The following is a 112658-nucleotide window of genomic DNA, read 5'->3' on the forward strand; positions in this document are numbered from 1 at the left end:
TGCGGCCGGCATTCTCAGCGGCTCGATGATCCCCAGGGCCGTCCCGCCTTCGACGCCGGCCCCGGCCCGGATCGAGACCGCAACCCTGCCGACGCCCGGGGTCGAGGCTATTCCGGCGTCTGTCCTGCCCCCCATCGAACCCCCCGCCCGGCCAGAGCCCGCCGAGGTCGCAGGCGGAGCGGTGCCGGTCGCTGTGTCCGAGCCTGTCGCGCCCTCCCATGCGGCGATCGATCGGCCCGGCCCGGGTGTGCCGACGGGCGTCTGGATCGGCGCTGCCGTGGTCGCACTCCTGCTGGCAGCGGGCGTGGGCTGGTGGATGCTGAAGCCGGCCGCGCCGGATCCTGTCGTCGCGGATGTCGCGACGGTCCCGGTCGAAACGACGACGCCTCTGACCGCGCCTCCGGTCGCGCCCGTGGACGCCGTACCCGTCGCCGAAACGCCGGTCGTCGCTGCTGAAGATGCGCCCGCCCCGACGACCACCGCGCCGGTCCGGGCTGTGCCGACGACCGCCGCACCCTCGTTGACGCCTCGCTTGAACACCGAGGTCACCGTGCCCCGCATCGAGACGGTGCCGCTGTCGGTTGCGCCGGTCTCATCGCCTCCGACGGCGGCTGAGGTTCCTGCGACCGATGCCGACGCCCCGATCCGGACCCGGCCCCAGCCTTTGGACTAAGATCTCAGCGTTCGCTGCCGGGATAGGGCAGGTATCCGCGCTCGACCATGCGGCGCAGGCCTTCGTAGGCTTCGGACAGTTCCTCATAGACGGCGCGCATACCGGCCAGGCGCTGCGCGTCCGGGCCGGCGACGGCCACCCCCGCTTCGGTCAGTTTCAGCGCCTCGGCGATCCAGCGTGCACGGGCGGCGGCGGCGGCGACCGCCAGCCGCTGGAAGGCGGCGGGGTCGGCGTGGTGGGTTTCGGGGCCGAGCACCTGCGGGATCACCTCGCGGTTCGACACAAAGGCAGTGTAATCGATCTGTTCCAGGTGGCCGCGCAGACGCCGCTGTTCCTGCGGGTCGTTGTCGCTCGGCTCGAAATGGTCCCGGCGGCTGCGGTAGCTGGCGGTCATGATGCTTGACATCCCGATCTCCGTGAGGGGCGGTCTCTCAGGGGATCAAAGTGCGCCAGTCGGGTTAACGGCCTCTTGCAATGCTTTCTTTGTCAGGCGCGGTCAGAAGGCTCACTTTCTGGCTGCAGTGCGGTCAGGGGCCGTCGGCCTTCCGGACCCGTCCAGCCGGGCGGAAGGGGTTCGGCCCACCCCTCGACCACCCCGACGCCGTCCTCGGGCGTGAAATAGCCGGCGGCCGAGCGGAAGCCGAAGATCCACCAGATTTCCAGCATGTAGCCGTGTGCGCGACGCGCGTCGGCCTCGGTGCGTCTGGAGACGGCCGCCACGGCCAGACCCAGACGCCCGGCCAGGTCCGAGGCCTCGACCGGCCCGTCGGGTTCGGCGAGGATGTCGTCCAGCAGGTCGTCGATGACCGCCGACAGCTTCGCCCGGGTCTTTGGCCCTTTCGGACCGGGGTAGTCGCCTTCGGGGGCGAACTTGGCTTCGTCGTGCAGGGCTCTCAGCCGCGCCCGGATCTCCGGCGACAGCAAGGCCGTTTCCTCATACAGGGGCACAGGCCTGGGCCTGACGAGGCGCCACGCCGCGCCGCCGATGGCGACCAGTCCGAGCACGACCATGGCGATGAAGCGGGCATAGTGAGGCATGAAACAAGTCTAGACGCTGATCGGCTGAGGGGGAATCGCCTCTGCTTCCAATGATCATGCTTCGGACCCGGCCCATTCGGCCAGAACCTCCGCATCGGTTTCCCCTGACTGCCTGTCGTCCCGCAAGGCGGCAAAGGCCGGGCCGTCCAGCAGACGCGACAGGGCCCAGACCGCAGCCCCCCGGACGAGCGGCGAGGCATCGCTCGTGAGGGTCGAGGCCACGCCGACCAGGCCCGCGTCGCCGCTGTTGCCGATGGCATAGAGGACGTTGCGCACGAACCGGTCGCGACCGATCCGCCTGATCGGGCTCTTCGGGAACAGGGCGCGGAACGCCCCGTCGTCCAGCGAGGCGAGGTCCCCGAGACGGGGCGTGATCGAGGCCTCACGGGCCAGGAAGCGGGCCTCGCGGGCCCCTTGCGCGAACTTGTTCCACGGACAGACCGCCAGGCAGTCGTCGCAGCCGTAGATGCGCGAGCCGGTCAGGGGGCGGAACTCCACCGGCCACGGCCCCGCGTGCTCTATGGTCAGATACGACAGGCATCGCCGGGCATCCAGCTGGAAGGGCGCGGGAAAGGCGTTGGTCGGGCAGGCGTCGAGACAGGCGGTGCAGGTGCCGCAGTGTTCCGTTTCCTCGCTGTCGGGCGTGATCTCCGCGGCCGTCAGGATGACTCCCAGGAACAACCAGTTGCCGTGGTCGCGGCTGAGCAGATTGGTGTGCTTGCCCTGCCATCCCAGGCCTGCGCGCTGGGCCAGGGGCTTTTCCATCAGGGGGGCGGTGTCGACGAAGACCTTGACGTCGGCCTTGAGGCGGGCCGCGACCTGCCCCGCGAGGGTCTTCAGCCGCCCCTTGATGACCTCGTGATAGTCGTCGCCGCGCGCATAGACCGAAATGTATCCGGCGCTGCGATCCGCCATCTCCGGCAGGGGATCCTCGTCGGGACCATAGTTCATGCCCAGCACGATGGCGGTGCGCGCGCCGGGCCACATCGACGTCGGATGAGAGCGGCGTTCGAGGGTCGTTTCCATCCAGCCCATGTCGCCGTGCCGGCCGGCCTCGACGAAATGGGCGAGCCGCTCGCCCGCCGACCATGGCTCCGCCGCCGAGGCGAAGCGGCAGATCGAGAAGCCGAGATCGGCCGCCTGGGTGCGGAGCAGGTCGCGGAGGTCGGGCATCGGGGGTGGTTTAGCCCCTCCCTCTCCGGTCGGGGAGGGCGAAGCCCGAATCGCCCTCAGAAATCGAGGTCCGCATAGTGCGCTGCCGGGGCCAGACCCTGGAAGCGGTCGGCCAGCAGCGGGCGGAAGCAGGGCCGGGACTTGAACTTCATGTACCAGGTCTTCAGTCCCGGCCAGGACGCCCAGGCGATCTCGCCAAAATAGTCGAGCGTCGACAGATGGGCCGCGGCGATGATGTCGGCCTGGCTCAGGCGTCGACCGGCGAGCCAGTCGCGCTGGGCCAGCAGAGCCTCGAACACGCCCAGATGATGCTTCAGCGCCTCGCGGCCTTCGCGCAGCATCCGGGCTTCAGGCGGGCCGAGGCGCAGCAGGGGCTTTTCCATACGCTCGTGCAGCAGAACCGCATTGACCTCATCGGTGAAGCGCCGGTCGAACCAGGCGGTCAGGCGACGCGTCTCGGCGCGCTCGGCCGCGTCCGACGACATCAGCAGCGGCATCGTCTGGGCGTCCTCGATCCAGCCCAGGATGGCGGGAGCCTCGCACAGGGTGAGGGACGGCGAGCCCTCAACCTGCAGCACCGGGGGCATGCCAGACGGGTTCAGATCGCCAACCGGGCAGTCGGCCTCCCAGGGGCGGACCAGAACCTCGGTCCATTCGATCCGCGCCTCGCCCAGCGCCAGGCGAGCGGTGCGCGAGCCGGGGTCGAAAGGGAAATGGAACAGGACGTTCGCTGACATGCGCCTGACCTGCACCGCCGCCCGTTAAATCCGCGTTTACGCTGAGTCAGCCCCAGGGGGACGACGGCACAGACGGCCGGGCCCCCCGCGGATCGGCGTGGATCAGAACCTCGGCATCCGGGAAGGCGGCGGTCACGCGCCGCTCGGCCTCCACCACGATCGTGTGGGCGGCTTCGAACGACAGGGTCGGGTCGAGATCGATATGCATCTGGGCCAGCAGGCGGGTGCCCGACCTGCGGGTGCGCAACTGGTGGACACCCTCCACCCGGGGATCGTCCAGCACAGCCCTGGTCAGCGCCATGCGGTCAGCGTCGGAGACCTCGGCGTCAAGAAGCTGATTTCCGGCCTGCCTGAGCACACCCAGCGCGCCCCAGAACAGCCAGACGGCGACCACCAGACCCGCGGCCGCATCGAGGCCGGGCGCTCTCAGATAGGCGCCCGACACCACGCCGACCAGCACGACGACGCTGGAGGCGAGGTCGGCCGCATAGTGGGCGCGGTCGGCGGAGACGGCCAGGGACCCCGAAGCCTTCAGGGCCCGGGTCTGAAGCCAGACCAGCCCGCCGGTCAGGGCCATGGAGATCAGGACGACGCCCACGGCCCAGACTCCCCCCGAGACGGGATAGGGGTCGAAGATGCGCCGGAGCGCTTCCCAGCCGATGAAGGCGGCCGAGGCGAACACGAGGCCCGCCTGGACAAGTGCGGCCATCGCTTCCGCCTTTCCATGGCCATGGCGATGGGTGGCGTCGTTCGGACGCGCGGCCCAGCGCACGGCATAGAAGGTGGCCAGCGACGCGATCAGATCGAGCGCCGAATCCGCCAGCGACGCCAGAATCGACACCGAGCCCGAAGCGCCGAGGGCAAAGGCCTTCAGCGCGATCAGAACGACGGCGACCCCGACGGATACGGCCGTGATCTGGCGGGTCGTCAGGACGGCAAAGACGGGGCGGGCGACGGGGGAGGTCATTGCCCGTCTTGTCGCCTATCGCCTGCCGGTTGCCAAGGACGCCGGTCGTCGCGGAACCGTGTTAGGAGACCAGTCATCAAACCGCCTCATGGTGCGGATCAGACTGGTTAATCGGCGGGGGACGATGGCGATGATGCCGGCGGCGGACGAACGGATCGGGGAGGCGGGGGGTCGGTGGATTCCGCGCGCCGAGGTCCTGTCGATGCTGGGGGTCAAGACCCAGACCCTCTATGCCTACGTCAGCCGTGGCCGGATCACCGCCCGGCCTGACCCCAGCGATCCCCGCAGGAGTCTGTATGCCGCCGCCGACGTCGCCCGCCTGAAGGGCAGCTCGGGTGGGGAGGTCGCGGGCCAGGTCCTGCCCTTCGAACCTGCCGTCAAGGGTGAGGCGGTCATCCAGTCCTGCGTCAGCCTGGCGACCGACGGACGCATCTATTATCGCGGACGGGATGCGACGGAGTGGGCGCAAGGCGCGACGGTCGAGGAGACGGCGCGGCTGCTCTGGGGATGTGGCGACCACAATCCGTTTGCGGGTCTCGGCGTCCGGGTCGACGGCGCCAGCGGAGCGTCGCCCCGCGCACGCCTGTTCGCCGCCCTGTCGCGGCGCGCCGAAGAGGATGAGCCGTCGCCGGGACGCGACGTCGCAAGCCTGCAACGGGAGGCGGCTACGGCTCTGAACGAGGTCGTCGACGCCATGGCCGGGCCGGGGCCCCGTCTGTTCTTTCACCAGCGGCTCGCGCGGGGCTGGAAGATGCTGGAGCGCGACAGCGTTCACCTGAAGCGCGCCCTGGTGCTGGCGGCCGATCATGATCTGAACCCGGCGGTGCTGGCCACGCGGGCAGCGGCGTCGGGCGGTGCGTCACCGGCCGGGGCCGCCATGGCCGGTCTGGCGGCCCTGTCCGCCTCGCCGATGGCGCGGACGCTGAAGGCCGTCATCACCTATGTCATCGAGGCCCGCCGCGACCCCGCCGGGGCGGCGCGCCGGCACATGGAGGCCTCGGGAGCGATCCCGGGCTTTGGCAGCGAGAGCTTTCCACTGGGTGATCCACGGGCCGATGCGCTTCTGGCCCTGGCCGATCTCCCCCCCGATCTGACGGCGGTTCTGCGGGAGGGCGAGGCGGCAAGCGGATCGCGTGCCGGGTTCGCGCTCGCCCTGGCCGTCCTGGCGCGTCGGCTCGACCTGCCGCGCGAAGGGGCGCTGGACATGTTCCTGGTCGGGCGACTGACCGGGTTGATGGCCCATGCGCTGGATCAGATCACCGACGGCTCGCCTATCCGGGCGCGCCTGCGCTATGTGGGGCCGAGGCCGGGAGCGGAGTGACCCCGGAGCGACTTTCGGGGATTTCATGTCTGACTGGCTGGCGGCGATCATTCTGGGCCTCGTCGAGGGGCTGACCGAGTTCATCCCGGTCTCGTCCACCGGCCACCTGCTGCTGGCCAAGAGCGTGCTGAAGCTGGCCGACGAGCCGTGGGACACCTTCATCGTCATGATCCAGCTGGGGGCGATCCTGGCGGTCGTGGCCCTGTATTTCGGACGGCTGTGGAAGGTGTTGATCGGCCTGCCGGGCAAGGATCCGTCCGCTCGCCGGTTCGCATACTCGGTCCTGCTGGCCTTCTTTCCGTCGGCGCTGCTGGGCCTGCTGATCCACGACTTCATCAAGGCGGTGCTGTTCAATCCGACCATCGTCTGCGTCAGCCTGATCGTCGGCGGATTTGCCCTGATCGCCCTGGAGCGTTGGGCCCCCCGGCCGCGCGAGCACGACGCCATGACCTTCTCGCTGAAGACGGCCCTGGGCGTGGGCCTGTTCCAGTGTCTGTCCATCATTCCCGGGGTCTCACGGTCCGGGGCCACCATCGTCGGGGGCCTGCTGCTGGGCGTCGACAAGCGGGCGGCGGCGGAGTTCTCCTTCTTCCTGGCCATTCCGACCATGGTCGGAGCCTTCGCCCTGGATTTCTGGGAGAGCCGCGATCTGCTGACCGGCGATGCGATCCAGCTGATCGGCATCGGCTTTGTGGTGTCCTTCGTCAGTGGCCTGTTCGTGGTTCGGACCATGCTGGATTTCGTGACCCGGCATGGCTTCACCCCCTTCGCCTGGTGGCGGATCGCCGTCGGGGTGATCGGACTGTGCCTGCTCTGGACAGGTGTCCTGGCCTGACTTGTCAGGAGCGGGCTTTCGGAGGAACCTGAGCGCCATGACCCACGCCCCCGCGCCCGGTGACCGATATGCCTCGTTCGAGGCCTTCTATCCGTACTACATCCACGAACACTCCAACCGGACCTGCCGGCGCATCCACATCGTGGGCTCGGCGCTGGTGATCGTGGCCGCGCTGCTGGGCCTGTTCGTGAACGCCTGGTGGTTTCTGGCCATGCCGCTGGTGGGCTACGGCTTTGCCTGGGTCGGGCATTTCTTCTTCGAGAAGAACCGGCCCGCCACCTTCCAGTACCCGCTGTGGAGCCTGATGGGCGACTGGCGGATGTTCTTCGAGACCATCAGCGGCAAGCGGAAGTTCTAGTCACCCGTCCGCGTCAGGCGCGTCTGGTTGCGGAAGCGCCAGGCGGTGTCGTCGGCGCCGACGGGGCGGACCTCCTTGACCTCCAGCAGGCTATCGCCGTCGCGCGTCTCGGTGACGCGGATATCGGCGGGCTGGTCATCGTCCTCGCCCGTTTCCGAATAGATCAGGGTCCATCGGGTGGCGTCGGTAAAGGCCGCGACACGGACGGTCCCGGTCGACAATTCCGGCGGGGTACCCGCGCGGAAGCTGGCCGACGTCGAGGTCCCGGCCGCGCGATCGTCCAGGCTGACGGTGGTGATCCAGACCGGCTTGTCGGGACCGTCGTCGAACAGGGACTGGCGCACCTGGGTCGCGCCGTCGCCGGGCGTCGTGATGGTGGTGGTGACGGGAATCTCGAACAGCTGGTCGGTCTGGTAGTCCCGGTAGCCGAGCGCGCCGGACCATTGGCCGGCCAGCCCGAGGCGGAGATCGGTGGCGGTCGGCTGGCCTTGCGCCAGGGCCGCACAGGGCATGATGACGAGCAGGGCCAGGGCGGTGGCCAGCAGGCGAAGGGTCATGACGGGGCTCCCGATCAGGCGGAAAGGATGTGGGCGGTGGCGGCGGCCATCTGGGGGTCGGTTCCGGCGGCGATGTCGGCCACGGTCGTCGGGACCAGCAGGTCGGGCGCGATCCCGGCGTCGGGCTGGGGCGTCTCCGGGAAGGAGGCGATCAGCGGCAGGTCGACCTCGATGCGCGAGGCGGGCAGCCGCAGGAAGCAGAAGGCACCGCCGTTGATGCCTCGCCGGTTTCCGCCGGTCGATGTGCCGACCAGGGTCGCGGTTCGGCTTTCCTGAACCGACTGGGCGAAGCCGAAGGTGGCCGAGGAATTGGACGCGTCGCACAGCACGGCGACCGGTCCGGCGAAGCGGCGGCCGGTGGGGCGGATCCGCGTCGCCACCTCGCCGTCGTCGTAGCGGGTCAGGCGATAGAAGCCCGGCCGGTCGGCATCGGGAACCGCCTGGCCGCCCCAGTCCAGGAACGACCGGTCCCAGGTGTCGAGGTAGGGGTGCAGGGCCTGGGGTGCGCTCCGGTAGCGGACGAAACGCTGGTTGCGAGACAGGGCGAAATCGCGCGTGACGAGGCGGCTCAGGATGACATTGCCGCAGTCTTCACCGCCCTCGTTGCCGCGCAGGTCGACGATCAGCCCCCTGGCCCCGTCGCCGGTCAGGTCGTCCATCACGCCGCCCAGCCAGGTCTGCCAGTCGAAGGTTGAGTTGTAGAGCGCCCAGCCGGGCATGGTCAGGCGGGCAATGCCGTCTGCGCCCTTGTCCAGTGTCCATGGGTTGGCGTCGCCGGACGGCTGTGTGGCGGAGGGGGCCCCGGCCTGGCGCTCGGCCAGGGTCAGCAGGGTGGCCATGACCACCGGCCCGTCAGCCAGGGTGAAGGCGGCCCGGTCGACAAGGCCGGGAAGGACGAGCGGCAGGTGGATGTCCGGCGTTTCGAATTCGTCGTCGCCGCGCACCTCCATCAGGCTGATGCGCTTGGCATCGTTATGGCCGTCGGCGCGGGCCAGGGGGATCAGGCGGGCGAGGATGTCGGGTGCCGGCACCCCGTTGATGGCCGTGACGCGGGTGCCGCGCGGGAAGGCCTCTTCGCCGGATTGGTCCGCTGTCACGACCATCTGCCCGTCGATCCAGACATAACGGAACGGCACCAGCTCGCGCCCCAGGTACAGCCGGTCGCGCACGGCCGCCCCTCCATTGTAAGGGCTGGGATAGGTATGGCCGCAGCGGACCGAGGCGGTAACGCGCGTCAGGGCCAGGAACCGGTCCCGGAAGGACGCGGGTGCCTTCCATGCCGCCGACAGTCCATTCAGACGCGCGGTGATCTCATCGGGCGAGCTGTAGCGATACAGCCCCGGGTGCATCGTCTGCCAGGCCTGGCGCAGGATCTCGACATCGCCGGACCAGTCCTCGCTCACCGCATCGCCAGCGAAGGCGGGCGTGGCGGCGCAAAGGGCGAGGCCTCCGGACATCTGAAGCAGGTGGCGACGGGACAGCATGGGGAACTCCGCGAAGGACACCCCGAGCATCGCCGGGATCAGCGGACGGCGCGCCTCATTTCCGGCAGCGGTGGTCGAAAATCACGATTTGAGACGCCGCGCCGATAGCGGGACGGCGCGACGCCGTAGCGGGCCTGGAAGGCACGGTTGAAGCTGGCCTTGGAGCTGAACCCCGCATCGAACGCCAGGCTCAGCAGGTCGTCACGCGAACCGGTGTCGAGCGCGGCGGCGACCGCCTCTGCCCGGACGCCGTTGATCCAGGATGAAAAATTTACGCCCAGACCCAGGTTGATCGCGCGCGATAGCCGCCCGGTGTTGGTCGCGAGCCGCCGCGCCAGCACCGGCAGGCCGAGATCCGGCTCCGTTGCCCAGCCGGCCTGACGAAGGCGGGTGTCGAAGTCTTTCGCGATGGAGGTCCAGTCGGGGGCGACGGGCACTTCGACCGATGCGGGGTCCACAGCCGTCCCGTCCAGAACGGGAAACCGCAAGGTCGTGTGACGCCAGCCCTCTATGGCCAGATAGAGGCCGATGACGACGAGCGACAGATACAGGCCCGTCTCCTGGAAGAAGTCGATGCCGCCACTGAGCCAGTCCCACAGGGTGAAGGCGGCATACAGGAAAAGCACGGCCACCAGGGCGACGATGACCCGCGCCAGCCAGCCGGTGGCGAACCGGTCGTCGTCGCTGCGGGCCTGGGCCAGGTCGCGGCGATAGCTCTTCAGAAGACGCAGGGACCAGACGGCATAGAGGCTGAGCGAAACCAGAAGGGCCAGCTCGAACGCCGGACTGACGAACCGGGCGTGACCGCCGGTGTACCAGGTCCATTTCGCGTCGAGCGGCAGGGCGAAACAGGTCAGGGTGTAGCCGAGCTGGATCATCGGCGGCAGGAGATGCAGGGCGAACCGGGTCGGCAGGCGTCCACGCACAAGGGCGTGGGTATAGGCGAACAGCAGGGGTGGAAGCGCCAGGGTCAGGGCCAGCGGCGCGAAGGTCAGCCAGCGCCAGGCATCATAGGCACCCGCAAAGCCGATCGTATAGGGCGTCACGACTCCCGCCAGCACGATGAGGAAGGCCGTCAGCAGACGGTTCGCCAGTGCATTCGGCGTCTGGAACGCGATCGCCGCGGCGAGCAGGAGCAACTGCAGGCTGGCGAACCCGAGGATCGCCACGCGCCAGCCGAGATAGAGGGTCACACCATCCATGACCGGACATTAGGCCGGGTCGGGCGCGCATCGCAAAGCGCCACTGGACGTCGGACGGGCGTCAGTTGGACGCGGTGTTCCAGGCGGGTGGGCAGCCGTCGAAACGGCCCGCATTGGTGATGGTCAGGCGCTGCTGGTTGAAGCGCATGGCCGGCTGCATCGAGCCGCGGCCATTTCCGGTATAGAGGTCGACCCGCTCGCCCCGGATGGCACCGCCGGTGTCCGACGCATACCAGTAGCCGTCGTGCAGGCTGCCATCGGGCATCCGCATGCCGACGGTCTCGCGAATGAACACGCGCGTGCGACGGGGAATGACGCGGGGATCGCTGGCCAGGGTCCGCATCGGCACAGGGCGGCATCCCAGGGAATCGTTGCCCGTCGCTCCGCCACCGCCGGCGTGATAGAGACTGGCACGCGCGCTCCAGTCCGGATCGCGGGCCATCAGCTCGGCCTGTTCGGGGCTCAGAGCCAGATCAGCACCCGGTGCCTCGACGGAACCGTTCGCGCTCGCAGGGCTTTCCCTCACCACCGGATCGGCAGCCACGGCTGCTTCGTAGGTGATGGGATCGCCAGCCGGAAAGGCTGAGGCCCAGAGCATGGCGAACGCCGCGAGGGTGTTGAACACAGATCGAGCTCGTCGTGACGCCGGTCCCCAGACTGTACCGGCAGGGTGGCGTGTCGCCGCGTTCAATGGCGAAAATGTGGCAACGTGACTGCCTGCGACCGGCTGTCCACCGATGTGGATGGATCAGTCAGCCATTGCCTGAGATAAGCGGAACCGGGGTTGGGCAACGGCCGCAAACGCGATAGCAGTATAGGACGATCATAAATCCTTTGCTGGGGTCCGATGCTTACTGTTCATGGAGATATTCGTTCGGGCAACTGCTTGAAGGTCAAGTGGATGCTGGACGCGCTTGGCCTTGATTATCAGTGGGTCGAGGTGGACATCATGTCGGGCGGCAGCCGTACGCCGGAATTTCTCCTTTTGAATCCGTTCGGTCAGGTGCCGACGCTGGTGCTGGCGGATGGCCGGGCCCTGGCCCAGTCCAACGCGATCCTGCTGCATCTCGGCGAAGGCACGCGCTGGATCCCGGCCGACCCGTGGGAACGGGCGAAGATGTTGGAATGGCTGTTCTGGGAGCAATACAGCCACGAGCCCTATGTCGCGGTCGCACGGTTCCAGCGGGTTTATGCCGGCAAGACGGCGGCGGAGGTCGAGCCCCGCCTGATGGAGCGGGGCCATCTGGCCCTTGCGCGGATGGAGGCGGCGCTGGCGCATTCGACCTGGCTGGCGGGGGGACAGGCGGCGACGCTGGCCGATCTGGCGCTGGTCGCCTACACCCGGGTCGCGCACGAGGGCGGGTTCGACCTCGCGGCCTATCCGTCCTTGCGAGACTGGATCGGCCGCACCGAGGCGGCCTTTGCTATCGCCTAATCCATGCCCCGCACATTGTCGTCCGAGTTCCGGTCGATCCATTTGTTGTAGGGATCGACGCCCGCGAAGGTCGGCCTGGCGGTCGTGACGAATCGGAACGTCTGGGTGCCGCTGTGCAGCGCACGGCGTTCCAGAACCACGACATTGGACCGGTCGAAGGCCCCCTTGCCCGGTTCGGCGGTGAACAGGCCGATGTCGATGCTCTCGTTCAGCGGCGCTTCGGTCTCCTCGCCCTGGCCGTCGGCATAGAGCTTCCTCGCCTCCACCGTGACGGCGACGTCCCAGCGGCCGTCGGGGCGGCGCGTGGCCGTCGAGGCCGTCGTCTTCAGATCGTACAGGGTGATCTTTTCGAACAGGTCGGTGATCAGGGCCTGTTTGTCGGCCGGGGCATTGGCGCGGATCAGGGCGATCAGGTCGACCGAGCGCGGATAGGGTGCGCCCTTGAAGGCGTGGGCGCTGAGGAACTGCGACAGGGCGCGGTTCAGGTTCGCCTCGCCGATCTGGTCCTTGAGCAGATACATGACCAGCGCACCCTTGCGGTAGTGGATGTACTGCTGGTTCTCGACCCGGTTCAGCGGCAGTTCCTCGATCCGTTCGGTGCCGCGCGAGCGCAGGTAGTTGTTCAGCTCGAACTGCAGGAAGCGGCGGATCTTGTCGGGGCCGTACAGCCGCTCCATCACCATCAGGGCCGAATACTGGGCCAGGGTCTCCGACAGCAGAGTCATGCCCTGCATGTTCGCGCCCACGACCTGGTGCGCCCACCACTGGTGCCCGAACTCGTGGGCTCCGACGTAGGTGACGTAGTCGATCTTGTTCGGGTCCTTCAGGTCCGCGATGAAGCCGAGCCCCTCGGACCAGGCGAAGGTGTTGGGGAAGGACTGGGCGTAGTCGGCATAGGCCGGGAACTCGCTGATCCGCGCCTGACGGAACTGATACGGCGAGAAATTGGCCTGGTAGTAGTCCAGCGAGGTGGCCAGGGCCGTCATCATGCGGTCGACGTTCCGGCCGTGCCGGGCGTCGTGATAGACGACCATTTCCACGCCGTTGTGCATCCGCCGGGCGATCTCGTAGCGGGCCGACTGGACCGACAGGAAGTACAGCACCGGCGACTCGGTGACGAACCGGACGGTGCGTCGGCCGTCGCGGGTCACGTCGCTACGCTGATAGCCGGGGGCCAGGGGCGTCTGGTCGGCGTCGGTGGTGACGGTGACGTCGGTCGTGACCCAGTCCGCGCCGATGTAGTTCCGGCCCGTCGCGCTCATGTCTTCCAGTTTGGCCGGGCGCAGTTCTGCGGGCAGGCCGAACTTGCGACGCTTGGCCCGGTCCTGCAGCGTGCCATTCCGGTCCATGCCGATGATCGGCGCGAACTCCTGGTTGGTGACGAAGGTGCCGTTGTCGACGATCCGGGTCGTATTGCCGCCGAGCCTGAAGCCGCGCTGTTCCAGAACCGTGTCGAACGAGACCGTGCGGCGCTCGCCCGGGGCCATCGGGGTGGCGAAGCGATAGATGCGATAGCTGAACTCGGGCCACTCGCGGACCATCCGTGCGCCCTGGACGTCGAGCGCCTTGATCTCCAGATCGTCGTTCCAGCGCAGGTGCATTTCCGACAGCGGGGCCCCGGTGCGGTTCTCGATCGTATAGGTCCCGCGCGTCTCGAGCCGGGGGGCACGGGGATGCAGGTCGAGGTCCAGCTTCACGTCCACCAGCGTCGGCTGGGGCGTGGTCTCGAAGCGCAGCAGGGTCTTCTCGTAGTCGGCCTGGAGGCGTTCCTGCGACCCCTGGTTCCGGTATTCGTTCCAGACGTTGGTATTGACGTAGATGAAGCTGCCGAGGCCGATGAAGGCCACCAGGGCGACGCCGCCGATGATGCCCGCCGGTCCCATCAGACGCGAGGGCAGACGACGCAGACGGGGCAGGTAGCGGGTCTCGGTCCCCCGGCGCCAGAGGCCGTAGCCGAGCACCAGAAGGATGATAGCCGCCATGGTCCAGTAGGCGTCGGTCCAGTTGGCGAAGCCCCGGAAATCCCCCTGGCCGTTCATGTCCGACAGCGGCACGCCGATACCGGATCCGTAGCGATACAGGATGTGGTCGAAGCCCAGATTGGACATCACGAGGGTGGAGATCAGATAGACCACCATGATGGCCCAGCCGACGAACTTGTTGGGCGACAGCGACTGGACGAAGATGGCCAGCACCGCGATCAGGCCGAAGTTCACGGCCCCCGGCAGCACATACCACATCAGGTATTTGCCGAGCTCGAAGTCGTAATAGCCCTTGAACGTCTGGACGGCGACGCCGGCGACGACCCCCGCCAGCAGGATCGAGACCAGCACCAGGACCAGCGCCAGGGTCTTGGGCAGAATGAAGGTCCAGTCCGGCGTGGACGAGGCGTCGATGATCTCGTGCACCTTGCGGTCACGATCGCGCCAGACCAGCTCGCCGGAATAGTAGATCGCGACAATGATGGAGATCAGGCCGAACGCGCCCAGCAGGCCCGAGATGACCGTGCGCGTGACCAGCAGAATCGGCGCACCGTAGATCTCGCCCAGCACGAGCAGGGTGGTGGTTGCGAAGGCGAAGCCCAGCAGGATCAGTACGGCGAAGGCCGGGCTCTTGAACACCATGGCCATCTCGATGCCGGTGCGCGACGCGAGACGGCTCCAGCTCGCGGCAAGGCCCTCGGTCGGCGAGGCGAGGGGCCGGTCGACGACGCCGGGTGCGGCGGGGGCGGCGGCCAGGGCGCGCAGCTTGTCCAGCTTGCCTGCCTTCGCGCCCCGGACGGCCGGCTGATAGAGGACATAGGCCAGGGCCAGGACACCGACGCTGACCCCGATCCAGATGATCCGGTTCCACAGCAGGACGCCTTCCAGAGGGGCATTGATCGTGTTGCGCTCGATCGCGGTCCAGTAGCGGGTGACGAGGCCATAGGCCCCGGCTCCGAACGGTTCGCCCCAGGCCATGGCCGTCTCCAGCTCGGGCTTGGATCCCAGGATGCCGGAGGCCGCCAGATAGGCGATGAAGACCCCGACCACGCCGACATAGGTCGCCATCATGGACCGGGTAACCGTGGCCAAAGCAAAGAAGATCGCCGAGGTCAGGAAGACACCGGGCAGGCCGAAGACCAGGTAGGCGTAGGCGTAGTCCCACGGACGGAGCGCGCCGATGGTTTCCTTGTCCACCCATGGGGCCAGCGTGCCTGCGACGATGCCGATGGTCACACTGAGGAAGCACAGGGCGGTGGCGGCAAAGGCCCCGGCGAAGCGGCCGTACAGATATTCGAACTTGTTGATCCGGGTCGCCTGGACCATGGGCCCGAAGCCGGTCTGGACGTCGCGGACGACGACGTTGGCGACGATGGCCGTGGTCGCCAGCATGAAGAAGACCGCCATGATCCCGTTGATCGTGGCCAGGGCATAGGGGGCGTTCTTGTGGACGTTGCCGCCCGCCCCGATGGAGATGTTGTCCGACGCCGCCACAAGCCCGAAGCCCAGAAGGCCGAAGACGATGGCGATCACCCAGAAGGCCGGCTGGCGCAGCTGGTAGCGGAATTCGAAGGCAGCGACCTTGGCGAACATGGTCTTACGCCGCGACTTTGCGCGAGGCGCTGAGCGTCGAGAAATAGACGTCCTCAAGCCCGCCCGGCACCGGCTCGAAGCCTTCGCCCGGACGACGGTCGCTGAGGACGTGGATCACGGTCCTGCCGGCGAACAGCCGGGTCGAGATGACCTCGTACTTTTCGCGATGTTCGGGCAGCGCGTCCCTGTCGATGGTCTTCTTCCAGACCCGGCCATTCAGCTGTTCCATCAGCTGGGCGGGGGCCCCTTCCAGCTGGATCTTGCCACCGGCCAGAACGGCCATCTTCGGGCACAGGTCGGCGACGTCCTCGACGATATGGGTGGACAGGATGATGACGACGTTGTCGGCGATCTCGGCCAGCAGGTTCAGGAAGCGGTTGCGCTCCTCGGGGTCGAGCCCCGCCGTCGGCTCATCGACGATGATCAATTTCGGATTGCCGATCAGGGCCTGGGCGATGCCGAAGCGCTGGCGCATGCCGCCGGAAAAGCCCGCCAGGGCCTTCTTGCGCACCGACCACAGATTGGTCTGGTTCAGCAGGGTCTCGACCGTTTCCTTGCGATCCTTGCCGGACGCAATGCCCTTCAGCACCGCCATGTGATCCAGCATGTCCCAGGCCGAGACGCGCGGATAGACGCCGAAATCCTGGGGGAGATAGCCGAGGGTGCGGCGCAGCTTCTCCGGCTCCGCGATCACATCGATGCCGTCGAAGTCGATGGAGCCGGACGTCGGCGTCTGCAGGGTGGCGATCGAACGCATCAGCGTCGACTTGCCCGCGCCGTTGGGACCCAGCAGGCCAAACATGCCGTTCGGCACCGTCAGGGAGACGTCGTCGAGGGCCCGCGTCCCGTTGCCATAGACGTGAACCAGATTCTTGATCGTAAGCATGATGGCACCCCTGTCAGTCAAGCAAGCTTGTCACCCGGCAACGGGCGCGGCAAGTTACAGAAGCGTAAGAATCCTTTTCCCTTTTCGGGAGAAGGAAGTGGATCAGTGGAGGCTCTCGCCGTGCTGGGAGTAGTCGAGGCCCTCGACCTCGCCGTCTCGTGGCACGCGCAGGCCGGTCGTGAACCTGCAGATCATCAGCACCAGGAAGGTCCCCGCCGCGCTCCAGGCGATGACGGCGGCGAGCCCGACGATCTGTTTGACCACATCCGCTCCCTCGGCCACGCCATTGACGGCGGTGGTGGCGAAGAGGCCGGTCAGGATGGCGCCGACGATGCCGCCGACGCCGTGGATGCCGAAGGCGTCGAGGCTGTCGTCATACTTCAGGGCGTGCTTCAGCCAGACCGCCCCCGCGTAGCAGGCCGGACCGCCGATCAGGCCGATCAGGAAGGCCCCCTTGGGATCGACGAAGCCGGCTGCCGGGGTGATGGCGACCAGGCCGCCGACGATGCCGGACAGTAGCCCCAGCAGGGTCGGGCGCTTTTTCTCGATCCACTCGATGGTCATCCAGCCCAGAGCGGCGGCGGCGGGCGCGATGAGGGTGTTCAGGGCGGCGACCGAAGCGATGCCGTCGGCGGCCCAGGCGCTGCCCGCATTGAAGCCCAGCCAGCCGACGAACAGCAGGCCCGTGCCGATGGCGGTGTAGGCGAGGTTGGCCGGCGCCATGTTGTCTCGCCCGAAGCCGTGGCGCGGGCCGAGCACGAGGGCGCAGACGAGGCCGGCCACGCCCGCATTGACGTGGACGACCGCGCCGCCGGCGAAGTCCAGCACGCCCCACGACCCCAGGTAGCCCCCGCCCCAGACCTGGTGACAGATCGGCGCATAGACGATCAGGTGCCACAGGCCGAAAAACAGCAGGGACGCCGAGAACTTCATCCGCTCGGCGAAGGCCCCGGCGATCAGGGCCGGGGTGATGATGGCGAAGGTCAGCTGATAGGCGATCCAGAGATATTCCGGCAGGCCGGGGGCCAGGCTGTGGGCCGTGTCGATGCGGACGCCGTCGAGGAACAGGGCCTGCAAGCCGCCGATGAAGGGGTTGGTCGCGTCGCCCGAGGTGCCGAACGAGAGGCTGTAGCCGACGATGAACCACAGCACCGTCACCACCATCAGGGCGGCCGTCGACGAGGCGATGGTGGCGATGATGTTCTTCTTCCTGACCATGCCGCCGTAGAAGAGCGCCAGTCCCGGCAGGGTCATCATCAGCACGAAGGCGGTGGAGACGAGGATCCACGCCGTGCCCGCCCCGTCGAGGACGAGCGGCGCCTGATGGGCGAGGAGGTCAGGCGTGGGGAGCGTCATCGGCGGGGAGGCCTCAGGGAGCTAGAGGTGAACGGCGATCATGCGGGGACCGCTTCGCCATGGTCAAGTTTGCGCTCCGCCTCGGCCACAGGGGTCGGGACGATGCGGACAAAGCGTTTGACGCTGTCCGACCAGGCTGAGAGCAAGCGCCGCGCGAGGGGCGATCCGGTTGCGGCTCCATGCGCCTCGATCAGGGCCTTCAGACGCTCGGCCGCCGCTGCCGTCACCGGGGCGAATGAGGCGAGGTCGCCGTTGAGCGCCAGCCCCGTGCGACCCGCCTCGTCGAGCACGAACAGCTCGCCGCCCGACATCCCGGCCGCCAGGTTCCAGCCGACCGGACCCAGGATCGCGACCCGCCCACCGGTCATATATTCGCAGGCATGGGCCCCGGCCCCTTCGACCACGGCCTCGGCCCCCGAGTTCCGCACCGCGAAACGCTCGCCCGCCGAACCGGCCACGAACAGGCGGCCGGAGGTAGCGCCATACAGCGTGGTGTTGCCGACGGCCGGCTGGTGCTCGCGCCATTCGATCGGCCGAACCACGATATCGGCACCCGACAGCCCCTTGCCGACGTAGTCATTGGCTTCGCCGGTCAGTTCCAGTTTCAGCCCCTTTGCCCCGAAGGCGCCGAAGGACTGGCCGGCCGATCCCTGCAGCTTCAGGGTCAGGACGCCGGTCGGCCCGGTCGGACCCCAGCGGCGGACGATGGCGGAGGATACGCTGGCGCCGATCGTGCGCATGACGTTGGAGATCGGATAGGTCAGTTCGGACGTCTGGCCACGATCCAGGAAGGCCCAGGCATCGTTGAGGACGCGGGCGTCGAGCGTTTCCGGGACTTCGGCGCGGCCTTTTTCCGCCCACAGCTTCTTCTCGGCCGCCTCGACGCGCACCAGCAGGGGGTTCAGGTCGAGGTCGTCCAGATGCGCCCCGCCGCGCCGGACCTGACGCAGCAGGTCGGTACGCCCGACGATCTCGTCCAGCGACCGCGCGCCCAGCATGGCCAGGTATTCGCGGACCTCCTCGGCGATGAAGCTGAACAGGTTGACGACCTTGTCCGCCGTGCCGGTGAATTTCTCGCGCAGGCGCGGGTCCTGGGAGCAGACGCCGACGGGACAGGTGTTGGAATGGCACTGGCGCACCATCAGACAGCCCATGGCGATCAGCGACGCGGTGCCGATGTTGAACTCTTCCGCCCCCAGAATGGCGGCGATGACGATGTCGCGGCCGGTCCTCATGCCGCCGTCGGCGCGGACCACGACGTGGCTGCGCAGGTTGTTCAGGCTGAGCACCTGATGGGTTTCGGCCAGGCCGATCTCCCACGGCAGGCCGGCGTGCTTGATCGAGGACTGGGGCGAGGCGCCGGTGCCGCCGTTGTGGCCGGCGATCAGGATGCAGTCGGCCTTGGCCTTGGCCACACCGGAGGCGATGGCCCCGATGCCGGAGGCGCTGACCAGTTTGACCGTCACCCGGGCGTCGGGGTTGATCGACTTCAGATCGTAGATCAGCTGGGCCAGATCCTCGATCGAATAGATGTCGTGGTGCGGCGGCGGGCTGATCAGGGTCGTGCCCGGCGTCGAATGGCGCATCCGGGCGATGAACTCGGTGACCTTGAAGCCAGGCAACTGGCCCCCCTCGCCGGGCTTGGCGCCCTGGGCGATCTTGATCTCGATCTCCCGGCACTGGTTCAGGTATTCGGCGGTGACGCCGAACCGGCCCGAGGCGATCTGCTTGACCGCCGAGTTCATGTTGTCGCCGTCGGGTCGGGTCGCGTAGCGCTCCGGATCCTCTCCGCCCTCGCCCGAGACCGAGCGGGCCCCGATGCGGTTCATGGCGATGTTCAGCACGCCGTGCGCCTCGGGGCTGAGGGCGCCCAGAGACATGCCGGGTGTCAGGAACCGCTTTCGGATATCCGAGACGGATTCGACCTCGTACACGGGAACGGGCTTCAGCCCCTCGCGCCAGTCGAGCAGGTCGCGGGGGGCCAGGTCGGGCTGGTCGCGGACGGCATCGGAATACTGTTTGAAGCGCTTGTAGTCGCCCCGGTTGCAGGCGTCCTGCAGCAGGTGGATGACTTTGGCCTCATAGGCGTGGGCTTCCTGGCCCGCACGGATGCGGAAGAAGCCGCCGATGGCGGGCGAGGGTGTGGTCTCCGTCCAGGCGGCGGTGTGGCGCTGGATCGCGGCGCGCTCCAGACCGGCCAGGCCGATGCCGGAGATGCGCGACGGGGCACCGGGAAAGAACTCGGCCGTGACGGCACGCGACAGGCCCAGAACCTCGAACTCGCAACCGCCGCGGTAGGCGGAGATGACGCTGATGCCCTTGCGCGCCAGGGTCTTCATCAGGCCGGCTTCCAGTGCGGCCTTGTAGTTCAGGCAGGCATCGCGAAGGGCAAGGCCGGGATAGGCCCCGCGATCCAGACGCTCCTGGAACATCTCCTGCGCCAGCCAGGGGTTGATGGCCGTGGCCCCGACGCCCACGAGGACGGCAAACCCGTGCGGGTCCAGCACCTCGGACGAGCGCACGACGATGGAGACGAAGCTGCGCAGTCCCTTGTCCGTCAGCCGGCCATGGACCCCGGCCGTGGCCAGGATCATGGGCACGGACAGGCGGCTTTCCGATGCCCGTTCATCGGTGACGACGATCAGGCCGCAACCGCCACGAACCGCTTCCTCGGCCTCGTCCTTGATGCGGTCGAGGGCGGCGCGCAGGCCCGCGCCGGGGCGGTCGCCTTCGGCCGGGAGGGGATAGGAACAGTCGATCACCACGGTCGAACCGGCGCCGACGACGTCCAGCATCCGTTCGTACATGCCGGTGGTCAGCACGGGGCTGTCCAGCACGAAGACGTTGGTCTGGGCCTCCTCCTCGGCGAGGATGTTGCCGAGGTTCTTGAAGCGGGTCTTCAGGCTCATCGCCCCGGCTTCGCGCAAGGGATCGATGGGCGGGTTGGTGACCTGGCTGAAGTTCTGCCGGAAATAGTGGGCCAGGGGCCGGGGCAGGGCAGACAGCACCGCCGGGGGCGCATCGTCGCCCATGGAGCCGACCGCCTCCTTGCCGTCCTTGATCATCGGATCGAGCAGCAGGTCGAGGTCCTCGCGGGAAAAGCCGGCGGCGATCTGCCGGCGGGTCAGGGCCTCGCCGGTGGCGGCGCGGGGCTCGGGTCCGGGGCCGATCAGCGGCTCCAGATCGACCATGTTCTCGAGCCACTCCGTATACGGATGATCGGCCGCGAGGGCGTCGATGGCCTGGGTCTCGTCCAGCACGACGCCCGCCTTCAGATCGGCGACGATCATCCGGCCGGGACCAATGGGCAGACGCCGCTTGATGCGGCTTTCCGGCAGTCCGGCGAGGCCGGCCTCTGACCCGGCCAGCAGCAGGCCGTCGTGGGTCTCCATGGCGCGCAGGGGGCGCAGGCCGTTGCGGTCCTTGCCGCAGACGATGAACCGCCCGTCGGTGGCGCAGATGGCGGCGGGGCCGTCCCACGGCTCCATCACCGCATTGCAATAGGCGTACAGCGCCCGGTGTTCGGCCTTCATCAGGCCCTCGTCGCGGGCCCAGGCCTCGGGAATCAGGAGAGCCTTGGCCATGGGTGCCGGGCGGCCGGCGCGAACCAGAACCTCGAAGACGTTGTCGAGCGATGCGGAATCGGACCCGCCCGGCTGGACCACCGGCTTGACGTCGCCGTCATGCTCGCCGAACGCCTGGGCCGTCATGCGGATCTCGTGCGATCGCATCCAGTTCAGATTGCCCTTCAGCGTATTGATCTCGCCGTTGTGGGCCAGCATCCGGAACGGCTGGGCCAGTCGCCATTCGGGGAAGGTGTTGGTCGAATAGCGCTGGTGGAAGATGGCGTAGGCGGACTGGAAGGTGGGGTCCAGCAGGTCGGGATACAGCTGATCCAGCAGCTCGGCCCGGACCATGCCCTTGTAGATCAGTGACCGCGCCGACAGCGAGCAGATGTAGAAGCCCGGCACGCTCTCGGCGATGACCGCGCTCTCGATGCGCCGACGGATCAGATAGAGCTCGCGCTCCAGCGCCTCGGTATCGTCAATCAGATCGGCCGGGGCGGCCAGCATGATCTGCTCGATCTCGGGGCGCGTCGCATCGGCCTTCGAGCCCACGACGGCCAGGTCGATCGGGGTCTGGCGCCAGCCGTAGATCGTGAAACCGGCCCGCAGGACCTCGGTCTCGACGATGGCGCGGGCGCGGTCCTGAGCCCCCAGATCCGTGCGGGGCAGGAAGATCTGGCCGATGGCGATCGGGCCGGGCCGCAGGGTCTGGCCGATGACGCGGACCTGTTCGGCGAAGAAGGCCTGGGGGGCCTCGACCATCAGGCCGGCCCCGTCGCCCGACAGGCCGTCGGGATCGACCGCACCCCGGTGGGCGACATTCTTCAGCGACTTGATGGCCAGCTCGACCACCTCGCGGCGCGGCACACCGTCGATGGCGGCGACCAGGCCGACCCCGCACGCATCCTTCTCCGACGCCGGTTCATAGGCATGGGCGTCGATCAGCCGCTGCCGGTCCTGTTGGTATCGGGTCAGCCAGGTCATGCGGCCTGCTCCTGGGTGCGGGCCTTCAGATAACGATCGATCTCGGCGGCAGCGTCCTGGCCATCGCGCACGGCCCAGACGACCAGCGAGGCTCCGCGCACGGCATCGCCCGCCGCATAGACGCCGGGCAGGCTGGTGGCGAAGCCGGACCGCGCGGTGGCCACCGTGTTCCATTCGGTCAGGCTGAGTTCGTCGTGATGGGCGGCGAAATCCTCCGGCTCGAAGCCCAGCGCCTCGATGACGAGGTCGGCCTTCAGGTCGAAATCGGCCCCCGGAACCGGCACAATCTCGCGGCGCTTGCCGAACTCGGGTTCCGACAGGGCCATGCGCGCCGCGCGGACGGCCGAGACCGAACCGTCGCGGCTCATCAGGGCCTTGGGCGCGCCCAGCCATTCGAAATGGATCCCCTCTTCCTCCGCATTCAGGACCTCGCGGGCCGAGCCGGGCATGTTCTCGCGGTCGCGGCGGTACAGGCAGGTGACGCTCTCGGCCCCCTGGCGGATGGCGGTGCGGACGCAGTCCATCGCCGTGTCGCCGCCGCCGATGACGACGACGTTGCGACCGCGCGCATGATGTCCGGTGGCGTCGTCCGCCTCGCCCAGGTCGCGGCGGTTCTGGTGGATCAGGAAGTCCAGGGCGGGGAGGGTGTCGCCGGGGCCCGCACCCGGAACCTGCAGCGCCCGGGCCTGATAGACGCCCATGGCCAACAGGACCGCGTCGTGCCTTTCGCGCAGTTCGGTCAGAGTGACGTCCGTTCCGACGTTGCAGTGGGTGACGAAGGTCACACCGCCGTCGATCAGGCGATCGATCCGGCGCTGGACGACCCGCTTCTCCAGCTTGAAGCCGGGGATGCCATAGATCAGCAGGCCACCCGGGCGGTCATGGCGGTCGTAGACGGTGACCTGATAACCCTGCTCGCGCAGGCGGTCGGCGGCGGCCATGCCGGCGGGGCCGGCCCCGACGATGCCGACGCTCTCGGGGCGCTCATGCAGGGGACGGATCGGCTCGACCCAGCCGTTGTCGAAGGCGGTGTCGCCGATGAAGGCCTCGACAGAGCCGATGGTCACGGCCTCCCAGCCCGACTGGTTCAGGGTGCAGGAGCCCTCGCACAGCCGGTCCTGTGGACAGATACGGCCGCAGATCTCGGGCATGGTCGAGGTGGCGGAGGCGATCTTCCAGGCCTCGCGCAGTTCGTTCTCTGCCGACAGGCCCAGCCAGTCGGGGATGTTGTTCTGCAACGGGCAGGCGGTCTGGCAGAAGGGCACGCCGCAGTCGGTGCAGCGCCCGGCCTGGACCTCCAGGTTTTCGGTCGTCGGCTTGACGATGATCTCGCCGAAGTCCTGCACGCGCACGGACGCCTCCGCCTTGGGCAGGCGGCGCGGTTGAACGACGAACCCGGTGGGTCCGGTGGGGCCTTTCTGTTGCATGGCAACATATAACGACAGGCGAGGCCGTCAGCGCAAATGATTTCCCTATCGGGCGAGTGTGGCTTCATCAGACAGCACGGAACGTGCGACGATACGCCGAAAGTTGCGATTTCTTCTCATTATGCCTTTGGGCGGAGTCGTGGGCACTCCTGATCGGCACCGCCTGATCCCTTGGCCCGCGCCCGCCCTGCGCAGCGGTCGTGACGGTTTCATTACCCATAAGGCTTGTCCGGCCTTGCCCGCCGTGCTGCTTATGCCGCAACGATGCGCCGGGACAGGCACCTGGATGGGAGTGAAGCGTTGATCAGGACTTCTCCGACGGGCGCGCCCCGTCTGCGACAGCAAGGGCGATGGACGGAGGTCACGCGGTGAATCTCGTCATCATTCTGGGCATCATCGTCACCCTGGTCACCGGTATCCCGGTTCTGCTCCAGATCCTCAAGAACCACCCCAAGGGGCTGATCACCTGCTTCTTCGCCGAGATGTGGGAACGGTTTTCCTTCTACGGCATGCGGGGTCTGCTGATCTTCTATCTAACCCAGCATTTCCTCTTCGACGACCAGTTCGCGACCGGCCAGTACGGCACCTACGGTTCGCTGGTCTATCTGCTGCCCCTGCTCGGCGGCATCGTCGCGGACCGCTACATCGGCACGCGCAAGGCCATAATCTTCGGCGCCATCCTTCTCGTCATGGGCCATGGGCTGATGGCCTATGAGGGCAATCCCGCGCGTCAAACCTTGGCCATCGGTGGTCAGAACTACGCCGTCTCTGTCGAGGGTCGAGGCGCCGAGCGCGTCACCGAGATCAACATCGCCGGCCAGAACTACGCCTATAGCGAAGGCGAGACGGGCCTCGCCATCGCCGGCCTGCCCGCCGATGCCGCCGTCCCCGCCAATGTGCCGACCGGCCAGTACGAGATGCAGGTCCAACGCGATCCGATGGGCGTGAACGCCTTCTATCTGGCCCTGTCGCTGATCATCATGGGGGTCGGCTTCTTGAAGCCGAACATCTCCACCCTGGTCGGACAGCTCTATACCCAGGGGGACCCACGCCGGGATTCCGGCTTCACCCTGTATTACTACGGCATCAACCTCGGCTCGTTCTGGGCGGCGGTGCTGTGCGGATATCTGGGCCAGACGTTCGGTTGGGGCTGGGGCTTCGGCCTCGCGGGACTCGGCATGCTTGGAGGCCTGATCGTCTTCGTGCTCGGCAAGGGTCTCCTGGAAGGCAAGGGCGAAAGCCCCTTCCCCGAGTTGATCAGGAAACCGGTGGTGGGGCCGATCAACCGCGAATGGCTGATCTACATTCTCGGCGCGGCGGCGGTGATCCCGATGATGTTCATCGCTCGCAGCCACGAAACGGTCGGCTACGGCCTGATCGCGGCCACCCTGGCGGCGCTCGCCTATGTGACCTGGTTCATCGTCGCCAAGCTGAAGGGCGACAAGGTCGCGCGCGAGCGGATGATGTTGGCCATGGTGCTGGTGTTCGGCTCGGCGGTGTTTTTCACCCTGTTCGAACAGGCGGGTTCCTCGCTGAACCTGTTCGCCGAGCGCAACGTCGACCTGGCCGTCACTGCCAGTGCCGGCACCTTCCTGGGCATTCCCTATGGCTCGCCGGAACAGCTGGCCGCCGCCGGGATCGTCCCCGCCAACTGGTGGAGCTGGATCGACACCTCCCTGACGGCGTCGCAGACCCAGTCGTTCAACGCGGGCTTCATCCTGATCTTCGCGCCGGTGTTCGCAGCCCTTTGGGTCTTCCTGGCCAAGCGCCGGATGGATCCGAATCCGGTGGTGAAGTTCGGCCTCGGGATCATCCAGGTCGGTCTGGGCTTCCTGGTCGTGGTCTGGGGTGCCAACTCGGGCATGGTGGACGACGCGTTCCGCACCCCGCTGGTGCTCCTGGCCATCCTCTATCTGCTGCACACCCTGGGCGAGCTGTTCCTGTCGCCGGTGGGTCTGTCGGAGATCACCAAGCTGTCGGTGCCTTCGATCGTCAGCTTCATGATGGCGGTCTGGTTTATGGCCTCGTCGATCGCTCACTTCCTGGGTGGTATCATCGCGGGCCTCGCCGGGACCGAGACGGTCAGTGGAGAGGTGACCAATCCGCAGGCCGCGCTGCAGAGCTCGCTCGATTCGTTCAACACGATCGGATGGGTCGGCGTCGGCATCGGCGTGGCCTTCATCCTGGCCAGCTTTTTCATCGCGAAATGGTCGAACGGGGTGAATGATCCGAATAACCATCCCGGGCCGACGCCGACCGATCGCGGTCAGGAGGACGGCAACATCGCCGCCCCGCAGACCTCGACCCCGGGCTGAGGGTCACAGGGGCGGCGTATCGCACGCCGCCCCTGTTTGCCGTCAGAACGTCCGGCGCGCCTGCAGGAAGACGAACGGCCCCTGGCGCGTGCCCCTGTCCTCCCGGAAGGCCAGCGGTGAACTGTTCCGCGGCCCGGAATAGACGAAGCGGGTGCGTCGGCGTTCCAGATCGCTGGCATTGCCCGCGTCGAACCGCAGCGTCAGCTCGGGGCGCGGCTTCCACTGGACGAAGAAGGTCAGGTCTGGATCGGTCTCCAGGCGGCGGACCTCGCGGATCCGGTACTGGAATGAGTCGTCCAGATTGCAGCCATGGTGACCGCCATAGGACCATCGGCCGCCGCGCAGGTCCTGATCGAAGCTGACCCCGCAGCCATTGGCCAGCTGGCTGCTGAACCGCCGCGCCTCTCCCGTCAGGGGATCGATCACGCTCGACTGGTTCCAGCTGTAGCGCGCATGAAAGCGGGCATTGGCGAGGCCGAACCGGTCCAGCGGCAGGGCCAGCTGCACCTGCTGGAAATCGGAGGTTCCCGTCCCGACGTTGCCCACGGCCTCGAACCCGCCGACCAGGGGAATGACGTCGACGATGTCTTCCCACTTGCGGTGCGATGCCGTCAGGGTCAGGACGCCCTCGCCCCAGAACCGGCGCTCGTAGACGCCCTCGACGACCCAGCTCTTCTCGGGCTCCAGTTCGGGATTGCCGCCCTCGACCTGGTTCAGATCGACGTCGGCCGAGGCGACGAAGTCCTCGAAATCCAGCTGCCCGACCTCGCGCTCCAGCCGCAGCCGGATCTGGTGATCGGGGATCGGCGTCCAGGTCAGCTGCACGCGCGGCTTGGGATAGACGAAGGTCCGGGACCGGTCGCTGTCGCCCGATTGACGGATCTCGGACACCTCCACCCGCAATGCCGCCTCGACCGTCAGGCTGGCCCGGGGCCGCCAGGTCGCCTGGCCGAACGCCTCGCCCCGCAGTTCCTCCACCCTGACCGACGCCGAGGGCAGGGGAACCGGCACGCCGTTCTCGGCATAGGTCGTTGTGCTGTCGAGGAAGTTGTAGGCCGCCTCGCCGCCGCCCTCCCAGGCCCAGCGGTCGTTCGGCCGAAAGCGAAGGACGGCGCGGGCGATGCTTTCGCCCGATGTCGAATCGGACCCGAAGTCGGCCCCTCCACTCGCCGTACGCGATCCCGACAGACTGTCCTCGGTCTCATAGGTCTGCAGGCCGATCAGCTCGATCTCGGCGCGCTCGCCCAGCGGCCGCGACCAGTTGGCCCCGACCTCGCCATTGGCGCTGCTGTAATCGCCGGTGCTCAGCTCGTCGCTGCCGAATCCCGACAGGATATGGGTGTCGATCGAACTGGCCATGTCGAACCAGTTGCCCAGGGCGTTGATCCGCAGTTTGCCGCCACTGACCCGCGCCTGCCAGGCCACGGTCCCCTCTACGCTTCTGTATCGGTCCCACAGGTCCAGGTCCGCGTCCTGGGTCAGGGCCCCGGCCGCGTCGAAGCGCCGACGATAGCCCGTCGCCGTCTGGCCCGTGCGGTCCGCGCCGGCGCTGAACGAGGCTTCCAGCTGGTCGTCGCCCTCGCGGCGCGACCACGATCCCTTCAGCAGCGGCCCCAGATAGCCGTCCGGATACAGGTAGCTGTTGACCTCGATCACCCGCTCGATCTGGACTGTGCGTTTCAGCACGACATTGGCGATGACGGCCCGACCCTGCATGTCGATGCCGGGTGCCCCACCCCGGATCAGCTCGATCCGTTCCACGCTGTCGGCCGAGATGCGGCGAAGGATCGCGTCCAGATCCTCGCTCTTGGTCGCGGGGCGATCGCCGTCGATCAGCACATTGCCCGCGGCACCCGCGAAACCGCGCGTGTCGTTGTCGCCGCTGTCGAGGCCGAAGCCGGGCAGGCGACCGATCATGTCCAGCGCGGTGTTCGGCCCGGAGCTGGCAAAGAAGTCCGGCGTGAAGATCAGGACGCCTTGCGGTGGCGTGTCCCCGACCGTTGCCGGCTCCGCTGGACCGGGTGTCTGGGCACCCGCCGGTATCGGAACCGCGAGGACTGCCGTCGTGGCGAGCAGAAGGGCTCGAATCAACATGGTACGCGCACCCCCGCCCCCAGGATCGGCTGGCCGGGTCCGCCTACAACGACAGGGGCAACCAGAGGATTAAATCTGTGTCAGGGTCGCCAGCGACCGGCGCATCGGCCGCTGCTCCTCCGATCAGAAGGTCTTCTTCAGGGTGATCTGGTAGAAGGTGTTGGGGTCGATATCGCGGGTCTCGGTGAAGGCCACGGGCCGCCCGCCGGTGCGGCTGGCATAGACGGTGCGCTCGACGTTGAAGTCATTCCAGATCGTCACCTGGGCCCGGATCGAGAGGGACGGCGTCGGCTTGTATTCGACGAAGCCCTGGAAATAGTCGTCACCGTTGAAGCCGGAGGTCTGGTCCGGGTCGTAGGAATACTCCCCAAGCGAGGCCAGGAAGGTGGCCGCCCAGTTGATCTTCCAGCTGGTGATGTCCTGGCTGATCGTGAACCCGGGCTGCGACGCACGAACACCCGAGATGGGCCGCGTCCTGCCCGTCGTCGGATCGGTGACCTCGGTCTTGTTCCAGGTGTTGTCGAAGGTGAACTGGCCACCGGAGAACCCCGTCCAGTCCAGCGGCAGCGAGATGTTGACCGCCAGCTGGTCCAGCGTGCCGTCGCCGATGTTGCCGGTGGCCGACAGGTCGTTCGGCAGCGGCAGGCGGTCGATGACGCCGGTGATCTCGTCGTGGCGATAGCCGACCGAGACGATGCCGTCGCCCAGGAACCGGCGCTCATAGACCAGTTCGGTGACCCAGCGCTGTTCGGGCTCCAGGTCGACATTGCCACCGAAGACATTGTCGTCGTCCAGCTCGGCCGAGGCGGCGAAGTCGCCGAAATCCAGCTGGCCGACTTCACGCTCGAAGCGGAAGCGGACCTGGTTGTTGGCCATGGGTGTCCAGGTCGCCTGGAAGCGCGGCTTGGCGAAGTAGAAGGATTTCTCCTGATCGGCGTCGCCCGACTGGGTGATGGTGGAGGCTTCCAGACGGATTCCGCCTTCCAGGGTCAGGTCGGGCCGGACGCGCCACGTCGCCTTGGTGAAGGCCTCGCCCCGCGTCTCCTCGACCTTGACCGAGGCCGACGGCAAGGCCACGGGTGTGCCGCCGACCGTGAAGGCCTGATCGGTCTCCAGCATGTTGTAGGCCACCTCGGCTCCACCCTCGATCGTCATCGACGGCGACCGTTCCCAGCGCAGCAGGGAGCGCAGGATGGTCTCGGACGCATTGCCGACCGAGGTGAACCGCTGTTCGGGGCTGGCGACGCCTGCGATCACGCTGCTCGATACCGCGGTGTCGTCGAAGTCGCTCCATTCACGGATGAACCGCGTCTCGCTGGTCAGGCCGGTGCGGACGGGACGGGTATAGACAGCGCCCACCTCGCCGCTGGTGCCTTCGTCGCTGAAGCTGTTGTCGCGACGCACGCCGGGCGCGCTCTGCAGGCTGAAGTTGCGATAGTCGTTCTGGCCGATGCGGGCCGTCAGGTCGATCTTGCCGCCCAGAAAGGCGTCGGCATAGTTGCCGCGAATGGACTGGCCGCCGCCCTGCTGGTCATTGACGTAGGACTCGTCGCGCAGAATGGCACCACTGGCATCGCGGCGGACGACGCGGCCGGGACCGTTGGCATCGCTGATGCTGACGCCGTCGGACAGGGTGATGCCCCACGACCGGTCCCCATCCTTGGCCGTGAACTGGTAGTTGCCGTTGTAGGCATCCTGCCCGCCGTCGAACAGGAAGGCATTCCACGTCAGCACGGACTGGCGGCTGGACTGGCTTTTTGTGATGACGTTCACGACCACGGAATAGCCCTGCATGTCGATGCCGGGGGCCCCGCCGCGAACCAGTTCGATGCGCTCGACCTGTGTCGCCAGGGTGCGGCTGAGGACGGACGATCCGCTGTCGTTCTTGGATGCCGGGCGGGCCCCGTTGATCAGGATGTTGCCGACCGCCCCTTCGAACCCGCGCGATCCGTCACCGTCCTGGGCCGAGAACCCCGGCACGCGGCTGACCATGTCCAGGGCCGTATTGGGTCGATAGTCGGTGAAGAAGTCGGGCGTGAAGACCAGGACGCCCTGCTGCCCGGCCTCGGCGACCGGGGCTGCCGTCTGGGCCGATGGCGTGGGCGGGACGGTCTGGGCCTGCGCCACGCCGGCACCCAACAGGGCGGCCGTGGTGGCCAAAAGGATCGTCTTCGTCATCGGCTGGGGTGCCCCCTCGTTTGCGAGGGCAGGTTTGGCGATGCCGTGGATCGATCTCCAGTTACAAGACGGACAGGTGGATTAAATCGAATACAGAATTACAGGACCGTAATGCACTCCGATATTTGAGAACCCGGTTTGTTCGAGAAACGATCCAGTGTTCCTTGCAGGCGCGGACTGTATAGCGGCGGCCGCGTTTGTCGGCCGGCGGGCCCTGTGGCCATGCTGATGCCACAAGGCGCTGCAAGCGTCACAGGGCGTCGTGAGGGAGTCGTCGATGATTCGTGGTCTGGCCCTTGGCCTGTTGCTGATGTGTGCTGCCGTGCCCGCCGTGGCCCAGGACGCGGATCAGGTCGATGACATTATCGTCGTGGCCCGCCGGTCCCAGACGCCGATCTGGGAAGTCAGTCGGGGCGACCGGTCCCTGATCCTGGTCGGCAATATCCGGGGACTGCCTCGCGGTTTCGAATGGAGCCCGTCGGGGCTGGAGGCGGCGACCGCGCGGGCGGACCGAATCCTGTATCCGCCCGTGGGCCGGGTCTCGGCCTCCGATCTGGTTCGCGTGCTGTGGCGGATGCGGACAATCAGCCGACTGCCGGGCGAGACGACCAGCGCCGACTATCTCGATCCGGCCGTGCAGGCGCGGCTGGAGGCCGTCATGGCGGAAGACGGCGACGACTGGCGACGCCAGAGCTTCGTCTTTCTGGGCTTCGACCTGACCCGGGACAAGGCGGGCTATCGACCCGGCGGTGACGATGCCGAAGACGTGGTGCGGCGCGGGGCCCGGCGGGCGCGGATCGAGGGCCAGACGGTGGGAGAGGTGCGAGGCGACGAGATCGTCGACAACCTGATCAACCAGGCACCGCAGGCCTATGCGCCCTGTATCGCCGCGGGCGTCGTGGCGGCGGAGGGCGGGCCGGAGAGTTTCGTCCATCGTGCCGAGGACTGGCGGGCCCTGCGGGTGCCCGAGGTGATCGGGAATCCGCTGGACGTCGCCCTGGGCCAGTGCTGGCCGTGGGGCGATCCGGAGATCGGGCCGCAGTTGAAGGGGCAGTGGCTGACGGCGATCGCCGGTGCCCTGGATCAGCCGGGAACGACCTTGGCGGTGGCACCCTTGCGGCTGCTGGCCGAGCCCGGCGGCGTGCTGGACGGGTTGGAGGCGCAAGGGTTCGATGTGCGCGGGCCGGACTGGAAAACAGGGCAGGCGGACTGAAAAACACCGTCCGACCCGTCCGACCTGTTTACGGCCGTCGGTGGAGGAACAGCGATGTCAAAGACCGGAAGCGGCAAGCGTGACACGTGGCGACGTCAAATTCGGTCGTGACCTAAACGGCCGTCCCCCCCACCGTCAGGCCGCCGATCTTGAGGCTGGGCTGGCCGATGCCGACGGGGACGCCCTGACCCGACTTGCCGCAGACGCCGACGCCGGGGTCGAAGGCGAAGTCGTCGCCGATCATCGAGACATTGGTCAGGGCCGTGGCCCCGTCGCCGATCAGGGTCGCGCCCCGGACCGGTGCTGTGATCCTGCCGTCCTCGATCAGATAGGCCTCGGTGCACTGGAAGACGAACTTGCCGTTGGTGATGTCCACCTGACCGCCACCGAAGTTGGCCGCATACAGACCGCGCTTCGTGCTCGCGATCATGTCCGCCTGCTTGTCCCGGCCACCCTCCATGAAGGTGTTGGTCATGCGGGGCATGGGCATGTGGGCGAAGGACTGGCGGCGACCGTTTCCGGTCGCGCGCTGGCCCAACTGACGCGCCGACAGCCGGTCGTTCATCAGCCCGACCATGATGCCGTCCTCGATCAGGACCGTCCGCGAGGTCGGCGTGCCCTCGTCGTCGACGCTGAGCGAACCCCGACGTCCGGCGATGGAGCCGTCGTCGACCACGGTCACACCGGGGGCGGCCACGCGCTGGCCCATCATGCCGCTGAAGACGGACGAGCCCTTCCTGTGGAAGTCGCCCTCGAAGCCGTGGCCGATGGCCTCGTGCAGCAGGACGCCGGGCCAGCCGGCGGCCAGAACCACGTCCATCTCTCCGGCGGGGCAGTCGACGGCCTCCAGGTTGACCAGCGCCCCGCGCAGCGCCTCGTCCACCTGGGCCTGCCACCGTTCGGGCTGGATCCAGGTCTCGAAGCCGGCGCGGCCACCGGCCCCCGACGACATGGTCTCGCGGCGACCGTCCTTCTCGACCGTGACCGAGACGTTCAGCCGAACGAGGGGCCGCACATCGTTCACCGTCAGACCGTCGGCGCGCAGGATCTCGATGGCGCGACGCTCGCCGACGATGGAGGCGGACACCTGAACCACCCGGGGATCGCGGGCACGGGCCCAGGCGTCGATCTCCTGCAGCAGGGCGATCTTGTCCGAGAAGGCCGGCGAGGCGAGGGGATCGACCGCGTCGTAGAGCTTCTGGTTGGTGGCGCGGGGGCCTTCGGCGGTGATCCCGGCGTGACCGGACCTGGCCAGGGACGCGCTGTCGGCGGCGCGGCGCAGCGCGGCGGCGCTGATCTCATTGGCGTGGGCGTATCCGGCGGTTTCACCGGCGACGACCCGCAGGCCGAAGCCCTCGGTGGCGTCATAGGCGGCGGCCTTCAGGCGACCGTCGTCGAAGACCAGGGATTCGGACTCCGAGCGTTCCAGGAACAGCTCGCCGTCGTCGGCACCGTGGAGGGCCCCCTGAAGGATGGAGAGCGCTTCAGACGGATCGACGCCCGAGGATTCGAGCAGGGGCGGCGGGGGAGTGTGGACGGTCATGGGTGGAAGATAGGGAGGGAAGGCGGCCGCGTCACCATCGGTGTCCTTCTCCCCTTGCGGGAGAAGGTGGCAGCCGCAGGCTGACGGATGAGGGGTAAGGATACGGACGAGCCGTATCCAATCCAGAGTTCCTCGGCCTTCAGACCGGGAGTCACCCCTCATCCGACCTCGCTTCGCTCGGCCACCTTCTCCCGCAAGGGGAGAAGGATCCGATCACCCCACGCTCACGTCACCCGATCCGGAGATGTTCTGGTTCACCGTCGCGGGTCGGGTTGAGACATCGACGTCGCCCGATCCGGAGATCGCGATATCGGCCTTGCCGGTCGGGGCGATGCGGGCATCTCCCGAACCGGCGATGGCGACATTGGCGTCAGTGGCGGACAGGCCCGACAGGTCGGCGTCGCCCGAGCCGGAGATGTCCAGTTCCAGACTGCGGACCCGGCCGCTGGCATAGACGTCGCCGGAACCGGAGATATCGACCGCAAGCGTGTCCTGGTCATAGTCCTTCAGCGTCAGGTCGGCGGAGCCTTCCAGGTTGAAGGTCGAGACGTCCGGGGCCGTGACCACGATATGGACGGCTTCCGAATGGGCCCACATGCCATGGCCGTCGCGGTTGCGGCCGAAGACGACCGTCTCGTGGTTCGGGCCGTCGGCATCGTCGGCGGTCCAGGTCAGGCGGCCGTCGACCAGCCGGACCTTCTCGACCAGGTCGGCCGGGCCGGTGACGGTGACGCCGGCCGTGTCGCCCTGGACGTAGTCGACGTCGGCGGCCAGATCGATCGTCAGGGTGTCGCCGCCGGTCCAAGCGATCTGGCGGGTGATCTCCGGGGTGCGGGTGTCGTCGGCCCGCTGGAAGCGGACGGTGTCGCCGTCCTGGTCCTTGAAGGTCCAGGACCAGCCGTGGCGGGCCATGTCGCGTCCCCCCAGGGCAAAGGCGCCGCCGAGGGACGCCGTGGCCAGGACGAGGCCGGCGGCGGCGATGATGAACAGGGTCCGGATCATGCGGGGTCTCCCACGACTTGGGTGGATTGGGGCTCGAGCGCGGGCTTGAGCAGGCGGTAGTGCAGGCGGGCGAACCAGACGATGCCGTTGACCAGCCAGATGGTGACGATGGCCAGCAGGGCTCCGGCCGATGCGGCCCCGGCCATCAGGCCCAGACCCGCCAGGATGGCGGCGAAGGCTCCGCCCGGCAGGTCGGCGAACGGCCCGGCGACCATGATGGCTCCGCCCGAGACGAACAGGGCGATGACGGCGATGGCGAACCCGAACAGGGTGCCGATCACCCCCATCAGGATGGGCAGCAGGATCAGGATGTCGATGGCCCCCAGGCCCAGGACGGCGAACACGGCCCCGGCGGCGGCTGACGGGTTCTTCTCCTGATGCCAGCGCTGGGCCCCGGCCTCGGCCCGCAGCTCGCGTGCCAGGCGGTCGGGATCCCCCAGGGCCGCGGCGACCTCGGCCTCGGTGCGGCCCGCAGCGGCCCCGTCTGTGAAATGGGTCTCGTAGTCGTTCACGATGTCCGACGCCGTCGAGAGTGGCAGGCCGACCAGCCCCTTCTTCAAACGACTGAGAAATTCGGCGCGGGTCATGCTGCTTCTCCCGGAGCAGGCGCCACGGGCGAATCGTTTGCGACGATCGCATCCACGGCGCGGGTGAAATGGGTCCATTCGGCGGACTGGGCGGCGAGCGCATCGCGGCCGGCCTGGCTGAGCCGATAGTATTTGCGCGACGGGCCCGACGATGATTCGACCAGATAGGTCTCGACCAGGCCATCGGTCTGCATGCGGCGCATGAGCGGATAGATAGTGCCCTCGCCCATGTCGATCGCGTCCGACAGGCGGCTGGCGATCTCGTAGGCATAGCTGTCGGCACGGGCCAGAAGCGCCAGGACACACAGGCCCAGCACCCCCTTCTTCAACTGTATCTCTATGGTTTCGGGCATGTCCGAACACCTCCTTTGATGTCTGGAGGCTATCGCAAGGTATCATGCGCTGCAAGGTAGCTATTCAAACATGACAGCGATTTAACCTGGGGGAGGGTCGATGAAATCCGCCGCCTGCGGCGACGGAACGCGCCCGTATCGCTTGGCAAGGGGGAAGTGACCCGATATGGACCGCGCTTGAAATCGTCGGGCCCCTCCCCGGAGGCCGGGCGGGGCGGCGTTTTCCGTGGCCCATTGGCAGATGTATAAGAGGAACTCTCGCATGGGACTGGGCACGCGAGCCCTGAGCAAGACCGGACACCTTCTGGGTGCCGCTTCGCTCGCCGTCTTCTTCGCCACCCCGACGTGGGCGCAGGACCTGATGGGCCAGCCGACTCCGCGCGGCATCGACCTGCAGCCGGCCGCCTCGCCGCTGAAGCACGAGGCGATCTTCTTCCACGATGTGATCCTGATGCCGATCATCGTCGGCATCTGCGTTCTGGTGCTGGGCCTGCTGGCCTGGATCGTCTTCCGCTATAACGAGAAGTCCAACCCGGTTCCGGCCAAGTGGAGCCACAACACGGTCGTCGAGATCGTCTGGACGGTCCTGCCGGTGATGATCCTGGTCGGTATCTCGCTGTTCTCGTTCCGCCTGCTGTTCGCCTATCACGACACGCCGCCGGTCGACCTGACCATCAAGGCGACGGGCAACCAGTGGAACTGGGCCTATGAATATCCCGACCAGGGCGTGCCGGAATATATTTCCAACATGCTGCCCGAGGACGAAGCGAAGGCGCGGGGCGTGCCCTATCGCCTGGCCGCCGACGAGCCGATCGTCGTGCCGGTCGGCAAGACCGTCCGCGTGCTGGTGACCGGTGCCGACGTGATCCACGCCTTCGCCCTGCCGGCCTTCGGCCTGAAGACCGACGCCGTCCCCGGCCGGGTCAACGAGACCTGGTTCAAGGCCGAGCGCACCGGCGTCTTCTATGGCCAGTGTTCGGAGCTGTGCGGCGTCGACCACGCCTTCATGCCGATCCAGATCAATGTCGTGACCGAGGCCGAGTTCGCGGCCTGGGTCGCCTCCAAGGGTGGTTCGATGACGGCCGCCGCCGACGCCGCCGCCACGGCCGCTGCTGCGACCGCCGCCGCCGCGGCTCCGGTGGCTGCCGCCGCCGGCGACGCCGCGACCCCGGCCGTCGCCGAGGCTCCGACCCCCGCCGCCCCCACGACCGCTTCCGCGACGACGGCTCCTGCCGCCGCCGCACCGGCCGCCCAGTAAACGCGAGCCCGAGACAGACATGGCCACCGACATCACCATCGACGACATCGCTCCGGGTCACGACGCCCATGCCGAGCACGACCACAAGCCGGGCTTCTTCACCCGCTGGTTCCTGTCGACCAACCACAAGGACATCGGCACCCTGTACCTGCTGTTCGCCATCATGGCGGGCATCGTGGGCGGGGCCCTGTCGGGCCTGATCCGCTGGGAACTGGCCGAGCCGGGCATCCAGATCTTCACCGAGGGGTCGGGCGTCGCCCTGATGGGCCTCGTGGAGCAGTCCAAGCACGGCTACAATGTCGTGGTCACCGCCCACGCCCTGATCATGATCTTCTTCATGGTCATGCCCGCCATGATCGGCGGGTTCGGCAACTGGTTCGTGCCGATCATGATCGGTGCGCCGGACATGGCCTTCCCGCGCATGAACAACATCTCGTTCTGGCTGCTGGTCGCCGCCTGGATCCTGCTGTGCCTGTCGATGTTCGTCGACGGCGGACCGGGACGCGGCTTCGGCGGTGGCTGGACCATTTATCCGCCGCTGTCGACCGTCGGCCACCAGGGTCCGGCCATGGACCTGGCGATCTTCTCGCTGCACGTCGCGGGCGCCTCGTCGATCCTGGGCGCGGTCAACTTCATCACCACCATCTTCAACATGCGCGCGCCGGGCATGACCCTGCACCGGATGCCGCTGTTCGCCTGGTCGGTGCTGGTCACCGCCTTCCTGCTGCTGCTGAGCCTGCCCGTCCTGGCCGGCGCCATCACCATGCTGCTGGCCGATCGCAACTTCGGCACCGCCTTCTTCGATCCGGCCGGTGGCGGCGATCCCGTGATGTTCCAGCACCTGTTCTGGTTCTTCGGTCACCCCGAGGTCTACATCCTGATCCTGCCGGGCTTCGGCATCATCAGCCACATCGTCTCGACCTTCTCCAAGAAGCCGGTGTTCGGCTACCTGGCGATGGCCTACGCCATGGTCGCCATCGGCTTCGTTGGCTTCATCGTGTGGGCCCACCACATGTACACGGTCGGCATGAGCGTGAACCTGCGCGCCTATTTCATCGCCGCGACCATGATCATCGCGGTGCCGACGGGCGTGAAGATCTTCAGCTGGATCGCCACGATGTGGGGCGGTTCGGTCAGCTTCAAGACCCCCATGCTGTGGGCCATCGGCTTCATCTTCCTGTTCACCGTCGGCGGCGTGACCGGCGTGGTCCTGTCCAACGCGGGCATCGATTACAGCCTGCACGACACCTATTACGTCGTGGCCCACTTCCACTATGTGCTGTCGCTGGGCGCCGTGTTCGCGATCTTCGCCGGCTTCTACTACTGGTTCGAGAAGATGTTCGGCGTGAAGTACAACGAGTTCCTGGGGTGCCTGCACTTCTGGATCATGTTCGTCGGCGTGAACATCGTCTTCTTCCCGCAGCACTTCCTGGGTCTGCAGGGCATGCCGCGCCGCTATGTCGACTATCCCGACGCCTACGCCTTCTGGAACGCGGTTTCGTCCTGGGGCTATGCGATCACGGCCGTCGGTGTGCTGGTGTTCCTGGTCATGCTGGCCGAGGCGGCGATCCGTCGTCGCAAGGGTGTCGCCAACCCCTGGGGTGAAGGCGCCACGACCCTGGAGTGGACCCTGTCCTCGCCTCCGCCCCACCACCAGTTCAACGAACTGCCGGTGGTGAAGGCCGACAGCCACTAAACCCGTCCCGTTCGTGTTAGGACGAGGGCCGTCTCCCGACCGGGGGGCGGCCCTCTCACATTTCAGATGACCCAGACCCCCGTGACCGTCACCCCCACCGTCTCGACGACCCAGCCGGAAGACTATTTCCAGCTGCTGAAGCCGCGCGTGATGTCGCTGGTGGTGTTCACCGCCCTGACCGGGCTGGTCGTGGCCCCGGGGTCGGTGAATCCGTTCGTCGGCGCCATCGCGGTGCTGTGCATCGCCATCGGCGCCGGTGCGGCGGGGGCCTTCAACATGGCGCTGGAGGGCGAAACCGACGCCCTGATGCGGCGCACGCGCGGCCGGCCCGTCGCGGCGGGTCGGCTGAAGAAGAACGACGCCATGGCCTTTGGCGTGGTACTGTCGATCTTTTCCGTGATGCTGCTGGGCATGAACACCAACTGGTTCGCAGCCGGCCTGCTGCTGATGACCATCGTCTATTACGCCGTCTTCTACACCCTGATGCTGAAGCGCCGGACGCCCCAGAACATCGTCATCGGCGGCGCGGCGGGCGCCTTTCCGCCGGTCATCGGCTGGGCGGCGGCGACGGGCTCGGCCCCGTGGCAGGCGTGGCTGCTGTTCCTGATCATCTTCCTGTGGACGCCGCCGCACAGCTGGGCGCTGGCGCTCTATTCGACCGGCGACTACGCCAAGGCCGGCATTCCGATGATGCCGGTGGCGCGCGGCGCAAAGTCCACGCGTCTGCAGATCCTGCTCTACAGCCTGCTGCTGGTCCCCGTCGCGATCGCGCCCGGTTTCACGGGCATGGGCGGCCCTGTCTATCTGGCCGTGTCGATCGGCGGCGGCGTGCTGTTCCTGGTCCTGGCCGTCCGCATCTGGCGCTCGCGCGCGGGCGATTCGCCGGACAAGGCCGAGGCCGTGGGGCGAGAGGCCGCATTGTATGATGTGCGCGCGGAGGCCAAACCGGCACGCAATCTTTTCGCCTTCTCGATCCTTTATCTGATGGCCCTGTTCGCGGCCCTTCTGGTCGAGAGCTTCGGCCTTACCGGGATCTGATCCATGCCCACCTATCTGACGTCTGAACAACTCGCCGCCCGGAACCGCCGCAGCCTGTGGATCGCCCTGGGACTGGCCGCCTTCGTCGTGTTGATCTTCTCGACCACCTTCCTGCGCATGCAGCGGAACCTGGCCGAGCGCACGGCCCAGCAGCAGGCCGTGGCGGAACGGTCGCGCTGATGCGGCTCAAGCTGAAATCGGCCAATGCCATCGCCCTGGTCTGCGGGGCCCTGGTGCTCACCATGACGGGGGCGGCCTTCGCGGCGGTGCCGCTGTACAAGATGTTTTGCCAGGTCACAGGCTTCGACGGGACGGTCCGTCGGGCCGAGGCGGCACCGACCGAGGTTCTGGACCGGATGGTGACGGTCCGTTTCGATACCAATGTCCGCCACCTGCCGATGACCTTCCGCGCCGAGCAGGTGACCCAGAAGGTCCGCATCGGCGAGACGGGCCTGGCCTATTTCGACGTGACCAACACCTCGGACCAGCCGATCCTGGCGCGCGCAGCCTACAACGTCGTGCCCGAGACGACGGGGGCCTATTTCCAGAAGCTCCAGTGTTTCTGCTTCGACGACCAGACGATCGCCGCGGGCGAGACCCGCAAATTCCCCGTCCAGTATTTTGTCGCGCCCGAACTGGCCACCGACGCCGAGACCCGGGGCGTGCAGGAAATCACGCTGAGCTACACCTTCTATCCCGTCTCCGATGACGAAAAGCCCGCCACCACTGGCGCGGGCTGACTGCCAACGCTATAGCCCTCGACACCTTCCCGATCTCGACGATTCAGAGCCCGTAAGACGCATGGCCCACGCTCCTCACCACGACTACCACCTGGTCGATCCCAGTCCCTGGCCGCTGATCGCCTCGATCGCCACGACCATCATGATGGTCGGGGCCGTGGCCTGGATGAAGGGCGTGCTCGGCATCCCCGAGGGCAATTCCGTGCTGTTCTTCGCCGGTCTGGCCGGGGTGCTCTATGCCGCCTTCGGCTGGTGGGCCGACGTCATCAAGGAAAGCCGGCGTGGCGACCATACCCCGGTCGTGTCGATCGGCCTGCGCTACGGCATGACACTGTTCATCGCGTCGGAAGTCATGTTCTTCGCGGCCTTCTTCTGGATGTTCTTCGAGATGGCCGTGTTCAACGAGGCGCGGGCCCACATCCCGGAAATCGGCAACTGGGCCGACACCGCCGCCGCCTGGTCGACGTGGCCGCCCAAGGGAGTGGAGACGCTGGATCCGTGGCAGCTGCCGCTGCTGAACACCGTCATCCTGCTGCTCAGCGGCACGACGGTGACCTGGGCACACCATGCGCTGCAGATCGGCGACCGCAAGGGTGCGCGCCTGGGCTTGATCATCACTGTGGCGCTGGGCGTTTTCTTCACCCTGGTGCAAGCCTACGAATACCACCACATCCTGCACTCCCAGGAGTTCTTCAACGCCGAGGCGGGGAACTCCAAGCTGTATGGCAACATCTTCTTCATGGCGACGGGCTTCCACGGCTTCCACGTCCTGATGGGCACCATCTTCCTCGCGGTTTGCCTGGGACGGCTGCTGGCTGGCCAGCTGACGCCGGAGAAGCATTTCGGCTTTGAGGCGGCGGCCTGGTACTGGCATTTCGTGGACGTGGTCTGGCTGTTCCTGTTCGCCTTCGTCTACGTCATCTTCGGCTAAGGCCGGGATTGACCGAAGGCCCCGTTAAACCCGATGCGACCCGGCCGGCGCGGATCCATGCGATCCGCGCCGGTCTGCTTTGCCGGTGCCCGAACTGCGGCAAGGGCAGGCTGTTTTCCGGCTTCCTGAAGGTGGTCGACACCTGCGCTGTCTGCGGCTTCGACTTCACCCGGCTGAACACGGGCGACGGGGCCGCGATCTTCGTCATGCAGATCGCCGGCGGGATCGTGGTATTTACCGCCCTGTTCGTGGAGATCGCCTGGTCGCCCCCGATGTGGGTCCATCTGGTGATCTTCCTGCCGCTGGTTCTGATCCTGTCGCTGGGGCTGATGCGACCGGGCAAGGGAGCCATGATCGCCCTGCAGATGCGCAACAGGGCCGGACAGGCAGGGCGCGATGACTGACACGACATCCAGCGCGCCGCGTTTCCCGATCCTGCTGACGGCCTTCATCGCCGTCTGCGTGATCATCCTCTGCGCCCTCGGCACATGGCAGGTCCAGCGCCTGAAGTGGAAGGAGGGCCTGATCGACCGGGCGGAGGCTGCCGCCCTTCTTGCACCCGCGCCGCTGGCCGAGGTCCTGACAGCGATCGACCCGGAATTCCGCAAGGCGCTGGTGGTCTGTCGCGGCCTGCCGACCGCCGCCTTCGTCGAGTTGCAATCCATCCATGACGGAGAGCCGGGCCGTCGTCTGGTTTCGGCCTGCGTGCCCGAGGGTATGGCCCAGACCTTCCTGATCGATCGCGGCTTCCTGCCCGATGCGGTGATCGAGCGGCCGCGCGTGATGGCCTCGACCCTGCCGCTGGCCATGGTGGTCGAGCTGCGTCGCACGCCCCCTCCGGGCCCGATGGTGCCTGCGCCGTCGCAGGGGAGATTCTTCGGCCGGGATAATGCGGCGATGGCGACGGCGCTCGGCGCCCCGCCGCCGTCCGAATTCACCCTCTATGCGCTCAACTCGCCCAATCCGGAGATTCCGGCCCTGATCGCCACGGCCCCGCCGGCCGCCTTCTCGAACAACCACCTCGGCTATGCGCTGACCTGGTTCGGTCTGGCGCTGGCCCTGATCGGTTTCTATGTGGCGGTGCTCGTCCGCCGATCCGGAACCACGCCTTCAATCACCGCCGCACCGCCTGCGGAGCGACAGGGCAAAGGACCCATTTCCTGACCGCCACGATCCATACCCTGTCAAACGGCGTCCGCGTGGTCTGCGACCCCATGCCGGGCCTGCGCACCCTGGCCCTGACCGTCGCCGTGCGCGGCGGCACCCGGTGGGAGAGCGAGAGCCGGTCCGGCTGGTCGCACCTGCTGGAACACCTCGTCTTCAAGGGCGCGGGCGAGATGGGCGCGCGCGAGATCGTCGAGCGGATCGAGGCCGAGGGCGGTTCGATCAACGCCGCTACCGGTTATGAGCGGACCAGTTTCGAAATCCGCGCGCTGGACGGGTCGCTGGGTCTGGCCATGCAGGTCCTGTCGGACCTGGTCTTTCGTCCCACGCTCGATCCGGCCGAGATCGAACGCGAGAAGGACGTCGTGGCCCAGGAGATCGCCGAGGCGTTCGACACGCCCGACGACCACGTCTTCGAGATGGCCCAGACCCGGTCCTTTGCCGGCCAGCCCCTGGGCCGACCGATCCTGGGGTCCGTGGACAGCCTGAAACCCGTCGATCGCGCCTCGATCGAGGCCTGGCGCGCGCGGCTGTATTCGCCGGACCGGATGGTGGTCGCGGTGTCCGGTGCGGTGGACGAGACCGAACTTCTGGCTCTGGCCGAGCGCTGGTTCGGCGATGCGGTGGCCATGCCTGCCGATGCGCCGGAGCCGGCCGTTTTCACCGGGGGGGTGGCGACGCTGAGCCGAAAGATCGAGCAGGCCAATCTGGTGTTCCAGCTGCCGGCTATCCCGGTCCACGATCCGGCCATGCCCGCCATGCGGCTGTTCAGCGAGATCCTCGGCGGCGGCATGGCCTCGCGCCTGTTCCAGAGCGCCCGGGAGGACCGTGGGCTGGCCTATGCCATCGACGCCTATCACGAGCCCTATGATGACACCGGCGTTCTGGGAATCTACGCCGGGGCGGCGGCCGACCGCTCGGTCGAACTGGCCCGGGTCTGCGCCGACGAGGTGCGCGATCTGACCGACAAGGGGCCGACGGATGCAGAGCTGTCGCGTGCCAAGGCGGTCCTGCGAGGCGGTGTGTGGATGTCGGACGAGAGTCCGGCCAGCCGCGCCGGGCGCAACGCCGCCCAGACCCTGATGTTCGGACGGCCTGTCGCATCGGACGATACCGTGGCGCGGCTGCAGGCCGTGTCGGGCGACGACCTGAAGGCGGTCGGCGCGCGGGTGCTGGCATCGGGGCGGGCGTCCACGGCGGTTCTGGGGCCGAAGGCGGCGGCAGGCGCGGGCAGGGCGTTCGTGGAGCGGGTGGCAGGATAGCGTCCCGGTCCCTCTGGGAGAGAGAGGCCTGATGCGCTATCGTCGGTCTCATGGCCCTGCTGGACTGGATGACGGATGCAACCGGTCCCGTGGTGGAGGGCCAGGGGGTGCTGCTGCGGCCGCCCCGGGCGGGCGACTATGCGGCCTGGTCCGCCCTGCGCGAACAGTCGCGCGATTATCTTCAGCCTTGGGAGCCGTCCTGGCCCGACGATGACCTGACCCGGGCCGCCTATCGACGGCGGCTGGGGGTCTATGCGCGGGAGATGGAGCTGGGACACGCCTGGCCCTTCTTCGTATTCGATCCATCAGGGCGCACGCTGCTGGGTGCGATCACCCTGTCGAACGTACGGCGCGGCGTGGCAGAGACAGGCACCTTGGGCTACTGGATCGGTCAACCGTTCGCGGGACAGGGGATTGCCACGACGGCGGTGCGGACCATGACGCGCTTCGCCTTCCAGTCGGCGCGCCTGCACCGGCTGGAGGCGTCGTGCCTGCCGAGCAACCTGGCGTCGCGCCGGGTGCTGGAAAAAGCGGGCTTTGTGAAGGAAGGCGAGGCCAGAGCTTATCTCAAAATTAACGGGGTGTGGGCAGACCATGTGCTGTTCGGCCTCGTGTGCGACGATCCCGTGGTGCGAAGCCACCGCTGAAGGAAACCATGACCTCGTGACCGGGCGATCCCGATTTCAGACCTGGGACGCGACCACGGCGATCGAGGCGCTTGCCGCCGCCGATTCCGTCCTGTGGATATGGACGCCGGCCGAAGATTCGCTTCGGTTCACCGGCGCGACACGATCGCTGGGTCTGGGCCTCCTGGCCCCGGAGTGCTCGGGCGCCGCCTTCATCGCCCTGTCGTTGCCCCAGGACCGGGCATTGGCCGAACGGATCCTGAAGCCCGCCGAGGAAGGAACCGAAGTCGCAGTGCGACTGCGCATGCGGGGGGCCGAGACCTGTCTGTGGCGCGGCGTCTGGCTGGAGGACGGCCTTCGTGCCGCCGGTATGGTGGCCATGGAGACGAGGATCTCCGGCTCGGACAAGGATTCCCTGACCGGCCTGCTGGACCGTCGAACCTTCCTGAACCGCGCGGCAGAGGCACTGACGGCACCGGGCGAATACGACATGGTCGTCGCCGACGTCGACCGGCTTCGCCGTCTGAACGAGGCGCTCGGCCACGAACGGACGGACATGGTGATTTCGGCGCTGGGGTCGCGGATGTCGGCCGCCTTCTCTCACGACGCCTCGCCCGCCCGCATCGGAGAGGACGAGTTCGCGGTCCTGCTGCCGCGCGGGATCGGCAATGCCGCAGACCGCCTGCGCGCGGCCCTGGAGCAGCCCCTGCGGGTCGCCGGGTTCGATATCTATCCGACCGTCTCGATCGGCTCGGTCACCTGCGAAGGTGGGCCGGACGCGCCCGATGCCGCCGAGTTGCTGCGCCGGGTCGAGCTGGCCGTCGGTTCGGCCAAGAAGGTCGGACGCGGCGGGGCCGCCGTCTATGGCCGGGCGCTGGAAAGCGACAGCCTGTCCCGACTGGCGCTGGAGGCGGATCTGAGGAACGCCTTCGTGCGCGGCGAGATCGAGCCCTTCTTCCAGCCGATCGTGAACCTGAACACCGGGGCCGTGGCCGGGTTCGAGGCCCTGGCCCGCTGGCGTCACCCCAAGCGCGGTCTGGTGCCGCCCGACGAGTTTCTGGGCCTGACCGCCGAGATGGGCCTGATGAACGACCTCGGCCTGATGATGATGACCCAGTCGGCACGACAGCTGGCCGACTGGCTGCAACGCCACCCCACGGCCGGAAAGCTGTTCTGTTCGGTGAACCTGTCGGTCGGCGAGATCGAGCGGCCGAACCTGGTCGATGACGTGGCCCGCGTCATCAGGGAGACCGGCCTGCCGCGCGGTGCGCTGAAGCTGGAGGTCACCGAAGGCGACATCATGCGCGATACGGCATCGGCCGCCAGCATTCTGCAGAAACTGAAGGACGTCGGGGCCTCGCTGGCGCTGGACGACTTTGGAACCGGATTCTCTTCGCTCAGCTATCTGGCGCGCCTGCCGTTCGATACGCTGAAGATCGACCGCTATTTCGTGCTGACGATGAACAAGGACGAGGGCTCGGCCAAGATCGTCAAGTCGATCGTGAGCCTGGGCCGCGACCTGTCGCTGGAAGTGGTCGCCGAAGGGGTCGAGAATGCCACCCTGGCCAAGCTGCTGCTCGACGACCAGTGCCACTATGGCCAGGGATTCGGCTATGCCCCCGCCCTGCCCGCGCAGGAGGCGGAGGTCTATCTGAACGAAAGCCTGTCCGATGGTGCCGCGCCCCTGAAGGCCCGCTCGGCCTGAAGACTGATCGGCCGAGGTGGGATCGCTTCGCGATTCCGCCGATGCCGATCAGGCTCTATGCCCGTCCGCTCTGGCTGGACAGCCGGGCGGCATCGACGCCGATCCCGGCGAGGGCCCTGGCCCATTTCGTATCGAAGTCGGTGTCGAACAGCAGGTCCATGTCTGCATCGGCCGTCAGCCAGACGTTGTCGGCCAGCTCCTCTTCCAGCTGACCGTCGCCCCAGCCCGCATAGCCCAGCAGAAGCACCGAACGCCGCGGGCCGATCAGTGGATCGGTCATGGCGCCAAGGGCCTCGCGCGTGGCGGTCAGGGACAGACCCTCCACGATCGGTGAGGAGCTGTCCTCGACCGTCCAGTCGTCGGTGTGCAGCACGAAGCCCCGTTCGCGCTCTACCGGGCCACCCACCAGAACGGGCGTCGATGCGGTGCGATCGGGGGCGGCGACGTCCAGCCGGTTCAGCACGCTCTTCAACGTCACGCCGGAAGCGGGCCGGTCGATCCGCAGGCCCATGGCGTGATCCGGACCGTGGGCGCAGACCAGGATCACGGCGTGCTCGAACCGGGAATCGCCGATTCCGGGCATGGCCACCAGCAGGCGTCCGGCGAGAGATTGGAAACCGATCATGAGGGGATGATCGGGTGCGGAAGGCCCGGGCGCAAGCGGGGTGGATCACGATGTCGCTTGGCGGGGCGGCCCGGTCGCCCTAGAGGACGGCATCGGTGCCCCGTGCGCCATCCGTCCTCTTCTCCGGAGCCAGCCCATGACGATCCAGATCGGCGAACGCATCCCCCACGCTGTCCTGATGACCCCGACCGCCGACGGTCCCCGCCCGGTTCAGACTGAGGCCTTTTTCGAGGGCAAGACGATCGCCCTGTTCGCTGTGCCGGGAGCCTTCACCCCGACCTGTTCGGCCCGCCACCTGCCGGGCTTTGTCGACAACAAGTCGGCCCTGGCGGACAAGGGTGTCGATGCCATCGCCTGCCTGTCGGTCAACGACGCCTTCGTGATGAAGGCCTGGGCGGAGAGCCAGAGCCTGACCGAGGACGACGTCATCATGCTGGCCGACGGGTCGGGCGATTTCACGCGGACGCTGGGCCTGACACTGGACGCGCGCGGCTTCGGCATGGGCGAGCGCTCGCAACGCTATTCGATGCTGGTCAGGGATGGTGTCGTCGAGCAGCTGAACATCGAGCAGGGCGGCGAGTTCAAGGTTTCGTCGGCCGAGCACCTGCTCGCGCAGCTCTGATCCGGGGGCGCTACGCCGCGACGACGGTCTCGGCAGCGGCCGGGGCCGTCTCGTCCTGAGCCCCTGACAGGACCTGGTTCAATGCGCCCAGCAGGGAGGCGGGGGTCAGGGGCTTGGAGACGAAATAGGTCATGCCCGCGGCCATGCAGGCGGCGATGTCGTCCGGCGCGGTGTCGGCGGTGACGGCGATGACGGGGACGTCGGCATTGATGCCTCCGCCAGCGCGCAGCCGACGCGTGGCCTCGCGTCCATCCAGTTCCGGCATCCGCACGTCCATGAAGATGACGTCGAAGGCGGTGGTCTCGCACTGGGCCAGGGCCAGCAGGCCATCTGCGGCCGTCGCAATGTCGCATCCCAGCGGGGTCAGGATCAGCTCGACAGCCCGACGGTTGATGTCGTGGTCATCGACCACAAGGACACGCAGGGGCCGTTCGCCCTCGTCTGGCTCGACGACCTCCTCGACCGGATCTTCGGGGGCCGGAGCGATTTCGACCGGCGCATCCTCAACGATCCGCGCGGCCTGGGTGTCTGCCATGCGTGAGGTCAGACTGCGGACGATGTCGCCACGGCTGTCGTCGCTCAGGGTCTTGGGTGCGATCGCTCCGGCATCGCCCTTGGGAAGCAGAATCGACAGGGTGAAGGCGGCGCCCTGGCCAGGTCGGCTGCGCGCCGTCAGCCGACCGCCCATCAAATGGGCAAGATCACGGCTGATCGACAGGCCCAGGCCCGAGCCGCCGTGGCGCGCACTGACGCCCTCCTCGGTCTGGTCGAAGGGGGTGAACAGACGGTCCAGCTGATCCGTCGTCATGCCGGGGCCAGTGTCGGCCACCTCGATCAGCACGGCATAGCTGGCGGGCTCTTCGGTCCAGACCTTCAGGTTCAGGGTGACCGAGCCTTCGGTCGTGAACTTCATGGCGTTGGAGATCAGATTGTTCAGGATCTGGCGAAGCCGCATGGGGTCGCCCCGAACGGCTGCGGGAACGCTGGAGGCTCCCTCGACGCGGAGGGCCAGCCCCCGGGCGCGGGCCTCTCCCTGCCAGAACATCACGGTCTGGGCGATCACGCTGCGCAGGTTGAAATCGACCGTCTCGACCGTCATGCGGCCCGCGCCCAGCTTGGCGTGGTCCAGCAGGTCGTCGAGCAAGGCCTTCATCATGAAGCCGGCATCGGTGATCAGGGCGGCCTGCGACCTGGCGGCCCCGTCCACGGCCCCGCGTTCCAGCTCGGCTGCGCCCGACACGATTGCGCCGATCGGCGTGCGCAGGTCGTGGCCGACGGCGGCCAGGAAGGCGGCGCGGCCGGTCATGGCGGTTTCCGCCTCGGCCCGGCGTCGATCGGCGTCCAGGCGCGCGGCGCTTTCGGCCTGGGCAGCGCGGTCCATGCTCTTCCAGGTCGAAAGGCAGAAGGTGCCGAACACACCATAGGCGACGCAGACGGCGGTCAGGAAGGACGGCGATGCGCCATACCAGGACATCCAGAATGGCGTGGCGAACATGTAAAGGAAGTGCGGTATGATCGTCACCGCAAAAACGCCGCGCGATCCCGGTGAGTTGATCGTGCCGTAGATGGCACCCGAGGCGCACAGGATGGCCGCGCAGACACCGCCCATCGGTCCGGCCGTCATCCACAGCGGGATCGACAGGCTGCCGAACGCCGCCGAATTGGAAAACAGCAGAACCCAGCCGGCCGCGTTGCGCAGCGGACCCATTCGCTCGGATTTGCCGCTTGTGATGGGCGCGAAGACCAGCATCTCGAGCAACTGGATCAGGAAGTATCCGGTGACCCACAGCGTGCTGAACTTCCAGCCGAACATCGGGCTGAAGATCATGGCGGTCGCGGCGCCCATGCCCAGGCGCTGCAATATCGCGCGGCGACGGCTGCGGATCGCGGGGGCCCAGCTGTGCGACGTGTCCGTGCTGGCCTCCGACATTCTTGCCCCTGCAAACCGGCGGGGCTGGTCCCGCATTCGCAGACTATGTCAGGTCTGGCCTAACGCTCCGTCAACGCGGCCGGCCGATCGCCTCGGCGATGGTCGAAAAGCCCTCGGCTCGAAGTCTGGCGGCGAGGTCTCGCTTGATCCGGCCGACCAGACCGGGCCCCTCATAGATCAGGGCCGAATAGATCTGGATCGCCGTTGCCCCGGCCCGAATGCGGTCCCAGGCGTCCTTGCCCGAAGCGATTCCGCCCACACCGATCAAGGGAATCCGGCCGCCGGCGGCGGCGGCGGCGTCACGCAGCGCGGTCAGGGCGCGCGCCTTCAGGGGTTCGCCGGACAGGCCACCCGCTTCGGCGCGATCCGGCGCGCGGAGGCTTTCGGGCCGGTCCAGCGTGGTGTTGGACACGATCAGGGCATCGATGCGGTGGGCCAGGGCGGCCTCCACGATCATGGTGATTTCGTCGGCCGTCAGATCGGGCGCGATCTTCAGAAAGACGGGGGCGGGCGTCGAGCGCGCCTCTGCGACGCGACCCAGCAGGTCGTCCAGTGCGTCGCGGCCCTGCAGGGCGCGAAGGCCCGGCGTATTCGGAGAGGAGATGTTGACGGTGAAATAGTCGGACAGTCCGCCGAGCCTGCGCAAGCCGGTGACATAGTCGGCGGCGCGATCTTCGGTGTCCTTGTTGGCCCCCAGATTGGCCCCCACGATCGTCGCAGGCGGTCGGCGACGCAGATGGGCGGCGAAGGCGTCAAGGCCGTCATTGTTGAATCCCATCCGGTTGATGATCGCCCGGTCCTCGGTCAGGCGAAACAGGCGCGGCCGGGGATTGCCGGGCTGGGCCAGCGGCGTGACCGAGCCGCATTCCACAAAGCCGAAGCCGAGACGGGACAGGCCGGCCAGAGCCTCGGCATTCTTGTCCAGGCCAGCCGCCAGACCGACCGGATTGGGCAGGTCCAGCCCGGCGATGCGGGTCGCCAGGATGGGGTCGTCGGGGGCCGCGGCGGGGACCGGCGCATGCTTCAGGGCCCGGATGGCCAGTCCGTGCGCCGTTTCGGGGTCCAGCAGACGAAGCGCGGCCGCGCCGAAATCGCGGATCACGCCGCGCCATCCTCGAAGACGAAACCGCCGTCCGCCGATATGGAACAGGGCCGGGCGCGCGTCACCGCCCGGGTCGGAAGCGGGCCGTGGATATGCGGAAACAGCGCCCCGCCCCGTGACGGCTCCCACAGGACGGTGTCGCCCAGCGCCGTCAGATCGACGCTGAGCAGCATCAGACCGGCTCGTCCGGCATAGTGTTTCCCGGCCGTGCCGGGCAGCTGTTCGGCGGTGGACAGGTGGATGAACCCATCGGCGATGTCGACGTCCGAGCCGTCGTAGACTCCCTCGGCGAGGGCATTTCGCCATTCGGCGGCGTCGATGATCTTGAAGGCGATCGGATCGTTCACTCGTCCGCTCCGCCACCGAAAGCCTTGGGCGTCAGGAATCCATCGTAGGCGCAGCGACCGGCGACATCGACCTCGAAGACGGCGGCGGCTCCCGTCGGGAACCCCCCGGCCATCCGGTCCAGAATGGAAGGCGAGGCGGCGCTTTCCGTCAGATACTCCAGCGCCAGGGTGTGGACGCCCGGATTGTGGGCCATGACCAGCAGGCAGCCCGCCTGTTCCTCCGCGTCCTGGACCAGCTGGCGGATCGTATGGGTGGACGCATCGTAGAGGCGCGGTTCGATCCGCACCTCCACGTCGCCCATGGCCTCGTGAACCGCATCCCAGCTCTGGCGCGTGCGCACGGCCGGAGACACGAGGGCCAGGTCGGGTCTCAGCCCCTTGTCGGCCAAAACACGGCCCATCAGGATCCCGTCGTCGAGCCCGCGGGGCGTCAGGGCCCGGTCGCGATCGAGACCCGAGACGGCGGTGCGTTCGGTCTTGGCATGACGCATCAGGATCAGGCGGTGCATGGCTGAGCCGATTAAAGCGGTTCGCGTTCCGCATCCAGCCCGGTTGCGTTTGGCGTGCGTGCGGCAGGCTGGGGCTGCAGGCCGCGCGCCTCGGCCCGGACGCGCTGGGCCACGCCCGTGGGGCGGACGTGGGCATAGGCCTGGCGCGTGGCCTCCAGCAGGATGACACCCGCAAAGCCCGGGGCGATCCGGCGACCGACCTGCTCGAACCCGTCGGCCAGTCCGAGCAGCGGTGGCCACGGCGGGACATACAGGGTCTGGGACCAGGCCGTGGGCTCCAGCCCCGCCGCGCGCACCAGCCGCTCCAGCTGGCCTCGCGTGAAAGGCCGGCCATGACCGAAGGGCGTCGCCTCGGCCCGCGCCCACAGACCGCCCCGGGCGGCGGCGGCCAGGATGATCCGACCGGCGGGTGCCAGGGCGCGCACCGCCTCGGTCAGCAGCTGTGTCGGATCGTCCGCCTCTTCCAGGGCATGGACCAGCAGCACACGGTCGAACGATCCGGCGGCGAACGGCAGTCGCCGGTCGTCGACCAGAAGGGTGCGGTTGCGACCGGCGGCGGGCCACAGCTCGACCCCCTGGCCGGAGGGCATGGCGGCGATCACACGACGCGCGCCGACGAAGGCATCCAGCCAGGGCGTGGCATAGCCTATGCCCAGCACATCGCACCCGTTGGCCTCGCCCCACGCATCGTCCAGGCGTCTGGCCAGCAGGCGCCGGACCAGCGCCCCGGTGGGTTCGCCGTAGAAGGTTCGCAGGTCTTCGATGGCGCGGCGCATGGCGAGGACTATATGGCCATCAGGCCCCGCGATCCAAGGACGACCCCATGCCCCTGACCGTTCATCTGTTTCCGGCGCGCACAGACAACTACGCCTTTGTGGCACGGGACGAGGCGACGGGGACGGTCGCTGCGATCGACACGCCGGACGCCCAGGTGATCCTCGACGGGATCGCGTCGCTGGGATGGGGTCGGCTGGACCGGATCATCAACACCCACTGGCACCCCGATCACACCGAGGGCAACGCCCGGCTTCAGGCCGAGACTGGCTGTGACATCTGGGGTCCGGAAGAGGTTCGCAAGGTCGCTCTCCTGGATCGGGTGATCGAGGAGGGCGATCTGGTCACGATCGGCCAGACCCGCCTGCATGTCACGGCCACCCCAGGCCATACGCTGGGCCACGTCGTCTTGCGCTCGGTGGAGGACGGCATCGCCTTCACCGGCGACACCCTGTTCCCGCTGGGCTGCGGGCGGTTGTTCGAGGGGACGCCGGAACAGATGTGGGACAGCCTGGGCCGCCTGCTGGCCTGGCCCGATGAGACGGTCCTGTATGGTGCCCACGAATACACGGCTGCCAATGCGCGCTTCACCCTGAGTGTGGACGATCGTCCCGAAGTCGCGGCCCATGCGGCATCGATCTTTGCGGCGCGCGAGCGGGGCGAGCCGACCGTGCCGACGACCATGGCGGTGGAGCGGGCCTTCAACCCCTTCCTGACGGCGGGAGACGCGGCCGAATTCGCGCGGCGGCGGGCGGCGAAGGACGGCTTTGCGGGCTAGCCGGCTGAAACGGCTCGGATGATGCGGGCTGAAGACGGGCGTCCGGCCAAGCCCTGATTACCAACGAAAAGTATGATCAGGACGCCGTTGGAGAAAGAGACGGACGCACGATCGCTTTCCTCGATCTGGATGCGGCGCACCTGAGCCACCTGGTTCCGAACGGTCGCCGAGCGGGACATGCGCAGCACGGCCTCGGTGACCACGCTGATGGTTTCGGCGACGACGGGCTCCGATCCCGGGCGGTCCAGTTCGATGTTGACGGCAACCAAATGACCCAGGGCCGCGCTCATCCGGCCGCTCTGCTGTATCGAGAAGGTGATCAGCTGCGTGGGCGTGATCTGGGGCAGGCTGAGCGGAGCGGCTGGTCCGGCCACCGAGGCAGGTGAACCGTTGGGCGCGCGGGTTGTATAGAGGGTGACCCCACCTCCGGGCGTTACCCGTAGAATCTGGGCCCCTGCGTCATTGCGATAGATGACGTCGCCGCGCGGAGCGGGCGAGGTCCGAAGGACCCATGTCTCTGCCCTGCGCTCGAAGCGGAACAGGGGCCGCGAGCCCGAGCCGTCGAAGATGAAGGACTCACCGCTCTCGGAAATGTATCGGCCCGATGGCGGCAGACCGGCCACCGAAGGTCGGATGCCGAGGGTTCGACTCTGTTCCGCCTGTGCGTTGCCACGCACCTGCGCCACCGCGCTGCTCGACTCAAAAAGGGTCGCTACGACGCCGATGGCGACCGCCATCGCCGACGCGATCGGCTTTCCTGCCGTCTCGACCCGGACCCTGAACTTCATGGCCGGATCGTTGCGCCGGGTGCGCGGCGGATTTTGGGCAGTCCGTCGGTCAGCCGACCAGGTATTGGCCGCCGTTCAGCGACAGGGTGCAGCCTGTGACATATCCGGCACGGTCGCCCGACAGCCAGGACACCATGTCGGCGATCTCTTCGCCCTTGCCCAGACGGCCCACGGGGATCTGGGCGATGATGGAATCGAGCACCTTCTGGTCCATCGCGCCCACCATTTCGGTGTCGATATAGCCGGGCGCGATACAGTTGACGGTCACGCCTTTGCGAGCGTTTTCAAGGGCGAGAGCCTTGGTGAAGCCGATCATTCCGGCCTTGGCGGCGGAATAGTTGGTCTGGCCGATCTGGCCTTTCTGGCCGTTGATCGAGGAGATGTTGACGATGCGGCCAAAGCCCCGGTCGCGCATGCCGTTGATGACCTGGCGTGTCATGTTGAACACGCTGTCCATGTTGACGCGGATCACGTCGGACCACTGGTCGGCGCTCATCTTGTGGAAGAAGCCATCGCGGGTGATGCCGGCGTTGTTGATCAGCACGTCGATGGGACCCAGCTCGGCCTCCACGTCGGCGACAGCGCGGGCGCAGTCGTCATAGGAGCCGACGTTGCCCTTCACCACCATGACGCCCAGCTCGCGGGCCGTGGCCTCGGCCGCCTCGGCATTGCCGGAATAGCCGCAGGCGACGGCCATGCCGTCTTCCTTCAGGCGCTGCGCGATTGCCTTGCCGATGCCACGGGTTCCACCCGTGACCAGTGCCACTCGTGCCATGTGCGTGTCCTTGCCCTTTTGGTGCCGTATCTCATGCACGGCTGCTGCTGATCTCTCATAGCGCGCCCCGTCCGTTACGGAAACGGGTGAGATCAGTCAGGTCGCCCGGGCAACGGACCCAGATAGCTGGCAAGGAATGCCTCAAGCGAAGCCAGAAGCAGCGTCCGATCGGGCTGGCGACTCATGGAATGGTCGGCACCGATGATCGACAGGACGCTCATATCAACGCCTTCCGCCAGCATCGCCTGATACATTTCATAGCCTTGGGCAGGCGGTACGACATCGTCCCCGGTTCCATAGGCCATGAATACCGGGGTGGCGATGTCGCTCACGCGGTTCAACGGGGAGGCTCGAGCGTTTCGGGCCCGATCATTCCAGCCGATGCCGAACATTCGTGCCATCTCGTCACGACCGCCACGGAATCGACGACTGTAGTCAATGATATGCGGAATGCTGGTCACGGGCGCGATCGCGCCCACGCACCGGTACTGATCCGCGTATTCCACCGCCGACATCAGCGCGAGGTAACCGCCGAAGGACCAGCCGACCACACAGACACGGTCAGGATCGGCGAGACCCTGGTCCACCAGCCAGCGGGTTCCGGCCGATACATCGCCAAGAACAGCCCCGGCCCACTGCTGATCGCCAGCGCGCCGGAAGCTTTCCCCATAGCCGCTTGAGCCGCGATAGTTGGGTTGAAGGACGCCATATCCGAGCGATGCGAGAAACTGCGCCAGAAAGTCGAATTCCGCACTGTCACGCGCACTGGGTCCGCCGTGTGGCAGGACCACGAAGGGAATTCGTTGTGCGTCTTCCCGGGCCATGCCCGGCGGGAGTGTCAGATAGGCCGGGATCGAGACCCCGTCGGGGGCCGTATAGGACACCGAGGCGGTCGCGCCGACGGGCCGTTCGTCCAGCGCTGGCGAGATGCGCCACAGCGGCGTGACCGTATCGGTCTGCAGATCAATCAGGACGCTGCCGGACGATCGACCTCCGTCTCCTGTGATCACGATCAGGCGACGGCCATCCGGCGTTCGTGATGCGACGGTCAGTTCTTCCGACCCCGTCAGATTCTTCAGCCGGTCGTGAAGCGCCTGGGCGTTGTCGTTCAGCCAGGTAACCCGTCGGTCGTCGTCGATCCAGACGACTCCGTCCACTCCGGTTCCGTCTGCAGACCGGATCACCGCGTCGGCATCGTATCGGTCCGATTTGAAAAGTGTCTCCACAAAGCCGCCCACGGCGAGGTCGTAGACATAGATGCCCAGAGGCCCTGGCTCGTGGTTGGATGCCACGACCAGCCGATCTGCCGAACCGTCAAATCCCAGCGGTCGGAATGTCGAGCCCGCCCCGAGTATTGTTACGGCGGTCGGGACGGTGGTTTCAGTCGCGCGAAAAATCTGCGGAGCGCCCTCCTTGTCGCCGATCCCGATGAAAACGCGATCTCGGGGCTCAAACAACCAGCTCTGGATGTTCCGGCCACCACTCAGGACGGTCGTCAGGCGACCGTTGCGAAGGTCCGCGCGCTGAACAGCCGGCTCTTCCGGGGTCACCCAGTTGAAAGCGATCAGGATGCCGTCGGGATCGTCCGGCGACATGTCTATCAACCGGTCCTGGAAAGCGGGGTAGCCGTCCGGCGGCCGATGTCTCTGGGCCAGTCGGACCGGATGGCTCAATCCTGGATCGAACACGGACAACCGGGTCTCGAAAAGCAGGAAGCCGAAGCGGGACATCGGCTGACTGGTGCTGACCAGAAGCCGACTATCGGATTTCCAGACCAACCAGTTCGCTATGTTGTAGCGGCTTAAGGTGTAGATCGCTGTCGGCGCAGAAAGATCGCCTACGGCCCAAACCTCGAGCCGATATCGGTCGTCGTGCTGAGCGATTCGGGCGATCCGGCTGCCGTCGGGGGACAGTGCAATATCGTGAAAGGCCGGTGCCGCACCAAAGGCGCTCGCCTGAGCCGATACCGCAGGATTGGGCGGGGCAATGCCTCGATCCTGTACGGCCTCTGCAACCGATGGGGCGGCCAGGCCGAGGAAAAGTGCGAGCGCACACAAAAATCGCAACACAGCCAGCCCCCCACCGGTTCGTCGCTTCGATTTCTAGTTGCCCTCCCGGGAATTGAGAAGTCTCAGTCGACTTCACCTAACCGGCTCATATCAATGACGAAGCGGTAGCGGACGTCGGATTTCTCCAGCCGGGCATAGGCTTCATTGATCTGCGACGGTGCGATGACCTCGATGTCGGAGGCCAGGCCGTGTTCGGCGCAGAAGTCGAGCATCTCCTGGGTCTCGCGGATGCCGCCGATCAGGGATCCTGCGACCGAGCGGCGACGCCACAGAAGCGGCAGGGCGAAGACCGGCATGGCCTCCGTCGTCAGGCCCAGCATGACCATGGTGCCGTCGTGGGCCAGCAGTTGCAGGTGCCCGGCGATCTCGTGCGTGGCCGAGACGGTGTTGATGATGAGGTCGAACTTCTCGGCCGCCGCCTTCATCGCGGCCTTGTCGGAGTTGATGAGGAAATGCTTCGCCCCCATCCGCTCGGCGTCGGCCTTCTTGCGATCCGAGGTCGACAGCACGGTGACCTCGGCCCCCATAGCGGCCGCCTGCTTGACGGCCATGTGACCGAGGCCGCCCAGGCCGATCACGGCGACCTTCGATCCTGCCTTGATGCCCCAGTGCTTCAGTGGCGAATAGGTGGTGATCCCGGCGCACAGCAGAGGGGCCGCGGCATCCAGCGGGATGGAGTCCGGGATGGTGACGACGAAGGCCTGATCCACGACGATCTTGTCCGAGTATCCGCCCTGGGTGATCTTTTCGCCGGACTGGTCGGCGTGCTTGTCGGGCGCGCCATAGGTGCCGGTCATGCCGGGCACGCAGTACTGTTCGTCGCCGGCCTTGCACGGCCCGCAGACCCGGCAACTGTCGACCATGCAGCCGACTCCGACCCGGTCGCCGACCTTGAACCGCGTCACATTCGCGCCGACGACCGTGACGATCCCCGCGATCTCGTGGCCCGGGACGATCGGATAGACGGTGTTGCCCAGGTCGTTCTTCACGATGTGCAGGTCCGAGTGGCAGATGCCCGCGAACCTGATGTCGATGGCGACATCGTCCGCCCCCGGATCGCGGCGCGTGAAGGTATAGGGGGTCAGCGGCGCAGTGGATGTGGTCGCGGCGAAGGCGCGGGTGGCGATGGGCATGGGGAGGCTCCTTGGGGGCTTCGCCTAGGTGATGTCTGGCCAGCGCGACCGCAACGGTTCAGCCCAGCTTTTTGATCAGGGCCTGCGCCGCCGCCGGGTTGCGCACCTTCGCCCCGGCGATGAAATAGGCGAAGACATCGCCGCGCTTGGCCCAGCCGCGGGTCTGGTCGACGATCCCGTCCAGTTCGGCCGACGTCATGCCGGTCGGTTCGTCCTCACGGCTCGACATCAGCCGGGCATAGGTAAAGTCGGCGGTCGGCTGGTCGATCCGGGGCCATTCGGGGGCCTCGTCATCGACGGCATAGACGATGGCCACCCCGTATTTCGCGGCCAGATCATGGAACTGCGGCGTGTCGAAGCTCGGGTTTCGCACCTCCAGCGCATGCCGCAGCCGCACACCGTCCTGCTCTTTCGGCAGAAGCTTCAGAAAGCCCTCGAAATCGACCGGATCGAACTTCTTGGTGCCCATGAACTGCCAGTTGATGGGGCCGAGCCTGTCGCCCAGGGCGGTCATCCCCTGGCCCAGGAACCGCTCCATCGACTCGCCCATGTCGGACAGGACCTTGCGGTTGGTGCAGTAGCGGCTGGCCTTGACCGAGAAGACGAAGCCGTCCGGCGTCTCGTCGCGCCACTTCATCCAGCTGTCGGGCTTGAAGGTCGAATAGTAGGTGCCGTTGATCTCGATGGAGGTCAGGGCGCGCGACGCGAACGCCAGCTCCTTCTTCTGGCTCAGCTTGTCCGGATAGAAGACACCGCGCCATGGCTCATAGGTCCAGCCGCCGATGCCGATATGGATGGGGTGGGTCATCAAAGTGCTCCTTCGCGCCGACTGTTCGCCGTGACCACGTCGGGGGGCAAGAGGCAAGATCGCGGCAGTGGACGCCTGCAGAAATCGCCGGTAGGTGAATATCTCCAAGAAGTTGACCCGGGAGATCGTTATGCTGCTTCGCCTGTTTGCCGTAACCGCAGCCTTCGGTCTGGCCCTCGGCACGCCGGCCAGCGCGGCCAGCCAGGCCGCCGATCCGCTGGAAACCCAGACCCGGGCGATCATCGCGCGTTTCGATACGGCGCTGCGGGCCTGTGGCGTGACACCGCCCTATGTTCCCGGTGTCGTGGTCGATTCCACGCCCAGCCTGGTGTCCTTCTATACGGACGACCGGTCGGTCCACCAGTCGCGCTGGGCCGAGATGCCTGCGGAACTGCAAGGTATGATGGGGGGCTGGGCGGCAGCCGGGACCCTGGGCCTTACGCCCGAAGGCCAGTTCGCCGAGATTTTCAACAGCCTGCTGGTCCCCCATGAGCTGGGGCATTTCGTGGCGTCCATCGACGGTCGGCTGGAGCGCGAGGATTCCTGGACCAACGAGGTGCTGGCCAATCGTATCGCCATCGCCTTCTGGGCCGAGGATACGGAGGCCAGCGCGCCGATCGCGGATCGGGTCGAGAACTTCAACGTCTTCCTGGGCCAGCTTCCCAGCCCGGTGCCGGCGGGCGAGGATCCCCACGCCTATTTCGAGAGCAACTACCAGGCGCTGTCGAACGACGCCGCCGCCTATGGCTGGTACCAGGGGGCCTTCATGCGCACGGCCTGGGCCGAGCACGAGGGCGTCAGCTTCTGCGATCTGGTGAAGCCCGACGCGGGCTGATCCTCAGTAGGCGAAGTCGCGGTACATCCGGCTGACATCGCCCTGCCATTCGCCGTGATAGAGGTCCAGCAGGCGTTCGGCCGGGGTCACGCCGGTGTCGGCGATGTCTTCCAGTTCCGACAGATAGCCGCGCTCGTCGACCATGCCGCCGCTGAAGCGGGCGCGGTTCTTCAGGCCCTGGCGGGCGATGGCGACCATGTCGACGGCGATGTCGCGGACGGACCGCCCTGCCACCTCCGCCCGCAGGCCCAGGCGGGTCACGTCGCGGCGCAGGCGTTCATGGTCCTCGATGTCCCAGTGCTTGCACAGGTCCCAGGCGGCGGCGAGCGACGGGGCGTCGTAGAAGATACCGGTCCACAGCGCGGGCAGGGCGCAGATCCGGCTCCAGGGGCCGCCGTCCGATCCGCGCATCTCGAGATACTGTTTCAGGCGGACCTCGGGGAACAGGGTCGTCAGGTGATCGGCCCAGTCCTTCAGCGTCGGGCGTTCGCCGGGCAGGGCGGGGAGCCTGCCGTCCATGAAGTCCCGGAACGACTGGCCGGAGGCATCGATGTAGCGCTCGCCGCGTTTGGCGAAATACATCGGCACGTCCAGCGCATAGTTGGCATAGGTCTCGAAACCGAAGCCATCGGCGAACACGAAGTTCAGCATGCCGGTGCGGTCGGGATCGGTGTCGGTCCAGACGTTGGCGCGCGCCGACAGGAAGCCGTTCGGCCGACCCTCCGTGAACGGACTGCAGGCGAACAGGGCCGTGCCGATCGGCTGGAGCGCCAGACTGGTGCGGAACTTGGCCACCATGTCGGCCTCTGAATCGAAATCGAGGTTGGCCTGGATGGTGCAGGTGCGCAGCATCATGTCGAGGCCGAGGTTGCCCTTCTTGGGCATATAGGCCCGCATGATGTCGTAGCGGCCCTTGGGCATCACGGGCACGTCTTCGCGCCGCCACATCGGGTCGAACCCGGCACCGAGAAAGCCCAGGTTCAGCTCGTCGGCGACCATCTTCACCTCCATCAGGTGCTGGCCGGTCTCGGAGCAGATGTCGTGGATGGTCTCTAGCGGTGCGCCGCTGAGCTCGAACTGGCCACCGGGCTCCAGGCTGATGGAGGCCGCGTAGCCGTTGGCGTTCCGGCGTTCCAGGGCGATGACATGGCCGGCCTCCTCGACCGGCGACCAGCCGAAGCGCTGCAGGCCGCTCAGCATGGCCAGGATGCCGTTCGGGCCATCGTAGGTCGGGCGACGCAGGGTCGATTTGTCGAAACCGAACTTCTCGTGCTCGGCCCCCACGCGCCATTCCGATTTGGGCTTGATGCCCCTGGTCATCACGCCGACCAGGTCGTCGAAGGTGATCGGATCGGTGACGGTCATGCTGGGAGGCCTTGGTCGGTGTCGCGGGTAGATGGGCGGGATTGAGGCATGACTCAAGGGGCCAGGGTTCGCGTCGCGGGCGCGCGTCGCCTATCGCTCCCAGTCGCCGACGGCGGCCTGCCACAGCGCCATGGCGGCGATTGCGGCGGTGTCCGCACGCAGGATGCGGGGGCCCAGCGACACGGCCGTCATGAAGGGCAGGGATCGCAGACGCTCGCGTTCTTCCGGCGAGAAGCCACCCTCCGGCCCGATCAGTATGGCCCAGGGAGCCCGTTCTCCCTCCCCTCCGGGGGAGGGAGACTCCAGCGCCCGCATCACCGGCTGCCCCCCCGTCTCGTCGCAGAACATCAGCCGGCGCGACGGGTCCCAGGCGTCCAGGATCGTGGCCAGCTTCTGCGGGTCGTCGACCGTGGGGACGTCCAGCCGCCCGGTCTGTTCGGCGGCCTCGATGGCGATGGCGTCCAGCCGGTCGAGGCGGACATGCTCGACATTGGTCCGCTGGGTGACGGCCAGGCGCACCCGGGCGGCCCCGAGCTCGGCGGCCTTTTCAACGATGGTCTCGACGCGGGATTTCTTGACCAAGGCGACGATCAGTTCGAGGTCGGGACCAAACGCCTGGGGCCGGACCTGTTCCTCGGCACGCAGGATGACGCCCTTCTTGAGGATTTCGGCGATCACGCAGCGCCACTCGCCGTCGCGGCCGTTGAAGACCAGCAGGGTGTCGCCGAGCTTCAGCCGCATGACCTGGGTCAGATAGCGGGACTGGTCCAGTGTCGGGGCAACGACGGCAGCAGCGGACAGGGGCTGGGGGACGTGGAGGCGGATCACCGCTCGGACGCATCGTTTGAGGCTAAAGCTTTCGCGGCCTGTCGTTCGCCTTTCCAGAACGCACGTTTGCGCCAGCGAAGGTGTTTCCACCATTCGCCTGCTCGAGTTACCAGTCCTTTTTTGAGCGTGGCCATCCGCACATAATAGCTTTGGCTCAGCCGATTGCGAGGCAGTCTATGTCATCCGCCCGATCCATGGCCAGGATGTCGTTCGCGTGCATCCTGAGGAGGGCATGGACATAGGTCGTTGAGCGATTGCCGCATCTAAGCCAAACCACTTTCGGGGGAGAGCCGCGAAGGGCCGAGAGGTCGGCAAAATCCCCATCGAGAGTCACGATACAGTAGCCATTCTCGGCGGCGTAACTCCAAATCGTCGTATCGTCGGCCTGATCCAGGTGCAGAAGACGGACCTGGGACGAGCCGGGAAACAGATTTTCGAGAACGTTCGGCAGCCGGTGGCTGAGATTCTGATCGAAAAGAAGTTTCACGCGGCCGCGAAAGTGGTCCGGCGATGTCGGTCGGCCGCGTAAGCGAGCACAGCGCGAATGTCGTCTTCGGTCAGTTCGGGGAAGTCCTTCATGATCTCAGAGTGACTCATCCCTTCGGCGAGCCACCCCAATACATCTTCGACAGAGATACGCATGCCTCGGACACACGGGCGCCCGCCTCGCTTACCGGCCTCGATCGTAATGTATTGCCGGTAGTCGATCATGCGGGAAACCTACCATGTTTTCCTCATGAGTTACAGGCGTGTCGGAGCTACAAGCTCCGCGCGATCAGGACCTTCATGATCTCGTTCGTCCCGCCATAGATGCGCTGGACGCGCGCATCCTTGTACAGCTGGGCGATCGGATATTCGTTCATATAGCCGTAGCCGCCGTGCAGCTGGAGCATCTCGTCGATGACCTCGCCCTGCAGGTCGGTGACCCAGTATTTGGCCATGGAGGCGGTGACGGCATCCAGCTGGCCCTTCAGGTGCAGGCCGATGCAGTGGTCGACGAAGACGCGGGCGACGGTCAGCTTGGTCTTGACCTCGGCCAGCTTGAACTGGGTGTTCTGGAACTCCAGCACCGACTTGCCGAAGGCCTTGCGCTGCTTGACATAGGCCAGGGTCTCCTGAAGCCCGCGCTCGGCCGCCGCGATGCCCTGGACGGCGATGTTCAGCCGCTCCTGCGGCAGCTGCTGCATCAGCTGGATGAAGCCGCGCCCTTCCTCGCCGCCGATGATGTTGTCGGCCGGCACCTTCACGTCGTTGAAGAACAGCTCGGACGTGTCATTGCCCTCCATCCCGATCTTGTGAAGGTTCCGGCCGCGCTCGAAGCCGCCAATGTTTTCACCACCTGCGCCGTCCGTCTCCACCACGATCAGCGAGGTGCCCTTGGCCCCGGCGGCGGGGTCGGTCTTGGCCACGACGATGATGAAGTTGGCCAGCTGGCCGTTTGTGATGAAGGTCTTGGAGCCATTGATGACATAGCCGTTGCCGGACTTCACCGCAGTGGTCTTGACGCCCTGCAGGTCGCTGCCAGCGCCCGGCTCGGTCATGGCGATCGCGCCGACCAGTTCTCCGGTGACCAGACGCGGCAGCCAGCGCGCCTTCTGCTCCTCGGTGCCATAGTGCCAGATGTAGGGGGCGACGATGGCGTTGTGCAGGCTGATGCCGAAATGGTCCGCGCCCTTCCAGCCCAGCTGACGCATCAGCACGACCTCGTGGCGATAGTCGCCGCCCATGCCGCCCCACTCCTCGGGCTGCGACAGGCCCATCAGGCCCGCCTCACCCGCCTTGTTCCACAGGTCGCGCGGAACCGATGAGTTGGCGATCCAGGACTGCACGGCCTCCGGCGGCGCGTGCTCGTCGATCCATTTGCCGACGCTGTCGGAGAACAGGACGATGTCCTCTTCCAGCATGAAGTCGGGGGAGGGGGTGTCGATGACGTTCATGGTTTCACTCGATCTTCTCCCTCCCCCGCGGGGGAGGGTGGCCGCGCAGCGGCCGGGTGGGGGCGGCAAGGCGGAGCGGGCACCGGCGTGTGGATCGCCCGGCCCTCCCCACCCGGTCGTCGCTACGCGCCGACCACCCTCCCCCGCAGGGGGAGGGAGAGGAGCGGCCTAGAACGCCTCCGCCGGCATCTGCATCAGCACGTCCGCGCCGGTCTTCATCTTGACCAGGTGACCCTGCGCGTCGGGCAGGATGCGCTCGACGAAATATCGGCCGGTCTGCAGCTTGGTGACGTAGAAGGGATCGTCCGAACCCGCATCGATCTTCGCCTGCGCGGCCCTGGCCATCTGGGCCCACATATAGGCCAGGGCCGTGAGCCCGAAGAGGTTCAGGTAATCGGTGGAGGCCGCACCGGCATTGTCCGGGTTCTGCATGCCGTTCTGCATCAGCCACATCGTGCCCTCCTGCAGCTTCTTCTTGGCGTCGGCCAGACCATCGACGAAAGGCTTGATCGGGCTCTCGGCTCCGTTCTCGGCGACGAAGGCGTCGATGTCGGCGAACCAGCTCATGATCGCGCGTCCACCGTTCGACGGCAGCTTGCGGCCCACCAGATCCAGCGCCTGGATGCCATTGGTGCCTTCGTAGATCATGGTGATCCGGGCGTCGCGCAGATACTGGCTGGCCTGGAAATGCTCGGTGTAGCCGGAGCCGCCATGGACCTGCATGCCCAGCGACGCGACGTGGAAGCCCTTGTCGGTCAGATAGGCCTTCAGCACCGGGGTCAGCAGGCCCATATAGTCCTTGGCCTTGGTGGCCGTGGCCTCGTCGGCGGATTTCTCGAGATCGGCGTGCAGGGCGGTCCACAGCACGAACGCCTGTCCGCCTTCCACGAAGGCCTTGGCCTCCAGCAGCATGCGGCGAACATCGGGGTGCACCATGATGCTGTCGGCCTGGGCGTCCGGGTTCTTCGGCCCGGTCAGGCTGCGGCCCTGGATGCGGTCCTTGGCGAACTCCAGCGCGGCCTGATAGGCGGCCGAGCCGATGGCCAGGCCCTGCAGGCCGGTACCCAGACGCGCCTCGTTCATGACCACGAACATGTTGTTCATGCCCCGGCCTTCCTCGCCGATCAGCCAGCCGGTGGCACCGTCATACTGCATGACGCAGGTGGCGTTGCCGTGGATGCCCATCTTGTGTTCGAGGCCCGCGCACTGAAGGCTGTTGCGCTCGCCCAGCGAGCCGTCGTCGTTGACCAGCACCTTGGGCACCAGGAACAGGGACAGGCCCTTGATGCCGGCCGGGGCGCCCTCGACGCGGGCGAGGACCGTGTGGATGATGTTGTCGGTGAAGTCGTGCTCGCCGGCCGAGATCCAGATCTTCTGGCCGGTGATCTTGTAGGTGCCGTCGCCCTGGGGCACGGCCTTGGTGCGGACCATGCCCAGGTCGGTGCCGCACTGGGGCTCGGTCAGGTTCATCGTCCCGCCCCATTCGCCGGTGGCCATCTTGGGCAGGTATTTGGTCTTCAGCTCTTCCGAAGCATTGGCGTGGATGCCTGCATAGGCCCCGGCGGTCAGGCCCGGATACATCGAGAAGGCGGCCGAGGCCCCGGCGGTGAACTGGCCGAACGCCATGCCGACCACGGCGGGCATGCCCTGGCCGCCATAGGCCGGGTCAGCCGACAGGGCCGGCCACCCGGCCTCGACCATCGCCTGATAGGCTTCCTTGTAGCCCTTTGGCCCGGTGACCACCCCGTTGTCCCAGTGGCAGCCTTCCTTGTCGCCCGAATGGTTGATCGGGGCGATGACTTCCTCGGCGAATTTGGCGCCTTCCTCCAGCACCTGCTGGACCAGGTCGGACGAGACGTCCTGGAACCCGGGCTGGTTGGAATAGCGGTCGATCTCCAGCACCTCGTTGAGGATGAAGGTCAGGTCGCGGACGGGCGCCTTGTAGGCCATGGGGTCAGGCTCTCAGCTTGAAGGGATGGTGGGCGTGGTTGTCGAGGTGCTGGCGCAGCACCGAGGCATATTCCTCGGCCCCGGGCAGAAGGTCGGGACGCTGGTCGTTGAGGCGTTCTTCCATGGCCGCACAGGCCTCTTCGGCCATCTGGATGGCGGCGTTGAGGTCTTCGCGCTGCTGCTTCAGGGCCTCGATCTGTGCGCGATGGCGGCGCAGGGCAATGGCCATCTGATGGGTGTTGCCGTCGTTGCGGTCGTACAGATCCAGCATTTCCTGGATCTCGGTCAGGGTGAAGCCGATGCGGCGGCCGCGGAGGATCAGCTTCAGCCGGGCGCGGTCGCGGGCGTCATAGACGCGGGTCTGGCCCTTGCGGGCGGGGGTCAGAAGACCCTTGTCCTCATAGAATCGCAGGGCACGAGCGGTCGCGCCGAACTCCCGGCACAGCTGCCGGATCGAATAGGTGCGATGGTCGTCTGCGGTCGCCATGCGGACGTCATAACTTGACGCGGACGTAAAGGGAAGCTTTCAGGTTGACGCAGCGGTTCGCCCGGGCGGATAGGACCGCCGATGTCGCGCAAACACGTCAACAAGGGACTGTCGCCACGGAAGGGCGATCTGCCGCAAAAGACCTGTGTGGTGTGTCAGCGCCCGTTCGCCTGGCGGGCCAAATGGGCCCGGGACTGGGAAGCGATCACCGTCTGCTCCGACCGATGCCGGTCGGCCCGGAAGCTCAGTGCGAAACGCGACGGCCCAGGTAAACCGGGATCGTGATGGCCAGCAGCAGGATGTTGATCAGGGCGAGGCCTACGTCCAGGCTGATCGCGTGAACCGCCAGCATGGCGGATTCCAGCATGATCAGACCCACGGCCGAGACCAGCAACGGCCAGCGGCCCAGCTTCCACGACAGCAGGGGCGCGATCATGCCGAGCGCCAGCACGATTTCCACGATGCCGATGCCGCGGACCAGACTTTCGCTGACCATCGCGGGCCAGTTCATCAGGGCCGTCAGGTTCGAGATCGACTCGGTCAGTTTGGCGTAACCGGCGGCGACGAAGAACATCGCCACCCAGCCCTGCAGCGTCCAGAGCGTCAGGTTACGGAAAGCCGCCCGGTTGCGGATCTGGGCCGCCGACAGTGTCGGACGCGTGGAGGCGGGCGGGGCGAAGGTGATGGACATCTGGATTTCGTTTGGTCGGGGAGGGCGGATGATTAGTAACAGAGTCTAGATCAGATTGACGGGCCGGGTTCGCAAGAGCCTTGAAGCCTCACCGTAACGCGATGTGATGAACAAGCCGTGCCTTAGCGACGCGGCGGCACGATGGCGGGATGCCTACGGATCGGTAATCCAGCCGGTTGCTGGCTGATGACGGCTTTTGGCACGGCCTGGTCAGATTGTCATCAGCGGTAGACATCAATTGATGACTTGTTTTCGGGCCCCGTGTTCAGGCTCTGGAGAGCCTGCTGGCTTCGAGCCGCCCGAGCTTCTCCGTCAATGGCGACCAGTCGTCGGCGCTGTCGATCGCGACCCAGATCGCCTCAACCTCGTCGATCAACATCTCCTCGGGATCCGCTGCGGCGAAGGCGGCGTGTTCCAACCGCTCCGGCCGGTCGGGTTCGTGCTCGAACAGGGCGAAGCGGAAGGCGTCGAAAGTCTCGCCTTGCCAGGTCCTGGCGCGCGGTCCGGACAGCGCACGGGCAGACGACGCGAAGCCGGCGAACCAGTCGTGGAACAGGGGCTCCCAGCGCACGGCCTCTCCCTTGTCCCTCAGCAGCGCCAGCGTCGTGTCCAGCAGCCGCTGGTCGGCCGCCTCGCCCAGGCTCCTGACGCCCAGTCGCTCCAGGAAGGCGGCGCGGAGTTCGCGGATATAGGCGGGACCGAACCCGTTCAGGGCCTCGGTCAGAGGCGCGGCGTCGGCGACCAGCTTCAGCGTGCCCGCCAGCTGGGTCAGGTTCCAGAACACGGCCTCGGGCTGACGCGCGAAGGCATAGAGGCCCGAGTGATCGAAATAGGCGGCGGTGAAGCCAGGCTCATAGGACGGCAGGAACCGCCAGGGGCCATAGTCGAAGCTCTCGCCCGTGACATTCAGATTGTCGGTGTTCAGGACGCCGTGAACGAAGCCGGCCGCGATCCACCGCGCCGTCAGCCTTGCCGAGGCGGCGACGATGGTGGCGAGCAGGCCGGGGACGTCGCCGGCCGCCACCGTCGGGTGATAGAGACTGCGCACATGCTCGACCAGGGTTTCGATCTGGTCCGCCCGCTCGAACCAGGCTGCCCGCTGAAAGGTCCCGAAACGGACGTGGCTGTGCTGCAACCGGACCAGGACCGCAGAGCGGGTCGGCGAAGGCTCGTCGCCGCGCTCCAGCGCCTCCCCGGTTTCGATCAGGCTCAGAGCCCGACTGGTCGGCACGCCCTGACTTTCGAGCATGGCGGCGGCCAGGACCTCGCGCACGCCGCCCTTCAGCGTCAGACGTCCGTCGCCCGCGCGCGACCAGGGCGTGGTGCCCGAGCCCTTGGTGCCCAGATCCAGCAATCTGTTGTCGGAGGCTCTCATCTGGGCCGCCAGGAAGCCGCGTCCATCGCCGAGGTCCGGATTGTAGGTGCGGAACTGATGGCCGTGATAGCGCATGGCGACCGGGCCGGGCTGGCCGGGCAGGGGCTGGAACCGACCGAAATGAGCCACCCATTCGGCGTCGCCCAGCGTGGCCAGGCCGACATCTGCCGCCGCCCGATCATTGCGGTGGCGCAGCACGGTTTGGGGAAAGTCGGCAGGGCGGACCGCGTCGCCGAATTCCGGGCCCAGGTCGAAGAAGCAGGGCTCGGGGCGATAGATCGGGCTGACGGGCATGGGCCGCAGATGCGACCTGGACAGCGTCGGCGCAACCTCAAGCCGGTCGGTTCTGGTTGAACCTTTGCCGTCGGGAGCTATTGTCCTGATCAGCGATCAGGTCGGTGCCGCGTGCCCGACCAGGCCGGCGCAGGTCCTCGATTCACGAGGATGGGCGAACCCGGTCCGGTGCCCGTCGATAACCGGGTGCCAGCAGACCCCCTGATCGGAGGCCATCGTGGCACGCAGACTGACGCTCGACTTCCTGAAGACAGAGGCTGCATCCGGGGCCGTGCTCGGCCTGGCCGCCGCCGCGGCGCTGGTGGTGGCCAACTCGCCCCTGTCCGACGCCTATTTCGCCTGGCTCAAGAGCGAACACCTGTTCCAGGCGGGGCCCCTGCGGCTGGAACTGACCGTGTCCGAATGGATCAAGGAAGGCCTGATGGCGGTCTTCTTTCTCGTGGTCGGCATGGAGATCAAATACGAGATCCTTCGCGGTGAGCTCAGCGATCCGAGGAAGCTGGCGACCCCCGTCCTCGCGGCGCTCGGCGGCATGGTCGCGCCCGCCCTGGTCTATCTGGCGATATCCGGCGCGACGGGCGGGCCGCAGGGCGGCTGGCCCGTGCCGCTGGCCACCGATATCGCCTTTGCCCTGGGCGTCTTCGCCATCGCAGGGCGAGGCCTGCCCTCCTCATTGCGGGTCTTCCTGCTGACCCTGGCCATCGTCGACGATCTGGGGGCCATCGGACTGATCGCGGTGCTGTTCAGCAGCGGGATCGACTGGGTGCCCCTGGTCTGGGCGGCCGGGCTGCTGGCGGTCGGCGCGGTCGCGTCCCGACGGCCCATCGCGGCCCCGTTCTGGGTCATGGGCTTCCTGGCCGTCTGGTGGCTGAGCGTCCAGGCCGGCCTGAGCACCTCCCTCGCTGCGGTCGCCTTCGCCGCGATCGTGCCGGTCGAGCCTCGCATCCATGACGGTCAGAGCCCGCTGAAGGAGGCGATGCACGACCTGCACCCCTATGTCGCCTACCTGATCCTGCCGCTGTTCGCATTCGCCAAGGCGGGGGTGTCCTTCGCCGGGCTGTCACTGGATCAACTGTTCGCACCGCTTGTCCTGGGCGTGGCGGCCGGTCTTTTCCTCGGCAAGCAGATCGGTGTCTTCGGCGCGACCTGGCTGGCGACACGTCTGAAACTGGGTAAGAAGCCGGCCCAGTCGACCTGGCTGCAGATCTATGGCGTGAGCCTTCTGTGCGGGGTCGGATTCACCATGAGCCTGTTCATCGGCATTCTGGCGTTTCCCGGTGCCATCGATGCCCCGGAACAGGTCGAGGTCAAGCTGGGCGTGATCCTGGGTTCGACCCTTTCGGCGTCGCTGGGTGCCGCGATCCTGGCGGTATCGGCCCGGCGTCGACGGCAATCGAAGGCCCGACCCTTTGCGAATACTGATCCGGGCGCACGAATATTGACCTAGGGTCATCCTTGTCTGTCGCTTTTGCGTCACACACGCAGCCGGGACGGGGCTGAAACATGTCGTGACTGCGCGCGGTCGCTTGTCGCTGGACCCGGCTTGGACTAACCCAGCAATTCGAGAATCCGACGCCTCGTAAGAAGGGCGCGGTCTGGGAATCAGGAAACGCCGCGACACGCCCGGGAGGGTTCGTCCGGCACATGAGCCGGGAGCCATCCATGCGTCTTACGAACTTCCTCCGCTGCACCGCCTCGGCGGCCGTGGTCGGCACCGCCGTTTTCGGCTGGGCCGGCGTCGCTTCGGCCCAGGACCAGGCGTCCTCGGTCGACGACATCGTCGTCACCGCCCAGAAGCGCGAGCAGAGCCTGCAGGACGTGCCGATCGTGGTCACCAGCCTGTCGCAGGAAGCGCTGGAGAACGCGGGCGTCCGCGACATCAAGGATCTGCAGATCCTGACCCCCGGCCTGACGGTCACCTCGACCTCGTCGGAAGGCTCGACCACCGCCCGTATCCGCGGCGTCGGCACCGTGGGTGACAACCCCGGTCTGGAAAGCTCGGTCGGCGTCGTGATCGACGGCGTCTATCGTTCGCGCAACGGCGTCGGCTTCGGCGATCTGGGCGAACTCAGCCGCATCGAAGTCCTGAAGGGACCGCAAGGCACCCTGTTCGGCAAGAACACCTCGGCCGGGGTCATCAACATCCTGACCGAGGCCCCGTCGTTCACGCCGGGCGGCAGCCTGGAGCTGACGGGCGGCAACTACGGTGCCTATGGCATCGCCGGATCGCTGACCGGCCCCATCAGTGACCAGGTCGCCTATCGCGTCTACGCCGCAACCCGCCAGCGCGACGGCTTCTATGACGTCAATCTGGGCGACGGCCCGCGCACTCTGACCGAAGACGGCACCCAGGATTTCTACACTGTCCGGGGCCAGCTCCTGGTTCTGCCGAACGACAGCGCCTCCATCCGGCTGATTGCGGACTATACCAAGCGCGATGAGTTCTGCTGCGTCGGCGTGCAGCGTCGGACCGGCCCCATCGGTGCCATCATCGACAGCCTGTCGACGGGCCCGGGCAATACACCGGCCGCTGCAGGATTCGGCTTCCTGCCCTTCTCGCGTCTCGCCTATGCCAACCGCGTGACCGATCAATCGATCGAGGACATGGGCGTGTCGGCGGAAGCCAACATCGACATCGATGCCTGGAACGCAACCCTGACCTCGATCAGCTCGTGGCGTAACTGGACGACCACGAACGGTCAGGACGCAGACTTCACCGGCGCAGACATCGCCTATCGCCTGCCCGACGGCGACTTCGGTGCCTCGGTGCGCAACATCACCCAGGAATTCCGCCTGGCCGGGGCCACGGACAAGCTGGACTGGCTGGTCGGCTTCTTCGCCACGCGCGAGAACGTCAACCGTTACGACAGCTTCTACGAAGGGGCCGACTATGCCCCGGCCCTGTCGCTCCAGCTGTCGGCTTCCCTGAACGCCGCCATCCCGACAATTCCGGTCAGCCCGGGCATCATTCCCTGCTTCACCACCGCGGGGCAGACCGCGCTCGGTCTCCAGACTTGCCTCGGCACCGGCGGCGCGCTGTTCGGGACGGGTCCGACGTTCGCCGCGGGTCAGTCGCTGCGGGACAAGTACCTGCAGCGGTCCGACTCGATCGCCCTGTTCACCAACAACACCTACAAGGTCACCGATGCGTTCGAGCTGACCCTGGGTCTGCGCTACACCTACGACGAGAAGCAGCTGACCGGATTGCAGACCAACGTCGGCACCAACCAGCTGACCTGCGCCGCGGCTCTGGCGAACCAGGGCGCGATCGTCGGCGTACTGGGCGCGTCGACCGGTGGTGCCTTCCTGGCCCGCTATTGCCTGCCCTGGACCAACCCCTTCTATGCCAACCGCGGCATCAACGAGAGCGTCAGCGACGGCACCCTGTCGGGCACGCTCAAGGCCGCCTATCGCCTGAACGAGTCGGTTCTGGTCTATGCGTCCTATGCGCGGGGCTACAAGAGCTTCGGCTACAACCAGGACCGCGTGCAGGTTGCGACCACGGCGATCCCGCTGCCGATCAACCCGGCATCGTCGCTGTTCTTCCCGTCGGAAGACGTTGACAGCTACGAACTGGGCATCAAGACGACCCTGTTCGACCGCTCCATGCTGCTGAACGCGACCTATTTCGACCAGACGTTCGAGAACTTCCAGCTCAACACCTTCCTCGGCACCGCCTTCGTGGTGGAGTCGATCCCCGAGCTGACCTCGCGTGGCGTGGATGCCGACTTCCTGTGGTTCACGCCGCTGGAAGGCCTGACCCTGGGCGGCGGCGTCACCTACACCGACGCCGAGTTCGGTAAGTTCACGGCCTCCCAGCTGACCAACCCGGGCAACTTCGGTGGTCTGTCGCTGCTGCCAGGGTCCCGTCCCTCGTTCGCGCCGGAATGGTCGTACGTCGCTTCGATCAACTTCAACCGGTCGATCGGTTATGGTCTGCAGGCCGGGTTCAGCCTGTCGGGCAAGTATATGACCGACTACAACACCGGCTCCGACCTGCTGCCCTACAAGATGCAGGACGGGTTCGGCACGCTGAACGGCCGCATTTCCCTCGGTTCGGAAGACGAGCGCTGGGCTCTGGAAGTCTGGGCCCAGAACCTGACGGACGAAGAGTACGTTCAGGTTGCCTACAACGGCTTCCTGCAGGGCTCGGGCTTCCAGTCCACGGCTCAGGCGAACGGCACCTTCTACGATCCGGCGCGCGACACCCAGACCATCGACGCTTTCCTGGGTGCCCCGCGCACCTACGGCGCGACCCTGCGCATCAAATACTGATCTTCGGCCATCCGGCTGAAGTGACAGGCTGGTCGGGGATGTCCTCGACCAGCCTTTTCTTTGCCTCGCAACTGCAGGACGGCTACAGCCCCGAGCAATGCCGGGCGCGTGCATTCCACCCTGGTCCACCCCGAAGACATGACACTGCACTGTGCAGGCCGCGCGGACCGTGCAGTTCCGGAGCGGGGCAACCGCCTGGCTCTTCTGGATATCCTCCCGGCATCAGGGATCCGGAACCAGGCTGAAGGACGTCCGCGTCAGTCGCCGCAGCAGGCCGCTCGCCCCAGACACCTGGCCGGCCTCTTGCCTGGCGGCTGCAAAGTCCGGCCTGGAACAGGCATCCGTCTGGACAAGGGCAGCCTTACGGCGAACGTGGCCGGGCGTCGCGAGCAAGCGAGACCCCGTATACGTCTATTCCGCTGGACCGGGCCCGAGCTGTGGCGGGGTTGCCAGAGCGTTGTCCGTCGCTTCGTCGCCCCGCTGGCCGGCGAACATCCGCCTCATCCGGCGCTCGATGCGGACCTTCAGTCCGTCGATCAGGCTGAAGATGACGGGCACGAACAGCAGGGACAATGCGGTCGATGTGATCAGCCCGCCGATCACGGCCACCGCCATGGGCGAACGGAAGCCGGTGCCCTCGCCGAGCGCCAGGGCGATGGGCAGCATGCCCAGACCCATGGCCAGGGTCGTCATGATGATGGGACGGGCCCGCTTGTGGGCGGAATCCATCAGGGCGTCGTAGCGGCTCATCCCCTCGTGCATGGCGATGATGGCGTAGTCGACCAGCAGGATGGAGTTCTTGGCCGCGATCCCTGTCAGCATGATGATGCCGATCAGGGCCGGCATGGACAGCGACTTGCCGGTGAGGAGCAGCGCGATGAAGGCCCCGCCGAAGGAGACCGGCAGGGCGGCCAGGATGGTGATCGGGTGAAGGAAGCTTTTGAACAGCAGGACCAGCACCGCATACATCAGCAGAATCCCGGTCACGATGGCGAAGCCGAAACCGACGCCCAGTTCCTGGAAGCTCTCCACGTCTCCGGAGGCGGCCTGTGCGACACCGGACGGCAGGTTGACGATCGAGGGCAGGGCATTCACGGCCGTGGTCGCCGACCCGAGGGTCGTTCCGGGCATCTCTGCGGTGATGTTCGCGACGCGGCGCCGGTCATAGCGGTCGATCTGGTTGGGACCGGCGCCGAAGGAGATGTCGGCGACCGCCGACAGCGGGACCGAACTGCCCAACGCAGTCGGCACCTTCAGATTCTCGATCACGCCGATGGACTGGCGCGAATCCTCGGTCAGCATGACGCGAATGGGGATCTGGCGGTCGCCGAGATTGAACTTGGGCAGCAGTTGGTCGGCATCGCCCAGGGTGGCCACACGAGCAGCCTGGCTGATATCCTGTGTCGAGACGCCAGTCAGGGCGGCGACGTCAGCCTTTGGCGTGATCAGGATTTCCGGACGAACGAGGGCGGCCGAGGACACAACGTTGGAAAGGCCATCGATGCTACGCATCTCGCGAGCCACATTGGCGGCGGCGGCCTCCAGCGTCGCGCCGTCGTCGCCCACCAGGGCGATGGTCAGCAGGCTGCCGCCACCCCCGCCGCCGCCGCCGAACTGCACGCGGGCACCGGGCGTCTGGCGGAGGATCGGCCCCATCTCGGCTTCCAGCGCCTGCTGGCTGAGGCTGCGATCGGCCTTGGGCACCAGGTTGACGGTAAGACTGGCACGGCGGACCTCCCCGGCGCTCGAGTTGCCTCCACCGCCGAAGCTGGTCGTTGCCGAGCCGATCGACGAATAGATCGATGCCACCTCGGGCCGCTTCTGCAATTCCCGGGTGATCCGCTGAACGGCGGCGTCTGTCTGGTTCAGAGTGGTGCCCGGAGCCATCTCGACGGTCACGCTGGAGCGGGACACGTCCTCGACGGGAATGAACTCGCCCGGAATCCTGGTGGCCAGGATGATCGAGAAGACGAAGAAGGCACCGCCCATCAGCACCACCCAGAATCGGTGATCGAGCAGTCGTCTGATAATGCGCTGACCAAGGCCGGGTCGGCCGGAAAGCGGCCGGGCGGAGCTGCCCAGCGCCCAGGCCAGAGCCTTTTGATAGGGTCCCATCCAGAACGGATCGGTGTGTTCCTTGCCCTGATCGGCCTTCAGCAGATAGGCCCCCATCAGGGGTGTCAGGGTTCGGGCGACCAGCAGGGAGAACAGCACGCTGACGCAGGTGGCGATGGCGAAGCTCTTGAAGAACTGTCCGACGATGCCCGGCATGAAGCCCGTGGGCGCAAACACCGCGACCAGGGTGGCGGTGGTGGCCAGGACCGCCAGGCCGATCTCGTCGGCGGCCTCGATCGCGGCCGGGTAGGGTGCCTTGCCCTGCCGGATGTGGCGGACGATGTTCTCGATCTCGACGATGGCGTCATCGACCAGGATGCCGACCGTCAGCGACAGGGCCAGCAGGGTGACCACGTTCAGGGACTGGTTGGTCAGGTCCATGATCCAGAACGTCGGGATCAGCGACAGCGGCATGGCCACGGCGGTAATGAAGGTCGCACGCCAGTCGCGCAGGAAGACGAACACCACGATCACGGCCAGAAGCGCGCCAAGCAGCAGCGCCTCGACCGAGGCGTGGAAGTTGTTGATGACGTCCGAGGTGGTGTTGGCGACCTCCTCGATCGTCACGTCGGCGCGTTCGGCGTCCAGTGCCTCGATCGCAGCCCTGGACTGCTCGTAGACGTCGACTTCGCTGGACCCGATCGAGCGGACGACGCCGAAGCCGACCACTTCCTGTCCGTTGAAGCGGGCGCGCCCGCGCGGCTCGGACCACTCGTCCACGACCTGGCCGAGGTCGCCCAGCCGGACCGTGCGGCCGCCGACGGGGATCAGGGTCTGGGCCAGGGCCTCGACCGACGATGCCGAACCGACCGTCCGGATCGCCTGTTCCTCGCCGCCGATCTCGCCCCGCCCGCCGGGCAGGTTGATATTGGACCCGCGCAACTGGCTCGAGACGGCTGCAGCCGTGATGCCCTGGGCCTCCAGCCGGGCTGGATCCAGCTTGATGCGAATTTCGCGATCGACGCCGCCGTCACGCTGGATCTGGCTGACGCCCTTCACGGTCAGAAGGCGCTTGGCCACCGTATTGTCGACGAACCAGCTGAGTTCCTCAGGGCTCATGCCCGGTGCGCGCACGACGAAGTTGGCGATGGGCGTGCCGGTGAACTCGATGCGTTGAACGATCGGTTCCTGAACATCAGCGGGCAGGTTCTGGCGGATGCCCGTCACAGCATTGCGCACATCATTGGTGACCTTTTCCAGGTCGACACCCAGCTGGAACTCGATCGATGTGGTGGAAACGCTGTCGTTGACCGTCGATGTGATGTGTTTGACCTGCCCAAGACCGGCCACGGCATCCTCGACCAGACGGGTGACCTGGGTCTCCATTTCGGTTGGAGCCGCCCCGGCCTGCACGACCGAAACGGCCACGACCGGCAGGTCAACGTCGGGGAAGTTATTGGTGCGCAGGTTGAAGTAACTACCGACGCCCGCCAGCGTCAGGATGACGAACATCAGGATGATCGGGATCGGATTCCGGATCGACCAGGACGAGATGTTGGCGAAATTCATCGCGCAGCTCCGGCGGCCGGAATCGTCGCGGGTGCCCCGGCTGCGGCATTGGCGGTTGTTACGCTTACTGCGTCACCCTCGCCCAGGAACCCGGCCCCCTGGACCACGACGCGCTGACCGGCACCGAGCCCTGCCGTCACCGCGACCAGATTGCCGGATCGATCGCCGGTCTGGACGGGTACGAACTTCACGATGGAGTTGGCGTCGATAACATAGACTCCCGCCCGGCCCTCGCGGAACACGACCGAGTCCGATGGCACGGTCAGCACCGGCGCGTCGCCGACATCGATGCGCGCGCGGGCGAACATGCCGGGACGCAGGCCTGTGCCGTTCGTCAGGGCCACGCGCGCGACGCCCAGGCGCGTCTCGGGATCGACTTCCGACGTCACGATCCGGACCGTGCCGGCGGTCTCGCCGCCCTGGTCGGCGACGATGACGGCCGACATGCCGGCACGGACCAGCGGCAGGTCCGTCTCGGGCACCTGGGCGTCGAGCTCCAGCCGGCTGTCGCGAACGATGCGGAACAGCTCCGAGCCCGCCGGGACGATCTGCCCACGCGTGACGCTGCGTCGGATGACCAGGCCCGATACCGGGGCGCGGACGGTGGCCTGATTGAGCTGGGTCTGGGTCTGGCTGAGGGCTGCCCGCGCCTGGGCGACGCCCGCTGCCGAGGCGCGCTGGTTGGCCTGGGCTGTGTCAAGCGAGGCCTGGCTGAGGAAGCCGCGCTCCTTCAACTCCTGTGCCCGGGCCAGGGCCGCGTCGTCACGCGCGAGATTGGCCTCGGCGGTCTGGACCTGCGCCTGCTGCTGGCGGAGTTGGGCGCGCAGGACGGCATCGTTCAACTGGACCAGGGCCTGACCCTGCCGGACGTAGGTCCCTTCGTCGACGAAAACGCCAGTGGCGACCAGGCCGCCGGTCTCGGCGCCCACCAGCACCTCTTCCCAGGCCGAGACGCTGCCCGAGGCATTGACGACACGCGGAAGGTTGGTGGCCGTCACCGTCGCCGCCGTTACTGACTGACGCTGAATGGGCGCGGCTTTTTCTTTGTCCCCACCCCCACAGGCGGCGATCAACAGGCCCAGCACCACGACGGCAACGGTGGTAAGGGCGGAGGAGCGCAGGCGCGTCGGCGTCGTGGGGGCCACGGAAGGGTCCTGTCGATGAGGCGGGCGACATCGCCGGCCGGAAGTCGTGTCTTTGCGAGGCCAGGCCAAGCTTTGGCAGCGCCGGGCCTCATACCGCGTTCACCGCGCGTTCTCAAACGCGCGACCTTCGCATTACGACAAAGTAATGGGTCATAGCTGCGACGGTCGTACGCACCTTCGGTCGCGTTGGCGCGATGGCTCGGGCCATGCTAACCGCGCCGCACCATGACGACGCCCCCCATCGACCGAATCCGCAACTTCTCCGTGGTTGCCCACATTGACCACGGAAAATCGACGCTGTCCGACCGGCTGATCCAGTTTACCGGAGGCCTGACGGCGCGGGAGATGTCGGCCCAGGTTCTGGATTCGATGGATATCGAGAAGGAGCGCGGGATCACGATCAAGGCGCAGACGGTGCGGCTGAACTACAGGGCCCGGGACGGGCTGGAGTATGTGCTGAACCTGATGGACACGCCGGGGCATGTGGACTTCGCCTATGAGGTCTCCCGGTCCCTGGCCGCCTGCGAGGGGTCGCTGCTGGTCGTGGACGCCAGTCAGGGCGTCGAGGCCCAGACCCTGGCCAATGTCTATCAGGCCATCGACAACAACCACGAGATCGTGCCGGTCCTGAACAAGATCGACCTGCCCGCCGCCGAGCCCGAGCGGGTGCGCCAGCAGATCGAGGACGTCATCGGCATCGACGCCTCCGACGCCGTCCTGTGCAGCGCCAAGTCCGGTCTCGGCATCGAGGAGGTGCTGGAGGCCATCGTCACCCGACTGCCGGCGCCGAAGGGCGACCCCGACGCCCCGCTGAAGGCCCTGCTGGTCGACGCCTGGTACGACCCCTATCTGGGCGTCGTGGTGCTGGTCCGCGTGTTCGACGGCCAGCTGAAGGCCGGGATGCGGGTCAAGATGATGCAGAACGGCTCGACCCATCTGGTCGACCGGGTCGGCGTCTTCCTGCCCAAGAACACGCCGGTCGAAAGCCTCGGCCCCGGCGAGGTCGGCTTCATCACCGCCCAGATCAAGGAAGTCGCCCACGCCGCCGTCGGCGACACCATCACCGACGAAAGAAAACCCACGGCCGAACCGCTGAAGGGGTTCAAGGACGTCCAGTCGGTGGTCTTCTGCGGCCTGTTCCCGGTCGACGCCGCCGATTTCGAGGACCTGCGCGCCGCCATCGGCCGCCTGCGCCTGAACGATGCCTCCTTCACCTATGAGATGGAATCCAGCGCCGCCCTGGGCTTCGGCTTCCGCTGCGGCTTCCTGGGCCTGCTGCATCTGGAGATCATCCAGGAGCGCCTGAGCCGCGAGTTCAACCTGGATCTGATCGCGACGGCCCCGTCGGTGGTCTACAAGATCGGCCTGCGCGACGGGACCACGATCGATCTGCACAACCCCGCCGACCTGCCCGATGTGATGCAGATCGAGACCATCTCGGAGCCCTGGATCAAGGCCACCATCCTGACGCCCGACGAATACCTCGGCGGGGTCATCAAACTGTGTCAGGACCGGCGCGGCAGCCAGATCGAGCTGTCCTACGTCGGCACCCGGGCGCTGGTGGTCTATGAGCTGCCGCTGAACGAGGTCGTCTTCGACTTCTACGACCGCCTCAAATCCATCTCCAAGGGCTATGCCAGCTTCGATTACGAGCTGACGGACTACAAGGTCGGCGACCTGGTCAAGATGAGCATCCTGGTCAATGCCGAGCCGGTCGACGCCCTGAGTATGCTCGTGCATCGCGGCCGGGCCGAGACGCGCGGCCGGGGCATGGTCGAGAAGATGAAGGACCTGATCCCGCCCCACATGTTCGTCATCCCGATCCAGGCCGCCATCGGCGGCAAGATCATCGCGCGGGAAACCGTGCGCGCGCTGAGGAAGGACGTGACGTCGAAATGCTATGGCGGCGACGCGACGCGCAAGAAGAAGCTGCTGGAGAAGCAGAAGGCCGGCAAGAAGCGGATGCGCCAGTTCGGCAAGGTCGAGATCCCGCAGGAGGCCTTCATCGCCGCGCTGAAGATGGATGAGGATTGAGGGGTTTATGCCCCTGACTGGTCCAGCAGGTCTCCGGACTTAGACATCTATGATAGAACGGCATTCGGCGTTAGGCCCGACCCGCGTTGCCGCTTCAGCAGCCGACTTATCCTCTCGATATCGACGAGCAGGATGATGGCGGCATGGCACAGACCAACACGAACCACCCCGATTTCGCCGCGCCCGACTTTGCGCTAAGGTTCGGTCATGAGCGAACTTCTGGCCCGCATCACGATCCGTCCCGACACCTGTGGCGGGCGTCCCTGCATAAGGGGAATGAGAATTCGTGTCAGCGACGTGCTGGGCATGCTGGCGGCCGGGGAAACCCCCGCCTCCATACTGGAATACCATCCCGATCTGGAGGCCGAGGACATCTCGGCCTGCCTGGCCTATGCGGCGCGCGAGGTCGATCACGCGGTCATCCTCGCGGCGTGAGGATCGTCGTCGATCAGCAGCTGCCGCCGCTTCTGGCGGACTGGTTTCGGGACCAAGGCATAGCCGCGATTCATGTCCGCGATCTCGGCATGAGCGCCGCGCCCGACGCGGCCATCTGGGCCGAGGCGGCGCGAGATGACGCCGTCGTCCTCAGCCGCGACGAAGACTTTGTGGGCCTGACCCGGGCCGGTAGTGCGCGACTGGTCTGGATACGCATCGGCAATTGTGCCAACGCAACCTTGCTGGCTGCGGTCGAGGCGAACTGGCCCGCTATTCGTCGACGCCTGGAGGACGGCGAACGGCTGGTGGAACTTCGGTCCTGACGGCGGCCATCGTCGGCAAGATCATCGCGCAGGAACCCGTGTGGGCGCTGCGCAAGGACGTGACGTCCAAATACTATGGCGGCGACGCGACGCGGAAGAAAAAAGCTGCTGGAGACGCAGAAGGCGGGCAAGAAGCGGATGCGCCAGTTCGGCAAGGTCGAGATCCCGCAGGAGGCCTTCATCGCCGCGCTGAAGATGGATGAGGATTGAGATGGTCGCTCCCTTTGTACCCGCCCCGCCGGCCGATCTCGTCGATCAGGCGCTCTCGGCGGCCATCGCGGACCCCGGCCTGACGGGCGCGTTCGAACTGGCCCTGGCCTCGGCGGTCGTCTACGTCGTGCCGGCGGACGGGGTGCCGCCGCCCGGTCAGGTCTTCGGCCTTGACGTTCCCTTTCAGCTGATGGGGATCACGTTGAAGGACGGCACGCCCGCGAACGCCCTGTTCACCACCCGGGCGGCGGCGGCGCGGAACGCGGGTGAGGCGGCCGTCATGGGCATCCGGGGCCTGCACGCGCTGGAGATTCTGCGCGACGGATGGATCGTGCTGAACCCCGGCGCAGAAACGGGTCTGGTCCTTTCGCCGGAGCAGATCCGGACGATCCTGAAAGGGCTGGGCGACGTCCGCCTGACGGACGCCGGCCAGGCCGCGCGCGCCGTCACCGTGCCGGAACGCGAGCCGACCGAACTGGTCGACCGCCTGCGCCGCGTACTGACCCATGCGCACGTCACGGGCGCCTGGCTGGGCCGGACGACGAACGCCTCCACCGGTGCACAGGGGTGGTATCTGCAGGTCCGCGGATCCGCCCCCTTCGCCAATGTCCGGCTGGCCGTCGAACAGGCCGCCGGCGGGCTGGATTTCCATGGAGAGACCCTGGACCTCACGGTCATGACCCCGGACGCGGCCGACGGCACAGGGCTGAGGATCGTCTGACCCCGGCAGGGCGGGCCGGGGTTGGGTACGGCCGGTCGGCAAGGTGGAGACCCCGCAGGCGGCGTTCATTGCGGCGCTGAAGAGGGATGAGGATTGAGGAGCGGATCACGCCACCCTCTGACCGTGCGGTGAAGATCAGCCCGGGGGGGCGACACTGGCGTCATGAAACCGATCATCCTGACCCGGCACGGCCTTGGCCGAATGGCCCTGTATGGCCTTTCTGAAGTCGCCGTCCTCGCTGTTGTTTGCCAGCCGTTTTGGACAGAGCCCGATCCCCGACCGAGTAGGCGTCCCGAGCCGGACTATCGTCTGGCGCGGATGCCCAAATCGCGGCAAGCTTTCAAAGGGAGAGCTTAGTCATGAACAAGATGCGCTGGGTCCAGACTGTCGACCGCTTGATGAAGCGGGACTGGTGTATCGACACCTCCGGCGCGGGCTTGGATGATACCGAACTGTCTCGATACTGGCGGGATGGGGAAGAGCCCGCAGCCTTCGTCGCGTGGTTTGCCGAGAAGCACGACCTGATCAGGTTCGAGCGAAACCCTTTCCGGCCGACGCGGGCCTGATTCTGGTCCATGCCGAACTACTGGTGGGTCAATCACAAGCAGACGCTGCGTCAGGAGATTGACGGCCAATACCTGTGGTCGCCCAAGGCCGAGCGGGGCGGCGCGCGGAGCCAGTTCTACGACAACATGCGTCTGGCCTCGCCGGGCGACATCGTCATGTCCTATGCAAACGGTCAGATCGGCTGGATCGGTCGTGTTGCCGAGTTCGCCTTCACGGCCCCTAAGCCTGAGGAGTTCGGCAGCGTCGGGGCATATTGGGATCAGGAGGGGTGGCTGCTGCCCGTCTATTGGACCGAACTGACTCCGCCCGTGCGGCCCAAGGCGATGATCCAAAATCTCGGGCCCTTGCTACCTAAGAAATACTCGCCGATCAGCGCCCTGACCGGGGATGGAAACCAGAAGGCCTATCTGGCGGCCGTGCCGCCTGAGGTTTTCGAGATGATCGCCGCTGGCGCGGCCTTCAGCCAAGACGCCCTGGCGCGAGGCGGCAGCAACAGCTTGACGTTCGACGTCGTCACCGAAGTGCTGGATGACACTATCCAACGCCGAATCGAAGAGGATGCGGGGCTGGAGACCACGATCAAGCAGACGATCATTCAGGCGCGCCGGGGCCAAGGCGCGTTTCGAAAGAACGTGGAAGACAGAGAGCGGGCCTGTCGCTTAACGGGGATCACCAACCCTTCTTTGCTGATCGCCAGCCACATTAAGCCGTGGCGCGTATGTCAGACGGCCACCGAGCGGCTGGATGGCGCGAACGGCCTGCTGCTGACGCCGGATGCGGATCACCTGTTCGATCGGGGATTCATCAGCTTTGGGGATACGGGCGAGGTGATCGTCTCGCCCCGCGTTCTGGATGAGGACATGCGGCGGTTGGGGTTCGAGAAACTGGTTCGACAGAGGTTCGGCGTCAGAGAGGCACCGGCGGTCTGGATGACGGACGCGTTTGAACCGGCGCAGAGCGGCTATCTCGACTACCACCGGAAGCAGGTGTTCATTTCGTAGAGCGCAGTGGCGTCACCTCGTCGGGGCGCGATGCGCCCCGCCTCGCCCCCTCCACCGCTTCGCGGTCCCCCTCCCCCATGAAGGGGGAGGAGAGGGGCGGGGTGAAGGGAGGCGCGTCCGTCCCGGCTCTCCGCTGCGCTTCGGCCGGGATGACAAGGGGGGACCGCCGGGTCGGTTCGAAGATGGCTTGACCTCACCCCCGAACAGGCCCCTGTCGCGCGGATGGCGACCGAGACCGTGTTTATCGTGCAGGCTTACGTCCAGGGGCGGGGCACGGCGCTGAAGGCCGAGCCGCAGGTGGGGTGCAAGGATGCGGCCGAGGCGCGGCGCAAGGCCGAGCGGCTGGCGCCGCTGAGGCTAGGGGTCGTGGCGTTCTCGGTCTCGGCCGATACCGAGATGGGCGACTATGACGAGAGCCCCACCGTCCTGTTCCGCGCCGGACGGCTGCCCGAGATGTTCGACGCCTGACACCGCGTCGGGGCGCGATGCGCCCCGTCTCGCCCCCTCCACCGCTTCGCGGTTCCCCTCCCCCATGAAGAGGGAGGAGAGGGGCGGGATGTCCGCTCCCGGAACCCGAACTGTCCGCGCTGGCGGCGAATTCGCGTTTCGTTTCAGGGGTGGCCGACGCAATCGCGGCTGCGAACGCGCCTTGTCTTCCGGCACGGCGATAATGGGCGGATGACCCGAGCCTATGTCGAAGCGCCCGCGACCCATTTCCGGCTGAAGCCCGAGACCTGGGCCATCATTGCCGAGGAATACAGGAACGGGGCGACGGCGAAGGATATCGGGGCCAAGTGGAAGGTCGCGCCCTCGTCGGTCTATCGTTACGCCTGCCGCGACGGCTGGACCAAGAAGGGGATGGGCGATGCGCGGGCGCGGGCCCATGCGCGGATGGTCGAGGAGGAAGAGGCCTCGGTCCGGTCGATGCAGCCGGTGGGGTCGCGGGCGCTGAAGGCGCTGTTCCAGCCCGCGCCGGTCGACGATGCCTCGGCGACGGACCCGGCCGAGCTGGCCCGCGCGGCGACCCTGGCCAGCGGGCGGGCGATGAAGGGGCGGCTGTGGAACGAGGCGAAGGCTCTGGCCGGGCTGGCCGAGACCTATGCGCGGCTGGCGGAGCGGGAGGCGAGGAACGCGGAGGCGGCGAAGATCACGGTCGAGACCATCGACCTGCAGCTGCTGTTCGACATTCTGGTGACCGAGAACGATGCGGCGCAGGCGCGATTCCACCTGGAGCCGGATGGCCCGGACACCGAGTCGCCGACCTATCCCTTGCGAAAGCGCTATGCCCGGATCCGGGGCGCGAGAGACGCGGCGGTCTCTGAATGGCACATGAACAACCGGCGGCGGATCATACGTCTGGAAGCCTTGATCCGGGAGCTGGGGGGCGAAGTGCCGGAGCCGTACCCGCGGGCGTCGTCAGAGGCCGAGGCGGAAGACCCTGACGGCGTCGACGGCTGACCGGACCGAAGCCTCGATCCCGGCCCAGTCGCCGGCCTTCACCGCCGCATCGGTGATCAGCTTCGAGCCCATGCCGGCGGCGACGATGCCCGCGCCGAACCAGCGGGCGATGGAGGCCGCGTCGGGATCGACGCCGCCGGTCGGCATGATCTTGGTCCAGGGCATGGGGCCCAGGACCGCCTTGACGAAGTCCGGACCGCCGACCGAGGCCCCGGGGAACAGCTTGATGATGTCGCAGCCCAGGGCGTGGGCCTCGGTGATGTCGCGCACCGACCCGCAGCCGGGGAAATAGGCGACCATCCGCCGGTTGCAGACCTGGGCGACCTCGGGGACCAGGGCGGGGCTGACCACGAAGCGGGCGGCGCGGTTCAGGTACAGGGCGGCCGTGCCCGCATCCAGCACCGAACCGATGCCCAGGATGATGTCCGGGTCGGTGCGGGCGATCTCGCGGGCGATGTCGGCGAACAGGTCGACGGCGAAGTCGCCCCGGTTGGTGAACTCGATCACCGGCGCGCCGCCCCGGGCGCAGGCGCGGATGACGTTCAGCGCGACCTCGGGGTCCGCATGATAGAAGACCGGGCAGACGCCCTGGGCCTGGAGGGCGGTCAGGACGGAGAGGCGGTCGTGCGGCATGGCGGGCTCCGGAAAGGCTCAGCCGGAATCGTCCGGACGCGCCGTCCCGTCAAGTGACGTTGCGTTGCAGGGGGACGCCTATTGCCAGCGCGTTCCCACGCCGCCGCCCTCGTCCCATTCGCCGCCGGCATCGAGCGCGTCGTCGAAGTCGAGCAGCCGGTCCAGCAGGACGCCCGCGATGACGCCCAGGGCGGCGACCCCGACCAGGGTGGCGACCGAGCCGATGCCGATCTTCTCCGAACGCGTCAGGCGACGACGGCCGGTCGGGTCGATGATGCGGGACCTGGCGCGGGCCATCAGGCGTCCTCTCTCAGTCGCATGGTCTTCTTTACCCTGGACATGGCGCGGTCGCGGCGCAGACGTGACAGGTGGTCGATGAACAGGACGCCGTTCAGGTGGTCCAGCTCGTGCTGGAAGCAGACGGCATACAGACCCTCGATCTCTTCCTCGATGCGGGTGCCGCTGCGGTCCAGATAGGCGACGCGCACGCGGGCGGGGCGTTCGACCTGATCGAAATACTCGGGGATGGAGAGGCAGCCTTCCTCGTAGCAGAAGGTCTCGTCCGAGGCCCACAGGACCTCCGGATTGACGAAGTAGCGGGGATTGGGAACGCGGGTCTCGCCGCCGCCCTCGCCCTCGCCCTCGCCCTCTGCGGCCGGTTCGGCGCCTGCAGGGGCCGGGCCGTCGCCCAGGTCCATGACGACCACGCGCTGAAGCGCGCCGATCTGCACAGCGGCCAGGCCGATGCCGGGGGCGTCGTACATGGTGTCCAGCATGTCATCCATCAGGGCGCGCACGGCGTCGTCGACCCGGTCGACGGGCTTTGACACCTGTTTCAGGATCGCCAGGTCGGGCGCGTTGTCGATGGTCAGGATGCGTCGGATGGCCATGGCCGTCAGGTAGGCGTGGGGGGCCGAAGGGTCAAGTTTGGCGCATGCCGCGCGGGTTTGCTGTAGGAGAGGGCCGACGCCGCGAAAGGAGCCCGACCATGACCGACCAGCCCGCCATGGGCCGCTTCGACGGCCGTGCGCATCTGTTGCCGGTGCGGGTCTATTATGAGGACACCGACTTCACCGGGGTCGTCTATCACGCCAACTACGTCCGCTATTTCGAGCGGGGGCGGTCCGATTTCCTGCGCGCCCTCGGCATCGGCCATGCGCAGCTGCTGGAGGGCGAGGCCCCCATGGCCTTCGTGATCGCGGAAATGAGGTTGCAGTTCGTCAGGCCCGCGCGGATCGACGACGCCCTGGTCGTGCGGACCACCTATGATGCGGTGAAGGGCCCGCGGCTGATGATCTCTCAGGCGGTCGAGCGGGACGGCGAGGCGCTTTGCCGGGCGGAGGTGACGGCGGTCTGCATCCATCTGGACGGGCGCCCCCGGCGGCCGACGAAGGCCCTGGTCCAGGCGGTCGCGCCCTGGCTGGTGCCCGCCTGACGGTTTCGTAACTTGCCGCGCGGGGCGGCGCGGCTAGACTCACCGCAAATGGGGGGATCCATCAATGGCGTCGTCTTCGGAAGTCAACATGACCGGCAGCGCGGTGATCGTCACCTTCCTGCTGCTGGCGATGCTCGTCGGCGGCGGGCTGGTGGGCTGTCCCTATTACAAGGTCTGGGAACGGAAGATGGCCGGTCAGGCCGAGCTGCAGTACCAGCAGGGCGCGCGGCAGGCCCTGATCGCCCAGGCCGCGGCCGAGGACGAGGCCTCCATCAAGCGGGCGGAGGCGGCGACGCGGCGGGTGCGCGGCTGGGCCGATGCGGCCAAACGGGGGTGCGAGGATGTGGGCCTTGCGAACGATCGCGCCTGCGTCAACCAGCTGCTGCGCGACGCGGCGACCTATTCCATCGCCAAGGAAGGCCATGAGGGGGTGATCGTCTCGGTCGGGGCGCCCGTCTCCGTGGCGGTGCAGCCACAGACCGGCGGTCGTCAGGAATAGGCGGCCTCCGAACCGCCCGTCCTCCGCTACCCTGCCATAGAACCGCCACCGCCCGTCGCTCGATAGGGCGAAAGACGCATTCAGGATTCCCGCATGACCGTTGCCGCCGTGGCCACCGACGCCTCCATGATGAACCCGGTCACCCTGTTCATGACCGCCGACTGGGTGGTGAAGGGGGTGATGCTGGGTCTGGCCGTGGCCTCGGTCTGGTCCTGGACCATCATCATCGACAAGGCGTTCCGCTTCACCGCCCTGAACCGCCAGGCCGATGCGTTCGAGGACGCGATCGGCTCGGGGCGTTCGCTGGAAGACGTGGCCGCCCAGGCAGGGCCACAGCCGACCCACGCCCTGCCGCGCATGCTGGTCATCGCGCTGGGCGACTGGAAGGAAACGCGCCTGAAGGGGCCGATGACCGACACCCAGGGCAACCTGCTGGTCAGCCGTATAGACCGGGCGCTGGACTCCCTGATCGCGCGCGAGGGCCAGAGGATCGAGGAAGGGCTGGGGGTGCTGTCGGTGGTGGCCACGGCCTCGCCCTTCATTGGCCTGTTCGGGACCGTCTGGGGCATCATGAACGCCTTCGGGCGGATCGCGGCGGCGGGCAACACCAACCTGACCACGGTCGCCCCGGCCATCGCAGAGGCCCTGTTCGCCACTGCCGTGGGTCTGGCGGCGGCCATTCCGGCCTATATCGCCTACAACAAATTCTCGATCGATGCGGGTAAGTTCACCGGGCGGCTGGAAAGCTTCGCCGACGACCTGCAGGCGGCCGTCGCGCGTCGACTGGGATCCGGCACACCCGCGCCGGTGACGCCGCCGCCCTCATCCGGCGCCACGCCCTACCGCCGGAGCGTCTGAGATGGCGATGGGTGGAGGCGGCGGAGGCGGCCACGTCCGGGGCCGACGCCGCGCGCGCAGGAAGCCGCTGAGCGAGATCAACGTCACGCCGCTGGTCGACGTGATGCTGGTGCTGCTGATCATCTTCATGATCTCGGCCCCGCTGCTGACCGTGGGCGTGCCGGTCGAACTGCCGAAGACCGAGGCCAGCGCGGTCGAGACCGACAAGCCGCCGGTGACCGTCTCCATCGACCGGGATGGCGCGATCTTCGTGGCGCGCGACGAGACGGCCTTTGATGCCCTGATCGAACGGGTCACCGACGAAGCGGGCGATACCGACAGGGAAGAGCTGTCGATCTTCGTGCGAGCCGACGGGCGGGCCCCCTATCAGGCCGTGGCGCGGGTGATGGCGCGGCTGTCGGCGGCCGGGTTCACCAAGCTGAACCTGATCACGGACACGGCGGCGGAAAGCTGACCATGGCCGCGCGGGCACCGTCTCCGGCCATTCTGGGCGCGATCCTGCTGCACGCGGGCGTCGCGGCCCTGTTCCTGCTGCGCTGGCCGCAGGCGGAAGAGGACATCGTGCCGATGGTGTCTTCCGTGCCTGTTTCGATCGTGTCGTCCGAGGTCGTCGAGGCCGCCGCCGCCGACAATCCCTCCGATGAACTGGTGACCGAGGACGCCGCCACCGCACCGGTCGAGGCCGAGGTGGCCCCGATCCCGCCGGCCCCGACGCCGCCGACGCCCGCACCGCGTCCGACACCCACGCCGACGCCCCGTTCCATGCCGCCCCGGCCGACGCCCCCGCGTCCGACGCCCCCGACACCGGCCCGGCCGACCCCGCCGCGTCCCACAACGCCGACCCGCCCGGCCGCGACCCCGCGCGAGACGCCGTCGCTGGACCTGGACAGCCTGGCCGGCCCGCGCCGTCAGGCCCCGGCCCCGGGACCGCGCGCCGCGACCGGCCAGCAGGGACGCGGACAGGCCCCGCAGGCCACCGGCCCGCAGCTGACCGCCATCTTCAACCAGGTCTATCCGAACTGGACCCTGCCCTGTGATATCCCCGGGGCGAACGCCCTGCGGATCGAGATGGATGTCACTCTGTCGGCTGACGGGCGGATTACCTCGGGGCCGACCTTGCGCAATGCCCGGTCGGACTCGGTCTATCGCGCCGCCGCCGACGGGGCGTTGCGAGCGATCCGCCAGACCGCGCCGTTCGACGTGCCGCAGGGATTTCCGGGGGGCGCGTTCCGGCCGGTGTTCGTGACCGAACGGGCGTGCCGGAACCGCTAATTCGTCAGCGTTCCAATTATCTCAAGGGCCGCATCGCCGCCTTTGACGGCGCGCGTCGATAAGCGGCGATCGAAAGTGGCCAGCTTGCCGCCGTTATGCACGGCCAGAGCGAGCAGGTAGGTGTCCGTCACCTGGCCGTGGCTGGTCAGTCGGGCCGGATCCACGAGCGGCGAGGTCAGCAGGCTGATCGTCTCGGGCCAGAAAACGTGACCCGGTCGCTGGCAAACACGGCCCAGGATTTCCGCCATGGCCGCCGCCGTTCCCGGCATCTGGTAGGACGGCTTGCCAGCGATCCGGATAAAGGCGTGCTGCGTGATCGGACAGGTGGCCCAGCCCTCGTCGATCGTGCGCTCGAACCAGGCCTTCGCATAATCGCTGTGGACGTGATCGGGGTCGATCAATGCGATCAGCACATTGGCGTCGAGAAGATAGATCAATCCTCTTCGTCCCGGGATGCGTTGACCATCGCCATCGTGACGACGGCACCGCGCCGGGGCAGCTGCGGGAAGCCATTCCACATGTCAGTCGAGGAAGCGGGCGCCTCAAAAGATTTTCGGAGGCGCTCTGAAACCACCTCGCCGATGGAGCGATTTTCGTAATCGGCTATGGCGCGTGCGCGCTCCAGCAAATCGTCATCGATAGTGAGGGTCGTTCTCATCTCACCAACCTACCGCATCACGCATCACGCATCAACGTCTGACCATCCCTGACACCGCCCCCCGGCAAGGATTGCCGTCCCGAATGTCGCCCCATTCGCCCGCAAGCTGGCGTTTGTCACACGGTCTGGCGATAAGGACCGGGACATTCTCGCCTGCGCCTATAGGAGACTTCGATGCGTCTGAACCTGCTTCTCGGCACTGTGGCGGCCATCGGCATCCTGGCGACCTCGCCGCAGGCCCAGACCTCCGGCCTGAACGGGCCCAGCCGCCAGCAGGCCCAGGCCCAGCCGGCCCAGACGGGCGAACCGATCGAGGTCGAGATCGATCAGGGCGTGCTGCGCCCCTTCCAGATCGCGGTGGCCCCGTTCAGCGGCCAGAACGGCACCTCCCTGACCGAAGTCCTGTCGGGCGACCTGCGCCGTTCGGGCTTCTTCGAGCCGATCAATCCGGCCAGTTTCATCGAGACCGGCCTGACGCTGGCCAATGCCCCCAACTTTCCGCAGTGGACCCAGATCGGGGCCCAGGCGGTGCTGTACGGATCGGTGACCCCGCGTCCGGATGGCCGCAACGACTTCGGCTTTCGCCTGTACGACCCGTACCGCCAGTGCCAGCTGGTCAGCTACAACTTCACCGCCACGCCCGAGCAGTGGCGCCGGATCGCGCACAAGATCGCCGACGTCGTCTATGCGCGCATGACCGGCGAGACCGGCGTGTTCGACACCCGGATCATCTATGTGGCCGAGAGCGGCACCGAGCTGAACCGCCTCAGCCGCCTCGCGATCGTGGACCAGGACGGCTACAATCCCGTCTTCCTGACCGACGGCAGCGAAATCATCCTGACGCCGCGCTTCTCGTCCAATCCGAACGAGATCACCTATATGGCGCTGGGGCGGGATTACAGCCGCATCTATCTGTACAATCTCCAGACCGGGCGACGGGAAAACCTGGGCGAGTTCGACGGTCAGGCCCTGGCGCCGCGCTATTCTCCGGACGGGACCAAGGTGGCCTTCTCGATCATCCGGGGCGGCAATACCGACGTCTATGTGATGAATCTGCGCACCCGCCAGCTGTCGCGCCTGACCTCGGATCCCGGAATCGACACCTCGCCGTCGTTTTCGCCCGATGCGTCGCGGATCGTGTTCAACTCCGACCGGACCGGGACGCCGCGCCTGTATGTGATGAACGCCGACGGATCGAACCAGCGTCCGATCTCCAGAGGCGGCGGCAGCTATACGGCACCGGCCTGGAGCCCGCGCGGCGACCTGATCGCCTTCACCAAGTCGGGCGGCGGACAGTTCGGCATCGGCGTGATGAACACCGACGGCTCGGGCGAGCGGATGCTCAGCCGGTCCTATTTCGAGGAAGGCCCGTCCTGGGCCCCCAACGGGCGCTATCTGATGTTCTCGCGCCAGACGCGGGGCGGGAACACCAATCTGTGGATGGTGGACCTGTCGGGGCGGGTCATTGCCCAGTCCGGCTATCAGGGCAGGGGGTCGGACCCGGCCTGGTCGCCACTGCTGGACAGCGCGCCGCAGAACCTGGGCACCGGCGGTGCCGACAGCTGCCCGACCTGACTTTTCCCGACGAAACCAAACACGGGTCGCGGCCTTATGGTAAGGCTTGGCACGGCCGAGAACAGACGAAGGAGACCCCGAGAATGTCCCAGTCCACTGCAGTGAAGATCGCCCTGGTCGGTCTGGCCGCCCTGTCCATGGCCGCCTGTACGCCGCGTCGCCCGGTGACCGGCGCGACGGACGGCACCGGCGTGGCCGTGGCCAACAATCCCGTCTATCCCGGGCCCGGCAACGGCGGCATCGACGGCAGCGCGACCGGCCCGGCGGCGATCGGTTCTGAACAGGACTTCGTCGTCAACGTCGGCGACCGGGTCTATTTCGACCTCGACAGCTATGAGGTCAGCCCCGAGGCCTATCCGCGCCTGGACGCCCAGGCCGCCTGGCTGCAGCGCTATCCGCAGGTCCAGGTCCGGATCGAGGGCAATGCCGACGAACGCGGCACCCGCGAATACAATCTGGCGCTCGGTGCCCGGCGCGCGGAGTCGATCCGCAACTATCTGATCGACCGCGGCGTGCCGGCCGGCCGGATCGACACCATCAGCTTCGGCAAGGAACGTCCGATCGCCCAGGGGGCCAACGAGGACGCCTGGGCCCGGAACCGCAACGGACACACGGCCATCGTGACGGGCGCGAACTAGGGAAGAGTCTCCTCCCCGTCCGCAGGATGGGGAGGAGACCCCTCCATCCACCCTTGCCTCGACCCCGCCCGACCGGCAGATTGTGCGCTGCACGGTCTGGGGGACCCCATGGTGGATATCGAGGCGACCGGGGGTCTGATCACCGGGGGTATTCTGGCGGGCGCGGTCGAAAAGCCGACCGGCCATGCGGGCGAGGCCCATTCCGGCACCTGTAGCGACTGCGGCGAGCCGGTCACGGCCAATTTCTGCGCCAACTGCGGCCAGCCGACCCATGTGCACCGGACCCTGCTGCATCTGGGCGAGGAACTGCTGCACGGCGTCATGCATTTCGACGCCCGCATCTGGCGTACCCTGCCGCTGCTCATGCTGAATCCCGGCAAGCTGACGCGCGAATGGATCCACGGGAAGCGGACGCGTTACGTGTCTCCCCTGGCCATCTTCCTGTTCACCGTCTTCCTGATGTTCTTTGCCCTGAGCTTCGGGGGGGCGCCGGTGGTCCAGGAAGAGCCGCTGGATGTGCGCATCGCCGCGGCCCGGACGGCCGTGATCGAGGCCCGCCAGGCCCTTGCCACGGTCGAGGCCGAGACGCCGGCCGATGCTCCGGGCCGCGAGGGTATCGTGGCCGGGGCCCGGGGCGCGGTCACGGGAGCGGAAGGGAGCCTTCAGAGGCTGGAAGAGGCCAAGGCGGCCGGTCCCAGATCGGACGGGATGGTGCCCGGCAGCTGGCAGGCGTCGGTCGCCGACGCCGTCCATGACGGGAATGTCCACATCGGCTTCGGTGACAGGAAGATGCGGGAGAAGATCCTGCACAAGCTCGCGAACCCCGATTTCGCCGTCTACAAGATCCAGCAGACGGCCTACAAATTCGCCTTCCTGCTGATCCCGCTGTCGATCCCGTTCGTCTGGCTGCTGTTCGCCTGGAAACGGGGGTTTACCTGGTACGATCACGGGGTGTTCGTGCTGTATTCCCTGACCTTCATATCGATCCTGACCATGGTGATCGGGATTTTCGGGCGCTGGGACGGATGGTTTACCGATACACTGGGGACCCTGCTGTTCCTGTCGATCCCGGTCCATATGTTCGCCCAGCTGAAGGGGACCTATGGTCTGTCGGTGTTTTCGGCGGCGTGGCGGACCTTCGTGCTGCTGAATTTCTGCATCCTCACGATCAGCCTGTTCCTGACCGCGATCGTGCTGATGGGCCTGACGGGATGATCGCCTGCCTTGCGGCGGCCCCAAATCGGTGAAAGCTGTAGCGTCATGAAAAGCCTGCTCACCTTCCGGAACATCGCCCTGGCCGTCGTCGGCTGCGGGCTGGTCGGCGGGGCCGTCGTGGCCCAGACCCAGCCGCTGCCCGCCGTGCAGTGGGACAACCGCCGCCTCGATACGCTGGACCGCAACGTCCGGCGTCTGGAGCGCGCCCTGACCCAGCGGAACAGTCAGGGCCAGCCCGTGCTGGTCGAGCCGGACCCTGAGGTCCTGGCGCTGCAGGGGCGCGTCGGCGTGATGGATCGACGTCTGCGCGATCTGGAGGCCACCGTCCAGCGGGTGAACGGCGATCTGGAGCGGATGACCTTCTCGCTGGACGAGAGCGACCGCGACAATGCGGCCCTGCGCCTGCGCCTGACCGATGCGGAAGGCCGCGTGCAGGCGCTGGAGCGCGCCGCTGCGGAGGACCGCGCCGCCCGGGAAGCCGCCGAAGCCGAAGCGGCCCGTCCCCGCTCCCCGACCGGCGACGCCGCCTCGGACCTGGCCGCGGCCAGGGTGCTGCTGAGCGCCGATCCGGCACAGGGTCGGGCGGCGCTGGAGGCCGTGACCATCAACTGGCCCGATACCCCGTCCGCCCGCGAGGCGCTGTGGCGTGTGGGCGACATCATCCGCGCGGGTGGCGATCAGGCCGGGGCGGTGCAGCAATATGCCCAGGCCCTGCAGGGCTGGCCGACGCAAGGCTGGGCCGGCGAGGTCACGTTGAAGCTGGCGCGCGGTCTGGAGGCCACAAACCGCGATCCGCAGGCGTGCGCGGCGCTGGGTGAGTACAACCGGCGCTATGCGGCGACCTCGACGGCTGGCCTGCGCCAGATCGCTGCGGAGACCGGCCGGGCCGCGAACTGCCGCTGACCGACGACCTGACCGCGCGGGTCCGGGCCCGGCTGGATGCGCGGCTGGAGCGGAACGTCGACCCTCCCGTCGCCCTGGCCCTGTCCGGCGGCGGGGACTCCATGGCCCTGCTGTCGATCGCGGCAGACTGGGCGCGCGAGGCTGGACGCCGGCTCCTGGCCATCACCGTCGACCACGGATTGAACCCCGAGGCCGCCACCTGGAGCCGCCTCTGTGCCGGGGCGGCACGGGCCGTCGGTGCGGACTGGATGGAACGCCGCTGGGAGGGCGACAAGCCTGCCACCGGCCTGCCCGCCGCCGCGCGCCGCGCCCGTCACGCCCTGATCGCCGACGCGGCGCGAGCGGCGGGCGCCAGGGTCGTGCTGTTCGCCCACACCGCCGACGACATCGCCGAAAGCGACTGGATGCGGATGCGGGGTTCGACCCTGGGGGACTTGCGGGAATGGTCGCCGAGCCCGGCCTGGCCTCAGGGGCGGGGGCTGATGCTGCTTCGACCGACGCTGGGGGAGCGGCGGGAGGCCCTGCGGGACGGGCTGCGCTCGGCCGGGCAGGGCTGGATCGAGGATCCGGGAAATGACCGGTTTGCCAGGGGGAGAGCGCGTCATGCCCTGACCGGCTCGCCCCTTGACCCCTCACCCTTTCGGCTGAAGGAGGATCGCTCCGCCCTGCGAGCCTCAAGCCCTCTCCCGCTGGGAGAGGGATTTGCCGGGGCAGGCGAAAATCTTGCCATGACCCTTTTATGCGCCGCCGGCCATGATCGATTGCCGCGTCCGGACCGGCTGGCGGCTCTCGCGGACCGGCTCCGAACCGGCGACCCCTTCACCGCGACCTTGGCGGGGGCGAGGATCGAGGTCTCGTCCGATCGCGGGATCATCGGCCGCGAGGCGGGCGAGCTGAAGCGAAAGCCCGTTGCCGCCATCCCCCTCCACCCGGACATTCCCATTGTCTGGGACGGTCGCTACGCGATCACCGCCCGTGAACCCGGCTGGTCGGTGACCGCCGCCCTCGGCCGACTGAACCGGCTGTCGAAGGCGGATCGCGCCATCGTCGATACAGTCGCGCCCTGGGGCCGCGGTGCCCTGCCGGTCCTGATCCGGGACGGATCGGATGCGCCGGTTCTTGCATGGCGAGAGGCGAAGGTTCGTGCGCTTGCGCCGCGTCGTCTGGCCCTGGCGCTGGGCGAAACGACGCAGGAATGCGACCTTCACGGAACGATCCATGGCGAAACGCCGCCGTCTGACCTATTTTGAATTCGAACACGTGAAACCCATGCCGGACAGCCGTCCGGCGACCTAGGAAATCAGAGCGATGAACCTGCGCAACATGGCCATCTGGGGCGCGATCCTGCTGGGTCTTCTGGCCGTCTATGCGGCGATCAGCCAGGGCAGCGCCATGGGCATACCGGGCGGGAGTGCCGCCTCTGCGGCGCGGCCCGTGGCGATCAGCTATTCGCAGCTGAACGACCAGGTGGCGGCCGGTGAGGTCAAGTCGGTCATGATCTCGGGCGACCAGGTCACCGGCGTCTACAAGAATGACAACCGCTTCACCGCCGTGGTGCCGATTTCGGACAACCAGCTGGCTGCCCGTCTGGACGCCGCCGGTGTCGACGTCGGGGCCAAGACCATCCGCCAGTCGGTCTGGATGAGTGCCCTGCTGGGCCTTCTGCCGATCCTTCTGCTGATCGGCGTCTGGATCTTTTTCATGCGCCAGATGCAGGGCGGCGCGCGCGGAGCCATGGGCTTCGGCAAGTCCAAGGCGAAGCTTCTGACCGAGCACAAGGGCAGGAAGACCTTCGACGACGTCGCCGGCGTGGACGAGGCCAAGGAAGAACTTCAGGAGGTCGTCGACTTCCTGAAGGATCCGGCCAAGTTCCAGCGCCTGGGCGGAAAGATCCCCAAGGGTGCCCTGCTGGTGGGCCCTCCCGGCACCGGCAAGACGCTGCTGGCCCGTGCCGTGGCGGGTGAGGCGGGCGTGCCCTTCTTCTCCATCTCCGGCTCTGACTTCGTCGAGATGTTCGTGGGCGTCGGCGCCAGCCGCGTGCGCGACATGTTCGAACAGGCCAAGAAGAACGCGCCCTGCATCATCTTCATCGACGAAATCGACGCCGTCGGACGGCACCGCGGCGCGGGCCTCGGCGGCGGCAATGACGAGCGCGAGCAGACGCTCAACCAGCTGCTGGTCGAGATGGACGGGTTCGAGGCCAACGAAGGCATCATCCTGATCGCCGCCACCAACCGTCCCGACGTTCTGGACCCGGCCCTGCTGCGTCCCGGCCGCTTCGACCGCCAGGTCGTCGTGCCGAACCCGGACGTTTCCGGCCGCGAGCGCATTCTTCGCGTGCACATGAAGGACGTGCCCCTGGCCGCCGACGTCAACGTCAAGACCATCGCACGGGGCACGCCCGGCTTCTCGGGTGCCGACCTGGCCAATCTGGTCAATGAGGCCGCCCTGATGGCGGCGCGCAAGGACCGTCGCATGGTCACCCATCGCGACTTCGAGGACGCCAAGGACAAGGTCATGATGGGCGCCGAGCGCAAGTCCATGGCCATGAACGAGGAGGAGCGCCGCCTGACCGCCTATCACGAGGGTGGCCACGCCATCGTCGCCATGAACGTCAAGATGGCGGACCCGGTGCACAAGGCGACGATCGTCCCGCGTGGTCAGGCGCTGGGCATGGTGATGCAACTGCCGGAAGGCGACCGCTATTCGATGAAATACCAGCAGATGGTCGATCGCATCGCCATCATGGCCGGTGGCCGCGTGGCCGAGGAACTCATCTTCGGCAAGGAGAACATCACCTCCGGCGCGTCGTCCGACATCCAGCAGGCGACCAAGCTGGCCAGGCGGATGGTGACCCAGTGGGGCTTCTCCGACGTGCTGGGCACGGTGGCCTATGGCGAGAACGAACAGGAAGTCTTCCTGGGTCACTCGGTCGCCCGCAGCCAGAACATCAGCGAGGAGACCGCCCGCACCATCGACGCCGAGGTCAAGCGATTGGTCACCTCCGGCTGGGACGAGGCGCGCGAGATCCTGACCCGCAAGGCCGCCGACCTCGAAACCCTGGCCCAGGCGCTGCTGGAGTATGAGACCCTGTCGGGCGAGGAGATCAAGGACCTGCTGGAGAAGGGCGCGGCCCCGAACCGCGACGAGAACAACTTCCCCAACGCCGGACCTTCGGTGTCGGTGCCGGTGACGCCGGTGTCGGAAGGCGTCACGGTCGTCGCCTCGGACCAGCACCCCACCGTCCACTAGACGTCAGAGCCCCGCCTTCGCGCAATAGAGGCGGGGTTCTTTCTGACGAACAAGTTTGCATTTCAAACAGGTCTGTGAGATATGGCTCTTCGAACGAGGGAGAGGCACGATGACCACCGATATCCATCAACCGGACCGTCTGCATGGGCTGGATGCGCTGAGGGGCGGGGCCCTGCTGCTGGGCGTCGTCCTGCACGCGAGCCTTGCCTTCTTTCCGCAACAGATCTGGATCGTCGCCGACGATAGCCGGTCCATCGGCGCGGCCTGGCTGTTCTTCGCCATCCACCTGTTCCGCATGACGGCCTTCTTCCTGATCGCGGGCCTGTTCGCCCATATGATGCTGGCGCGCCGGGGATGGTCGGGCTTTGCCAGGGACCGGGCCCTGCGGATCACGGGGCCACTGGCAGCCTTCTGGTTTCCGGTGATGGTCGGCATCGTCGGGGCCCTGATCTGGACGTCCTATGTGAACGGCCTGGTGGTGCCCGGCGCGCCGTCGCCCCCGCCGCCGACCTATGACTGGACCAATTTCCCGCTGACACACCTGTGGTTCCTCTATGTGCTGACCCTCTTCTATGCGGCGGTCCTGGTGCTGCGCGCGCCCTTCGCCCTGCTGGACAGGGATGGCGGCTGGGGTCGGATCGTGGACAGGATGACCGGTACCCTGATCGGGCCGTGGACGCCGACCGTTCTGGCCGCGCCTCTGGCCCTGGCCCTCTATCTGGATCCGAAATGGATCGCCTTCTTCGCCGTGCCGACGCCGGACGCGGGACTGGTGCCGCACACTTCGGCCCTGGTCGGGTTCGGTCTGGCGTTCGGCCTGGGCTTCCTGATCGACCGGCGTCGCGACCTGTTGACCCGGATCGCCGCCTGGTCGCCGCTGTACCTGGTCGTGGCCGTGGTCTCGGGTGTCGCCGCCTGGCATCTGGCCGGCGGGCCGAAGATCACGCCCATGGTCGAACCGACCGACGAAAAGGCGATCGCGGCGGCGGTGACGGCCCTGGCCGTCTACAGCTCCGCCTTCGCAGCGATGGGGCTGTGCCTGCGCTTCCTGTCGGGCTACAGCGCGATCCGGCGCTATCTCGCCGATGCCTCCTACTGGGTCTACATCCTGCACCTGCCGCTCGTCATGCTGGCCCAGGTCTGGGTGCAGGACTGGGCCGGGCCCTGGTGGCTGAAGCTGGGCGGGGTGTCGCTGGGCGTCCTGGCCGTCTGTCTGATCACCTACGAATTGCTGATCCGCCACAGCTTCATGGGACGCTGGCTGAACGGCCGGCGCGTCCCGTGGCGCAAACCCGCGCCTGTCGCCGCCGTTCCTGCCGAATAGCTTGCCAATCCCCCTCGGCTCGTCCACCCCGGACGGACCGGTCCAACGAGAGAATCGCCATGTCCGAAAGCTCCAGCAAGCCGTCCGCCGAGGCCGACCTCGCCTTCCTGCGCGCGATCGTGGAGGGTGGGGGTGGGCGCAAGCAGATTCCCATGGGCGTGCTCTTTCTCGTCGGCGGGCTGCTCTACGGGGTCCAGTGTCTGTTCCATCTGGGCCAGATCGCCGGCCTCGTCCGCTGGCCCGACTGGGCGACCCTGACCTTCGTCATCGCCATCACGGGGGCGATGTGCGTGGCCATCGCCTGGGTGGTCGTCGCAGACCGTCGATCGGGCGTTGCCGCGACCAAGGGACCGACGGCCGGCCGCGCCATGAACAGCGCCTTCACCGCTACGGGTCTGGGCAATCTGGCGGTCATCATCATCTTCGGCGCCGGTTCGGCACGCGACGGCGATTTCGCGGTCTGGCTCTATTATCCCGCCATCGTCTTCGCCTTCCAGGCCATGGCCTGGTTCGTTGCCTGGACCCTGAAGCGCAAGGCGTGGATGGGGCTGGTGGCCGCCGGGCACTGGACGACCGCCGTGGCCCTGGGCCTGCTGGTGCGGGAGCCGATCGCCTATCTCTGGGTCGCGACGGCCGCCCTGTTCCTGCTGTTTGCCCTGCCCGGCGCCATCATCCTGCGTGACGCCCTCCGGGCCGAGGCCTGACTCCATGGCGCTGGGCGATCTGGGCCGGATCGACGAGGTCATCCACGGTCGCATGCGGCTGGGGATCATGGTCTATCTGGCCGACGTCGAAACCGCCGATTTCACCGAGCTGAAGACGGTGCTGGAGGCCACGCAGGGCAACCTCTCCGTCCATCTGAAGAAGCTGGAGGAGGCGGGCCATGTGGCGATCGACAAGAGCTTCAGGGACAACAAGCCGCTGACGCGTGTGACCCTGACCCCCTCTGGCCGAAAGGCCTTCGCCGCCTATCTGGAAGCCCTGGGCGGACTGATCGGAAAGAAGGACTGATGGCACCGGTGGTCGTCGATTGGCGCGTTCTTCAGCGCTTTACCCCGCGTGATCCCGGGACCCTCTGTCCGCAGGCGGGACCCGCGTGAGCCGTCCCCGTGTCATGGGTATCCTCAACGTCACGCCGGACAGTTTCTCCGACGGTGGCCTGCATGCCTCTGCCGAGGGCGGGCTGGCCCAGGCGATGCGACTGATCGGCGACGGGGCCGATATCCTGGACATTGGCGGCGAGAGTACGCGGCCGGGGGCAGAGCCCGTCCCGGCCGACGAGGAGATCGCGCGGACGATCCCGGTGATCCAGGCGGTTCACGCCCGCTGGCATGGACCCATCAGCATCGACACCATGAAGCCCGAGGTCGCGCGCGCGGCCATGGCGGCAGGGGCCACGATCTGGAACGATGTGACGGCCCTGACCTTTTCGCCCGACAGCCCGGCGGTCGCGGCCGATCTGGGGTGCGACGTCGTGCTGATGCACATGCTGGGCGAGCCACGCTCGATGCAGGTGGAACCGCGCTATGACGACGTGCTGGCCGAGGTGACGGACTATCTGGTCGCGCGGGCGCGGGTGGCCGAGGCGGCGGGTGTCGCGCGGACGCGGATCACCCTGGATCCCGGCGTCGGCTTCGGCAAGACGATCGAGCACAATCTGGCGCTGATCGCCGGGCTGGGACACCTGACCCGGACCGGCTATCCGGTGCTGATGGGAGCCAGTCGAAAGCGCATGATCCGCAACGTCGATCCGTCGGCGGTCGAGGCGGGGGACCGGCTGGGCGGTTCGCTGGCCATCGCCCTGGACGCGGCGGCGCGGGGGGCCTCCATCGTGCGGGTCCACGACGTGCGCGAGACGGTCCAGGCCCTGGCCGTGCAGGCGGCGATCGAGGGGGCGGCCTCGTGAAGGGCCGGGTCCTGATCATCGCCGGGTCCGACTCCGGTGGCGGGGCAGGGGTCCAGGCCGACATCAAGGCCGTGACGGCCATGGGCGGCTATGCGGCGACCGCGATCACCGCGATCACGGTACAGAACACCCTGGGTGTCCACGGCGTCCATCCCCTGCCGCTCGACCTGATCGAGGCCCAGGCGCGGGCCGTGCTGGACGACATCGGGGCCGATGCGATCAAGACCGGCATGCTGGGGTCGGTCGCGGTGGTGGAGCGGGTCGCGGCCATTCTGGACACGTCCGACGCCATCGCCGTGGTCGATCCGGTGATGGTGGCCAAGGGCGGGGCGGCGCTGCTGGACGAGGATGCGGTGCAGGCCGTGAGGGCGCTGATGATCCCGCGCGCCGGGCTGCTGACGCCCAACGCCCCGGAGGCCGAGGCCCTGACCGGGATATCAGTCATCGATCTGGACGGCCAGCGCCGGGCGGGCGAGGCGCTGCTGACGCTGGGCGCGCGCGCCGTGCTGATGAAGGGCGGCCATGTTCCCGGGCCGAACGTCGTCGACCTGCTGCTGACGCCCGCTGGCGAGACCCTGCTGGAAGGCGAGCGCGTCGACACGACCTCGACCCACGGGACGGGTTGCACCCTGGCCAGTGCGATCGCGGCGGGGCTGGCGCTGGGGCGGCCGCTGGAGGTCGCGGTGGCGGAGGGCTGGGCCTATGTCGCCGAGGCCATCCGGCGCGCACCCGGGCTGGGCGGCGGACACGGCCCGCTGGACCATGGCTGGCCGCTGAGGGTCGGGCGGTGAGCGACCTGGAAGCCGGTCTGATCGAGATCGTCCGTGCCGATCATGACCTGATGCATGTGCTGACCGTGGTGCGGGCCCAGTCCCTGCCGGACTGGCGCATCTTTTCGGGGGCGGTCTATCAGTCGGTCTGGAACGCCCTGACCGGGCGACCGGCGGGCTATGGACGCAAGGATTTCGATGTCGGCTACTATGACGCCGACACTTCATGGGACGCCGAGGATGTCGTCATCAGGCGGGTCGCCGCTGCTTTCGACGAACCGTTCGCCAGCACGGTCGAGGTCCGCAACCAGGCCCGGGTGCCAATCTGGTTCCCCGCTCATTTCGGCGAGCCCTATGACCCCATTGCCAGCACGGACGAGGCGCTGGAGCGGTTCGTGGCCCCGGCCTTCGCGGTCGGCATCCGGCTGGAGACCGACGATACGATCAGCGTCGCGGCCCCCCTGGGGCTGGAGGATATGTTCGGCCTGACCCTGCGGCCCAATCCGACCCGGGGGGTGGCGAAGGACTGGGACCGGGTGGTCGAGAAGCTGACGACGCGCTGGCCGGAGCTTCAGATCGTCGCGGCCAGTCGCGGATAGATGTCGCGATCGACCCTTTCCATGTGCCGCAGCGGATCGGCGGGTTCGAATCCATAGTGCTGGTACAGGCCGTGGGCGTCGGCGGTGGCGAGGCCCCAGCGGCGGAGGCCCTGCAGGCGCGGGTCGTCCATGATCGCCTGCATCAGGGCCTTGCCGCGACCCTGTCCGCGCGCGGCCGGGTCCACGAAGACATCGCACAGCCAGGCGAAGGTCGCGCCGTCGGTGACCACCCGGGCGAAGGCGACCGGCGTGTCATTCTGCACCATGACGAAACACAGCGATCCGTCGCAAGCGCGGCGAAAGGTGTCCCACGGGATGTGAGCGCCCCAGTAGCTGTCCTCGGCGATCCAGCGCCAGGCGATGCGGAGCTGGTCCTCGGTCGGGGCGATGGTCAGGGTGGGTGTGCGATGTGGCATCAGGCCGCCAACTAAACTATTCGCCCGACGATGCGCCAGTGGACCATCGATGCCTTCGCCGACCGGCCCTTCATGGGCAATCCCGCCGCCGTGGTCGAGCCGTTCGACGCCTGGCCCGACGACGGCTGGATGCAGGCCCTGGCGGCCGAGAACAACCATTCCGAGACCGCCTTCCTGCGCCGGACCCCGGACCCGGTGCGGTTCGATCTGCGCTGGTTCACCCCGGCGACGGAGGTCCCCTTGTGCGGCCATGCGACCCTGGCGGCGGCCCATGTCCTGTTCGCGGAGCTTGGGTCGCAGGCCGATGCCCTGACCTTCGACACCGCCTCCGGACCGCTGACGGTCGGGCGCAGCGGCGAGGGTTACGAAATGGACTTTCCCGTCGATCCCGTCACCCGGGTCGAGGTGCCTGCGGGTCTGGCCGAGGCGCTGGGGGCCGAGCCGGTCGAGGTCTGGGCCAGCCGCTACCTGATGGCCGTCATGGCCGATGCGGCGACGGTCCGGTCGCTGAGGCCCGACAGCAAGGCCCTTCTGGCGTTCGGCGAGGGAGCGATGGAGCGCGGGCAGGTGATCGCCTGTGCGCTGTCGGATCAGGACGACGTCGATGTGATCGACCGCTTCTTCGGGCCGGGCTGCGGGCTGGACGAAGACCCGGCGACGGGCTCGGCGCGAGGCGGGCTGACGGCCCTGTTCGCGGAAAAGCTGGGGCGGCAGAGGTTGCGGTTCCTGCAGGCCTGTCCGGGACGGGGTGCCCGCTTCGAATGCGAGCGCGCCGGCGACCGGGTGCTGATCCGGGGACGGGCCGTGACGGTGATGGAAAGCGTACTGCGGGTCTGACGAGCGCGAAAAGGGGCGCGACCCTTCGGATGGCGGCTGAGCGGTTTCGCGCGAGGTTAAACCTGTCTAAGCTGGATGTTCAGCCGCCGTTCACGGGCGATCCGTCAGATAGCGTCCCATGTCCCGCGTTTCCGCCATCCTTCTCGCCGCCCTGATCGCCTCAGCGCCCCTGAGCGCAGTCGCCCAGGACCGTGGCGGCTTCCGCGGCGATCGCGATCGCAACGACGATCGCAGCGATATGCGCGAGCGCCGCCAGATGAGCGTGGCCGAGGCCCAGTCGATCGCCCAGGGCCGGGCAGGGGGCGCGCGCTTCGTCGGCTATATGGGCATGCGCGGCAACAGCCATGTCTTCCGCTTCGAGCGCGACGGTCGGGTCATGGACATTTCCGTCGACGCCGGCGGCTGAGATCTGGGGGAACGATCATGCGTGTTCTGCTTGTCGAGGATGACGTTGACCTGTCGCGTCAGCTGAAGATGGCGCTGGGCGACGCCGGCTATGCCGTCGATCACGCCGCCGACGGCGAGGAAGCCCATTTTCTCGGCGACACCGAACCCTATGACGTCGTGGTGCTGGATCTGGGCCTGCCCAAGATCGACGGCGTATCGGTGCTGGAACGCTGGCGGCGGGACGGCAAGACGACACCGGTGCTGATCCTGACCGCGCGCGGGGCCTGGTCGGACAAGGTGTCGGGCTTCGACGCCGGAGCCGACGACTATCTGACCAAGCCCTTCCACACCGAGGAGTTGCTGGCGCGGCTGCGCGCCCTGCTGCGACGCTCGGCCGGCATCGCTTCGGCGACCCTGTCATGCGGCGGCCTGCGGCTGGATCCGAAGGCGGCACGCGCGACCGTGAACGGTGAGCCGCTGCGGCTGACGTCGCTGGAATACCGGCTGCTGCACTATATGATGATGCACCAGGGCCGGGTCATAGGCCGGACCGAGCTGGTCGAGCACCTGTACGATCAAGACTTCGACCGGGATTCCAACACCATCGAGGTCTTCATCGGCCGCCTGCGCAAGAAGGTCGGGTCCGATCGGATCGAGACCGTGCGCGGTCTCGGCTATCGCCTGACCCCGCTGACCGGCGAGTCCGAGGCCGCGTGAGCCACGAGGCGGGGGCCCCGGTCCGATCGGAAGCCGCACCGTCCTGGGGCCGGTGGTTCGGACGTCCGGGCCGCAGTCTGACACGGCGACTGATATGGCTGGCCTCGGGCTGGATCGTTCTGGCGCTCATGCTTACGGGCTGGGTGCTGACCGGCCAGTATCAGGAGAGCGCCTTCCGGCGGCTGGGCAATGTCCTGTCCAATACCATCGACGACGTGGTGATCGCCAGCGTCGCCGCCCCTGATGGCGTTGCCGTGGCCGAGATCAAGGACGGGCGCACGTTGCGGGGGCTGTCGGGCAAATACTGGCAGGTCGCCGAGCTGACACCGGATGGCCGGATGCGCATTCTGGTCCGGTCGCCCTCACTGGCGGGCGAGAGCCTGTATGCCGATGACGAACTGCCGGAGCGGCTGCAGTCGTCGCTGGGGGCTCTGGTAAGCTACAACGACCCCGGCGTCCTTCCGGACGGCAGCCAGCCCCTGCGCATCGCTGCCAGCATGAAGACTCTGCCGGGCCGGAACCAGCCGCTGGTCTTCATGGCCGGGATCGACCGCTCCGACATCGAGACGGACACGCGCCAGTTCGCGACCTTCACCTGGACGGCGCTGCTGATCCTGGGGATCGGGCTGGTGATCGCCGTCTTCGTGCAGGTCCAGATCGGGCTGCGGCCCCTGTTCGATCTGAGGAACGAAATCGCCGACGTCCGCAAGGGCCGCGCGGCCCGGATCGCCCGCGATTATCCGACCGAGATCCAGCCTCTGGCCGGACAGGTCAATCGTCTGCTGGACCACAATCAGGAGGTTGTGGAGCGCCAGCGCACCCACGTCGGCAATCTGGCCCATGCGCTGAAGACGCCGCTGTCGGTCATGCTGGCCGAGGCGGAAAGCGATCCGACCCCCTTGGCCGCGGTCGTGCGCCGCCAGTCCGAGATCATGAAGGGTCAGGTCGATCATCACCTGCGCCGCGCCCGCGCCGCCGCCCGGGCGCAGGGTCTGGGCGAGCGCACCCCCGTGGGAGAGGTCGTCGACGAACTGGCCGTGATGCTGGAACGGGTCTTCCAGTCCAAAGGGGTCGAGATCGACTGGCGCGCGCCCGACGACCTGGCCTTTCTGGGCGAGCGTCAGGACCTGCAGGAGGTGCTGGGCAATCTGATGGAGAACGCCTGCAAATGGTCGACGCGGCGGGTTCGGGTCTCGGCCGGGAGCAGCGGGCTGGGCCAGATGATCGCCGTGGTCGAGGATGACGGCCCCGGCCTGCCTGCCGACCAGCGCGACGAGGTCCTGAAGCGCGGGGCCCGTCTGGACGAGGAAGCCCCGGGGTCGGGCCTGGGTCTGGCGATCGTGGAGGACCTGACCCGGGCCTATGGCGGGCGGCTTACCCTGGCGGCCAGCGATCTCGGCGGTCTGAAGGCGGTTCTGGAGTTGCCGGCCGCCGAGGCCTGACCCGCCCGCTTGCGGAATCTTAAACTTCAGACGTTACCTTGGTTCGGGAGCGGGACGACACCCGTGCTTCGGAGACCAGAATGGCCGCACTGTCGGTCGCCCATCGTGCTGTGCTCGCCCAGATGCTGGAGCGCGTGCCCGGCAGCGTCCTGGACACGCTGTCGATGACCGTTGGCCAGTTGCCAGGGGAGCGCGCCCGCGCGCTCAGCCAGATGCTGGCCGACGAGACCGCAGACCGCCAGCGTCGCGCCGTGGTGTTCGCACCCCTGCTGCCGATGTTTGCCCCGCGCCCTGACGGCGTTGCTGCCCTGACCTTTCCGTCCAGCGTCCTGCCCCGCGTGTGGAAGGCCGCGACCGCCCGCGAACCCAACCTGATGCACCAGCTGAACGACGTCCGGTTCCGTGAGGACGATCCCAAGGTCCTGGCGGTGGCCAATCGCATCTGTATCGCGGCCTCGGGCGTGATCCGGGACCAGCCCGACATCATCTGGCCCGCAGCCGACTGGGACGAAGACACGCGGGCCGAAGGTCTGAGGGAACTGGCGGCCTGTTTCGACCTGGCCATTCTGGCCCGAAGCGGCATCGCAGCTCTTCCGGCCCTGATCGCCCGTCCGACCGAAGCTCAGCTGGCCGAGCTGCGTCTGATGGTCCGCGACGCAGGCGAGATCGCGCGGGACGGTGGACCGCGCCTGCTCGAAATCCTGTTTGGCCACCTGACCGATGCAGCGCTGATCCTGCGCCTTGTGATCAATTCGTCACGGACCGCGAGCCAGGAAGGCATGCTGTCAGCATCGGAGATGGCCGTCTTCGTCAACCGGCTGATCGCCGCGGTCGAGGCGCGGGTGACCCGCATCGCCGCCTTCAAGCCCGGTCGTACCGACCCGAGCGCGGGTGTCGGCGTGGAGGACGACATCATCTGGTGTGGCGAAATCCTGGCGGAACTGGACCGTACCCTCAAGCTGGCTCCCGAAGGTGCATGGGGCAAGTCGGCGCGCGATGCCCGCGCCCGCATCAATGGCACCCTGTCGGACATGCTGACATCCACCGACAGGGTTCTCGACAAGGTCCTGCCGACCCGGCGGGTCAATACCACCGGCCGCATGACCCGCGAAGCCGCCGCCCTCGACCAGATGGCCGGGCCGGATGTCATCGAGACGACGCGGGTCATGCTGACCCTGGTCGGAGCCATCCGCAGTTCGGCCCAGGTCTTCGGCTGCGAGTCCCTGAGACACCAGCTGGTAACGACGGTGGTCGAGCGGCTCTCCACCTACGCCGATCTGGTGATGGAGGCCGTCAATGCGGGCGAGGCACCGAATGCTTCGGCGGCCCTGCAGCTGGTCGAGACCCTGGCGCAGTTCCTGGTGCTGATCGACGCCACCGAGCCGGCCAAGACCGCGCGGCGTCGCGCCGCCGCCGCCAAGGCTGCCCTGGCCACCGCGACACCTGAGGCCTCGCCCCGCGCCGCGTGATCCGCTAAGCCGCTGGCATGATCGTTTTCTGGACTCTGGCCGGGCTCGCCACGGCGCTCGCGGGATGGCTGGTGCTGACGCTGGCCCGACAGGGACTGACGGTGGTTCCCGCGCCGTCCGACACCGCGTCCGCAGAGCTGCAGGAGCTGGACCGCCTGAGGGCGCGCGGCCTGCTGGACGATGATGCCTACGCCGGCGCGCGGGCCGAGGCGGCGCGTCGGCTCCTGGCCGATTCGGGGCCGGAGCCCGTCGTGCGGGTCGGATCTCGCGACCGGACCATCGTCATGTCAGCCCTGGCGGCGACCGCCGTCGTCGCCCTGGGCCTGTATTTCGTTTTCGGTGCCCCCGGTCTGCCGGACCAGACCTACGAGCGGCGCATCGACGAATGGACCGCGACGCCCGAGACGCTCGACGCACCCCGGATGGCAGCCGTCCTGACCCGCGCCGTCAAGCGTGATCCCGGCAACCACACCGCCCTGACCATGCTCGGGGCCGCGCGCTTCCAGGCCGAGGATCCGATCGGCGCAGCCTCGGCCTTCCGCAAGGCGCTGGAGATCCAGCCGGACGACGCCCAGAGCTGGTCTCGTCTGGGGGAAAGCCTGGTCCGCGCCAATGAGGGTACGGTCGGCACGGACGCCGAAGCCGCCTTCGTCGAGGCCATCCGGCGCGATCCCGATCAGCTGGGCGCGCGCTTCTTTCTGGGGGAGGCCGCACTGGCACGCGGCGACACGGCGCGGGCCCGGGAAATGTGGGGCCCGCTGATCGCCGTGCTCGATCCGGCCGACCCGCGCCGTGCCGGTCTGCTGGCCCAGCTGGCAGCGGCGGGATGACCCGTTGGAGCCGACCGCATGCGGGTCTATACGCAGCACCCTGTTCTGATCTGACCGGTTTCGCGCACCCATGAGCTGGCTTCCCAAATCGCCCAAGGCCCGGCGTCGTCTGTGGGTCGTGGCGGCTGCCACGCCCGTGCTGACTTTGGCCGTCGGCCTGTCCCTGTGGGCCATGCAGGACAGCGTGACCTTCTTCTTCTCGCCGTCCGAGGTGACCGAGCAGAAGGCCCCGACGGGTCGCGTCATCCGCCTGGGCGGCCTGGTCGAGACCGGCAGCGTCCGGATGCACGGCGCGGACGTCAGCTTCGCCGTCACCGACAACAAGGCGACCACCCGCGTGGTCTATCGCGGCGACCTGCCCGACCTGTTCCGCGAGGGGCAGGGGGTGGTGGCGCAAGGCTCCTTCCAGCCCGACCGCACCTTCCACGCCGACACGGTCCTGGCCAAGCACGACGAGCGCTATATGCCGCGGGAGGTCGCCGACCGGCTGAAAGCCGACGGCGAATGGCGGCCCGAGACCCCCGCCCGCTCATGATCGTTGAATTCGGGTCCTTCTGCCTCGTCCTGGCCCTGGCTCTGTCGGCGCTGCAGATGGGGCTGTCCGCCGTTGGCCGGATGCGTCGAAGCCCGCTGCTGACGGGCGGTGCCGAAGGGGCCGCGCTCGCTGCCGCCGGAGCCGTGGCTCTGGCGTTCGGCGCGCTGATCTTCGCCTTCGCCACCTCCGACTTCTCGGTCGCCAATGTGGCCTCCAACAGCCACACCGACAAGCCGATGCTCTACAAGGTCGCCGCCGCCTGGGGCAGCCACGAGGGGTCGCTGGTCCTCTGGTGCCTGGTCATGACGGTCTTCGGCGCGGCTCTGACGCGCGCGCGCGGCCTGCCGTTCGGGCTGAAGGCCTCGGCCGTCGGCGTGCAGGGTGCGCTCGGCACGCTGTTCCTGTCCTTCGCCGTCTTCACCTCGAACCCCTTTGCCCGGCTGGATCCGGCCCCGGTCCAGGGTGCGTCGCTGAACCCGCTGCTGCAGGACCCGGCGCTCGCCTTCCATCCGCCGCTTCTCTACATGGGCTACGTCGGGTTTTCGGTGACCTTCTCGCTGGCGGTGGCGGCCCTGATCGAGGGCAAGGCCTTCTCCGGCTTCTGGCCCGCCTGGGGCCGCTGGGTGCGACCGTGGGCCCTGGCCAGCTGGGTCTTCCTGACCGGCGGCATCACCCTCGGAGCCTTCTGGGCCTATTACGAACTGGGCTGGGGCGGCTGGTGGTTCTGGGACCCGGTCGAGAACGCCTCCTTCATGCCCTGGCTGGCCGGGGCCGCCTTGCTCCACAGCGCCGTGGTGACCGAGCGGCGCGGGGCGCTGGCGGGCTGGACCGTCTTCCTGGCCCTGCTGGCCTTCAGCTTCTCGATGCTGGGCGCCTTCCTGGTGCGCTCCGGCGTCCTGACGAGCGTTCACGCCTTCGCCGTCGATCCCGAGCGCGGCATGATGCTGCTGGGCATTCTGGGCTTCACGGCCGGGTCCGCCTTTGCCCTGTTCGCCTGGCGGGCACCCCAGCTGAAGGGCGGCGGCCTGTTCGCTCCGGTCAGTCGCGAGGGCGCCCTGGTGCTGAACAACCTGTTCCTGACCGTCGCGGCCGTCACCGTGCTGCTGGGCACGCTCTATCCGCTGATCCTGGAGGCGGCGACCGGCGCGACCATCTCGGTCGGGCCGCCCTATTTCGCCCTGACCTTTACGCCCCTGATGCTGGTCGCCTTCCTGATCCTGCCGGCCGGGCCTCTGCTGGCCTGGAAGCGGGGCGATGCCAAGGGCGCGATCCAGCGCCTGGCCGTCGCCGGAGCCCTGGCCATCGGCGCCGGGTTCGTCGGCTGGCTGGCGTTCGAGCCGAAGAAGGCCCTGACCGCAGGGGGTCTCGCCATCGGGGCCTGGCTGATCTTCGGGGCGCTCGCCGAGGTGATCGAGCGGGTGCGGCTGTTCAGGGTGCCGGTGGCCGAGGCCCTGCGCCGCGCGCGGGGCCTGCCGCTGGGGGCCTGGGGCATGACGCTGGCCCATGCCGGTCTGGGCGTCTTTGTCCTGGGGGCCGTGATCGAGACCGGGTTCAAGGTCGAGGCCGCCGCCCCCGTCTCCATCGGCCAGACCGTGACCGCCGGGCCGTGGCGGGTCACCCTGGACAAGGTCCAGGTCGTCGAGGGCCCCAACTATCTGGCCGAGCGAGGCACGCTGACGGTCGCCCCCGTCGACGCAGGCCCGCAGGCCCGCACGATCACCGCCGAGCGTCGGTTCTTCCCGGCGGGCGGCCAGACGACGACCGAGGTCGGTCTGGATTTCCGGGGTCTGGACGACGTCTATGTCGTCATGGGCGAGCGTCGCGCGGGGGCCCGGGGCCAGAACGCCTGGACGGTGCGGGTCTTCTACAATCCGTGGGCGCGGCTGATCTTCCTCGGGCCGTTCATCATGGCGCTGGGGGGCCTGCTGAGCCTGTTCGACCGGCGGCTGAGGCTGGCCGTCGGGGGGCGCAGGAAGGCGGTGGCGGCATGAGACCCTTGCTGGTCGGTCTTGCGGCCCTGACCCTCCTCGCCAGCCCGGTGTTCGCCGCCGAACCCGCCGCCGCGCCCGACCGGCCCCTGCCCGATGCCGCCCAGGAAGCCCGCGCCCAGGCCCTGTTCAAGGACGTGCGCTGCGTCGTCTGCCAGCATGAGTCCATCGCCGACAGCCCGGCGGGCATCGCCGGCGACATGCGCCAACGCATCCGCGAGGAGATCGCCTCGGGCGATAGCGACGCGGCCGTCCGCGACGACCTGGTCAAGCTGTATGGCGACTACATCCTGTTCACCCCGCCGGTGCGCGAGGGGACCTGGCTGCTGTGGTTCGGGCCGCTGATGCTGGTCGTGCTGGGGGGGCTGGCGCTGATCGCCTTCACGCGCCGCCAGACCGTGGAATCCACACCGCTTTCGCCTGATGAAGAGCGTCGGCTCGCCGATCTTCTCCAAACCGAAACGGTTCGCCCTGATCCTGACGCAAGCGCGCCTCACGACGGGCGCTAGACGGGTAGAAGCGTGAAACGGCGATGGTTGGCGAATGCCGCCATCGTCCTATATCCAAAGGCGAAACGGACGCCCGCAAGGGGTCCATTGAAGGATCGCAAGAGACCGATGCTGAAGCGCAAGGAATTCATCCTGGGGGCCGCCGTTGGCCTGACCTTCGCCGCCGCGGCGACCGCCGGGGGCGTGATCGACTGGCCGGGCGCCAATGCGGCCGAGCGGCCTACTGCCGCCGGACGACTGATCCCTTCGGCCGGTGCGGGCCTCGCCTTCGCCCCGCCCCAGGGCGCGCCGCTCAGCTTTGCCGACATCTTCGAACAGGTCGCCCCCGCCGTGGTCCAGATCGACGTCGAGACGCCGGTCGAACGCCCGCGTGGCGGCATGATCCCCATTCCCGGCCTGCCCGGCTTCGGCTTCCAGGCTCCCGAGACGCAGCAGCCCGACGAGGAAGAGGAGCCCCGGACCGCCCAGGGCGCCGGGTCCGGCTTCTTCATCTCGGCCGACGGTTTCATCGTGACCAACAACCACGTCGTGGCCAATGCGACCAAGATCACGGTCAAGCTGTCCGACGGCCGCGAGCTGGCGGGCCGCCTGGTCGGGCGCGATCAGGACACCGACCTCGCTGTGGTCAAGGTCGAAGGCTCGGACTTCAAATTCGTCAGCTTCGAGGAGGCGGCCGAGCCGCGCGTCGGTGACTGGGTCATCGCCGTCGGCAACCCGTTCGGCCTCGGTGGCACGGCCACGGCGGGGATCGTCTCGGCGCGCGCCCGGGACATCGGCGACGGGTCGACGCCCTACACCGACTATCTGCAGATCGACGCCGCCATCAACCGGGGCAACTCGGGCGGTCCGACGTTCGACATCTACGGCCGGGTGATCGGGGTAAACTCGGCCATCTTCTCGCCGACGGGCGGCTCGGTCGGCATCGGCTTCGCCATCCCCGCCTCCATCGCCAAGTCGGTGACGGATCGGCTGATGAGCGGCCAGACCATCCAGCGCGGCTATCTGGGGGTCCAGATCCAGAACCTGCCCGAAGACTATCGCGAGCCGTTGGGCCTTCCTGCCGATCAGGAAGGTGCCTTCATCGCCGAGGTCACGCCCGGCGGCCCTGCGGCAGAGGCCGGGCTGCGCGAGAGCGACGTCGTGGTGGCCCTGAACGGCCAACCCATCACGAGTTCGACCGAATTGACCCGTCGTGTGGGACAGGCCTCGCCGGGCGACGTCCTGCGGCTTGAGATTTTCCGCGAAGGCCGTCGCCAGACGATCAATGTCCGGTCCGGAACCCGCCCGGCCGACGTCAATGCCCAGGCGAACGGAGCCGATGAGGACCAGACGGTTCGCCCGGATCGCGTGCAGCCTCAGGCAGGAGAAGTCGTCGAAGGGATGACGGTCGCGCCGATCACTGCGGCCCTTCGGTCCCGCTATTCGATCGACGAGGGCGTTCGCGGGCTGGTCGTGACCGCGGTGTCGGAATCCTCCCGCGCGGGAAGAGCCCAGGTGCCGGCCGGTGCCGTCATCATACAGGCCAATGGCAGACCGGTGACCGGCGTCGCCGAACTGCGTGCGGTCGTCGCGGCCGCGCGCACCGCCAACCGCGACAGCGTGCTGCTGCTGTTCCGCATTCCGCAGGGTAACCGGCCGTTCGTGCTGGAACTCGAGGACAAGTGATCGTCCCGACCCTGAACAAGCCGTAACTCCCAAGATCGCCGCCGATGGGCTACCGTCGGCGGCGAATCTGCGTCTGGAGGGCGGTGCCATGAAAATTCTGGTTGTCGAGGACGACGCCGAGGCGGCCCAGGCGATGGTGCGGGGCCTGACCGAGGGCGGCCACACGGTGTCCCACGCCATCGACGGGGCCTATGGCCTGCTCGAGGCGCAGAAGGGCGACTACGACGTCTATGTGGTCGACCGGATGATGCCCCGGCTGGACGGCATCGGCATGGTCGAGACCCTGAGGAAGGACGGCGACCAGACCCCGGTCCTGTTCCTGTCGGCCATGGGCGAGGTCGAGGACCGCGTCGTGGGGCTGAAGGCCGGGGGCGACGACTATCTGGTCAAGCCCTATGCCTTCGCCGAGCTGATCGCCCGGGTCGAGGCCCTGTCGCGCCGCCGCGAGACCGGCGGGGTCCAGACCGTGCTGAAGGTCGGCGACCTGGAGATGAACCTGATCGCCCGCACCGTGCATCGCGGCACCACCGAGATCGACCTGCAACCGCGCGAGTTCCAGCTGCTGGAGTTCCTGATGCGCCACGCCGGCCAGTCGGTGACCCGTACCATGCTGCTGGAGAAGGTCTGGGAATACCATTTCGACCCCCAGACCAATGTCATCGACGTCCACATCAGCCGCCTGCGCTCCAAGATCGACAAGGGCTTCGACCGCGCCATGCTGCAGACGGTCCGGGGCGCGGGGTACCGTCTGGAGGCTTGAGCCAGTGACGAGTGGCGAGTGGCGAGTGGCGAGTTGGTCGCGGCCAGCGATATGGTCTGATTGCGCTTGGGGCCAAGGGTGCGCTGCTGCTCGTTTCCGCTCTCGCCACTCGCCACTCGCCACTCGCCACTAAGCGATGCAGCTCCCCTCCCTCTTTCGTCGCACGCCCTTCCGGCTGACGCTGCTGTTCCTGGCCCTGTTCGCGGCGGCGGCGAGCGCGATCCTGGCCTATGTCTATATCGCCTCGGCGTCGGAGGCGCAGGCCAAGGCGGAGGCGGATGTGGCCGGGGAGCTCCAGGCCCTGCGCGGCATCTATGACACGCGCGGGATCGACGCGCTGAACATGGCGGTCATCGATCGTTCGATCAGCAAGAGCGCCTTCGTCTACAAGCTGATCGACCGAACCGGGATGCCGATCACGGGCAGCCTGAGTGTCAACCCGTTCGAGCCGACGGCGCAGGACGGCGCGTGG

Annotated in this window: 109 protein-coding genes and 1 pseudogene (2 of these 110 running past the window's edge); 62 read left to right on the forward strand and 48 right to left on the reverse strand. The window is 67.4% G+C overall.

Annotation, left to right across the window (positions count from 1 at the left end; genetic code table 11):
- Positions 1–673, forward strand: the 3' portion of a protein-coding gene (locus tag O3139_RS03880) for a hypothetical protein (protein ID WP_269515609.1). Its footprint begins 50 nt before the window's first position; only the last 673 of its 723 coding nucleotides appear in the window; its start codon lies beyond the left edge, outside the window; it ends in the stop codon at positions 671–673.
- Positions 674–677: 4 nt separating this feature from the next.
- Here O3139_RS03880 and O3139_RS03885 read toward each other — a convergent pair whose 3' ends face one another.
- The 5 genes from O3139_RS03885 to O3139_RS03905 form a co-directional block, all read right to left on the reverse strand.
- Positions 678–1079: a hypothetical protein gene (locus O3139_RS03885; RefSeq protein WP_269515610.1), complete on the reverse strand. Its 402-nt coding sequence runs from the start codon at positions 1077–1079 to the stop codon at positions 678–680.
- A gap of 80 nt (positions 1080–1159) precedes the next feature.
- Positions 1160–1711 (reverse strand): hypothetical protein, encoded by a 552-nt coding sequence (locus tag O3139_RS03890; protein ID WP_269515611.1) that lies wholly within the window; start codon positions 1709–1711, stop codon positions 1160–1162.
- Between the two features lie 54 nt (positions 1712–1765).
- On the reverse strand, positions 1766–2884 hold the full coding sequence (gene queG, locus O3139_RS03895) for a tRNA epoxyqueuosine(34) reductase QueG (protein ID WP_269515612.1): 1119 nt from the start codon (positions 2882–2884) through the stop codon (positions 1766–1768).
- Positions 2885–2940: 56 nt separating this feature from the next.
- A complete protein-coding gene (locus tag O3139_RS03900) occupies positions 2941–3621 on the reverse strand; it encodes a glutathione S-transferase family protein (protein WP_269515613.1) in 681 nt (226 codons plus the stop codon).
- Between the two features lie 46 nt (positions 3622–3667).
- Positions 3668–4588 carry a cation diffusion facilitator family transporter gene (locus O3139_RS03905; RefSeq protein ID WP_269515614.1) on the reverse strand — a complete coding sequence of 307 codons (921 nt, stop codon included), beginning with the start codon at positions 4586–4588 and terminating at the stop codon, positions 3668–3670.
- 124 nt (positions 4589–4712) lie between these two features.
- On the opposite strand from O3139_RS03905, the gene O3139_RS03910 reads away from it, so the two are divergent.
- The 3 genes from O3139_RS03910 to O3139_RS03920 are packed head-to-tail and all read left to right on the forward strand — an operon-like array spanning position 4713 to position 7102.
- A complete protein-coding gene (locus O3139_RS03910) occupies positions 4713–5909 on the forward strand; it encodes a citrate/2-methylcitrate synthase (RefSeq protein ID WP_269515615.1) in 1197 nt (398 codons plus the stop codon).
- A gap of 25 nt (positions 5910–5934) precedes the next feature.
- The gene (locus tag O3139_RS03915; protein ID WP_269515616.1) at positions 5935–6744 is read left to right on the forward strand and encodes an undecaprenyl-diphosphate phosphatase; all 810 of its coding nucleotides are present in this window, start codon (positions 5935–5937) and stop codon (positions 6742–6744) included.
- A gap of 37 nt (positions 6745–6781) precedes the next feature.
- Complete coding sequence (locus O3139_RS03920) at positions 6782–7102, forward strand: Mpo1-like protein (protein WP_269515617.1); 321 nt, start codon at positions 6782–6784, stop codon at positions 7100–7102.
- Here the strand turns inward: O3139_RS03920 and O3139_RS03925 are convergent.
- From O3139_RS03925 to O3139_RS03940, 4 genes are all read right to left on the reverse strand, one after another.
- Positions 7099–7659, reverse strand: coding sequence for a hypothetical protein (locus O3139_RS03925; protein WP_269515618.1), 561 nt, complete (start codon positions 7657–7659; stop codon positions 7099–7101). The genes O3139_RS03920 and O3139_RS03925 overlap by 4 nt on opposite strands.
- A 14-nt stretch (positions 7660–7673) precedes the next feature.
- Positions 7674–9143 (reverse strand): S41 family peptidase, encoded by a 1470-nt coding sequence (locus tag O3139_RS03930; protein WP_269515619.1) that lies wholly within the window; start codon positions 9141–9143, stop codon positions 7674–7676.
- 38 nt (positions 9144–9181) lie between these two features.
- On the reverse strand, positions 9182–10336 hold the full coding sequence (locus tag O3139_RS03935; RefSeq protein ID WP_269515620.1) for an AraC family transcriptional regulator: 1155 nt from the start codon (positions 10334–10336) through the stop codon (positions 9182–9184).
- Positions 10337–10406: 70 nt separating this feature from the next.
- Positions 10407–10970, reverse strand: a complete 564-nt coding sequence (locus O3139_RS03940) for a 3D domain-containing protein (RefSeq protein ID WP_269515622.1) — start codon at positions 10968–10970, stop codon at positions 10407–10409.
- Between the two features lie 222 nt (positions 10971–11192).
- Here O3139_RS03940 and O3139_RS03945 point away from each other — a divergent pair, with 222 nt between their 5' ends.
- Complete coding sequence (locus O3139_RS03945; RefSeq protein ID WP_269515623.1) at positions 11193–11780, forward strand: glutathione S-transferase family protein; 588 nt, start codon at positions 11193–11195, stop codon at positions 11778–11780.
- Here the strand turns inward: O3139_RS03945 and O3139_RS03950 are convergent.
- The 5 genes from O3139_RS03950 to O3139_RS03970 all read right to left on the reverse strand — a co-directional run bounded on the left by O3139_RS03950 (position 11777) and on the right by O3139_RS03970 (position 23574).
- Positions 11777–15355 carry a M1 family aminopeptidase gene (locus tag O3139_RS03950; RefSeq protein WP_269515624.1) on the reverse strand — a complete coding sequence of 1193 codons (3579 nt, stop codon included), beginning with the start codon at positions 15353–15355 and terminating at the stop codon, positions 11777–11779. The genes O3139_RS03945 and O3139_RS03950 overlap by 4 nt on opposite strands.
- Positions 15356–15359: 4 nt before the next feature.
- Positions 15360–16241, reverse strand: a complete 882-nt coding sequence (locus O3139_RS03955; protein WP_269515625.1) for an ABC transporter ATP-binding protein — start codon at positions 16239–16241, stop codon at positions 15360–15362.
- A gap of 102 nt (positions 16242–16343) precedes the next feature.
- A complete protein-coding gene (locus O3139_RS03960) occupies positions 16344–17597 on the reverse strand; it encodes an ammonium transporter (protein WP_269515626.1) in 1254 nt (417 codons plus the stop codon).
- A 38-nt stretch (positions 17598–17635) separates the two neighbouring features.
- Positions 17636–22147, reverse strand: a complete 4512-nt coding sequence (gene gltB / locus O3139_RS03965) for a glutamate synthase large subunit (protein ID WP_269515627.1) — start codon at positions 22145–22147, stop codon at positions 17636–17638.
- On the reverse strand, positions 22144–23574 hold the full coding sequence (locus tag O3139_RS03970) for an NAD(P)-dependent oxidoreductase (protein ID WP_269515628.1): 1431 nt from the start codon (positions 23572–23574) through the stop codon (positions 22144–22146). The genes gltB and O3139_RS03970 overlap by 4 nt, the downstream gene beginning before the upstream one ends.
- 368 nt (positions 23575–23942) lie before the next feature.
- On the opposite strand from O3139_RS03970, the gene O3139_RS03975 reads away from it, so the two are divergent.
- Positions 23943–25889 carry a peptide MFS transporter gene (locus tag O3139_RS03975; RefSeq protein ID WP_269515630.1) on the forward strand — a complete coding sequence of 649 codons (1947 nt, stop codon included), beginning with the start codon at positions 23943–23945 and terminating at the stop codon, positions 25887–25889.
- 42 nt (positions 25890–25931) lie between these two features.
- Here the strand turns inward: O3139_RS03975 and O3139_RS03980 are convergent, their stop codons facing one another.
- Positions 25932–27983, reverse strand: a complete 2052-nt coding sequence (locus O3139_RS03980) for a TonB-dependent receptor plug domain-containing protein (protein WP_269515631.1) — start codon at positions 27981–27983, stop codon at positions 25932–25934.
- Positions 27984–28106: 123 nt separating this feature from the next.
- A complete protein-coding gene (locus tag O3139_RS03985) occupies positions 28107–30161 on the reverse strand; it encodes a TonB-dependent receptor plug domain-containing protein (protein ID WP_269515632.1) in 2055 nt (684 codons plus the stop codon).
- A gap of 277 nt (positions 30162–30438) precedes the next feature.
- Between O3139_RS03985 and O3139_RS03990 the strand changes: the two genes are divergently transcribed.
- Positions 30439–31374, forward strand: coding sequence for a TraB/GumN family protein (locus O3139_RS03990; RefSeq protein WP_269515633.1), 936 nt, complete (start codon positions 30439–30441; stop codon positions 31372–31374).
- 112 nt (positions 31375–31486) lie between these two features.
- On the opposite strand, the gene tldD is transcribed toward O3139_RS03990, so the two are convergent.
- The 4 genes from tldD to O3139_RS04010 all read right to left on the reverse strand — a co-directional run bounded on the left by tldD (position 31487) and on the right by O3139_RS04010 (position 34859).
- Complete coding sequence (gene tldD, locus O3139_RS03995) at positions 31487–32917, reverse strand: metalloprotease TldD (protein WP_269515634.1); 1431 nt, start codon at positions 32915–32917, stop codon at positions 31487–31489.
- A gap of 213 nt (positions 32918–33130) precedes the next feature.
- On the reverse strand, positions 33131–33919 hold the full coding sequence (locus O3139_RS04000; RefSeq protein WP_269515635.1) for a GIN domain-containing protein: 789 nt from the start codon (positions 33917–33919) through the stop codon (positions 33131–33133).
- On the reverse strand, positions 33916–34506 hold the full coding sequence (locus O3139_RS04005; RefSeq protein ID WP_269515636.1) for a DUF1700 domain-containing protein: 591 nt from the start codon (positions 34504–34506) through the stop codon (positions 33916–33918). Before O3139_RS04005 ends, O3139_RS04000 begins: the two co-directional genes overlap by 4 nt.
- Complete coding sequence (locus tag O3139_RS04010; protein ID WP_269515637.1) at positions 34503–34859, reverse strand: PadR family transcriptional regulator; 357 nt, start codon at positions 34857–34859, stop codon at positions 34503–34505. Before O3139_RS04010 ends, O3139_RS04005 begins: the two co-directional genes overlap by 4 nt.
- Positions 34860–35121: 262 nt before the next feature.
- Between O3139_RS04010 and coxB the strand changes: the two genes are divergently transcribed.
- From coxB to O3139_RS04065, 11 genes are all read left to right on the forward strand, one after another.
- The gene (coxB, locus tag O3139_RS04015) at positions 35122–36117 is read left to right on the forward strand and encodes a cytochrome c oxidase subunit II (RefSeq protein WP_269515639.1); all 996 of its coding nucleotides are present in this window, start codon (positions 35122–35124) and stop codon (positions 36115–36117) included.
- Between the two features lie 19 nt (positions 36118–36136).
- Entirely contained in the window at positions 36137–37813 is a 1677-nt protein-coding gene (gene ctaD, locus O3139_RS04020; RefSeq protein WP_269515640.1) for a cytochrome c oxidase subunit I, read from the forward strand.
- Positions 37814–37879: 66 nt separating this feature from the next.
- On the forward strand, positions 37880–38851 hold the full coding sequence (gene cyoE, locus O3139_RS04025; RefSeq protein WP_269515641.1) for a heme o synthase: 972 nt from the start codon (positions 37880–37882) through the stop codon (positions 38849–38851).
- Between the two features lie 3 nt (positions 38852–38854).
- Positions 38855–39031 (forward strand): hypothetical protein, encoded by a 177-nt coding sequence (locus O3139_RS04030; RefSeq protein ID WP_269515642.1) that lies wholly within the window; start codon positions 38855–38857, stop codon positions 39029–39031.
- The gene (locus O3139_RS04035; RefSeq protein ID WP_269515643.1) at positions 39031–39591 is read left to right on the forward strand and encodes a cytochrome c oxidase assembly protein; all 561 of its coding nucleotides are present in this window, start codon (positions 39031–39033) and stop codon (positions 39589–39591) included. The genes O3139_RS04030 and O3139_RS04035 overlap by 1 nt, the downstream gene beginning before the upstream one ends.
- Before the next feature lie 61 nt (positions 39592–39652).
- Positions 39653–40522 (forward strand): cytochrome c oxidase subunit 3, encoded by an 870-nt coding sequence (locus O3139_RS04040; protein WP_269515645.1) that lies wholly within the window; start codon positions 39653–39655, stop codon positions 40520–40522.
- An 8-nt stretch (positions 40523–40530) separates the two neighbouring features.
- Positions 40531–40926 (forward strand): DUF983 domain-containing protein, encoded by a 396-nt coding sequence (locus tag O3139_RS04045; RefSeq protein WP_269515646.1) that lies wholly within the window; start codon positions 40531–40533, stop codon positions 40924–40926.
- Positions 40919–41686, forward strand: coding sequence for an SURF1 family protein (locus O3139_RS04050; protein ID WP_269515647.1), 768 nt, complete (start codon positions 40919–40921; stop codon positions 41684–41686). Before O3139_RS04045 ends, O3139_RS04050 begins: the two co-directional genes overlap by 8 nt.
- A gap of 50 nt (positions 41687–41736) precedes the next feature.
- Positions 41737–42948, forward strand: a complete 1212-nt coding sequence (locus O3139_RS04055) for a M16 family metallopeptidase (protein WP_269515648.1) — start codon at positions 41737–41739, stop codon at positions 42946–42948.
- Between the two features lie 50 nt (positions 42949–42998).
- Positions 42999–43595 (forward strand): GNAT family N-acetyltransferase, encoded by a 597-nt coding sequence (locus tag O3139_RS04060; protein WP_269515649.1) that lies wholly within the window; start codon positions 42999–43001, stop codon positions 43593–43595.
- 16 nt (positions 43596–43611) lie between these two features.
- A complete protein-coding gene (locus O3139_RS04065) occupies positions 43612–45279 on the forward strand; it encodes a putative bifunctional diguanylate cyclase/phosphodiesterase (protein WP_269515650.1) in 1668 nt (555 codons plus the stop codon).
- 55 nt (positions 45280–45334) lie between these two features.
- Here O3139_RS04065 and O3139_RS04070 read toward each other — a convergent pair whose 3' ends face one another.
- On the reverse strand, positions 45335–45904 hold the full coding sequence (locus O3139_RS04070) for a YqgE/AlgH family protein (protein ID WP_269515651.1): 570 nt from the start codon (positions 45902–45904) through the stop codon (positions 45335–45337).
- A 136-nt stretch (positions 45905–46040) separates the two neighbouring features.
- On the opposite strand from O3139_RS04070, the gene O3139_RS04075 reads away from it, so the two are divergent.
- On the forward strand, positions 46041–46526 hold the full coding sequence (locus tag O3139_RS04075; RefSeq protein ID WP_269515654.1) for a peroxiredoxin: 486 nt from the start codon (positions 46041–46043) through the stop codon (positions 46524–46526).
- 10 nt (positions 46527–46536) lie between these two features.
- On the opposite strand, the gene O3139_RS04080 is transcribed toward O3139_RS04075, so the two are convergent.
- The 5 genes from O3139_RS04080 to O3139_RS04100 form a co-directional block, all read right to left on the reverse strand.
- On the reverse strand, positions 46537–48456 hold the full coding sequence (locus tag O3139_RS04080; RefSeq protein WP_269515656.1) for an ATP-binding protein: 1920 nt from the start codon (positions 48454–48456) through the stop codon (positions 46537–46539).
- 70 nt (positions 48457–48526) lie between these two features.
- Positions 48527–49558 (reverse strand): quinone-dependent dihydroorotate dehydrogenase, encoded by a 1032-nt coding sequence (locus O3139_RS04085; RefSeq protein ID WP_269515658.1) that lies wholly within the window; start codon positions 49556–49558, stop codon positions 48527–48529.
- Complete coding sequence (locus tag O3139_RS04090; protein WP_269515660.1) at positions 49555–49905, reverse strand: DUF952 domain-containing protein; 351 nt, start codon at positions 49903–49905, stop codon at positions 49555–49557. The genes O3139_RS04085 and O3139_RS04090 overlap by 4 nt, the downstream gene beginning before the upstream one ends.
- A complete protein-coding gene (locus O3139_RS04095) occupies positions 49902–50414 on the reverse strand; it encodes a SixA phosphatase family protein (RefSeq protein ID WP_269515663.1) in 513 nt (170 codons plus the stop codon). The genes O3139_RS04090 and O3139_RS04095 overlap by 4 nt, the downstream gene beginning before the upstream one ends.
- Positions 50415–50425: 11 nt before the next feature.
- Positions 50426–51190, reverse strand: a complete 765-nt coding sequence (locus tag O3139_RS04100) for a class I SAM-dependent methyltransferase (protein ID WP_269515665.1) — start codon at positions 51188–51190, stop codon at positions 50426–50428.
- A 47-nt stretch (positions 51191–51237) separates the two neighbouring features.
- On the opposite strand from O3139_RS04100, the gene gloB reads away from it, so the two are divergent.
- Positions 51238–51966 (forward strand): hydroxyacylglutathione hydrolase, encoded by a 729-nt coding sequence (gene gloB, locus O3139_RS04105; protein ID WP_269515666.1) that lies wholly within the window; start codon positions 51238–51240, stop codon positions 51964–51966.
- Here the strand turns inward: gloB and O3139_RS04110 are convergent.
- From O3139_RS04110 to O3139_RS04130, 5 genes are all read right to left on the reverse strand, one after another.
- The gene (locus O3139_RS04110; RefSeq protein WP_269515668.1) at positions 51963–52754 is read right to left on the reverse strand and encodes a DUF4908 domain-containing protein; all 792 of its coding nucleotides are present in this window, start codon (positions 52752–52754) and stop codon (positions 51963–51965) included. The genes gloB and O3139_RS04110 overlap by 4 nt on opposite strands.
- 49 nt (positions 52755–52803) lie before the next feature.
- The gene (phbB, locus tag O3139_RS04115) at positions 52804–53529 is read right to left on the reverse strand and encodes an acetoacetyl-CoA reductase (protein WP_269515670.1); all 726 of its coding nucleotides are present in this window, start codon (positions 53527–53529) and stop codon (positions 52804–52806) included.
- A 92-nt stretch (positions 53530–53621) separates the two neighbouring features.
- On the reverse strand, positions 53622–55598 hold the full coding sequence (locus O3139_RS04120) for an alpha/beta fold hydrolase (protein WP_269515672.1): 1977 nt from the start codon (positions 55596–55598) through the stop codon (positions 53622–53624).
- A gap of 62 nt (positions 55599–55660) precedes the next feature.
- A complete protein-coding gene (locus tag O3139_RS04125; protein ID WP_269515674.1) occupies positions 55661–56731 on the reverse strand; it encodes an NAD(P)-dependent alcohol dehydrogenase in 1071 nt (356 codons plus the stop codon).
- 58 nt (positions 56732–56789) lie between these two features.
- Positions 56790–57539, reverse strand: a complete 750-nt coding sequence (locus tag O3139_RS04130; RefSeq protein WP_269515676.1) for a DUF72 domain-containing protein — start codon at positions 57537–57539, stop codon at positions 56790–56792.
- 130 nt (positions 57540–57669) lie between these two features.
- Between O3139_RS04130 and O3139_RS04135 the strand changes: the two genes are divergently transcribed.
- A complete protein-coding gene (locus O3139_RS04135) occupies positions 57670–58374 on the forward strand; it encodes a hypothetical protein (RefSeq protein WP_269515678.1) in 705 nt (234 codons plus the stop codon).
- Between the two features lie 3 nt (positions 58375–58377).
- Here O3139_RS04135 and O3139_RS04140 read toward each other — a convergent pair whose 3' ends face one another.
- From O3139_RS04140 to O3139_RS04170, 7 genes are all read right to left on the reverse strand, one after another.
- Positions 58378–59739 (reverse strand): glutamate--cysteine ligase, encoded by a 1362-nt coding sequence (locus tag O3139_RS04140; RefSeq protein ID WP_269515680.1) that lies wholly within the window; start codon positions 59737–59739, stop codon positions 58378–58380.
- Positions 59740–59829: 90 nt separating this feature from the next.
- Positions 59830–60567, reverse strand: a complete 738-nt coding sequence (locus O3139_RS04145; protein ID WP_269515682.1) for a 16S rRNA (uracil(1498)-N(3))-methyltransferase — start codon at positions 60565–60567, stop codon at positions 59830–59832.
- Between the two features lie 154 nt (positions 60568–60721).
- A complete protein-coding gene (locus O3139_RS04150; protein WP_269515683.1) occupies positions 60722–61054 on the reverse strand; it encodes a DUF5615 family PIN-like protein in 333 nt (110 codons plus the stop codon).
- Complete coding sequence (locus O3139_RS04155) at positions 61051–61278, reverse strand: DUF433 domain-containing protein (protein WP_209321571.1); 228 nt, start codon at positions 61276–61278, stop codon at positions 61051–61053. Before O3139_RS04155 ends, O3139_RS04150 begins: the two co-directional genes overlap by 4 nt.
- A gap of 47 nt (positions 61279–61325) precedes the next feature.
- On the reverse strand, positions 61326–62504 hold the full coding sequence (locus O3139_RS04160; protein WP_269515686.1) for an acyl-CoA dehydrogenase family protein: 1179 nt from the start codon (positions 62502–62504) through the stop codon (positions 61326–61328).
- 168 nt (positions 62505–62672) lie between these two features.
- Positions 62673–64454 carry an acyl-CoA dehydrogenase C-terminal domain-containing protein gene (locus tag O3139_RS04165; protein ID WP_269515687.1) on the reverse strand — a complete coding sequence of 594 codons (1782 nt, stop codon included), beginning with the start codon at positions 64452–64454 and terminating at the stop codon, positions 62673–62675.
- 4 nt (positions 64455–64458) lie between these two features.
- The gene (locus O3139_RS04170) at positions 64459–64941 is read right to left on the reverse strand and encodes a MerR family transcriptional regulator (RefSeq protein WP_269515688.1); all 483 of its coding nucleotides are present in this window, start codon (positions 64939–64941) and stop codon (positions 64459–64461) included.
- An 81-nt stretch (positions 64942–65022) separates the two neighbouring features.
- Here O3139_RS04170 and O3139_RS04175 point away from each other — a divergent pair, with 81 nt between their 5' ends.
- The gene (locus tag O3139_RS04175; protein ID WP_269515690.1) at positions 65023–65226 is read left to right on the forward strand and encodes a DUF2256 domain-containing protein; all 204 of its coding nucleotides are present in this window, start codon (positions 65023–65025) and stop codon (positions 65224–65226) included.
- On the opposite strand, the gene O3139_RS04180 is transcribed toward O3139_RS04175, so the two are convergent.
- Together O3139_RS04180 and O3139_RS04185 are read right to left on the reverse strand one after the other, a co-directional pair.
- Complete coding sequence (locus O3139_RS04180) at positions 65186–65632, reverse strand: DoxX family protein (protein ID WP_269515692.1); 447 nt, start codon at positions 65630–65632, stop codon at positions 65186–65188. The genes O3139_RS04175 and O3139_RS04180 overlap by 41 nt on opposite strands.
- Positions 65633–65897: 265 nt before the next feature.
- Positions 65898–67301, reverse strand: a complete 1404-nt coding sequence (locus tag O3139_RS04185) for a protein adenylyltransferase SelO family protein (protein ID WP_269515693.1) — start codon at positions 67299–67301, stop codon at positions 65898–65900.
- Positions 67302–67518: 217 nt separating this feature from the next.
- Between O3139_RS04185 and nhaA the strand changes: the two genes are divergently transcribed.
- Complete coding sequence (nhaA, locus tag O3139_RS04190) at positions 67519–68748, forward strand: Na+/H+ antiporter NhaA (RefSeq protein ID WP_269515695.1); 1230 nt, start codon at positions 67519–67521, stop codon at positions 68746–68748.
- A 215-nt stretch (positions 68749–68963) separates the two neighbouring features.
- Positions 68964–71576, forward strand: a complete 2613-nt coding sequence (locus O3139_RS04195; protein ID WP_269515697.1) for a TonB-dependent receptor — start codon at positions 68964–68966, stop codon at positions 71574–71576.
- Positions 71577–71987: 411 nt separating this feature from the next.
- Here O3139_RS04195 and O3139_RS04200 read toward each other — a convergent pair whose 3' ends face one another.
- Entirely contained in the window at positions 71988–75200 is a 3213-nt protein-coding gene (locus O3139_RS04200) for an efflux RND transporter permease subunit (RefSeq protein ID WP_269515699.1), read from the reverse strand.
- The gene (locus tag O3139_RS04205; protein WP_269515701.1) at positions 75197–76345 is read right to left on the reverse strand and encodes an efflux RND transporter periplasmic adaptor subunit; all 1149 of its coding nucleotides are present in this window, start codon (positions 76343–76345) and stop codon (positions 75197–75199) included. Before O3139_RS04205 ends, O3139_RS04200 begins: the two co-directional genes overlap by 4 nt.
- A 225-nt stretch (positions 76346–76570) precedes the next feature.
- On the opposite strand from O3139_RS04205, the gene lepA reads away from it, so the two are divergent.
- The 9 genes and pseudogenes from lepA (at position 76571) to O3139_RS04250 (ending at position 83094) form a co-directional block, all read left to right on the forward strand.
- On the forward strand, positions 76571–78379 hold the full coding sequence (gene lepA / locus O3139_RS04210) for a translation elongation factor 4 (RefSeq protein ID WP_269515702.1): 1809 nt from the start codon (positions 76571–76573) through the stop codon (positions 78377–78379).
- Between the two features lie 207 nt (positions 78380–78586).
- Entirely contained in the window at positions 78587–78814 is a 228-nt protein-coding gene (locus O3139_RS04215; RefSeq protein WP_269515704.1) for a DUF433 domain-containing protein, read from the forward strand.
- Positions 78811–79137: a DUF5615 family PIN-like protein gene (locus O3139_RS04220; protein WP_269515705.1), complete on the forward strand. Its 327-nt coding sequence runs from the start codon at positions 78811–78813 to the stop codon at positions 79135–79137. Before O3139_RS04215 ends, O3139_RS04220 begins: the two co-directional genes overlap by 4 nt.
- Positions 79134–79347, forward strand: a pseudogene (locus O3139_RS04225) (elongation factor 4); the annotation flags it as partial. The gene O3139_RS04220 and the pseudogene O3139_RS04225, both read left to right, overlap by 4 nt.
- Before the next feature lies 1 nt (position 79348).
- A complete protein-coding gene (locus O3139_RS04230) occupies positions 79349–80068 on the forward strand; it encodes an SseB family protein (protein ID WP_269515707.1) in 720 nt (239 codons plus the stop codon).
- A 359-nt stretch (positions 80069–80427) separates the two neighbouring features.
- Positions 80428–80634, forward strand: a complete 207-nt coding sequence (locus O3139_RS04235) for a hypothetical protein (RefSeq protein WP_269515708.1) — start codon at positions 80428–80430, stop codon at positions 80632–80634.
- 9 nt (positions 80635–80643) lie between these two features.
- Positions 80644–81636, forward strand: coding sequence for an HNH endonuclease (locus O3139_RS04240; protein ID WP_269515710.1), 993 nt, complete (start codon positions 80644–80646; stop codon positions 81634–81636).
- A gap of 222 nt (positions 81637–81858) precedes the next feature.
- Positions 81859–82104: a hypothetical protein gene (locus tag O3139_RS04245; RefSeq protein ID WP_269515712.1), complete on the forward strand. Its 246-nt coding sequence runs from the start codon at positions 81859–81861 to the stop codon at positions 82102–82104.
- A 210-nt stretch (positions 82105–82314) separates the two neighbouring features.
- Positions 82315–83094 carry a hypothetical protein gene (locus tag O3139_RS04250; protein WP_269515714.1) on the forward strand — a complete coding sequence of 260 codons (780 nt, stop codon included), beginning with the start codon at positions 82315–82317 and terminating at the stop codon, positions 83092–83094.
- Here the strand turns inward: O3139_RS04250 and O3139_RS04255 are convergent.
- The 3 genes from O3139_RS04255 to O3139_RS04265 all read right to left on the reverse strand — a co-directional run bounded on the left by O3139_RS04255 (position 83053) and on the right by O3139_RS04265 (position 84617).
- Positions 83053–83727, reverse strand: coding sequence for a bifunctional 4-hydroxy-2-oxoglutarate aldolase/2-dehydro-3-deoxy-phosphogluconate aldolase (locus O3139_RS04255; RefSeq protein ID WP_269515715.1), 675 nt, complete (start codon positions 83725–83727; stop codon positions 83053–83055). The two genes, O3139_RS04250 and O3139_RS04255, sit on opposite strands and share 42 nt — an antisense overlap.
- Positions 83728–83805: 78 nt before the next feature.
- Positions 83806–84024, reverse strand: coding sequence for a hypothetical protein (locus tag O3139_RS04260; RefSeq protein ID WP_269515718.1), 219 nt, complete (start codon positions 84022–84024; stop codon positions 83806–83808).
- A complete protein-coding gene (locus tag O3139_RS04265; RefSeq protein ID WP_269515719.1) occupies positions 84024–84617 on the reverse strand; it encodes a peptide deformylase in 594 nt (197 codons plus the stop codon). The genes O3139_RS04260 and O3139_RS04265 overlap by 1 nt, the downstream gene beginning before the upstream one ends.
- Before the next feature lie 98 nt (positions 84618–84715).
- Between O3139_RS04265 and ybgC the strand changes: the two genes are divergently transcribed.
- The 5 genes from ybgC to O3139_RS04290 all read left to right on the forward strand — a co-directional run bounded on the left by ybgC (position 84716) and on the right by O3139_RS04290 (position 87791).
- Positions 84716–85162: a tol-pal system-associated acyl-CoA thioesterase gene (ybgC, locus tag O3139_RS04270; RefSeq protein ID WP_269515721.1), complete on the forward strand. Its 447-nt coding sequence runs from the start codon at positions 84716–84718 to the stop codon at positions 85160–85162.
- Positions 85163–85250: 88 nt separating this feature from the next.
- The gene (locus O3139_RS04275) at positions 85251–85661 is read left to right on the forward strand and encodes a hypothetical protein (RefSeq protein ID WP_269515723.1); all 411 of its coding nucleotides are present in this window, start codon (positions 85251–85253) and stop codon (positions 85659–85661) included.
- A 93-nt stretch (positions 85662–85754) separates the two neighbouring features.
- Entirely contained in the window at positions 85755–86519 is a 765-nt protein-coding gene (gene tolQ / locus O3139_RS04280) for a protein TolQ (RefSeq protein WP_269515725.1), read from the forward strand.
- 1 nt (position 86520) lies between these two features.
- Positions 86521–86973 carry an ExbD/TolR family protein gene (locus O3139_RS04285; protein ID WP_269515727.1) on the forward strand — a complete coding sequence of 151 codons (453 nt, stop codon included), beginning with the start codon at positions 86521–86523 and terminating at the stop codon, positions 86971–86973.
- Between the two features lie 2 nt (positions 86974–86975).
- Entirely contained in the window at positions 86976–87791 is an 816-nt protein-coding gene (locus O3139_RS04290; protein WP_269515728.1) for a hypothetical protein, read from the forward strand.
- On the opposite strand, the gene O3139_RS04295 is transcribed toward O3139_RS04290, so the two are convergent.
- Complete coding sequence (locus O3139_RS04295) at positions 87788–88228, reverse strand: TA system VapC family ribonuclease toxin (RefSeq protein WP_269515729.1); 441 nt, start codon at positions 88226–88228, stop codon at positions 87788–87790. The genes O3139_RS04290 and O3139_RS04295 overlap by 4 nt on opposite strands.
- On the reverse strand, positions 88225–88449 hold the full coding sequence (locus O3139_RS04300; protein ID WP_269515730.1) for a type II toxin-antitoxin system VapB family antitoxin: 225 nt from the start codon (positions 88447–88449) through the stop codon (positions 88225–88227). The genes O3139_RS04295 and O3139_RS04300 overlap by 4 nt, the downstream gene beginning before the upstream one ends.
- A 174-nt stretch (positions 88450–88623) precedes the next feature.
- Between O3139_RS04300 and tolB the strand changes: the two genes are divergently transcribed.
- The 12 genes from tolB to O3139_RS04360 all read left to right on the forward strand — a co-directional run bounded on the left by tolB (position 88624) and on the right by O3139_RS04360 (position 100631).
- On the forward strand, positions 88624–90024 hold the full coding sequence (gene tolB, locus O3139_RS04305; protein WP_269515731.1) for a Tol-Pal system beta propeller repeat protein TolB: 1401 nt from the start codon (positions 88624–88626) through the stop codon (positions 90022–90024).
- A gap of 83 nt (positions 90025–90107) precedes the next feature.
- Positions 90108–90662: a peptidoglycan-associated lipoprotein Pal gene (gene pal / locus O3139_RS04310; RefSeq protein WP_269515732.1), complete on the forward strand. Its 555-nt coding sequence runs from the start codon at positions 90108–90110 to the stop codon at positions 90660–90662.
- A 108-nt stretch (positions 90663–90770) separates the two neighbouring features.
- Positions 90771–91877, forward strand: coding sequence for a DUF3667 domain-containing protein (locus O3139_RS04315; RefSeq protein ID WP_269515733.1), 1107 nt, complete (start codon positions 90771–90773; stop codon positions 91875–91877).
- A 45-nt stretch (positions 91878–91922) separates the two neighbouring features.
- Complete coding sequence (locus tag O3139_RS04320) at positions 91923–92780, forward strand: tetratricopeptide repeat protein (RefSeq protein ID WP_269515734.1); 858 nt, start codon at positions 91923–91925, stop codon at positions 92778–92780.
- An 80-nt stretch (positions 92781–92860) separates the two neighbouring features.
- Entirely contained in the window at positions 92861–94030 is a 1170-nt protein-coding gene (locus O3139_RS04325) for a tRNA lysidine(34) synthetase (RefSeq protein ID WP_269516406.1), read from the forward strand.
- A gap of 58 nt (positions 94031–94088) precedes the next feature.
- A complete protein-coding gene (gene ftsH, locus O3139_RS04330; protein ID WP_269515735.1) occupies positions 94089–96032 on the forward strand; it encodes an ATP-dependent zinc metalloprotease FtsH in 1944 nt (647 codons plus the stop codon).
- A 109-nt stretch (positions 96033–96141) separates the two neighbouring features.
- A complete protein-coding gene (locus O3139_RS04335) occupies positions 96142–97356 on the forward strand; it encodes an acyltransferase family protein (protein ID WP_269515736.1) in 1215 nt (404 codons plus the stop codon).
- Between the two features lie 59 nt (positions 97357–97415).
- Positions 97416–98060, forward strand: a complete 645-nt coding sequence (locus O3139_RS04340; RefSeq protein ID WP_269515737.1) for a hypothetical protein — start codon at positions 97416–97418, stop codon at positions 98058–98060.
- A gap of 4 nt (positions 98061–98064) precedes the next feature.
- Positions 98065–98367 (forward strand): winged helix-turn-helix domain-containing protein, encoded by a 303-nt coding sequence (locus O3139_RS04345; protein WP_269515738.1) that lies wholly within the window; start codon positions 98065–98067, stop codon positions 98365–98367.
- A gap of 103 nt (positions 98368–98470) precedes the next feature.
- Entirely contained in the window at positions 98471–99262 is a 792-nt protein-coding gene (folP, locus tag O3139_RS04350; protein ID WP_269516407.1) for a dihydropteroate synthase, read from the forward strand.
- Positions 99259–100053 (forward strand): bifunctional hydroxymethylpyrimidine kinase/phosphomethylpyrimidine kinase, encoded by a 795-nt coding sequence (thiD, locus tag O3139_RS04355; protein ID WP_269515739.1) that lies wholly within the window; start codon positions 99259–99261, stop codon positions 100051–100053. The genes folP and thiD overlap by 4 nt, the downstream gene beginning before the upstream one ends.
- A complete protein-coding gene (locus tag O3139_RS04360; RefSeq protein WP_269515740.1) occupies positions 100050–100631 on the forward strand; it encodes a nucleotidyltransferase family protein in 582 nt (193 codons plus the stop codon). Before thiD ends, O3139_RS04360 begins: the two co-directional genes overlap by 4 nt.
- Here the strand turns inward: O3139_RS04360 and O3139_RS04365 are convergent.
- Positions 100604–101047, reverse strand: a complete 444-nt coding sequence (locus O3139_RS04365; protein WP_269515741.1) for a GNAT family N-acetyltransferase — start codon at positions 101045–101047, stop codon at positions 100604–100606. The two genes, O3139_RS04360 and O3139_RS04365, sit on opposite strands and share 28 nt — an antisense overlap.
- A 30-nt stretch (positions 101048–101077) precedes the next feature.
- Here O3139_RS04365 and O3139_RS04370 point away from each other — a divergent pair, with 30 nt between their 5' ends.
- The 12 genes from O3139_RS04370 to O3139_RS04425 form a co-directional block, all read left to right on the forward strand.
- Entirely contained in the window at positions 101078–101884 is an 807-nt protein-coding gene (locus O3139_RS04370) for a PhzF family phenazine biosynthesis protein (RefSeq protein ID WP_269515742.1), read from the forward strand.
- Positions 101885–102002: 118 nt separating this feature from the next.
- Positions 102003–102290: a hypothetical protein gene (locus tag O3139_RS04375; protein ID WP_269515743.1), complete on the forward strand. Its 288-nt coding sequence runs from the start codon at positions 102003–102005 to the stop codon at positions 102288–102290.
- Positions 102291–102307: 17 nt separating this feature from the next.
- Positions 102308–102988, forward strand: a complete 681-nt coding sequence (locus O3139_RS04380; protein WP_269515744.1) for a response regulator transcription factor — start codon at positions 102308–102310, stop codon at positions 102986–102988.
- Positions 102985–104430: a sensor histidine kinase gene (locus tag O3139_RS04385; protein WP_269515745.1), complete on the forward strand. Its 1446-nt coding sequence runs from the start codon at positions 102985–102987 to the stop codon at positions 104428–104430. Before O3139_RS04380 ends, O3139_RS04385 begins: the two co-directional genes overlap by 4 nt.
- Positions 104431–104510: 80 nt before the next feature.
- Positions 104511–105899, forward strand: coding sequence for a hypothetical protein (locus O3139_RS04390; RefSeq protein WP_269515746.1), 1389 nt, complete (start codon positions 104511–104513; stop codon positions 105897–105899).
- Between the two features lie 17 nt (positions 105900–105916).
- Positions 105917–106729: a c-type cytochrome biogenesis protein CcmI gene (ccmI, locus tag O3139_RS04395; protein WP_269515747.1), complete on the forward strand. Its 813-nt coding sequence runs from the start codon at positions 105917–105919 to the stop codon at positions 106727–106729.
- 70 nt (positions 106730–106799) lie between these two features.
- Positions 106800–107264, forward strand: a complete 465-nt coding sequence (gene ccmE, locus O3139_RS04400; RefSeq protein ID WP_269515749.1) for a cytochrome c maturation protein CcmE — start codon at positions 106800–106802, stop codon at positions 107262–107264.
- Positions 107261–109255, forward strand: a complete 1995-nt coding sequence (locus tag O3139_RS04405) for a heme lyase CcmF/NrfE family subunit (RefSeq protein WP_269515750.1) — start codon at positions 107261–107263, stop codon at positions 109253–109255. The genes ccmE and O3139_RS04405 overlap by 4 nt, the downstream gene beginning before the upstream one ends.
- Positions 109252–109761, forward strand: coding sequence for a cytochrome c-type biogenesis protein (locus tag O3139_RS04410; RefSeq protein WP_269515751.1), 510 nt, complete (start codon positions 109252–109254; stop codon positions 109759–109761). The genes O3139_RS04405 and O3139_RS04410 overlap by 4 nt, the downstream gene beginning before the upstream one ends.
- A gap of 108 nt (positions 109762–109869) precedes the next feature.
- The gene (locus O3139_RS04415; RefSeq protein ID WP_269515752.1) at positions 109870–111426 is read left to right on the forward strand and encodes a Do family serine endopeptidase; all 1557 of its coding nucleotides are present in this window, start codon (positions 109870–109872) and stop codon (positions 111424–111426) included.
- Between the two features lie 88 nt (positions 111427–111514).
- Positions 111515–112186, forward strand: coding sequence for a response regulator transcription factor (locus O3139_RS04420; RefSeq protein WP_269515753.1), 672 nt, complete (start codon positions 111515–111517; stop codon positions 112184–112186).
- 136 nt (positions 112187–112322) lie between these two features.
- Positions 112323–112658: the start of a sensor histidine kinase gene (locus O3139_RS04425; protein WP_269515754.1), read on the forward strand. The gene runs 1077 nt beyond the window's last position; the window shows 336 of its 1413 coding nt (coding positions 1–336); its start codon is at positions 112323–112325; the stop codon falls past the right edge of the window.

Origin of the sequence: Brevundimonas subvibrioides, from assembly GCF_027271155.1 — a bacterium.
In the GTDB taxonomy this organism is placed as follows: Bacteria; Pseudomonadota; Alphaproteobacteria; order Caulobacterales; family Caulobacteraceae; genus Brevundimonas; species Brevundimonas subvibrioides_D.

Excerpts from the sequence above, each read along its gene's own strand:
- O3139_RS03885 (WP_269515610.1), bottom strand. The coding sequence starts at position 1,079 with ATGTCAAGCATCATGACCGCCAGCTACCGCAGCCGCCGGGACCATTTC.
- O3139_RS03890 (WP_269515611.1), bottom strand. The coding sequence starts at position 1,711 with ATGCCTCACTATGCCCGCTTCATCGCCATGGTCGTGCTCGGACTGGTC.
- queG (WP_269515612.1), bottom strand. The coding sequence starts at position 2,884 with ATGCCCGACCTCCGCGACCTGCTCCGCACCCAGGCGGCCGATCTCGGC.
- O3139_RS03900 (WP_269515613.1), bottom strand. The coding sequence starts at position 3,621 with ATGTCAGCGAACGTCCTGTTCCATTTCCCTTTCGACCCCGGCTCGCGC.
- O3139_RS03905 (WP_269515614.1), bottom strand. The coding sequence starts at position 4,588 with ATGACCTCCCCCGTCGCCCGCCCCGTCTTTGCCGTCCTGACGACCCGC.
- O3139_RS03910 (WP_269515615.1), top strand. The coding sequence starts at position 4,713 with ATGGCGATGATGCCGGCGGCGGACGAACGGATCGGGGAGGCGGGGGGT.
- O3139_RS03915 (WP_269515616.1), top strand. The coding sequence starts at position 5,935 with ATGTCTGACTGGCTGGCGGCGATCATTCTGGGCCTCGTCGAGGGGCTG.
- O3139_RS03920 (WP_269515617.1), top strand. The coding sequence starts at position 6,782 with ATGACCCACGCCCCCGCGCCCGGTGACCGATATGCCTCGTTCGAGGCC.
- O3139_RS03925 (WP_269515618.1), bottom strand. The coding sequence starts at position 7,659 with ATGACCCTTCGCCTGCTGGCCACCGCCCTGGCCCTGCTCGTCATCATG.
- O3139_RS03930 (WP_269515619.1), bottom strand. The coding sequence starts at position 9,143 with ATGCTGTCCCGTCGCCACCTGCTTCAGATGTCCGGAGGCCTCGCCCTT.
- O3139_RS03945 (WP_269515623.1), top strand. The coding sequence starts at position 11,193 with ATGCTTACTGTTCATGGAGATATTCGTTCGGGCAACTGCTTGAAGGTC.
- O3139_RS03950 (WP_269515624.1), bottom strand. The coding sequence starts at position 15,355 with ATGTTCGCCAAGGTCGCTGCCTTCGAATTCCGCTACCAGCTGCGCCAG.
- O3139_RS03955 (WP_269515625.1), bottom strand. The coding sequence starts at position 16,241 with ATGCTTACGATCAAGAATCTGGTTCACGTCTATGGCAACGGGACGCGG.
- O3139_RS03960 (WP_269515626.1), bottom strand. The coding sequence starts at position 17,597 with ATGACGCTCCCCACGCCTGACCTCCTCGCCCATCAGGCGCCGCTCGTC.
- gltB (WP_269515627.1), bottom strand. The coding sequence starts at position 22,147 with ATGACCTGGCTGACCCGATACCAACAGGACCGGCAGCGGCTGATCGAC.
- O3139_RS03970 (WP_269515628.1), bottom strand. The coding sequence starts at position 23,574 with ATGCAACAGAAAGGCCCCACCGGACCCACCGGGTTCGTCGTTCAACCG.
- O3139_RS03980 (WP_269515631.1), bottom strand. The coding sequence starts at position 27,983 with ATGTTGATTCGAGCCCTTCTGCTCGCCACGACGGCAGTCCTCGCGGTT.
- O3139_RS03985 (WP_269515632.1), bottom strand. The coding sequence starts at position 30,161 with ATGACGAAGACGATCCTTTTGGCCACCACGGCCGCCCTGTTGGGTGCC.
- O3139_RS03990 (WP_269515633.1), top strand. The coding sequence starts at position 30,439 with ATGATTCGTGGTCTGGCCCTTGGCCTGTTGCTGATGTGTGCTGCCGTG.
- tldD (WP_269515634.1), bottom strand. The coding sequence starts at position 32,917 with ATGACCGTCCACACTCCCCCGCCGCCCCTGCTCGAATCCTCGGGCGTC.
- O3139_RS04000 (WP_269515635.1), bottom strand. The coding sequence starts at position 33,919 with ATGATCCGGACCCTGTTCATCATCGCCGCCGCCGGCCTCGTCCTGGCC.
- O3139_RS04005 (WP_269515636.1), bottom strand. The coding sequence starts at position 34,506 with ATGACCCGCGCCGAATTTCTCAGTCGTTTGAAGAAGGGGCTGGTCGGC.
- O3139_RS04010 (WP_269515637.1), bottom strand. The coding sequence starts at position 34,859 with ATGCCCGAAACCATAGAGATACAGTTGAAGAAGGGGGTGCTGGGCCTG.
- coxB (WP_269515639.1), top strand. The coding sequence starts at position 35,122 with ATGGGACTGGGCACGCGAGCCCTGAGCAAGACCGGACACCTTCTGGGT.
- ctaD (WP_269515640.1), top strand. The coding sequence starts at position 36,137 with ATGGCCACCGACATCACCATCGACGACATCGCTCCGGGTCACGACGCC.
- cyoE (WP_269515641.1), top strand. The coding sequence starts at position 37,880 with ATGACCCAGACCCCCGTGACCGTCACCCCCACCGTCTCGACGACCCAG.
- O3139_RS04030 (WP_269515642.1), top strand. The coding sequence starts at position 38,855 with ATGCCCACCTATCTGACGTCTGAACAACTCGCCGCCCGGAACCGCCGC.
- O3139_RS04035 (WP_269515643.1), top strand. The coding sequence starts at position 39,031 with ATGCGGCTCAAGCTGAAATCGGCCAATGCCATCGCCCTGGTCTGCGGG.
- O3139_RS04040 (WP_269515645.1), top strand. The coding sequence starts at position 39,653 with ATGGCCCACGCTCCTCACCACGACTACCACCTGGTCGATCCCAGTCCC.
- O3139_RS04050 (WP_269515647.1), top strand. The coding sequence starts at position 40,919 with ATGACTGACACGACATCCAGCGCGCCGCGTTTCCCGATCCTGCTGACG.
- O3139_RS04055 (WP_269515648.1), top strand. The coding sequence starts at position 41,737 with ATGCCGGGCCTGCGCACCCTGGCCCTGACCGTCGCCGTGCGCGGCGGC.
- O3139_RS04060 (WP_269515649.1), top strand. The coding sequence starts at position 42,999 with ATGGCCCTGCTGGACTGGATGACGGATGCAACCGGTCCCGTGGTGGAG.
- O3139_RS04070 (WP_269515651.1), bottom strand. The coding sequence starts at position 45,904 with ATGATCGGTTTCCAATCTCTCGCCGGACGCCTGCTGGTGGCCATGCCC.
- O3139_RS04075 (WP_269515654.1), top strand. The coding sequence starts at position 46,041 with ATGACGATCCAGATCGGCGAACGCATCCCCCACGCTGTCCTGATGACC.
- O3139_RS04080 (WP_269515656.1), bottom strand. The coding sequence starts at position 48,456 with ATGTCGGAGGCCAGCACGGACACGTCGCACAGCTGGGCCCCCGCGATC.
- O3139_RS04095 (WP_269515663.1), bottom strand. The coding sequence starts at position 50,414 with ATGCACCGCCTGATCCTGATGCGTCATGCCAAGACCGAACGCACCGCC.
- O3139_RS04100 (WP_269515665.1), bottom strand. The coding sequence starts at position 51,190 with ATGCGCCGCGCCATCGAAGACCTGCGAACCTTCTACGGCGAACCCACC.
- gloB (WP_269515666.1), top strand. The coding sequence starts at position 51,238 with ATGCCCCTGACCGTTCATCTGTTTCCGGCGCGCACAGACAACTACGCC.
- O3139_RS04110 (WP_269515668.1), bottom strand. The coding sequence starts at position 52,754 with ATGAAGTTCAGGGTCCGGGTCGAGACGGCAGGAAAGCCGATCGCGTCG.
- phbB (WP_269515670.1), bottom strand. The coding sequence starts at position 53,529 with ATGGCACGAGTGGCACTGGTCACGGGTGGAACCCGTGGCATCGGCAAG.
- O3139_RS04125 (WP_269515674.1), bottom strand. The coding sequence starts at position 56,731 with ATGCCCATCGCCACCCGCGCCTTCGCCGCGACCACATCCACTGCGCCG.
- O3139_RS04130 (WP_269515676.1), bottom strand. The coding sequence starts at position 57,539 with ATGACCCACCCCATCCATATCGGCATCGGCGGCTGGACCTATGAGCCA.
- O3139_RS04135 (WP_269515678.1), top strand. The coding sequence starts at position 57,670 with ATGCTGCTTCGCCTGTTTGCCGTAACCGCAGCCTTCGGTCTGGCCCTC.
- O3139_RS04140 (WP_269515680.1), bottom strand. The coding sequence starts at position 59,739 with ATGACCGTCACCGATCCGATCACCTTCGACGACCTGGTCGGCGTGATG.
- O3139_RS04155 (WP_209321571.1), bottom strand. The coding sequence starts at position 61,278 with ATGATCGACTACCGGCAATACATTACGATCGAGGCCGGTAAGCGAGGC.
- O3139_RS04160 (WP_269515686.1), bottom strand. The coding sequence starts at position 62,504 with ATGAACGTCATCGACACCCCCTCCCCCGACTTCATGCTGGAAGAGGAC.
- O3139_RS04165 (WP_269515687.1), bottom strand. The coding sequence starts at position 64,454 with ATGGCCTACAAGGCGCCCGTCCGCGACCTGACCTTCATCCTCAACGAG.
- O3139_RS04170 (WP_269515688.1), bottom strand. The coding sequence starts at position 64,941 with ATGGCGACCGCAGACGACCATCGCACCTATTCGATCCGGCAGCTGTGC.
- O3139_RS04175 (WP_269515690.1), top strand. The coding sequence starts at position 65,023 with ATGTCGCGCAAACACGTCAACAAGGGACTGTCGCCACGGAAGGGCGAT.
- O3139_RS04180 (WP_269515692.1), bottom strand. The coding sequence starts at position 65,632 with ATGTCCATCACCTTCGCCCCGCCCGCCTCCACGCGTCCGACACTGTCG.
- O3139_RS04185 (WP_269515693.1), bottom strand. The coding sequence starts at position 67,301 with ATGCCCGTCAGCCCGATCTATCGCCCCGAGCCCTGCTTCTTCGACCTG.
- O3139_RS04195 (WP_269515697.1), top strand. The coding sequence starts at position 68,964 with ATGCGTCTTACGAACTTCCTCCGCTGCACCGCCTCGGCGGCCGTGGTC.
- O3139_RS04200 (WP_269515699.1), bottom strand. The coding sequence starts at position 75,200 with ATGAATTTCGCCAACATCTCGTCCTGGTCGATCCGGAATCCGATCCCG.
- lepA (WP_269515702.1), top strand. The coding sequence starts at position 76,571 with ATGACGACGCCCCCCATCGACCGAATCCGCAACTTCTCCGTGGTTGCC.
- O3139_RS04215 (WP_269515704.1), top strand. The coding sequence starts at position 78,587 with ATGAGCGAACTTCTGGCCCGCATCACGATCCGTCCCGACACCTGTGGC.
- O3139_RS04230 (WP_269515707.1), top strand. The coding sequence starts at position 79,349 with ATGGTCGCTCCCTTTGTACCCGCCCCGCCGGCCGATCTCGTCGATCAG.
- O3139_RS04235 (WP_269515708.1), top strand. The coding sequence starts at position 80,428 with ATGAACAAGATGCGCTGGGTCCAGACTGTCGACCGCTTGATGAAGCGG.
- O3139_RS04240 (WP_269515710.1), top strand. The coding sequence starts at position 80,644 with ATGCCGAACTACTGGTGGGTCAATCACAAGCAGACGCTGCGTCAGGAG.
- O3139_RS04245 (WP_269515712.1), top strand. The coding sequence starts at position 81,859 with ATGGCGACCGAGACCGTGTTTATCGTGCAGGCTTACGTCCAGGGGCGG.
- O3139_RS04250 (WP_269515714.1), top strand. The coding sequence starts at position 82,315 with ATGACCCGAGCCTATGTCGAAGCGCCCGCGACCCATTTCCGGCTGAAG.
- O3139_RS04255 (WP_269515715.1), bottom strand. The coding sequence starts at position 83,727 with ATGCCGCACGACCGCCTCTCCGTCCTGACCGCCCTCCAGGCCCAGGGC.
- O3139_RS04260 (WP_269515718.1), bottom strand. The coding sequence starts at position 84,024 with ATGGCCCGCGCCAGGTCCCGCATCATCGACCCGACCGGCCGTCGTCGC.
- O3139_RS04265 (WP_269515719.1), bottom strand. The coding sequence starts at position 84,617 with ATGGCCATCCGACGCATCCTGACCATCGACAACGCGCCCGACCTGGCG.
- ybgC (WP_269515721.1), top strand. The coding sequence starts at position 84,716 with ATGACCGACCAGCCCGCCATGGGCCGCTTCGACGGCCGTGCGCATCTG.
- O3139_RS04275 (WP_269515723.1), top strand. The coding sequence starts at position 85,251 with ATGACCGGCAGCGCGGTGATCGTCACCTTCCTGCTGCTGGCGATGCTC.
- tolQ (WP_269515725.1), top strand. The coding sequence starts at position 85,755 with ATGACCGTTGCCGCCGTGGCCACCGACGCCTCCATGATGAACCCGGTC.
- O3139_RS04285 (WP_269515727.1), top strand. The coding sequence starts at position 86,521 with ATGGCGATGGGTGGAGGCGGCGGAGGCGGCCACGTCCGGGGCCGACGC.
- O3139_RS04290 (WP_269515728.1), top strand. The coding sequence starts at position 86,976 with ATGGCCGCGCGGGCACCGTCTCCGGCCATTCTGGGCGCGATCCTGCTG.
- O3139_RS04300 (WP_269515730.1), bottom strand. The coding sequence starts at position 88,449 with ATGAGAACGACCCTCACTATCGATGACGATTTGCTGGAGCGCGCACGC.
- tolB (WP_269515731.1), top strand. The coding sequence starts at position 88,624 with ATGCGTCTGAACCTGCTTCTCGGCACTGTGGCGGCCATCGGCATCCTG.
- pal (WP_269515732.1), top strand. The coding sequence starts at position 90,108 with ATGTCCCAGTCCACTGCAGTGAAGATCGCCCTGGTCGGTCTGGCCGCC.
- O3139_RS04315 (WP_269515733.1), top strand. The coding sequence starts at position 90,771 with ATGGTGGATATCGAGGCGACCGGGGGTCTGATCACCGGGGGTATTCTG.
- O3139_RS04320 (WP_269515734.1), top strand. The coding sequence starts at position 91,923 with ATGAAAAGCCTGCTCACCTTCCGGAACATCGCCCTGGCCGTCGTCGGC.
- ftsH (WP_269515735.1), top strand. The coding sequence starts at position 94,089 with ATGAACCTGCGCAACATGGCCATCTGGGGCGCGATCCTGCTGGGTCTT.
- O3139_RS04335 (WP_269515736.1), top strand. The coding sequence starts at position 96,142 with ATGACCACCGATATCCATCAACCGGACCGTCTGCATGGGCTGGATGCG.
- O3139_RS04340 (WP_269515737.1), top strand. The coding sequence starts at position 97,416 with ATGTCCGAAAGCTCCAGCAAGCCGTCCGCCGAGGCCGACCTCGCCTTC.
- O3139_RS04345 (WP_269515738.1), top strand. The coding sequence starts at position 98,065 with ATGGCGCTGGGCGATCTGGGCCGGATCGACGAGGTCATCCACGGTCGC.
- folP (WP_269516407.1), top strand. The coding sequence starts at position 98,471 with ATGGGTATCCTCAACGTCACGCCGGACAGTTTCTCCGACGGTGGCCTG.
- O3139_RS04365 (WP_269515741.1), bottom strand. The coding sequence starts at position 101,047 with ATGCCACATCGCACACCCACCCTGACCATCGCCCCGACCGAGGACCAG.
- O3139_RS04370 (WP_269515742.1), top strand. The coding sequence starts at position 101,078 with ATGCGCCAGTGGACCATCGATGCCTTCGCCGACCGGCCCTTCATGGGC.
- O3139_RS04375 (WP_269515743.1), top strand. The coding sequence starts at position 102,003 with ATGTCCCGCGTTTCCGCCATCCTTCTCGCCGCCCTGATCGCCTCAGCG.
- O3139_RS04380 (WP_269515744.1), top strand. The coding sequence starts at position 102,308 with ATGCGTGTTCTGCTTGTCGAGGATGACGTTGACCTGTCGCGTCAGCTG.
- O3139_RS04390 (WP_269515746.1), top strand. The coding sequence starts at position 104,511 with ATGGCCGCACTGTCGGTCGCCCATCGTGCTGTGCTCGCCCAGATGCTG.
- ccmI (WP_269515747.1), top strand. The coding sequence starts at position 105,917 with ATGATCGTTTTCTGGACTCTGGCCGGGCTCGCCACGGCGCTCGCGGGA.
- ccmE (WP_269515749.1), top strand. The coding sequence starts at position 106,800 with ATGAGCTGGCTTCCCAAATCGCCCAAGGCCCGGCGTCGTCTGTGGGTC.
- O3139_RS04405 (WP_269515750.1), top strand. The coding sequence starts at position 107,261 with ATGATCGTTGAATTCGGGTCCTTCTGCCTCGTCCTGGCCCTGGCTCTG.
- O3139_RS04410 (WP_269515751.1), top strand. The coding sequence starts at position 109,252 with ATGAGACCCTTGCTGGTCGGTCTTGCGGCCCTGACCCTCCTCGCCAGC.
- O3139_RS04415 (WP_269515752.1), top strand. The coding sequence starts at position 109,870 with ATGCTGAAGCGCAAGGAATTCATCCTGGGGGCCGCCGTTGGCCTGACC.
- O3139_RS04420 (WP_269515753.1), top strand. The coding sequence starts at position 111,515 with ATGAAAATTCTGGTTGTCGAGGACGACGCCGAGGCGGCCCAGGCGATG.